Raw genomic sequence first — 93156 nt, 5'->3', positions numbered from 1 at the left:
TGGTCTGCTTCTTAACGGGCTGGGGCTATGTATTTTCATTGGTATTGCCGCCCTCATCATGCTGATTGTGCAAGCTTTGTCAGGTATCAACTAACGACGCCGGCTCGATAGTGAGCCCAGATGCTCTCTCGAGTCGATAGACACGTAACACCCGGTACTGAAAGGTTGTGGATGCGATGTCGCAGTTACCCCAAAATAATGAAACCTTCGATAACAACCCCGAATACGCCAAGCTCTACCAGGAAGATAACAGCGTGCAGTCTGGTACGGACGACCGGCCGCTACCTGCGAGCGAGCTACCTCCCGACGCGCAGAGGACACAAGCCGGTGAAAAGGCCGCTAACTCCTCCCTGATGTTCGGCTTCCTCGGACTGATGGCTCTCTTCCTAGGAATTGGTTGCCTTGCCAATGGCCTTGCAGCTGGTATAGTCATAGCCTTTGTTGCGTCATTCCTGAGCATCTTAGGTATCTGGAAAGCGTTCGGGGCAAGAGAGTACGGTGTCCCCGCCACCGGAGGTCTAATCCTCGGCATAGCAGGGATCATCATTGACCTTGCTATCATCGCCCTCATCTTATTGATTCTGCAGGCTTTGTCAGGCATCAACTAACGACGCCTCCGGCAACCCGAATTGGTGTACGCAAGAGCCCCGCTCCTCGCGTTGAGGAACGGGGTTTTGCTATATATGCCGTATATCTCGTGGATTGGTCCTGGCAGGCTTGTTCCCGCGGTGGGGAAGGTTTATGGTGGGTTTAGCATCTGTGTCGGTACGTGAAAGGTTGTGGATGCGATGTCGCAGTTACCCCAAAATAATGAAACCTTCGATAACAACCCCGAATACGCCAAGCTCCACCGGGGAAATAACAACGGGCAGCCCAACCATGGCGCCCCGGGTAACCAGCCACTACCTACGCGTCAGTTTTACCCGAGCTACCCGAGGAATATCGTCGGACCCACAGGCATCCTGGAAGAGGGACGCAAGTTGGCTCAACGGTCACTAACCTTTGGCATCATCAGCATGGTGCTTATCCTCGTAACGTTCTGGGTGCCCTACAGCCTTCTCGGATCTTTTATTCTGAGCATCCTGGGAATCATGTCTGCGCGAGATGCGGAACGTCGCGGTGCACCGGCAAAAGCGGGGCGTATCCTCTGCTGGATTGGTGTGATTCTGCCCATCGCCCTGTCAGTCCTGGCGGCTATTACCCTGCTGGTGCTTGTTTTCACCTTGAAGGGATAGCGTCGTAACCGGCTTAGGAAGTTTGGAGTGCCGAGAGCCGAATTTGTGGTCTTTCGTATTTGATATGCAAAGAGCCCCGTTCCTCATGTTGAGGAACGGGGCTCTTTGCACTCCACACATGAGGCGGAGCAGAAGCTAAAACGCGGATGGTAAGGGATTTGAACCCTTGAGACGGGGTCACCGCCTACTGGTTTTCAAGACCAGCTCCTTCGGCCGCTCGGACAACCATCCATGCACTCCAGAGACCGGCATTTTATGGCAATACCGTGCCGCAGGGCACTAAGAGATTATCGCACGTTGTATGCTTTCTGTAAATCGCGCACCGACGATGGTGCTTCCAGCAATGAGGAGGACTCATGAGAGCAATTATCGAGAATAGTCACGGTGGACCTGAGGCTCTGACAATCACCAAAGTACCCGCCCCCGTACCCCGATCCCACGAAGTTCTCATCCGCGTACACGCCGCCGGAATCAACCGCGCCGACGCCCTGCAGCGCCGCGGATTCTACCCGCCGCCCGCCGGCGCGAGCGCCATCTACGGCCTCGAAGTAGCCGGCGTTATCGAAGCGGTCGGTGAAGGCGCCTCCGTGGAGAACCGCGGCACCCCCGTCATGGCGCTCCTGCCTGGAGGTGGCTACGCCGACTACGTGACCGTACCGGTCGACCACGTGCTGCCCGTACCCGAACAGCTGAGCTTCGCCGAAGCCGCCGGTATTCCCGAAGTCGCGGCAACCGTCTATTCGAACCTGGTGCTCACCTGCGGTATGAGCATGAACCCCGCCGAAAACCTCAAGGAAGACGGCGAACCCGCGGTGGTGCTCGTGCACGGTGGTACCGGCGGTATCGGTGTGCACGCCATCCAGCTGGCGCTCGCCGTAGGTACCCGCGTGTTTGCAACCGTGGGAACCGAGGAAAAAGCAGAATATGTGCGCTCACTAGGTGCGGAACCCATTATTTATACCGAACATTCGTTCCGTGAAGTTCTGCTGGCTGAAACTGGTGGGCGCGGCGCCGACTACATCCTCGACGTCGTGGGCGGAAAGTACCTGGATGACAACCTGCACACCCTCGCCGACGGCGGGCACCTGTGCATTATCGGTCTGATGGGCGGCGCCAAGGCAGAAGTAAACCTAGGGTATATGCTCTCCCGCCGCCTGTCGGTGCACGCTACGAGCCTGCGCACCCGTTCGGATCAGCAGAAGGCTGAGATTCTGCGCGGTGTACGCGAACACGTGCTGCCGCTGATTGAATCCGGCAGGATTGGTGTGGGCCTGGACCGTATCTTCGACATGGAGGAGGCGGCTGCCGCCCACGAATACTTCGACTCCGGTCAGCATCGCGGCAAGATTGTGCTGCGCATGGTCTAGAAATCGTTGCGCCCCCGCGGTGCCAATTTAGGCTGGCGCCATTTTAGGTCGGCGCCGCGGGGAGTGTTGCGTGAGGGGCGTGAAGAAAAGCTGGGGTTGAAATAAACAGCTGACTGCTGACAGCTCGTCACTAAAAGAGATTTAGGGTAACCTAAGTATAGGGAGGTTTGCGGGTCGCCGCAGAGCGCATCACCGGCAGCCTCCACCGACCAACAAACACGGCACACACACCACGCAGAGGAGGACATATGGGACTTAAAAGCTACCTGCAATCGCGCCGCGACGACGCCGAACTCGGCAAAGGCATCTGGCGCCGATCCCACGACCGGTTCATTCGCGGCATTGACCGCTTCCACCAGGTCCTCGAACGCCTAGCGGCAACCGATTCGTCCACCTCCATGATTGAGCTCATCGTGCCGGACGCAAATGCGCTCGCCGACATGATTCCGCGCGTGCGCGCAGTCGCCATGGAGGCGCACCGCCTCGCCCCCAGCGACGGCGATATTCCCGCCTCCCCGTTCGGCACCTACTCCGACCTGAACCGTGCCCTCTCCAAGGCGGGTAACGCCGTGGCACTCTGCGCCGAAGCGCTCGCCATGGCACGTTGCTTCGGCAATTGCGCGAGCGCATGCGACCGCCAGGTGAGCGTACACCGCCGCGTGGAAACCGTCATCCAGCACATTGAAGACGCTGAGCGTCTGATTCAGCGCGCCCAGAAAGAAGCCGCCGGTGAGCTGACCTTCGACGACGGAATCCCCGTAGGCCGCACCCAGCTGGTTGAGGCATAACACCGGAGCCTAAATACCGGTCAACAGGCGGGTTAGTTTGATGTGCACCTCAACAGGCGATACGCTTAAAGAAGGGGTGTAGGACACTTCTTATGCGGTTCCGTCACAATGGAGGTGACGACACAACGCGATGGTACGCGCGGAAGAACCGCAGGCTTTTTCCTGCCCCTCTACGGCACAACCCAATGCACCAATAATTCACGGAAGAAGTCACACACCATGTTTGAATTCCACCGCAACGAGCGCGCACGCCAGCTGCGCCCCAGCCTCTCTCGTTCCTGGCTCCTCGTGCGCGCCAACTCCACTGAAGAAGTTTTTGAAGAGGCCTTCGAATCTGAAGCTGACTCCATCATCATCGACCTCGAAGACGGTTGCCCGCCCGAAGAGAAGGATGCAGCCCGCGAACAGGTCGTCCGCATGCTTAACTCCGGCGTGGTCGCCTGGGTGCGAATCAACGCCATCACCACCGAACACTGGTGGAAGGACGTCAAGGCCCTCAAGAATGTGAAGGGCCTGCGCGGCGTCATGCTCGCCACCGCAGAGCACGCCACCGACATCGACCGCACTGCAGCCGAGCTGCCCGCCGGTACCCCCATCATCGCGCTGATTGAGTCCGCACTTGGCGTGCACCACTCCGTCGAGATTGCCCGCGCAATCGGCACCTTCCGCCTCGCATTCGGTGCTGGCGACTACCGCCGCGACACCGGCTCCTCCGCAACCCCCATGGCGCTCGCCTACGTGCGTTCGCAGCTGGTCATCGCCTCCACCCTGGGTGGTCTGCCCGGCCCCATCGACGGCCCGACCCTCGGCGCATACGGTGCTGACCTCTCCAAGGCGTGCGGCTTCGCAAACGACCACGGCATGACCGGCAAGATCACCCTGGACATCCGCCAGACCGAGACCATCAACGCGGCATTCTCCCCGAGCGAGATCGAAATCGAAGAAGCACACCAGATGCTCGACGTGCCCCTCGACGGCCCCCGCGACGGCTCCTACCTGCCGCGCTACCTGCGTGCAAAGAAGGTCAAGGAACTCGCCAAGGTTTACGGTCTGTGGGGCAAGACCGACAGCGACTTCCAGCGCGCCTCCAAGTAAGGTGCTCGCCTAAAGTACACGCGCAAAAAGCCGCGCATCCGACCCCTGAACGGGGAACAGGATGTGCGGCTTTTGTCTGCCTGAAACCTCTGGCGCGCTACAACTTAGCTACTAGTTGCGGGGCGACTTGCCGCCCGTCAGCGCATGAGCGCACACGTATGAAGTCACCAAAGAAATCACAATCGGCACCAGGAACGAGGTGTCATCCTCATACACGGAACGGTAGAAGAACCACACCGCCAGGGAAACCACCAGCGCCAGCACGTACACCAGAGCAAAACGCATCGTGGGGCTCATCGGGCGTGCAGGGTCCGCAGAGGCGCGGCCTGCCTGCGAACGGTTCTGCAGACGCTGAGTATTTGAGGAATGAGAAGACACGAGAATCTCCTAAAAATCGATGGTGACATCCTGCGAGATACGTGACATCTCTCAGATGCTAAAAACCGCCGCAACACACCGGAAACCGGCACGCGTTACGGCGGATGTGGAGCCCCCAGTGGGATTCGAACCCACGACCTTTTCTTTACGAGGGAAATGCTCTACCCCTGAGCTATAGAGGCACATATGCGTTCGTTCCCAACCGCCCGAAAGCAGCCGACGAACAGTGCATACCCCGCAATAGTACCAAAAAGGCGGGGGAGAGGCTAATTACTTTCAGCACCGTGACCGCTACCGAGAGCAGACGGCAGAGAGCCTATGGTGTGCACTGCATTCACCCCGTAAACCCGCCCGAAGATAGGGAATGTTCAGGGCAGAGGCATACAATAAACCCTATACCCACGGCGGCTGGCAGCGTCTCACAGCGCATATCAACCACAGGCCAGTCCGCCACCCGTAGAGAGAGGAACTACCATGACTTCACCCCTCAACCGCCGCACCCTGCTGCTGGGCGTAGTGCCCGCCGCCGCACTGGGACTGAGCGCATGCGGTTCCAGCTCCTCCCAGTCCTCCGCATCGGCATCTGCGAGCGCCTCTGCAAGCACCGCCGCAACCTCGGCAAGCGCATCCGTGAGCGCCACTGCGAGCGCTTCGGCATCCGCCGATGACGGCTACGTCGGCTACCGCCTCAACCGCGAAGTACCCGGCGCAGGTACCGCAACCCTGTACACCGACTACCAGTGCCCCTACTGCGCCAAGGCAGAACCCAAGTTCGAAGAAGCCGCCAAGAAGCTCGACGGCGTGCTGAACGTGACCGTGCGCCACATGCCGCTGAACATGCACGCCAACGCCGTACCCGCCGCACTCGCCGTGGAGGCCGCAGCAGCTCAGGGTAAGCACGTCGAAATGGCGAACAAGCTCTTCAACACCCAGAACGACTGGAAGAACATCAAAGAGCGCGACAAGCTGCGCACCCTCTTCAACGACTACGCCAAGGAACTGGGCCTGAACGTCGAAGAATTCGACAAGGTCCTACTCGCCTCCGACACCGTCAAGCCCATCCAGCGCGACTACGAGCACGCCGTGAAGATCGGTGTGAAGGGCACCCCCACCTTCGCCGTGAACGACAAGGTCGTTGAGGGCCTGGATTCTTCCTCCTCGGTGGATGACCTGGTCAGCACCTTCAAGCGTGAAGCTGGCGTGAAGTAGTGGCGCACATTCAGCTCTCCGGCGGTCAGCGCGCCGAAATTCACCCCGACGGGTTCAGCGACCACGGCTACGTCCTCGAAATCGGTGGCGCCGAGCAGTCCCACGTGGACGTGCAGAACCCCGACTACGTGTTCTACGAGTACCTGCGCCGCATCGCAAACACGGTGGATGCGCTCGCCCCCGCCGGCGAGCCCATCACCGCCGCGCACCTGGGCGCGGGTGCGTTGACCCTCGTGCGCTACATTCAGGCGACCCGCCCCGGATCCCGCCAGGTTGCCGTGGATATTGAACCCGAGCTCATGGGCTTCGTGACCGACCGCCTGCCGCTGCCCGCAGGAACCGACTGCCAGCTCGTGGTGGGTGACGCCCGCGAACAGCTGGCGAACCTGCCCGAACTGCTGGGCGTGCCCGGCTTCGACGCGATTATCCTTGACATCTTCACCGGCATGGACGCGCCCGCCCACCTGGCGAACCGCGACTTCTACCGCGAACTCAAGGACGCCCTGAGCGAGCGCGGCATGGTCGCCATCAACGTGGGTGACGACGCGGGTCTGCCCTTCTTCCAGCTACAGGCAACTGCCATGCTGGAAGTCTTCGACCACGTGTGGTGCCTGTGCGAAAGCTCCATGCTCAGCGGACAGAACGAAGGCAACCTCGTGCTGGTTGGCACCGCCCGTGAGCTGGATGAGGACACCCAGGACCGGCTGTACGCGATGGGCCCGCATCCGGCGGAGGTGCTCACCACCGATGAGCTGCGCGACCTGCTGGACGAGCTGGCCGAGAGCTAAAACTGGAACATAAAACCGTTGAGGCGGGTACCTGGTTGGTACTTGCCTCAACGGTTTTGTATATGGGTTTTATATATGCCGCGCGCCGGCAGAATCCTGGTTTTACTCGGGCAGCGGCACGGGAACAGGATCCTCGCCGTCATCCTTCGGCTTGGGGGAACCGCCCTGCGTGGTGGTCAGCGTAATACCCACGCTCGCCGTCATCAGCAGGCAGATTGCCAGCCAACGAACCGAGCCCGTCTCCTGGTTCAGTAGCGCCCAACCGGCAATCGCCGCAATGGCGGGCTCCATGCTCATCAACACGCTAAACACCTGCTGTGGCAGGTTGCGCAGTGCCATCAGCTCCGCACTATAGGGAATCACCGAAGCGAACATGGCGGTACCAAAAATCATGAGGAGCAACATCGGATCCTGCGCCGCATTCCACAGCGGCTGAGGCGCCGGAACAATCGCCGCCACCGGGGCGATGAACACGGCGCCGACCAGCATCGCCACCGCCAGGCCGCTCGCATCCGGAACCAGGGCACCCACCTTCGCGCTCGAGCGAATGTACAGCGCCCAGAACACGCCGGCAATCAGCGCGAACGTCAGTCCCAGGTAGTCGGTATCCGTACCAACCGCCGCCTCGTAGCCGAGCACCAGCATGCCCGCCAGGGCACAAAGCACCCACACCGCGTCGCGGAGCCTGCGCGTCAGCATGGACGCCAAAGCCAGCGGCCCCAAGAACTCCACAGCAACCGCTAAACCAATCGGGATGCGGTCAATCGCGCAATAGAAGAAGCCGTTCATCAGACCGAACGTCATACCGAAAATGATGACGGCACGCCACTGCTCCTTCGACCACGACAGCGCACCCGGCGGCATCGTTCCGCCACGACGGGCACGCCAACGAGCCGCCAACCACACGGCACTACCCACCACAATGGAAGCAATCGCCAGACGGCTCACACTAATAGCCAGAGCGCCAAACAGCGGAAAGAGCGTCACCGCGAACGCGGCACCGAACTGCAGGGATGAGCAGGACATCAGCACAAACATAATGCCCAGCGCGGGGCGTTGGGGTGCGGTATGCGACAAAGTTCTCCTTCCTGCGCCTCACAAGGCGGTACTTCTCCACGTGTGTACATGCTGTGCCGCTACGGGGCAGAACAAACGCTCTAATAGCGCCGTTTTAAAGAGCGCGCCCCCGGGCAACACGAGATACTATCCTACTCGTTACCCGGGGGTGTTAGAAGCCGTCGACACGGCTACAGTTCAGTAGATTAGAGGCCCTTCGCCTCACGGTCAGCCTTAATCTGCGCAGCTGACGGGAGCGTAATGGAACTGGTCGCCATCTTCGCAATATCCACCGCGTGCGCATCCACCGCACCGGGGAGGTAACGATCGGGATCCTCCATAGTGCCCTCCTCCTGCGCCTTCTTCTGCGCACGAGCGTGAGAAATCGAAATACCGATACTCGCAGCCACCAGCAGAGCAATAGCAACCCAACGAACCAGGCCGGTCGCCTCACCAAGCATCACAATACCCACAGCCGCCGCAATCGCAGGCTCCAGGGACAGCACCACGCTATAAATATGCGCGGGCAGCAGACGCAGCGAAGAAACCTCACCCAACGCCGGCAGAGCAGAAGCCAACAGACCCATCAGGCAACCAATAGCCAACAGGTTCACATCCTGGGTCACCTTCAGCAGGTTGTTGCCGCTAATAAGGAACGGGAACGGCAGAACCAGCAGGGTAGAGACAACGTTACCCATGACCATGCCGCCCATGCCCGGGATGAGTGCGCCCACCTTCTCAGTCGCCAGAATGTAGGCGGCACGAGAAACAGCGGTCAGGACCGAGAAAATCACACCCATCAGGGCGAAATCTTCAGGCTTCGCCTGGGACTCAGCCGTCAGAATCGCCATGCCCGTAAAGGACAGCGCAATCCACACCAGGTCCAGCTTGCGGCGCGACATAACCGTCGCCAGAACCAGCGGACCCATGAACTCAATAGCCACCGCAATCGCCAGCGGAACCTGCTCAATCGCCACATAGAAGAAGGCATTCGCACCCGTCAGGGCGACACCGAGAACAATGACCGTCAGCCACTGTTGACGGGTCCACGAACGAATCTGCGGACGGAAGAACGCCCACAGCAGGATAGAAGAAGTCAACAGGCGCAGAGTCACCACGCCCCAAGGGCCCAAATCGCCCATCAGCTGCTTAGCAAGAGCCGCACCGAACTGCGCCGAAATAATCGCGCCGGTCGCGTACGCAACACCCAGCCCCTGAGTCGCCAGGGGAGAACGCGCAGCATTGGGCGTATGGGTGGAAGAAGTCATAGCAATCCTTATTAGTCCAGAAGAGGTGTCAGCCGCTATCTGTCATCAGGCGCAACCCGAATCGTCGTGAAACAGGTCACGCACTATGCAAACAATGAATAGTGTGTAATCTACGACAATTTTACGCGCTTTAAAATTGGGCGCAAATAGAGACCAAAACACCCTAACAACCCCTCAAAAACCTCCACGCCCTCGGTGAAATTTCACCCCCACACCCCACCACAACCCCTCATATCCAGGAAATATTCACCCAGCCGTGATTTACTGAGAGCATGCTTGACCCGAAGAAGTCTCTATTCGATGAAGACGGCAACCCCCGTCCCGCGCTAACCACCACCCTCGACAACGTACTGCGCATGCAACGACCGCTCGCGCTGTCCATCGTCAAAAAACTCCGTGAAGCGCACCCCGACGAAACCCCCGAACAAATCCACAAGCGCCTCGACCGCACCTACCTGCGCGACATCACCGCCATCGGCGGCGTCACCGGCGCATCCGCATTCGTGCCCGGCGTAGGTACCGTCACCTCCATGAGCCTGTCCGCGCTCGCAGTCGGCGGCTACCTCGAACGCACCGCCCTCTACGCCCAGGCAGTCGCAGAATTGCACGGCGTGCACGTACACGACGCCGAAACCGCCCGCTCCATGGTCATGGCAATCATGCTCGGTGACGAAGGCTCCCAGCTCATGAACACCGTGCTCCTGCAGACCGGCAAGGCAAGCGGCGTCTCCAACAAGTGGGGCATGCTGCTCGGCAACTCCTCCGGCGGCAAGATGTTCAGCGTCGAACGCACCATCCGCAATATGTTCATCCGCCGATTCCTGACCCGCCAGACCGGCGCACTGCTCGGCCGTGCCCTGCCCTTCGGCGTGGGTGCAGTCGTTGGTGGCGGCGCAAACCTGACCCTCGGTAAGGACGTCGTGCGCAACACCCGCCGTGCCTTCGGCGACGCACCCGCCTACTTCCCCGCAGAGCTCATGATTACCCCGCGCGCACCCCGCGTACAGGGTGGCGACGGCTCGGAAAGCTCCTCCGGCGTGGCTGGTGCCCTCCTCAAGGGCGTCAAGGACGCAGGAAAGACGGCAGGCAAGGTTTTCACCCGCGGCAAGGGCCACGACACCGAAACCGGCCACCGCCGCATGCTCGGCCGCTAAACCCGCTGGTCATAAAACCAGAACATAAAAAGACCCAACACGCTAAAGACCCCGGATCCCTAAGTTAGGAATCCGGGGTCTTTAGTGTTTAGCTTTGTTGATTAGCGGGCGCTACAGGCTACGCGTTCTTCGCGTGATCCAGCAGCTGAGCCGCAATACCGTTGTAGGTGTGCGGAGTCAGCGCCGACAGACGCGCCTCAGCCTCAGGGGAGAGACCCAGAGTAGCCACGAACTCCTTCAGACGAGCGGCATCCACGCGGTGACCGCGAGTCAGCTCCTTCAGACGCTCGTACGGGTTCTCCATACCGGGAACACCCGCGATAGCCTCCGCACGCATCACCATCTGGATAGCCTCAGCCAGGACCTCCCAGTTGGAATCCAGGTCAGCGGAAATCACGTCGGTCGCAATATCCAGACGCTGCAGGCCCTTCACCACGTTAGAGATAGCCAGCACCGAGTGGCCGAACGCCACGCCAATGTTGCGCTGAGCCGAGGAGTCAGTCAGGTCGCGTTGCCAACGAGAAGTCACCAGGGTCGAACCCAGCGAATCCAGCAGAGCGTTGGAGAGCTCCAGGTTAGCCTCCGCATTCTCAAAACGAATCGGGTTCACCTTGTGCGGCATGGTGGACGAACCGGTCGCACCGGCCACCGGAATCTGGCGGAAGAAACCAATCGAAATGTAGCTCCACACATCGGTGCAGAGGTTGTGCAGCACGCGGTTGAAGTGTGCGATATCCGAGTACAGCTCGGCCTGCCAGTCGTGCGACTCAATCTGAGTGGTCAGCGGGTTCCAAGTCAGACCCAGGTGCTCCACAAAACCACGAGAAATCTTCTGCCAATCAGCGCTAGGCACCGATGCATAGTGAGCAGCGTAAGTGCCGGTCGCACCGTTAATCTTGCCCAGGAACTCGGTCGCCTTCACGTGCTTGACCTGGCGCTTCAGGCGGTAGGCGAGCACGCCCATCTCCTTGCCCAGGGTGGAGGGGGTTGCCGGCTGGCCGTGAGTGCGGCACAGCATCGGCACGTCGCGGCCGTCCTCAGCCAGATTCAGCAGAACCTCAATCAGCTCCTCAGCGGCGGGGATCCACACGTTCTCAACGGCGTCCTTGATACCCAGCGCGTAGGAGAGGTTGTTAATGTCTTCGGAGGTGCAGCCGAAGTGAACCAGCGGCACCAGGTGACCCAGGCCCAGGCCCTCCAGGCGGCGACCGATGTAGTACTCGACCGCCTTCACGTCGTGAACGGTGACTGCCTCAATCTCAGCCAGCTCCGCCACAGAATCAGCGTTGAAATCGGTCACGATGGCGCGCAGGCCCTTCTTCTGCTCCTCGCTCAGCGGGGACAGACCCGGCAGTACCTCGTGCTCGCACAGGTAAATGAACCACTCAACCTCAACGTGGATGCGGTCGCGGTTCAGCGCCGCCTCAGAGAGGTAGTTGGTCAGGGGTGCGGTCACGGAAGCGTAGCGTCCGTCCAGGGGGCCCAGTGCAAGTTCGCCGGTGCCCAGATCAATACGGCCAGAAGGCAGGATGGTGTTATTGGTGTGAGACATAACTCTATTTTTGCATGAATTCGCTGAAAAAAAGAGGCGGGAAGAGCATATGGACGTGACGGGCGGCTGGGTTAGTTGCAGAAATATGACAAAACGAGGGGGTACGGAGGGGGCATTTTTCGGATGATAAGGGGCAAAAACGTGCGAATTTTTCGAAACAAGCCGGAGTTATCCACAGGTTGGCGTATTCCACCTGCACGGTCACCGCGGCAGATTTAGCCTAAAACAAACCCGCCGTGAAAGGACACACTATGAGCACCCTCGTCGACACCACACCACCACCCGTACCCCAGCTGCCCCGCATCGAACCGACCGATATTCTCCGCGCAGCAGGACACATGGGCATCGGCACCGCCGCCGGCCACGCCTTCGCCGAGCAACTCATGGCAGCAGCCACCCTCGCCCGAGCCAAAGGCGCAGAACTCTCCCATAGGATGCGCACCGAAGCCCAAGAAATCCGCACCGCACACCAACGCGCCAACGAACTCAACGGCGACCACTGGGCATCCGAAGCCGGACGCGCCTACCGGCGACAACTCGAAGAACACCGCGAAAAAATCCGCAACCAAGCCGAACAAGCCGAAAGCGCCGCCGCCATGATCGCCGCCGCAGGTGAAGAACTCGCCAACGACCTCACCTCCAAGGCGCAGGCAATCAAAGGCGCCGCCTCCGCCGTAGATAACCTACTCGGCAAACTCGCCAACGGAGCCGCGGACGCCCTCGAAAAACTCAACCCCGGCGAAATTATCGCCCGCTCAGGCGTGCAAAAAGCCCAGTCAGCGCTCGATTCACTCATGCACGTAAACCTGCCCGACGGGCTGAGCTCGCTCATCCGAACCCACTAACCTCACGCTAGGAGACACCATGCTTACCGGACCCACCGTTGCACCCATCGGTGACCTCAGCGACTCTGCAGGGCCCACCGCAGGCACTATTAGCGTCGCCCTTGAAGAAATGCCCGCCATTGCCGATGGACTCGACACCGTCAGCCGAACCTGCGCCGACCGCACCATGCCGATTCTCGGTATCGCCGCCGAAACCAGGCTCTTCCTCGGCATCAACGGACGCGCCCAGCAGGCTGCTGGTCTCTGCGCTGGCCTCGCTACAGACCTCGGCGGAAGCGCGCTAAAGTTCGGCGCCACCGCAGCAGCCGTCCGCGCCGCCCACAGCTCCTACCTGCAGACCGAAAATATTGTCGCAGGCTGGTTCGAATCCATGGGCATCGCAAAGGACGGCAAGCTACCCGACGGACGCAGCGCCCGAGACCACCTCCGCGGCCTCATCGCCGGAGAACCCGGCGAAGCTAACTACCTCATCAAGCTCACCATTCCCGAGCTTGGGTATTTCGCAGCCTATTGGGTATTGCCGCATTCGCCTGTAGTAGCAGCCATTATCTTCGGTTTCACCGCCTATATGGACGCCAAATGGAATCCCGAAATTGCTCGTCAGCGTATTGCTGGCCGACTCTCTGCTGTAACAAAAATACCCCAGGGATTTATTGAAAAAGTCTTGGCAGTAGGCGGAGTTGGAATCGTCGGCCCTCTCCGTGATCCGGATTCTGATAAGAAAGCGCATAATATGCGCACCGCCTCAGCCGACGAGTACGGGGTTAGCGCACATTCCGGCGATAAGGACCGTCTTACGGTGGATGCTAGCGCTGAACGTCTGCAGGCTGCTGCCAAGGCACAGGATCAGGAATTTGAGCGTTCACGTCAGGACCCAACTAAGGGTGAACGCGGTGCAGTACTCGTCACTGTCATGTACGAAGCAGGACATGAAGGCGACCCAGCCCATGCCCTATATGTGGTGAGTATTCCGGGGACGAACTTCCCATCCGTGGGTGGATCTCCTATGGACGTTCCCGGGGCTCTTCGCGAAGCACTGGGTAACGATACTCTGGAGAACCCCGCCTATCAGATGGTTCTGCAGGCTCTACGTGATGCCGGAGCGCCTCAGGGCGCCCGCGTGTATGTGGAAGGCTTCAGCCAGGGAGGCATGATTGCCTACAACATGGCGAATAGTACTGAAGTCGCCAAAGAAATCAACATTGTGGGTGTCTACGCTCAAGCCTCCCCACTACGAGGCCTACCGGCTAAACGCCGCGACTTTGGAGTGGACTACGTGGAAGGAGATGGAGACCCGGTTCCTGACTCTGCTCTGAGAGAAGACGGATGGAGCCCGGATGAACGCGATACCGCAATTACAATCTCAAATTTTAGACATGATAGCGGAGAATATCGAGAAACCCTGCAACGTGAAGGATACGGAAACCAGACTCTGGGGGCTCTTAGAGCAGCCATGGGCAATAAAGGTTACGTGCAAGGAGAGCAAAAGGTTACCTCGGGCTCTGCTATGTCAGATGGTTACACGTTTGAAGAACGTCTGAACGAGTATGGATTGCGTGGAGCTAGGTACACTAAACAGGCTCTTGATGCAGGGGTACAACTTGATCCTCGATTTTATTACGAGGCCCCAGACCAACTAACAGATGGAGAACTGCACCGAGTAGATAGTGTAGTGCGTGGCAACGTCGAAAATACTCGGCAGAAAATCGAAGATACCGTCTCAGATGTCCAGCAGGGCATGGAAATCGCCAAGCAGAAGGCGGAGGGTCTTCAGCGAGAAGCTGGAGAAGCCGCCTGGGCGCTTGCTAAGCAAATCCCCGCCGTCATCGAGGGTGTCCAAAAGACCATCCCTCATCCCGAGCCGACTCCGCAGGAAAAGCCTCATAGCCCGAAGCCTGCATGGCCCGAAATGCCTGTGCCGCAGATGCCCAAGGTGCCCATCCTACAGGGATACAACCCGCAGCATCTGCCGCCTGCCATCAAGATGCCCGGGGACCTGAGTCGTCCGGAGCCTGCACCCATCAAGATGCCGAGCGACCTGAGCCGCCCTGAGCCTGCGCCCATCAAGATGCCCACTCGAATCGAGGCAGAGGGACAGCTACCGCCTGCAGGTCTGATCCCGCCGGACATTCTGCCCAAACCTGCAGATCTGCATACGCACATCGAAAAGGCTGTTACTCAGCCAATCATCGATCAGCTGCAGCTCCCTAGTCCTGGTTCTGTGCTCAGGGACCCGTTCCCCGGGCCCCGACAGGGTGGAGACTACGGCGGCGTTGAGTCGCTCATTCCCATCCAGCCAGGCCAGAAGCCTGCACCCATGCTCCCGCCCAAGAGCATTGACCCCGGGTTCCTCGTCCCAGCTCCTCCCGAGAACATTGACCCCGGGTTCCGCGCCCCAGGCCATCCCGAGGACCTGACTCCCCTCGAGGAGCGTGAACCCCTGATGGTCTAAACACCGAGTCTAAAAGCACCAATCTCAACGGCTCGGTGGAGGGTGGAGGGGACGAGTAGAGAAGAGAAGAGAAAAGGAGGGGCGCCACCGGGAACAACCCCGGCGGCGCCCCTCCATCTTTGCGTACAGCGCTTGCGGCCAGTATCTGCTGCCTGCACAGCTACAGCCTGCTCGCGACCTGCTCTCCAGGTGAGAAGCGTTAGCCTCCGAGCCGCCCGCAGGCACATACTGGAACCATGAGCCAGTCAGCTGAACACGCCAACATCCCGGTCCGCCCCGTCTTCAACACCCTGCCCAGCTACGCGGCAGGCAAGCCGCCCGCACCCGTTGAAGGCCTCACCCAGTACAAGCTCTCCTCGAACGAGAACCCGCTGGGCCCCGTACCCGAGGTCGCGCGCGTCCTCGCAGAATTTGCGACCGCGCATCGCTACCCCGACCCGCTCTCCACCGCCCTGCGTCACAAGCTCTCCGCCCGACTGGGCGTGGACGCTGACGACATCGTCACCGGTGCCGGAAGCCTCGGCGCGCTCAACCAAATCCTCAAAACCTTCGCCGGCGTAAACGCCGACGGCGTGCAGGACGAGGTCATCTACGCCTGGCGCTCCTTCGAGGCATACCCGATCCTCGTCGGCATTATGGGCGCTCGCAGCGTGCAGGTGCCGAACCTGCACGACGGCTCACACGACCTGGACGCCATGGCGGCAGCTATCACCGAACGCACCCGCCTGATCCTGGTCTGTACCCCCAACAACCCGACCGGCCCCGCCGTCACCGAAAGTCAGATCCGTGCGTTCCTGGAGAAGGTGCCCGCCCACATCCCCGTGGTGATTGATGAGGCGTACTTCGAGTTCTGCGCCGCCTCCACCGTGCCGGAAAGTGAAGAAGCCCCGCTGAACGGCATGGACATCTACCGCGACTACGAGAACGTCATCATTCTGCGCACCTTCTCCAAGGCACAGGGCCTGGCGGGTCTGCGCGTGGGCTACTCAATTTCGCATCCGCAGATTACGCAGCACCTGCGGGTGGCGGCAACCCCGTTCGCCGTGACGGCGCTGGCTGAGGCGGCGGCTATCGCCTCCATCGAGCATGAGGATGCGGTGATGGAGCGTGTGAGCCACCTGGTCGCTGAGCGTGAGCGCGTGACCGCTCGACTGCGCGAGCTGGGCTACGATTTCCCGAGCACTTACGCGAACTTTGTGTGGCTGCCCCTGGGGGAGCGCACGGGTGAGTTTGTGCAGCTGATGTCTGAGCATGCGCTGTCGGTGCGTGCGTTCGGCACCGAGGGTGTTCGCGTGAGCATTGGCGAGGTGGAGGCGAATGACCGTTTCCTCTCGCTCTGTGAGGTCTTCGCGAAGGGGCTCTAGAGCGTCTTGTGAAGGGGTGGGGCACCCACTCGACCCTAATTGAACAATGTACTATTTTCCCTTGTCGAGGATTATTTAGAGTTCAATATTTGTGCCCCGGAGAGAAAAGTCTGGCCCTTAAAATGGTTTCAATGGCTAAATTAAACCTCCCATATATTCCCAAAAAAGAATATATAGGAGGTTTAATTTAATGATGTTCAAATAGTGAATGACAGGGCATAATACACTGCGTTATCAGCGTAACTGCCGCGAGATAAAGCCGAAAAGAGTAGACTGGTAACTATATATGCCCAGACCCTCACAGGCTTACCGGAACACCTCAAACCCTGCACCATCAGGTGAAAGTTGAGACTAAAACCCAAGCCGCTGAGGGCCAAGCCCTCGTCACGTGTGGAGGTTAGATGCACGAGAACGACAAGTACCCCGGAGTGCCCGAACGCATCCAGCTCATGGATGAAAACGGCACCGTACACGAACACCCCACCTACAGTCGGTACATCGAAGACGTCAACGCAGACACCCTGCGCGAGGCATACCGCCTCATGTACACCACCCGCCGATTCGACGACGAGGCAACCGCCCTGCAGCGCCAGGGTCAGCTCGCCCTCTGGGTGCCCAGCCGAGGCCAGGAAGCCGCACAGGTCGGTTCCGCACTCGCCTACGCGCCCAACGACTATATCTTCCCCTCCTACCGTGAGCACGCCGTCGCCCTGACGCGTGGCGTGGACTTCCGCGACCTGATCACCATCTTCCGCGGCTCCACCACCCACGGCTGGGACATGAAGGCACATAACTTCCACACCTACACCAAGGTGCTTGCCGCCCAGACCCTGCACGCCGTCGGCTACGCCATGGGTCTGAACTTCGACGCCGACATCGAGGCTGAAACCGGCCCCCGCCGCACCGGTCAGGGCCAGGCAACCGACCCCGCCGAGGACACCCAGAAGCCCGCCGTGGCGGTCTACTTCGGCGACGGCTCATCCACCGAGGGTGACGCACACGAATCTATGGTCTTCGCCGCCTCCTATAACGCGCCGGTGCTCTTCTTCGTGCAGAACAACCGCTGGGCTATCTCCGTGCCCTTCGAGGTGCAGTCCCGCGTTCCGGTGTCCACCCGCGCCGCAGGCTACGGCTTCGAGGGTATTCGCGTGGACGGCAACGACGTTCTCGCCGTGCTCGCCGTAACCCGCTACGCCATGGAGAAGATCCGCGCTGGTGAAGGCCCCGTGCTGATTGAAGCTGAGACCTACCGCCTCGGCCCGCACACCACCGCTGATGACCCCACCAAGTACCGCACCGATGCCGACCTGGAAGGTCCCCTGCGCCGCGACCCCATGTTGCGCCTCGAGAAGTACCTGCGCGAGCAGGGCTACGCCGATGATGCCTTCTTTGAAGAGGTTGCAGAATCTGCACAGCAGGTCGCGAACGGCGTGCGTGAGGCAGTGCTGAACTCTGAGGTTGCCGACTTTGAGTATTTCTTCGACCGCGTCTACGTGCAGGAACACCAGCAGGTGGAAGACGACCGCGAGTTCTACCGTAACTACGTTGCAGGCTTTGAAGAGGAGTAAGCATGAGCGAGAAAATTGAACGTTTGACCCTCGCCAAGGCGATTACCCGCGGCCTGGAAGACGCCATGGAAGCCGACCGCACCGTTGTCATGCTCGGTGAGGATATCGGCAAACTCGGCGGTGTGTACCGTGTGACCGAGGGCCTGCAGGCGCGCTTCGGCAACCGCCGCGTCATGGATGCGCCCCTGGGTGAGTCCGGCATTATCGGCACCTCCATCGGTATGGCGCTGCGTGGCTACCGCCCCGTGCCGGAGATTCAGTTCGACGGCTTCGTGTTCCCCGCCTACAACCAAATCACGAGCCAGCTGGCGAAGATCCACAACCGCACCGATAAGCAGTACACGGTGCCGGTGACCATCCGCATTCCGTACGGTGGCGTGATTGGTTCGGTGGAGCACCACTCCGAGTCCCCGGAGGCGCTGTTCGCCCACACCGCGGGTCTGCGTATTGTGACCCCCTCGACCCCGCACGAGGCGTACTGGATGACCCGAAAGGCGATTGAGTGCCCCGACCCGGTCATTATTTTTGAGCCGAAGCGCCGCTACTGGCTCAAGGGTGAAGTGGACTTTAGCGACACTTCCTTTGATCCGTTTAGCGCCCAGGTGGTGCGTGAGGGTACGGACGCGACCATCGTTGCGTACGGTCCGCTGGTGCCGGTTGCTCTGGCTGCGGCAGAGGCTGCCGTGGAGGATGGCCGCTCGATTGAGGTCATTGACCTGCGCTCGATTTCACCGCTGGACGTGCCGACCGTTGCTGCTTCGGTGGCAAAGACTGGCCGCCTGATTGTCGCGCACGAGGCGCCGACCTTCGGCGGTATGGGTGGCGAGCTGGCTGCGGCGATTACGGAGCGTTGCTTCTACAGCCTGCAGGCGCCAGTGATTCGCGTGGGTGGCTACTACATGCCGTACCCGGTGTCCCGTGTTGAGGAAGAGTACGTGCCCGATATTGACCGTATTCTTGAGGCGGTCGACCGCGCTTTTGACTACTAGGCATTCCCTGATCTGACGTATCAGCGTGTTGCGCTATGGCGGGTTGCGAGCCCGCACAGAATATTCCGTATAGGGTATATGCCCTAGTGAGAGGTAAAAATGTCCCAGATTTTCCCGCTCCCTGACGTGGGCGAAGGCCTGACCGAAGCAGAAATCCTCAGCTGGAAGGTGGCAGTCGGTACCGAGGTCGCCATCAACGACGTCCTCGTTGAAATTGAAACCGCGAAGAGCGTCGTAGAACTTCCCTCGCCCTTCGCTGGCACCGTCGAGGCGCTGCTCGTTGCCGAAGGCGAAACCGTTGAGGTGGGCACCCCAATCATCAGTATCTCCGGCGGCGACAACGCACCCGCAACCCCGGCGGCACCCGCCGCGGCAGAGGCTGAGTCCGGCACCGCACTGGTCGGTTCCGGCCCCAAGGCGGACGCTGTGAAGCGCCGCGCCCGCAAGCGCCCCGCCTCCGTATCCCAGCCCGCACAGGCTGCTGCGGCACCGGTCGCACCGGCTGTTCAGGCACCCGTGGCGCACACCCCCGCCGACTCGGCAAACCGTAACCAGGGCCTGCTGAGCGAGCTGGCTGAGCGCGCCTCCCGCTTTGTGGAGAACACCCCGCTGAACTCGGTGGTGCAGCGTCTGGCGCCCGAGCCCGCAGCGGCTCCCGCGCCGACTTTGGCTCCCGAGCAGGTTCCGCACCGCCCGACCCTCGCGCCGCCTCCGGTGCGTCTTGCCGCAAAGGAGCTGGGTGTTGACCTGGCGAATGTGACCGCTACCGGTGCGCGCGGCCAGGTGACCAAGCAGGACCTCATGAACTATGTGGCGCACCTGAGCGATGTGCAGCATAGCGGCGCCCGCCAGCCGTTCTGGCAGCCCGCAGCCACCCCCGGTGACCGCATTGAGCGCATCCCTGTGCGTGGCGTGCGTAAGGCTACCGCGAAGGCTATGGTTGCTTCGGCGTTTAGCGCCCCGCACGTGTCCATCTTCGTGGATGTTGATGCCTCCCGCACCATGGAGTTCGTGAAGCGCTTGAAGAAGTCCCGCCACTTTGAGGGCGTGAAGGTCACCCCGCTGCTGGTGCTTGCCGCCGCGGTCATTTGGGCTGCTGAGCGTAACCCGCAGGTCAACGCGACCTGGACCGATAGCGAAATCCAGATTAAGCACTTCATGAACTTGGGTATTGCTGCGGCAACCCCGCGCGGCCTGATGGTTCCGAACATTAAGGACGCTCAGGAGCTGTCCCTGCGTGAGCTGGCTATTGCGCTGAACAACCTGACCACTCGCGCCCGTGAGGGTAAGACTCAGCCCGCTGAGATGGCGAACGGCACCCTGACCATTACGAACATCGGTTCGCTGGGTATTGATACGGGTACCCCGATTATTAACCCCGGTGAGGTGGCGATTGTTGCCTTCGGTACGATCAAGCAGAAGCCGTGGGTGGTTGATGGTGAGGTTATTCCTCGCTGGGTGACGACCCTGGGTGGTTCCTTCGATCACCGTGTGGTGGATGGGGACCTGTCGGCTCGTTTCATGGCTGATGTGGCTGCGATTCTTGAGGAGCCTGCACTGCTGCTGGACCACTAGGCGGCACATTTGGGCTAGTCAGCACCGTATTGCTGGGTAGTTGAGGCCGTTTAGGATACAGATATTTAGATACAGAAAACCTCCGGTACCTTACGTAAGGTACCGGAGGTTTTCTGTATTCTCTAACGCCGAGGTGCGCGCTTAGAAACCTAAGTTAGGCGTCCTCGCGTGCCACCTGGTCGCTCGGGTACTTGTCCACACGGCGGTGGTACAGGCGTCCGCACAGGCCGCCGAGGATAGCGCCGAGGAAGCTCAACGACAGAACCAGCAGAACCGCGAGCAGACCGTTCGCGAAATCGCCCGCAATCAGCTTCTGCAGGGACAGGGACGCGACACCGTTCTGGAACAGCTGAGGCGTGAGGAAGGTCGCCAGGGACCCGATGATGAGCGCCATAATCTGCCAGAGCCACACGGCAATGCCCTGCTTCGCGCCGGCGAATCGTGCCATGCGTCCCGCCGCGTAACCGCCCACCAGGTAGGCGAAGAAGATGAGCACACTCAGCGCGACCGCGACCGGCACGGCGTTTGATGCGCCGCTGAAGAGGCGGGAGACCACCGAGGCGTACTCGATGGACTCGCTCTGACCGGTCAGGGTCAGCCACGACTGGATAGCCCACAGGCCACCGTCCATGAGGGAGATGGTGATTAGCCAGCCGAGCAAGCCGGGCAGCAGGTGCATGCGGGAGTAGCGGCTCTTCTGCATGGACAGTGCGGTTGCGGCGGTGAGGACGGGCTCTGCACCTGCCGCGCCTGCGGTACCGGCGGGGGTGGGGATGACGAAGTGGTCATCATCCGCCGGATTAGCCTGCGGGGTACTGGGTGCCGCATGGGCGTTGCCGGGTGCGGGCACCTCGTAGCTTGCCGCAGCGGTAGGTGCGGTAGCGGGGGCAGGCGCGGTAGTGGGGGCTGCGCCGCCGCGCACATTGTCCGCGCTGGGAGTTACAGGCTTGTCGAGCCAGCTGAGGTTGTCGGTAGCGGGTTCGCCCAAGTCAGCACCGGATTCCGCGCCCTGTGAGGTAGCGCTGGGGGAGAGGAGCGGCTGGGTTGCGGTAGCCGCCTCGGTGAGGGGGCGGGTCGCATCCTGCGAGGACTGTGCGGAGGACTGAGCCGAAGAGGCCGCCTCGTGCGCCTTTTCGTGGGCGCGGCGTGCGGCGTTCAGCTCCTCATCGGTCAGAACCACGGTGGGGTCGTCGGAGGAGAATGCCGCCTCCCACAGGTCACTTTCGGTGGGGGTGGACGCCGCGTCGGCCGGATGCTGCTGCGGGTTGTTGTTCTGTGCGTTCATTAAATCCTTTGGATTCTAGTCCTGGGTGCTGATTTAGCGGTTGCGGTCAGCGTAGAAGGCGCGTGCTTCTTCCAGGGCTTCTGCGGAGTAGGTGTGCGGGTATGCCGGGCGTTCGTTCTCGTCCAGGGTACGGACCACACGGCCGGGGTTGCCGACCACGAGGGAGTTTTCGGGGACATCCTTGGTGACGACGGTGCCCGCGCCAATCACGGAGTTCTTGCCGATGGTCACACCGCCCAGGATAATAGCGCCGCCACCGATCCAGACGTTGTCTTCAACGGTGATGGGCTCGCCACCTTCCCAGTATGCGGCGCGGTCGACCGGGTTGAGCGGGTGGGTGGGGGTGAGGAACTGTACGTTGTTGCCGACAAGCACGGTGGAGCCGATGCGGATCGGGCAGACGTCCAGGAAGACGCAGCCAAAGTTGAAGAAGGAGCCGTCACCAATATAGGTGTTCACGCCGTAGTCGAAGCGTGCACCGGGGCGGATGTGCGAGTGCTCGCCCAGGTGGCCGAGGTGTTCACGGTAGACGTGCATTGCCTGGGCCTGCTCGCCGCGTGCGTAGTGTTCTTCGGCGAGGACGGTTGCAGCGTGGATGCGCTTAGTCTGCGCGGCGCATTCGGCGTCGGGCATGTAGGCGGCGCCGGAGATCATGCGGTTGAAGATGTCGCCGTTGGGGCGCTGCGGGGTGTGCATTAGTGGGCTCCTCCCAGAAGGTAAGCAAGTGCGATGATGGCCATTCCGAACAGGATGACGACTCCTCCGGCGATAGCGAATCGTTTGGAAATTTCGCGGAGGAGCTTCTTGAACTGCTCGTCAGTGATGTCTTGCTGTCGTTTACTCATGCTTTAAGTATCCCAGAGTTGCTGGGTTCTGCCTTAGTGTTTCGGTGTTTATTGCGGTATCTGGGGCGGGTGTACCGTGTGATTTTCAGCGTGGAAAGAAACGGTGCTGAGTTGAAGCGTGAGGGTGTGGGAAGGCACAATCAATGCATGACTGAGGCTCAGAAGAACACGAATCTGCAGGATGCGGCGGCACCTGCATCCCCCGCTGGCGTATCGGCTGGTGCGCATCCGTTGGCGCATCGCCCCTGGTTGAAGAATTATTCTCCGTGGACTGCCCGCGATATTGAGCTGCCTGAAACCTCGCTGAGCCACCTCATTGACGAGGCGGTCCGCACCGTACCCCACAAGGTGGCGCTGGAGTTCTTCGGTGCAACCACCACCTACGCTGAGCTGGGCGATCAGATTGAGCGTGCGGCGGAGGGCCTGCGCGTAGCGGGTGTGCAGCCGGGCGACCGTGTGGCGCTGATTTTGCCGAACTGCCCTCAGCATATTGCGGCGTTCTATGCGATTTTGCGCCTGGGCGCGATTGTGGTGGAGCATAACCCTCTGTACACGGGCGCGGAGTTGCGCCACATGTTTGAGGATCACGGCGCGAAGGTCGCGATTGTGTGGGATAAGATCGCCTCGCATATTACGGGTCTTCCGGCGGATATCCGTCCGAACCATATTTATTCGGTGAACATGATTTCTGCGATGCCCGCGCTGATGCGTACCGCGCTGAAGCTGCCGTTGAAGAGTGCGCGTGCTTCGCGTGAGAAGCTGACCGGTCCTGCGCCGGGTACGGTGTCGTGGGCTCAGCTGGTGAAGAGCGAGCGTATTGACCCATCGCATCGCCGCCCGACCGCGCATGATATTGCGCTGCTACAGTACACCTCGGGTACGACCGGCCTGCCGAAGGGCGTGATGCTCACGCACCGCAACCTGGAGTCTAACGGCCGCATGGGTGAGGCATGGATTAACCCGGGCGATGACGAGGTGATTTACTCGGTTCTGCCGCTGTTCCACGCGTACGGTATGACCCTGGGCGTGACGATTGCGTCGCTGTGCCGTGCCCGCCTGGTGCTGTTCCCGACCGTGGACATGGACCTGATTTTGAAGGCGATGAAGAAGACCCGCCCGACCATTCTTCCGGCGGTTCCGCCGGTGTATCGCCGCCTGATGGATGAGGCGAAGAAGCGCGGCGTGTCCCTGGAGGGTATCCGTTATGCGGTCTCTGGTGCGATGAACCTGCCGCCTGAGCTGGTTGCCGAGTGGGAGGAAGCCTCCGGCGGTTTCATGGTGGAAGGCTACGGCCTGACCGAGTGCGCGCCGCTGGTGTCCTGCAACCCGCTCAATGACACTCGCCGTGCCGGTTTTATTGGTGTTCCGTTCCCCTCCACCGATATTCGTGTGGTGGACCCGGAGACCGGCGAGGACGTGCCTGATGGTGAAGAGGGCGAGCTGTGGGTGAAGGGCCCTCAGCGTTTTGCCGGCTACTGGAAGCGTGAGGACGAGACGGCGAAGACCATCACCCCCGAGGGTTGGTTGCGTACCGGCGATATTGTGCGCCTGGACGAGGACTACTTCATTCAGATTGTCGACCGCATTAAGGAAGTCATTATTACCGGCGGTTTCAACGTCTCCCCGACGGAGGTTGAGGTCGCCCTCAAGCAGCACGATATGGTCGCGGATGCGGCGGTAGTCGGTATTCCGTTGCCCGCCGGTGGCGAGATGGTGGTCGCCGCTGTAGTTCCCGCCCCGGGCCGGGTGGTGCAGGAGCATACTCTGCGTGAGCACTGCTATTCGAAGGTGACTCGTTATAAGGTTCCGCGCCGCATCGTGGTGGTGGATGATCTGCCCCGTTCGATGCTGGGTAAGGTTCTGCGCCGTAAGGTGCGTGAGCAGCTGATTGCTTCGGGCGAGTTCGATCAGTAGGTTGATTCCCCACCGCCCGTAACGGGTGGCACTATGGACGCCGGCTTGGGTTTTTGTACCCCGGGCCGGCGTTTTGTGTGCGCCTGAATACACCGTCAATGACGCTTTGTGACCTGGCAAATAATCACCGCATGACGAATTGTGACAAAATATGACGACCTTGACGTTCTGTGTCTCATGAATAGCCATTAACTTCCACACCCGCCCTTGTGCGTGCTGTAATTGTCCCATCATCATTCCCATCGGATGTGCTAGTACCAACGTGAGCACCCGGCGGAACGCATCATCATTCAACAGAAAGATTCATAGCCGTGAAGAAGTTTGCTGCTGCACTCGCAGTTGTCCCCATGGTCTTTGGCCTGGCAGCCTGCGGTTCCACCAACTCCTCCTCTTCCTCCAGCTCCAAGAAGGTCACCATCGGTGTGGTTGGCTCTGAGAAGTTCAACAAGACCCTGAAGGAAGAAGCTAAGAAGCAGGGTATCGACATTGAGTTCAAGGAGTTCAGCGCGTACACCGAGCCGAACCCCGCACTGGACGCCGGTGACATCGATATGAACCGCTTCCAGCACATCGCGTACCTGTCCAACTACAACGTGAGCGCTAAGAAGGACCTGCAGATTGTTGGCCCGACCGTCATCTACCCGATGGCTCTGTTCTCCAAGAAGCACTCCAAGTTGGCTGACATCCCCCAGGGTGGCGAGATCGTTATCCCGAACGACACCGTGAACGAAGCACGCGCGCTGAAGCTGCTGAAGACCAACGGTCTGGTTACCTTCAAGAACGCTGATGTTGACGCACCCACCATCGATGACGTGGACACCGCTAACTCCAAGGTGAAGGTCACTCCCGTCGACGCAACCCAGACCGTGGTTGGCATGGAGTCCGCTGACGGCGCGGTCGTCAACAACGACTTCCTCAAGGATGCAGGCCTGAAGCCCGCAGACGCCCTGGCTCAGGATGACCCCAAGACCGACCCCTCCGCTATCAAGTATGTGAACCTCTTCGTTGCTCAGAAGGACAAGGCTGACGACGAGACCTACAAGAAGATCGTTGAAATCTTCCACACCAAGCCCGTCATGGATGTTGTTCAGGAAGAGACCCGCGGCACCGCCGTTGAGGTTAACGTGAGCACCGACGAGCTGCGTCAGTCCCTGGCTAACGAAGAAGCCAAGCTGCGCGCCAAGAAGTAATCTTCTAAATACACGCCTCCTCTAGGCATACGCAAAGGCGGTAAGTCTAAGCACCCGATGCGGGTCACGACAGGCTTACCGTCCTTTGCGTACCGGCGTTAATGCCCTTTAGCGCCCCAACCACGACATATAACGGATACAAACTTATGAGTGAACTGGTACAGAGCTTCGGTGACAGCACCGAGCCCATGGTGGTTCTGGACGGAGTCTCCAAGGTCTTCGGCAACGGCCCCAAGGCGGTAGTTGCTGTGGACAACGTCTCCCTCACCATTAACCGCGGTGAAATCTTTGCAATTATCGGCTACTCCGGCGCCGGTAAGTCCACCCTGGTCCGCCTCATTAACGGCCTGGAAACCACCACCAGTGGCACCCTGACCGTTGGCGGCTTCGAAATTTCCGGCAAGCGCGACTCCGAACTGCGCGAAGCACGCACCAACATCGGCATGATCTTCCAGCAGTTCAACCTGATGAACTCCCGCACCGTGCTCGGTAACGTTGAGTTCCCCCTGAAGATTGCCGGCTGGTCTAAGAAGGACCGCCGCGCCCGCGCCCTGGAAATGCTCGAGTTCGTGGGTCTTGCCGACCGTGCAGGCCACTACCCGAACCAGCTTTCGGGCGGTCAGAAGCAGCGTGTGGGTATTGCCCGTGCGCTCGCGACCAACCCCGCACTGCTGCTGGCGGACGAGTCCACCAGCGCGCTGGATCCGGAAACCACTCATGAAGTGCTTGCGCTCCTTAAGCGTGTGAACCGTGAACTGGGTGTGACCGTCGTGGTGATTACCCACGAGATGGACGTGGTCTCCAGCATCGCTGACCGTGTGGCGGTCATGGAGTCCGGTCGTGTGGTGGAGCAGGGCAACGTCTACGACGTCTTCTCCAACCCGCAGACCGACGTGGCGAAGCTGTTCGTGGCAACCACCGTCAAGCTTGCCCCCACCGGCAAGGAGGCGGCTGAGCTGCGCGCTAACCACAAGGGTTACCTCATCAACGTTGAAATCGTGGAGGGTAACCAGGAGCTCGGTAAGGTGCTGTCCTACCTGGGTGCCCGTAACGTCCGCTTCAACATTGTGGGCGGCGGTATTGAGACCCTGCAGGGCAAGGCGTACGGTACCCTCACCCTGGAACTTCTCGGCGAAATCACCAGCATTGATGCCGCTGTTGCTGAACTGAAGACCGTTGCTCGCGTGCAGGAGGTGCGCTAAATGTTTGCTACTACTCTTCCGCTGGCTGCGTCTAAGACTGACTGGTCTGAGTTCCTGCCCGAGAAGCTGCTCCCGGCTATCGGCGATACGTTCTACATGGTGTCTATCACCATGCTGTGTGCCGGTCTGGTTGGCCTGATTGTGGGTGCTCTGCTGTACACCACCCGTGCAGGTAATATTTTCCAGAACCGTTTCGTGTACACGATCCTGAACATTCTGGTGAACGTGATTCGCCCGATTCCGTTCATTATCCTGATTGCGGCGCTGGGCCCGCTGACGAGCGCCGTGGTGGGTACCCGCCTGGGCGTGAACGCTGCGGTTTTCGCGATGAGCTTCGGTGCTGCGTTCGCAATTGCCCGTATCGTGGAGCAGAACATGGTCTCCATTGACCCGGGTGTGATTGAGGCGGCCCGCGCGATGGGCGCTTCGAAGCTGACCATCCTGTTCACCGTGATGATTCCCGAGGCACTTGGCCCGCTAATCCTGGGTTACACCTTCCTCGTTATCGGCGTGGTGGATATGTCCGCTATGGCCGGTTACGTGGGTGCCGGTGGTCTGGGTAAGATCGCGATTGTGGACGGCTACCAGCGCTTCAACGATGAGATCACCTGGGCTGTTGTGGCGATTATTATCGTCCTGGTTCAGCTGGTTCAGTTCATCGGTAACGCACTGGCGAAGAAGGTTATGCGCCGATAAACTCGTACCGCTTAGGTACAAGCTGATAAAGCATAGAAGACCCCCGGTCTGCTCTTCAGGAGCGGGCCGGGGGTCTTTCTTCATACCGGGGGAGGGGGCGCTAATTACTTAGCCCTGCGCCGCCTCAGACTGCTGTGCCGCCTCAAGCTTGGCGATCCAGGTGCGTGCCGCCTCCCAGAGCTGCGGGTCCTTGAAGGAATCGAAGCGCCCAAAACCGGTCGGTGCCTTTGCCGGGTCGGTGCCTTCCGGAACGTAAATCATGACCTTCGTACCGGCGTCACGTGCCGCCTGCGCGCCCGCGGGGGAGTCCTCGAACGCCAGCGCCTCGTGACCTTCAAAGCCGAGGCGACGTGCCGCCTCCAGGTACATGTCCGGGGCGGGCTTACCGGCCGGAACGTCGTTGCTGCTGACCCAGGTGCGCACCAGCGGGGCGTAACCGTAGCTTTCCATCTTCAGGGTCAGAATGTTCGCGGTGGAGTTCGACGCCACCGCAACCGGCATGTGCTCGCTCAGGAAGCCCAGGAACTTCTGCGCACCCTCAATCAGGTCCACGCCGGAGCTGATGACCTCGTGCTCGGTGGTGAGCAGATCCTTCATCACGCGTTCATGGTGTTCGGCGTACTCTGCGGAGGCGGTGTCCGGCTTCTGACCATTCTGCGCCTCGTAGGAGAGCAGGGCAAGCTCCTCGGCGACATCGGCTGCTGCCAGGCCGGTGAGGCGATGCTCCACCTCCTCGGTGAAGGGAACAGACCAGCGGGCGAAAAGCTCACGTTGCACATCGTTCCAGACGGTCTCGGAGTCGAGGAGGATGCCGTCGCAGTCGAAGATTGCGCAGCGGGGGAACCAATCGGAGGGTACTATGTGTTCAAACATAATGTCAGTCTCTCACAGGGTTTTAGGCTATGGAAGCGGTGGCCCGGTGCGTGAGAAAACATGCGGGGTTGCGCCTCGCCCGCAGAACGGAAAACCACATGAAGAAACCCTCCCGCTGCATCCAGAACGGACGCAACGGGAGGGCAGAAGCTAAAACAGCTTAGAGAGCGGACACCGGCTTATGAGTCACCTGACGCATAAACGGAATGGTCGCCAACAGGCCCACATAGACCAGCGCCAGACCCAGTGCAATAGCGCCGAAGGTCATACCGAACATCTTCGTCAGAATCTCACCGGAAAGACCCTGCGCCGCAATCAACGCCGTCAGCGGCAGACCCAGCAGCGCAGAAACCACGCTAATGAGCACCAGCGGACCGAAAACCACGGTAAGGCGCGAAGCCTGCAACATCCTCGTGGGGGTACCCATCATATTCAGCGAAGAGTACAGCGAACCACGCTCGTAAATGGCGGCGCTCTGGTTCAACACTGCGGAGAGGGTGACCAGCAGGTACGAGAAGAACAGCATGAGCAGCATGCCCTGGAACATGTCCGACATGATGGTCATGAAGGGGCCGGCGGCGGGGCCTACCTCCTTCGCCGTTTTGTTCATTTCACCCGCCAGAATCAGGATGGGGCCGAAGAAGGTCACCAAGAAGGTCGACAGCGCCACACCCGAAACCTGACGCCACGCCCCGCGCGGGGATTCCAGCACCGCACGGTAACCCAGCAGAACCGACGCCTTCTGGGTCATGCGCACACGAATCTTTGCGTATGCCCACACCAGGAAGGTACCAATCAGGTCGATAGCAACCATCATCAGCAGACCCGGCAGAGCAATGAAAATCGCTAGGTTCTTAATCGCGCTATCGGCACCGCCGTCCTGGAAGGGTGAGAACATGCTAAAACCCTTCGAGGTCGAAGCCAGAATCATCACGGCAATGACCAGAACAACACCGATACCCAGAGCAATGTAACCGGCGGAACCAGCCTTCGCGCGGGTACGCACACCCAGCGGGCTGATGCTGACCTTCGCCAGACCGAAGAGGGAGCTGAGAGCCGCCAAAACCATACAACCCAGGAAGCAGTAGAAAATCACGCTCACCGGCAGGAGCATATTCTCAGCACCCAGCGGAACGTTCATGAAGTGTAAAGCGCCAAAGGGGAAAATCAGCACCAGGTAGAGCAACAGACCGATAATGAAGCCCACGAGGGAGTACACCAGCGCGTCCGCAACGGACAGACCCACAATCAGGGTCGTGGAGGCACCAATCAGACGCAGGGACGCCAGACGCTCATCACGGCGGCGGGCACTCAAACGAGCAGCCGAAGCGCCCAGGGTAAAGAGCGGAACAATCAGCACCAGAGCGGCAACCCACGCCAAACCCATGTAGAGCTTCTGAATGCCCATCAGGTTGATCATTTCGTGGTCAACGTTGGCGTGCTCAAGCCAAGTACTCAGCGCCTGAACACCACCGGCAACCGTCAAAAACAGTGCCGAGGAGGCGGCAAAAGCCAGCACAGGAAGAATCGCCTGCGAACTCCATAGGGTTCGCTTGGCGAGTAGAGCATAGATTTGCATTATGCACCTGCCTGAGACTGAGCGCCGAAGCTCTGAGCGCCGGGGTTCTGTGCGGGAACACCGCCCTGGTTATTGCGCTGGTCGCTCACAATCTGACCGTCCTGCAGGTACACCACGCGGGAGCACGCCGCAGCCACGTTCGGGTCGTGAGTAACCACCAGCAGAGTCTTACCCTGCTGCGGAATCATGGTCAGCAGCAGCGCCATCACCTCACGCGCGGTCTTAGAATCCAGCGCGCCGGTCGGCTCATCCGCGAAAGTCACGGGGGCACCGTTCACCTGGGAGCGGGCAATCGCCACACGCTGAGCCTGACCACCGGACATCTCACCCATACGGCGGTCCAACATCTGCCCCAAACCCAGACGGTTCAGCAGGTCAGCCGAAATGGAACGCGCCTGCTGGCGCGGCACACCGGCAATCATCGCGGCGAGGGAGACGTTCTCCTCCGCGGTCAGCTCGGGAACCAACAGACCCTGCTGGAACACGAAACCAAACGAGTTAGCGCGCAGGGAGGTGCGCTCACGCTCGCTGAGGGACTCCACCGCCACCTGACCCGCCGGGCCATTGAACAGCACAGAACCGGCATCGAGCTTGATAATGCCCGAGAGCGCGTGCAACAGGGTGGTCTTACCGGAACCGGAAGGACCCATAATCGCCACAGACTCGCCGGGGAAAATATCCAGGCTCACGTTACGCAGCACCGGGTTATTGCCGTACGACTTGTGCAGGTTACGGGCAGAAATAATCGCGCCGCGCGCGAAGGGCGCCTGCTGCGCCTGCTGAGGTGCCTGAGCCGGGTAGCCCTGCGGCTGACCCTGATAGTAGCCCTGCTGGCCGGGCTGACTCGGCTGACCGGACTGACCCTGCTGAGCGGAATACTGACCGGCAGGCTGCGCCGCCTGCGGAGGGGTCATTGAATACGGGTTCTGAGCCTGGAACTGCGGGTTCTGGGTTTGAGGATGGTTCTGGGATTGAGGATTCTGCGTCATGACAACCTTCATTGGGTATGAACTAACGGAAGTACACTTCTATCATCTCAGCTTCTTGGCGGCTCACCCCTCCGTCTGAGGGCTGAAAAATATGGGAAAACCCTGAAAAAATTCGCCCGGCCGGGTGCTCAACCACCCCGCAACTCATACCGCGGGATGAGTGCGCTTCATGAGAGAATACGCCTCTTGCCCCCTTGAACTGCGCGGGGGCAATGCCATACTAGAAGGATGACCGACGCACAGAACACCCCCATCATCACTCCGGTAGCCGACCCCGAGGCAGGAACCCGCATCATCTTCCTGCGCCACGGCCAGACCGACTGGAACATTGACCACCGCTTCCAGGGCGGCACCGACATCCCCCTCAACGACACCGGCAGGGAACAGGTCCGCACCGCTATCGGCGCCCTGCAGCAGGCAGCAGCTGAGGGCACCACCGTGGACGCTATCGTATCCTCGCCCCTTTCCCGCGCCGTAGAAAGCGCCGAAATCGTAGCCGAAGGCCTGGGCGTACCCTACCGCGGTGCCATTGACGGCTTCCAGGAACGTTCCTTTGGTGACCTGGAAGGCCAGATCGCTACCCGCGAGCTGATTCTCGCCTCCCGCCAGTCCAACAATGCTTTCAATGTGGAACCGAAGAAGGACTTCCTCGCCCGCTCCCTCGCGGCGCTGAACCGCGTCCGCCGCGAATACGAGGGTCAGACCGTTGTGGTCGCCGCGCACGGCATGCTGATTGCCATGACCATGACCGCCCTGATCGCTGAGCGCCACCCCGAACTGCTCAACGAGGACGGCATCTACCCGATCCCGGTGAACGCCTCCCTGACCGAGGTGCCCCTGCAGTACCTGGACGACGCGATCGACCGCCTGGTTGTGCAGCACCTAGAGCCCGAGCTGAGCCCCGAAGAGGTCCCGGCGGGTGCCGAGAACACGACCCTCACCCTGATTCGTCACGGCCAGACCGACTGGAACAAGGCGAACCTGATGCAGGGCATCACCGACATTCCGCTCAACGACACCGGCCGCGAGCAGGCACGCACCACCGGCAAGAAGCTCGCCGACATGGGTCTGGAGTTCACCGTGCTGGTGTCCTCGCCGCTCTCCCGCGCCTACGAGACGGCGCAACTGGTCGGTGAGTACTTCGACCTGCAGGTGCACAAGACCTACCCCGAGCTGGTGGAACGCGCCTACGGTGCCGGCGAGGGCCTGGATATTCCCGCCCCCGAACGCCGCGCCCCGGAACGCTACTACCCGAACGTGGAATCCGAACGTGACGTGTACATTCGTGCGGTGCGCACCCTGCGCAATATCGTGCGTGAACTCTCTGAAGCCTCGGGCGACCAGAAGATTATTGCTGTCAGCCACGGCAGCTTTATCCGCCGCGCCCTCTCCGCAGCAGCCGGTGAAGAGTGGACCGTGACCGTGCCGAACGCCGAACCGCTCACGATTGACGTGCCGGGCCTGTTCGCGTGGGACTCGACCAAGCAGTTCGACGAGGTGGGTCGCCTTGTTTGGTAAAGGTTGGTCTGGCGCTCGCGTATGGCGACTGATTCTCTGGCCGGTCACGGCGCTGTACTGCGCGGTGGTGGCGAGTATCGTGTTCGCCCCCGTACACGTGGACGATAACGAGGTGGGAGGCCGCCTGGCGCAGCTGCTGGATACCGGCCACGCCGAGGGCTGGTTGCCTGCGTTCATCACCTATTCGAGCATCGAGCAGCTTTCGAACGTCATCATGTTCATTCCGGGCGGTTTTCTTTTCGCCCTGCTGCTCAAGCCGAAGGCTCGCCCGCACGTGCTGTACTCGGGATTTTTGGTTAGTGCCTGCATTGAGACGATTCAGAGTTTCATGCCTGATCGCACCGGCGACCCGGTGGATGTACTGATGAACGGTTCGGGTGCTCTGCTGGGCGCGGCGGGTGCTCTGGGTGTGCATCGTTGGCGTCGCGTGCGTCGCGAACGCAAGGGTAAGTAAGGATCTGTGCCTGTTGGAGGCGCCGGTTCCGAGGGTTCTCGGAGTCGGCGCCTTAGGTTTTTGCCCTGTTAGGGCGCGGTAGCGGGGGTTCTTGCTGTCTTGAGCGTTGGGGAGAAGCAAAACCCAACAGTTCATTAGGTCAAACAGACATAAACAGGCAACAGCTCGCAAATAGGTGTGGTTTCGGTAGGGAACATCCGGGTAATATTCCAGCAAATACAGCGTTTTATATTGACTTACCCACAAAAACCCACATAAAATCAAGTATTACCCTAAAGCGTTCTGCCAACTCACTGAAACCATGTCTTTCACGGCTCTCTAGCCACGCAGAACGCAGACGAGAACACGCAGATTTCCTCCCCACTAGCCCAAAGGAACACCGATTTATGTTCGCAGAAGAACGCCGTGCCGAAATTGCAAAGCTTGTTGCCTCCGCACGTCGTGTCAACGGCGCTGACCTTGCGCGTCGTTACGATGTGACCATGGAGACCGTGCGCCGCGACCTCGCCGCACTGGAAGAAGCAGGTAAGCTCCGCCGCGTCCACGGTGGCGCTGTCACCATTGAGCAGTCCACCTCCCTGGAGTCCTCCATCTCCTCCCGACAGGGCATGAACACCCCCGAAAAGCGCCGCATCGCCACCAAGGCATACCAGATGCTGCGCGACTCTGAGGCGGGCTCTATCGTCCTGGATGCAGGCTCCACCATCGAAATTCTCGCCGACCACATTGGCGCCGAGAACTTCAGCCTCAAGACCGGTAACGACCGCATCATTATCACCCACGCACTGCATATTGCGGTGAAGCTCGCGGAAGCTGAGGGTGTCACCCTTGAGCTGGTCGGTGGTCAGCTGCGCAAGATGACCTGGGCTGCTGTTGGTGCACGCGCCGCTGAGCACTTCGGCACCATGCGCCCCGATATTGCTTTCATTGGTGCCAACGGCATTGAAGCCCACTTCGGCATCTCCACCCCCGGCATGAACGAAGCCATTGTCAAGACCGCGATCTGCAAGTCTGCTCGTCGCGTGGTCCTGCTCTGTGACTCTGCGAAGTTCGGCCAGGAATCCCTGGTCCGCTTCGCTGGATTTGAGGATATTGACACCCTCATTACTGATCGTGAGCCCGAAGGTGCCCTTCGTCAGGCACTCGAGGCCGCAAACGTTGAGATTGTGATTGCCTAATGATTATTACTCTGACCGCAAACCCCAGCCTGGACCGCACCATTGAACTGGGCGCGCCCTTGGCTCACGGTGCCGTGCAGCGTGCTGTCGGCGCTGTGCAGGACCCCGGCGGTAAGGGCGTGAATATTTCGCGTGCCCTGCAGGTCTCCGGTGTTCCGACTGTGGCGATTGTGCCCGGTGAGGCCACCGACCCGGTGCTGACCGCACTACAGGCTGTGGACGTCGAGTTCGCTAACCTGCCCACCGGCGAGCCGATTCGCTCGAACATCACCGTGGTTGACCCGGACGGTACCACCACCAAGCTGAACGCCCCCGGCACCGTTTTTGATGCTGAACTGCGTCAGAAGCTGGACGAGCTGGTGGTTGAGCGTTCCAAGGGTGCCGACTGGGTGGTTCTGGCTGGTTCGCTGCCTCCGGGTCTGGAACCGACCTACTACTCCGAGCTGGTGGCGGCACTGCGCGCCTCCGGCTACGAGGGCAAGATTGCTATTGATACCTCTGAGGCGCCGCTGATTGCGACCGTTGCCGGTGAGCACAAGCCCACCCTGATTAAACCTAACTCGGAGGAGCTGGCTCAGCTGACCGGTAGCGATAACTGGGAGGAGCTGGAGGCTAGCCCCGAGCTGACCGCTCGCACCGCCCAGAAGCTACTCGGCGACGGCATCGAGTACGTGCTTGCCACCCTCGGCGGCGGCGGTGCAGTGCTGGTCACTGAGCAGGGTATCTGGCACGCTGTGCACGAGCCGATTCAGGTTCGTAGCACTGTGGGTGCCGGTGACTCGTCGCTGTCCGGTTTCTTGATTGCTCACACTCGTGGTGAGGATGCCCCCGGTTGCCTGGTTCAGGCGGTAGCTCACGGTTCGGCTGCTGCTGCTCTGCCCGGTACCCGTATGCCTTCGCTGGAGCAGACCACTCCTGAGAAGGTCACTGTTCGTCAGCTACAGCTCTAATTCGAGCTGTTTTCGCACCTCCAGCTTTTATTCTCAGAAGGGAATATAAGCTGGGGTGCTGTGCGCATATGTCGCACATATACGCACGCTGCACACTCAACACACACTGCGCACACTTTGAACTCATATAGGGGAGAGGCTCGGCACCGCTGAGCGAATCCCCGCCCCAACACATACCCGAGGAGGGAATATGTCTGATCTGATCACCGCAGATCTCGTCCTGCTGGACGAGAACCTCGGCGAGACCCGATTCGACGTAATTGCCAAGCTCGCCCAGGCAGTCGTAAATGCCGGACGCGCTACCGACTTCGAGCAGCTCTACGCGGCTGCCGAGGCACGCGAATCCAAGACCGACACCGGCATCCCCGGTGGTATTGCGATTCCGCACTGCCGTAGTGCCGCCGTGACCGAGCCGACCCTGGCAATGGCACGCCCTAACCCGGCAGTTTCCTTCGGTGCTAAGGACGGCCCCGCCGACCTGATTTTCTTCATTGCTGCACCCGATGGCGCTGACCAGGCACACCTGAAGCTGCTGTCCACTCTGGCACGCTCCCTGATGAAGAAGAGCTTCACCGCGTCCCTGCGCGATGCCTCCTCGGCTGAAGAGATTGTTGAGCTGGTCAACGGCGCGCTCGGTGTGGGCGAGAAGAAGGCAGAGGCTAAGCCCGCCGAGGCTGCGCCCGCCGCCGCACCTGCTGCTGAGAAGGAAGCCCCCGCCGCTCCGGTGAAGAAGATTGTTGCTGTGACCGCATGCCCCACCGGCATCGCTCACACCTACATGGCTGCGGATGCCCTCAAGTACGCTGCTGAAGAGCTCGGCTACGACCTGAAGGTTGAGACCCAGGGCTCCTCGGGTAACGAGAAGCTGACCCAGGCTGATATTGATGCCGCAGACGCCGTGATTTTCGCGGTGTCGGTGAACGTGCGTGAGCGTAACCGCTTCGCCGGTAAGCCCTTCGTCGAATCCCCCGTCAAGCGCGGTATTGACGAACCGAAGGAAATGATCGCGGAGGCTCTGGCTGAGGCTGAGAACCCGAACGGTGCGCGCGTTGCCGCTGCCGCATCCAGTGCCGAGGACAGCGCAGGGGCTACCGAAGGCGCATGGGGCTCCCGCATCTACAAGGCCGTGATGACCGGTATCTCTTACATGATTCCGTTCGTTGCTGCCGGCGGTATTCTGGTCGCCCTGGGCTTCGTGTTCGAGGCAATCACCATGCCGAACCTCGGCGATGTGAACACCAAGGCGATTCTCGAATCGGCAACCCTGTTCAACCTCGGTGATGTGCACTGGACCCTGTACCTGGGTGCTGTTCTGCAGACCATCGGTGGTTTCGGTCTGAGCCTGATGGTTCCGGCTCTTGCCGCGTACATTGCGTACGGTTTGGCTCAGCGTCCCGGTATTGCTCCGGGCTTCATCGCCGGTTCGGTGGCTCTTGCCGTGAACGCGGGCTTCCTCGGCGGTATCGTTGGCGGTATTCTCGCCGGTCTGATTGCGTACGCTCTGGGTACCTTGAAGCTGCCCCGCTGGCTCGGCTCGATGATGCCCGTGGTCGTTACTCCGCTGGTGACTTCTCTGGTTGCCGGTCTGCTCATGTACCTGCTGCTCGGCGCACCCCTCGCTTGGGTTATGACCACCCTGCAGGATTGGCTGACCTCCATGTCTGGCGGTTCCGCTCTGGTGCTGGGTCTGATCCTGGGCGCAATGATGGCTTCTGACCTGGGTGGCCCCATCAACAAGGCTGCTTACCTCTTCGCAACCGCTGGCCTGTCCTCGGGTGCGACCGTGAACCAGGAAATCATGGCTGCCGTCATTATCTCCGGTATGGTTCCGCCGCTGGCTATGGCTCTGGCAACCACTCTGCGTCCCAAGCTGTTCAACGAGAACGAGCGTGAGAACGGTAAGGCTGCGTGGCTGCTGGGTGCATCCTTTATCTCTGAGGGTGCTATTCCCTTCGCGTCGGCTGATCCGGCTCGCGTGATTCCTTCGACCATTGTTGGTGGTGCTCTTGCTGGCGCTATTTCGATGAGCGCTCATGTTGCTTCCCCGGCTCCGCACGGTGGTATTTGGATTATCGGTCTGGCACAGAACCCCCTGATGTTCCTGGTGGCTGTTGTTGCCGGTACCGTTGTTTCGGCACTCGTGTACGTGGTGCTGAAGTCTGTGGGTGCCCGCTCTAAGGCATCCGCATAAAGGCCGTATAACCTCACCTTCATTTGATCGTCTGTTTGCAGGCGTGAGCGTGAAAAAACACGTTACACTGTAGACAAACCACAGATAGGACATGAATTTATGACTACCTACAAGGGCGTCGGCGTATACGCCGGCCGCGTTATTGGCCCCGTTCTTCAGATGCCTAAGCCCATCGAGGAACCCAAGGACGGTCTGCGTCTGAGCGGCGAGACCGCTGAGGCTGCAGCGCAGCGCATTAAGGACGCATCGGTCCGCGTGAAGGAAGACCTGCTCGCTCGTGCAGAGCACGCTAGCCGTGACGGCAAGGCTGTTCTGAAGTCTACCTCTCAGATGGCTACCGACCGTGCACTCATCAAGAGCGCTATCAAGCTGGTTGAGACTCAGGAGATGGCTCCCGAGCGTGCAATTTGGGAGGCTGCAACCTCCTTCGCTGACCAGATGGCTGCCCTGGGTGGCTACATGGCTGAGCGCGTCACCGACATCCACGACGTGCGTGCCCGCATTGTTGCTGAGCTGACCGACCAGCAGGCTCCCGGCATCCCCGTTTCTGATGAGCCGTTCATCCTGGCCGCTATTGACCTGGCACCGGCTGATACCGCGACCCTGGACCCCGAGAAGGTTATCGCCCTGATCACCTCTGACGGTGGCCCCCAGGCGCACACCGCTATTTTGGCTCGCGGCCTGGGCCTGCCCGCTATTGTGGCCGCTAAGGGTGTGACCGAGATTGCTGACGGCACCGTCGTCTACGTGGACTCCAATGAAGGTATCGTTGACACCGAGCCCACCGACGCTGACCGTGAGGCAGCAATCAAGTACGCAAACCGTAAGCCCGTCGCTGACTTTGACGGTCAGGGCGTGCTGGCTGACGGCACCCGCGTTGAGCTGTACGCAAACGTTGGTGACGGCAAGTCCGCTGAGAAGGCTGCAAGCCTGAAGGCTGAGGGTGTTGGCCTGTTGCGCACCGAGTTCGGCTTCCTGGGCCACGACTCTGAGCCTTCCATTGAGACTCAGGCTAAGACCTACAAGTCTGTGTTTGACGCATTCCCCGGAAAGCACATTGTGGTTCGTACTCTGGACGCTGGTGCTGACAAGCCCCTGCCGTTCCTGAACGTGAACCCCGAGGAGAACCCCGCACTGGGTGTTCGCGGCTTCCGTACCGACTGGACCGTTCCGGGCGTTCTGACCCGCCAGCTGGAGGCTATTAAGGCTGCTTCGGAGGACTCCGACGCTGACATCTGGGTTATGGCTCCGATGATTTCGACCACCTCCGAGGCACGCAACTTCGCGAACATGCTCAAGGAGATTGGCCTGCCCGTTCACGGTGTGATGGTTGAGACCCCCGCAGCTGTGATGAACGCTGAGGCTATCCTGGGCGAGGTCGACTTCGTGTCCATCGGCACCAACGACCTGACCCAGTACACCATGGCGGCTGACCGCCTGCTGGGCGACCTGGCGCACCTGAACAACCCCTGGCAGCCTGCAGTGCTGAAGATGATTAAGATGACCGTTGAGGGTGCTCAGCGTGCATCGGTCACCGCGGGTAAGAAGAAGTACGTGAGCGTCTGTGGTGAGGCTGCGGCTGACCCGGCTCTGGCTGTTGTTCTGATTGGTCTGGGTGTTGACACCCTGTCCATGAACGCTGGTGCTATTCCCGCTGTGGCTGCGGTTCTGAAGTCCGTGACCAAGGAGAAGGCACAGCAGATTGCGGCTATCGCTCTGCAGCAGATTTCTTCTGCTGAGGCGAAGGAGAGCGCACGCAAGGCTCTGCCGATTCTGGACGAGCTGGGCCTCTAAGCCTTAAACGATTCCGGGCTCTGCCTGCCGCTCCTTGGTGGGGTGTGCTGGGCGGTGCCTGAGTCCATGAAAATGCCGGGTGTAGAGTTTTATTTCTGCATCCGGCATTTTTGGTACTTGTTAGCGTATGGCTGAACGGTACAATTTATAGAGTAAGGGCGGGTCCTGAAGCGCCCCGTTCATTTAGAATAGGTACTGATATATTTTCGGTTCCTTGATCAAAGGAGAAACATAATGGCAGAGCGCGAAGCCACTATTGCAAGCCGTGTTGGCCTGCACGCACGTCCGGCAGCTATCTTCGCTGAGGCAGCTGGCGACCTCCCCGTCGAGGTCACCATCGCAGCTAAGGGCGAGCCCGCAGATGAGGCTATGGACGCTGCATCGATTCTGTCCCTGATGTCCCTGGGTGCAAAGCACGGCGACGTTGTTGTCCTGCGCGCAGAGGGCGAAGGTGCTGAAGAGGCTCTGGACTCGCTGGTTAAGATCCTCGAGACCGACCACGACGCTGAGTAATTGACTTTCGCCTCTGAAGTGACCCCGAGCGGTGCGCTTCGGATGCTGTGAAGGCTACAGCCTTAAAGCGTGAATATCCCGTCACTTCGGTGGCGGGATATTTTTTTGTTATGAATAATTCATTTCTTATTGAGGTGCGAGTGGGGGTAGGTGGGGGATATTTCTCTGCAAATCTTAATGTATATATAACCTTTATTTTTCCTCGAAAATAGCTCTAGAAATATCTCCCAAAATATCTTCTGTACAGTAGTGACCTGGATTTCTCTTCATATCAATGAAGCCTTCTGCCGTAAGTGCCGCAGAGCGCTTTTTGCTCACAAAATCACCGGGCAGAAAAGTGATATTTCTGCTCTCCAGTGCTACCGCAGAATCGTGCCCTTGTTAGACTAAAAAGGCACTGTCTATCTGGGAGGGACATTGGCAGAATCGAGGAACACCCCCGCGACCCCCACATCGCGGGAAGCTTCGCATGCAGGCGAAGCAAATACTGCCGCAACGGAAGGAAGCGAGCAGAACACCACCGCTGGCTACATCGCCGGTAAGCGCGGTTTTCCCCTGGTTTCGCTAGACCAGGTCACCGACGAGAAATTGCGCCGCGTGCTGGCTCAGCATGCCGCCTCCGCGACAAGCCAGGAGGGCACCGTCGCTGCAGAAGCTGTCGGTGATGTACTGCAGGAGGCCGCCGCGGATATGGGCATTACCGCTCAGGAGCCGGTAGAGCCCACCAGTGACCCCGAGCTGACCCCTAACGGTCACGGCGCGCGTACCGTCATTGACCCCTCCCTCGTGCCTGACGACGACCTGGACGCCTACCGCGAGGACCCCAACCCTGTCACCTCCAGTAACCTGGTGACCGAGGCGGCGCTGACCCGCCCCTCCCAGCCGGTGCCCATGACCGGCATGATTCCGCAGGTGCCCAACTCCCACGCAGCCCGACGCTACGGTGCGGAGCCTACCGCCGTGCCGAAGACCGGGCCCGTCTCGATGCCCACGACTACCGTTCCGCTGGTCAATGGAGGCTCTCGCGGCCTATTTGGACGCGGTAGCGGCGGCCGCTGGGGTTCGCGTCGCCTCCGCTCTTTTGTGCGCACTGAGGAGGCGGCACCCGCCGCCCCGCGCGGTGCCCAGCGTATTGCTCAGCGCCAGTTTGTGCCGATGATTCGTACTGAGGAGCATGAGCGTCGTGAGGCGTTCCGCCGCGAGAAGGAGTACGCTCGCGATACGCTGAACTTCACCCTGCGTCTGGCGGAGGCGATGTTCCACTACGGAGCGGACGCTATGGACGTGGACTCGGCGATTATTGCGGTCTCTTCGGCGTACGGGCTGGACTCGGTGGAAGTCGATATTACGAACCAGTCGGTGACCATCAACTACACCTCGGACCCCGATATTTACATGGAGTCCCGCATTGCTAAACGCAATACGAACGCTGACGAGCGCTTCACGCACACCCTGGTGCGTGTGGTGCGTTCCTCCACTGAAAACTATGAGGCGCTCTCTGAGGTCTACGGCCTGATTTATAAGATCACGCGTGGCGGCATGACCCTGGAAATGGCCGATGTGAAGCTGAACCAGATTACGCACCGCCCCAAGCCGTTCCCGCCTCTGGTGGTGTGGCTGGCGAACCTGGCGTGTGCTGGAACCCTGACGGCGGCGCTGGGCGCGAGCTTTGCGACGGCGTTGAGCGCGGCGATTATCTTTATTCCCGTGTACCTGCTGATTCAGTGGTTGAGTTCGATTGGTATTCCGGCGTTCTTCCGCATGGCGGCTAGTGCGGGTCTGATGACCTTCTTGGCGATTTGGCTGGGCGGTGAAGGGTCGATTCTTTCGGTGCTTCAGCGCCAGGGTGAGCCGATTTCTGCGCCTCTGGTGGTGGCGGCGGGCATGATTATGTTCTTGCCGACTCCGCGTCTGGTGGGTGCTGTGCAGGATGCGATTAATGGCTTCCCGGTGACGGCTGCGGGTCGTTTTGTGTCTACGGGTATGAGCTTCTTGGGCCTGGTGGTTGGTATTGCGACCGCGGTGAGCGCGATTAATATTTTCAACGGCCCGACCCTGGATATTGAGCAGCTGCGTTTTGAGCCGACGACCCCGTTGGTGGCGTCGTTCTTCTTCTTGGTGGCGATTGCGACCTTTGCGATTACCTTGCAAACGAAGCTGGTGAAGGTCGGCTGGCTGATGCTGATTACGGGCTGTGGCCTGGCTGCGTATTACAGCTATGAGCTGCTTGCTGGCCCGAGTACCGGTCGCGGCCCGACGGCGTGTGCGGCGGTTGTGATTGGTGCGTTGAGCACGTATTTTGCGTACCGTCTGCATGTGCCCCAGGCGATTTTCTCGATTCCTGCGATTACGTTCTTGCTGCCGGGTCTGTCGTTCTTCCGCGGTATGTATCTGCTGACGGTTGAGACGGACGTGATTCTGGGTATGCAGAACATGATTACGGCGGTTTCGATTGTGGTGGCGATGGCGTCGGGTGTTGCGTTGGGTAATTACACGATGCAGTATGCGCTGCAGCATTTTACGACTCCGCGGAATGTGGAGCCGGTAGAGACTGCAGATTCTTAGCCTTATTTTCAAGGGTATATAGCCAATATTGCATATAATGGGCGCATGAAAGGGGCGGTAGCTTGCGAGTTGACCTCGCAAGCTACCGCCCCTTCGCTATGCCCTTGTGCTGGGTCTTGCGTAGGCTCTCGTACTGTGCCTAGCGCACCGTCCAGTCCACCGGTTCAGCACCCTGCTGCACCAGCAGAGAATTCACGGTCGAGAACGGGCGCGAACCAAAGAAACCACGATGCGCAGACAGCGGCGAAGGATGCGCCGACTCCACGCTCGGGTACGGTTGCAGCATGGGTGCGCACTTGCGTGCATCCGCACCCCACAGCAGGCCAACCAGCGGCTGATTGCGCGCAACCAGGGCACGGATAGCGCACTCGGTGATTTCCTCCCAGCCCTTGCCGCGATGCGAGCCGGCATCCGACTCGCGCACGGTCAGAACTCTGTTGAGCAGCATGACGCCCTCATCTGCCCAGCAGGACAGGTCGCCGTGATTAGCCGGAGCGATACCCAGGTCGTCCTCAAGTTCCTTGTAAATATTGTTCAGCGAACGAGGCAGTGGCATACCGCGGTGCACCGAGAACGACAGGCCCATCGCATTACCGGGGGTGGGGTAGGGGTCCTGACCAATAATGAGGACCTTCACCTGGCTCATCGGGCGGCGGAACGCATTAAAAATATCGGCGGCAGGCGGGAACGTGCGGTAACCCGCCGCGTGCTCCTCACGCAGGAAAGCGCCCATGGCGTGAATCTGCTCTTCGACCGGGGCGAGGGCTGCCGCCCAATCCTCGCTCATAATGCTGCTGAGGGGCTGGTTCATGAATCTCCTCGGGGAATTTCCTGGGGGCTGATGCGGCTCCGGCGGTCACGGTGCCGGGCGCGCTACGGTTACTTCTCTTCTAGACTAGGGGATGACGAATACGCACGCTAGGAGACGCCAGCCGCGGCAGGTAAACCATAGACAGGAGGCAACGTGCTAGAACAAGAACGCGCTGAAAGCGCTGAGACCCAGGCGAAGGCTCAGACAGAGACCCAGCCGGAAGCGGAGCAGCAGCCCGGCGGTCTGACCCCGGTCGAGCGGCGCATCCTTGAGGTGGAACGCCGCCGCTTCAAACACCAGGGCTCCAAGGAGAAGGCAATTATTGCCGCAGGGTTCACCCCGATTGCCTACTATCAGCGCCTGAATGTGATGCTGGACGACGAGCGGGTGCGCGCCGCAGCACCGCAGATTATCGACGTCCTGCGTGCCCGCCGAGACGCTGACTAGCGCAAGAGTGAGGGGCGTGCTGAACGCCGCCCTGGAGCCTCCCTGTTGCTTTCCTATCGCACCGCACATCGCAGGTTCAGGTAGAGATTGAACACTGTGCGGCGTCCGTCTCTTTCACAGCCGGTTGCGGGGCGTTCGCGTTGGTTCCCGCTAATTGAGACGGTACTCTAGGTACTAGAACACCAAGACCGCACCTTCATCTGCCGCGCCCGCGCACCATGCAGGACGGCGCGGTACCAGCCGGTAAACAGAGACCCGTGAAATGAGGATAAATGAGCTACCCCCGCGATGAATTTGACGAGGTAGACGAGAACACCGCCCGCCGCGGAACCTACCGCGCGGTCAACGTCGACCCGGCAAAGAGCCCCAAGGGTGCTATCCCCCTGGTCGCCGCCGGTGTGGTTGGCCTGCTGATTGGCGGTGCAATGTACGTGTACGCGCCGCGCACCGCCTCCCCGCAGTACTCGGCGTCCACCGCGAAGAGCAGCTCTGCTCCCGCAAGCGCGTCGGCGTCTTCTGCGCCGGCTACCGCCTCCGCTTCGGCGAGCCCCACGAAGACTGGCCTGGCTGAGTCTATTTCGGTGGCGGTCTACAATGCGTCTGCTCCGGCGGGTAGTGCCTCCAGCGCGGCGGCTCTGCTGACTGGCTACACCATCAGCGAGACCGCGAACTACACCGGGGCGGCACCTGCAACCAGCGTGGTCTACTACGCTGAGGGCTACCAGTCGCAGGCGCAGAGCATCGCCTCGAAGCTGGATATTTCGCAGGTACGCCAGGCGACCGCCAACGTTGAGATGGGCAACCACGAGGTGATTGTGGTTCTGGCGTCGGATTACACCGGCTAAAACCCAGTCCGCGTCGCTTCTGTAATTACAAGTTTTCTTTCAACCCCACCCGTGCAATTCCAATCGCGCACCGGGTGGGGTTGATGCTTTTAACGCCCCTTTTGACGGGGTTGATGAGCGCAGATTAAGCACTGGGCGATTAACCCTTCAACCTTGGGCTTAAACGTTTGCTCCATGCCGGTGCGGGTGCCACAATTGATGTAGCGTTCGGGTGCTTTATGCCCTGCTCTGCCCGCACCTCCGTAACGGGGGCGTTGTGGAGGGGCAGCCACCCGATTTTAGATGTACCGCACCCGCAGGGGTGAAGGAAAAAATCCGATCGTCCAGGAGGACACTTATGGCAAAGCTCATTGCTTTTGACGAAGAGGCACGCCGCGGCCTTGAGCGCGGTTTGAACACCCTCGCCGATGCAGTGAAGGTGACCCTCGGCCCCCGCGGCCGCAACGTTGTGCTGGAGAAGGCGTGGGGCGCCCCCACCATCACCAACGACGGTGTCTCGATCGCGAAGGAAATCGAGCTGGAGGATCCGTACGAGAAGATTGGTGCGGAGCTCGTCAAGGAAGTTGCTAAGAAGACTGACGACATCGCAGGTGACGGTACCACCACCGCTACCGTTCTGGCTCAGGCACTGGTTCGCGAGGGCCTGCGCAACGTGGCTGCTGGCGCTGACCCGCTGAGCCTCAAGCGCGGCATTGAGAAGGCTGTTGAGGCTGTGACCGAGGCTCTGCTCTCCTCCGCGAAGGAAGTTGAGACCGAGGAAGAGATCGCTGCAACCGCGTCTATTTCCGCTGGTGACGCTGAGATCGGCAAGCTCATTGCTGAGGCAATGGAGAAGGTCGGCAAGGAAGGCGTCATCACCGTTGAGGACTCCAACACTTTCGGTCTGCACCTCGAACTGACTGAGGGTATGCGCTTCGACAAGGGCTTCCTGTCCGGTTACTTTGTGACCGACCCGGAGCGTCAGGAAGCAGTCCTGGAGGACCCCTACATCCTGGTTGTGAACCAGAAGATTTCGAACGTTAAGGACCTCGTCCCCGTCCTGGAGAAGGTCATGCAGTCTGGCAAGCCGCTGCTGATCGTTGCTGAGGACGTTGAGGGTGAGGCTCTGGCTCTGCTGGTGCTGAACAAGATGCGCGGTTCCATCAAGTCTGTGGCTGTGAAGGCTCCGGGCTTCGGTGACCGCCGTAAGGCTCAGATGGCTGATATCGCTATCCTGACCGGTGGCCAGGTCATTACCGAAGAGGTTGGCCTGTCCCTGGACGCAGCAACCCTGGACATGCTCGGTTCCGCTCGCAAGGTTGTTGTGACCAAGGACGAGACCACCATCATTGAGGGTGCAGGCGACGCAGCGGCTATCGAGGGTCGCGTTGCTCAGATTCGTGCAGAGATTGCTAACTCTGACTCCGACTACGACCGTGAGAAGCTGCAGGAGCGCCTGGCTAAGCTCGCCGGTGGTGTTGCTGTGCTGAAGGCTGGTGCCGCAACCGAGGTTGAGCTGAAGGAACGCAAGCACCGCATTGAGGATGCTGTGCGTAACGCTAAGGCTGCTGTTGAGGAGGGTATCGTCCCCGGTGGTGGCGTTGCTCTGATTCAGGCTGGCGTAAAGGTCTTCGACAAGCTGGAGCTGACCGGTGACGAGGCTACCGGCGCGAACATTGTGCGCGTGGCTATTGACGCACCGCTGAAGCAGATTGCTGCTAACGCTGGCCTGGAGCCGGGCGTTGTGGTTGACCGCGTTCGTTCCCTGCCCGCTGGTACCGGCCTGAACGCTGCGACCGGCGAGTACGAGGACCTGATGGCTGCTGGTATTGCTGACCCGGTGAAGGTGACCCGTTCGGCTCTGCAGAACGCTGCGTCTATTGCTGGTCTGTTCCTGACCACTGAGGCTGTTGTTGCGAACAAGCCGGAGCCCGCTGGTGCGGCTGCTCCCGGTGCGGACGCAATGGGCAGCATGATGTAATGACTTTTTGTCCCTGATGGGGCAAAAAGTTATGGAATCCGTGGCGCGCGAAGCGTGACACGGTGGTGACCCGGCGCTGGTACCTAAACCGGCGCAGGCCCACGCATCCGTATGAGGCGGGGGCGGCTACCCATGAAGGGTGGCCGCCCCCGCTTTTGTGTGCCCATGCGTCCTGTCCCGGCGGTGGAGGCGGTAGAATGGCTCCTTATGGAATGTGCCTATTTTCGTGATGACCTCTGCTCCTCCTGCCCCAGAATTGAGACCGCCTACACCGCGCAGGTGCAGGCGAAGCAGGAGCACGCCCGCGCCCTGCTCGCTAACTACCCGCAGTTGCAGTGGCTGGACCCGGTGACCAGCGCGGAGGCGGGCTTCCGCAACAAGGCGAAGCTCGTGGTGGGCGGTTCGGCGAAGAACCCGACCCTGGGCATTGTGGATTACCGTACGGGCGCCTCCACAGATCTTGGCGAATGCCCGCTCTATATGGAGCCGATTCAGGCTGCTATTCCGGTGCTGCGTGAGCTGATTCAGCGCGCGGACCTGACCCCCTATGATATTCCGAATCGTCGCGGTGAGCTGAAGAATATTCTGGTGACCGCTTCGGCGGCGGGTGAGCTGATGGTGCGTTTCGTGTTGCGTTCGAAGAAGCTTCTGGTGCCGATTCGTCGCCAGATGGACTGGCTGCAGGAGCGGCTGCCGAACCTGGCGGTGCTGTCGGTGAACCTACTGCGTGAACCGGTGGCGCGTGTTGAGGGTGATGAGGAGATTATTCTCTCGGAGCGTCAGACTCTGCCGATGCAGGTGAATGACCTGACTCTGCATCTGCGCCCGCAGAGCTTCTTCCAGACGAATACGAAGGTTGCTGAGGCGATGTATGCGCAGGGCCGTGAGTGGGTGCGTGAGGTGGCTCCGCGCTCGCTGTGGGATCTGTACTGCGGTGTGGGCGGTTTTGCCCTGCATGCCGCTTCGGTGATGGATGGCGGCTCGGTGACGGGCATTGAGATTAGTGCGGAGGCGGTTGCTTCGGCACAGCGCACGGTCGCTGAGTACGGTCTGGAGGGCGTGGACTTTTCGGCTCAGGATGCGCCGGAGTTCGCGGTGTCTTCGGGCGCGGTGCCGCAGATGCTGGTGGTGAATCCGCCCCGCCGCGGTATTGGTGAGAGCTTGTGTGCGTGGATTGAGGGTTCGGGTATTGACCGTGTGGTGTATTCGAGCTGTAACGCGGTGACTTTGGCGAAGGATCTGGAGCGTATGCCCTCGTATGCGCCGGTGCAGGGCCGTGTGCTGGACATGTTCCCGCATACGGACCACTATGAGGTTATGACGTTGCTGAAGCGCGGGTAGGTTTCTCGGGTCAAGCGCTCATTCCTATCCCAAGTCCGCGAGCAGATACATAACACTAGGGCGCGAGCAGGTGATTTTTGGCCGAGCAGGTAGTATTTTTCCTGCATGCTCGGCCAAAAATCACCTGCTCGCGGTGTTATCAGGGTTGCCCGCAACGTGGCGGAGGTGAGGCGATGATGCCCCGAGGCGATATACAGAGCACAGTCATGCACCCGCACGGCTCTTTGCCTCATTCCGCGATTCCTGCGCCCGTATCGCTCGCGCAGTCGGGCCGAGAATGAACGTGAATACGGTGGCGATGATGAAGAGTGCCCCTCCGGTAACAATGGTGTTGATCGCGCCGAACGCTGGTACCGCCCATCCGGTGATGAGGTACCCGACCATACCCGCTAGGGAGAAAACCACACCCATGAAGCTGTAGACGCGCCCGCGCATGTGTTCGTCGATAGCGTCTGCGAAGAGGACTTGCCCGAGCACTTCTTCGGGTCCGTAGAACATGCCCCAGATGAACCAGAGCACGAGTACCGCCCACAGCGCCGGGTGTAGTCCCATACTCAGACAAACGGCGCCGTAGCCGAGTCCGGAGATGCACATCCACCCGCGTTTGGTCATACGCACCCGCCCGGCGCCTGTACCGACGCCGAGTTTGGCTGAAAGCCAGGAGCTGATCACGCATCCGGCGGCGTAGACGGAAGTTGCGATTCCGAAGGCGGTGTAGTCGTGCCCGAGGCCGCGGGTGAGGTATTCGAGCATGGGCAGGGTGGTGATGGGTACGGCGGCGATGGAGAGGAACCAGAAGGTGAGCATACCGCGCACGATGGGGTTGTGTGCGGTGTAGGCGGCGCCTTCGCGCAGGAGTCTGCCGGTGTGGTGTTCCTGCACGGTGGCGGTGCGTTCGGCGTGGGTGAGGTCGTAGTTGCGTATGGTGGCGACGGTGAGGGCAGCGAGCAGGTTGAGGGTGCCTGCGAATCCGACGGCGAGGGCTGGGGTGGTGAAGGATGCGACGGCGGCTGCGATGGTGGGGCCGAGGGTTTGGGCGAGGAAGATGAGGCTGCCGCGGCGTGCCATGTATTTTTGGTAGTCGTCGCCGAGCAGGGAGGGCATGGCGGCGGAGGCTGCGGGGGATGAGAAGGTGCCGAAGGTTGAGACGAGGAATGCGATGGTGAGGAAGGCGGGTAGTCCTGCGGCGGCGTAGAGGGCTGGGGATGCGATGAGTAGGGCGGCGCTGGCGAGCCTGAAGCTGACGGTGAGGGTTTTGCGGTTGAATTTGTCGGCGATAGCGCCTGCGAATGGTGCGAAGAGGATGACGGGGACTGCCTCGACGACCATGACGATAGCGGAGTGGGCGAGGTCGCCGGTGGCGCCGTAGGTCAGCAGGGGCATGGCGATAGCTTGGATACTGGACGCAAGAGCATCAGAAACCTGCGCGGTCAGGAGCGTGAGCTGCCCGCGTGCGTTCAGCGGCGTTGCTGATGTGGGTTTTGCGGTCGCGTCTGGTGTGTTTGTTGGAATGCGCGACGCAGGTGATTCAGGGTGCTCAGGCGAAGGGTCTGTGGTGCGTCTCATAATACTGTGGATTCTATCACGGGTAAGAACGCTGTAACCGAGGCGAAACAAGACACAAGATGCGCGAGCAGATAACAGTCCGTTATCTTCTCGCCGAAATATTATCTGCTCGCGGTGTTATCGGGGTTGCCCGCAACCGGGCGGTGGCGTCTCGGGCTGGTTGTGTCCGAGGCGCCACCGCTTTTTCGTTCCCCTCTAGCGGGCGTGAAATTCTATCCCTGCGCCGCGAAATCCTGTGCCGCGAGAATACCCGCCGCGTACGCCGCCTGGCCTACGTGCTGGGCTGCGTCGTCAATCAGGCTGACCAGGCGCACACCGCGAGTCACCGCCGGAGTCCACGAACGGTCAATAACCTCGCTCAAATCAGCCTCGCTCAGCGTCTGCGCGTAGGCCGCGAGCGCCTCGCCGGTTGCCACAAGGTACTCCACCAGCAGGGCAGAATCTGCAACCACGATGGAGCGTGCCTGCTCGGGGGTGTGGCCGTAACCTATGGTGTCGCCAAGCTCGCCCAGGTTGAAACGTTCCCTGAAGCCCTGAGCCTCCCAGACCTGCGGCTGACCATTCAGAGCAGAAAGCTGCATGTCCATTTGTCGTCCGGCGTGCCAGAGTAGCCAGGCGATAGAGTTCGGGTGCCCGCCCGGGTGGGCGTTGAGCGCCTCAGCTGATAGCCCCTTGACGGCTACGGCGGCTTCGATGCCGGGGCGGCTGGCGGCGTCACGCAGAATATCGTGGGTTTTCATAAAGTCCTCCTGAAAATGTTGGCTGCTCGTAGGCTGGCTTCTCGTAGGGAGCCGGGTAGTTTCAGTCTACGCCCGCACGGGCTGAGGGGCGGCTGGGGCCAAGAAAAAATGTGGCGCACGGGAATAATACTCATTTCTTCCCGTTGAACTCTGTGAAGACATCATTATCTAAATTTCACAGGAGAATATTATGACCACCCCCGCTCAGTTGCACTTTGACATGGTCGTCATCGGCTTCGGCAAGGGCGGCAAGACCCTCGCCGGCGCATACGCCAAGACCGGCAAGAACGTTGCCCTCATTGAACAGTCCAGCGGCATGTACGGCGGCACCTGCATCAACATCGGTTGCGTACCCACCAAGGCGCTCGTACACCGCGCCGACGAGTTCCGCGCCAGCGGCGAGCGCAGCCTTGAAGAAGCAAACGCCGCCTACGAATCCGCCGTGGTTTTCCGTGACAAGCTGACCGGCATGATGCGCGCCAAGAACCGCGAGATTCTGCTGTCCAACGAGACCGCTAAGCTCATTGACGGTCACGCACGTTTCGTCTCCGACACCGAGGTTGAGGTCACCGCGGGCGAGGACACCCTGCGCGTTACCGCCGACTACTTCATCATCAACACCGGTGCCGTGTCGGTTATCCCGCCGATTGAGGGCATCCGCGAATCTGAGCGTGTGCTCACCTCCACCGAGCTGCAGAAGCTCACCCCGCGCCCCAAGCGTCTGGGCATTATCGGTGGCGGCCCCATCGGTGTTGAGTTTGCCGGTATTTTCTCCTCCTACGGTACCGAGGTGACCATTCTGGACGGTGCACCCGCCCTCTTCGGCCGCTACGACGAGGACGTTGCCCAGGTTGCCCGCGAGATTATCGCAGACCAGGACATTACCGCTCACACCGGCGTGCGTGTGCAGTCCTTCAAGGACGGCGCTGACTCGGTGACCGTAACCTACCTCGACTCCGAGGGCGCTACCCGGGAGCTGGAGGTGGACTACGTGATGGTTGCGACCGGCCGCAAGCCCGCCACCGAGGGTCTGGGTCTGGAGAACACCAGCATCGAAACCAATGACCGCGGCGCAATTGTCGTGGATGAGCACCTGCGCAGCACCGTGCCGAACATTTTCGCGCTCGGTGACGTGAACGGCGGCCCGCAGTTCACCTACATCTCCATGGATGACTACCGTGTGGTGCTCTCCCAGCTGGTCGGTGACGGTTCCCGCTCCACCAAGGACCGCAAGGCAGTGGCTTCGACCATTTACATGAACCCGCCGCTGTCTTCCGTGGGTCTGACCGAGCGTGAGGCAATCGAGGCTGGCCACAAGGTGAAGGTCGCTTCGAAGCCGGTTGCCGCGGTTGCCGCGATGCCGCGCGCGAAGACCCAGGAGAACCCGCGCGGCATCATGAAGTTCGTGATTGACGCGCAGACCGACCAGATTCTGGGTGCCCAGCTGCTGGTAATCGAGTCCATGGAGGTTATTAACCTGGTGGCTCTGGCGATGCGCCACGGCATTACTGCTTCGCAGCTGCGCGATGAGATTTACACTCACCCCTCGATCACTGAGGGCCTGAATGAGGTTCTTGCCGTCGCGGCGCCCGTGAACTAGTTGAACTAGAATCGCGTCTGGATTCGCGGTTCGTATAGCGTTTCTGCTTGTCTGAGTGCTTCCCTGCCCGTTCCTCCCGTTGTGCTGTCAACGGAGGTGCGGGTGGGGAAGCATTTTTGTTAAGGCTCATATATACCTAGTCGCTAAGCATGCCCTAAGATGGTTATGAGATAAGCGCAAGCTCACCGATTGGGTGGTCAGCGCGAGAGGGCTCGGAGGAGACACCCACTCGCTGCTACACCCACCACAGCGCATCGCCTGCGCCGCGCATACAACCGAAAACCAAAGGCACGAACCGGGAGAATCATGGCACTGCCCAAAATCAAGCCCTACACCTACGTCGACCGTGAACACAGCAACCGAGTGAGCTGGCCCGTGGACCCCTCCCGCGCTGTACTGCTCGTGCACGACATGCAGGTACACTTCGTCCAGGCTTTCGAAGGGGCCAACCTGGGTGAGGGTAACGACAACCCGGACGCCCAGATCAACATCGCCATTCGGAACCTGCGCCGCCTCATTGACGCCGCCCACGCCGCCGGAATCCCGGTCTACTACACCGCGCAGCCGCCGCGCCAGAACCCCGAAGACCGCCGCCTGCTCATCGACTTCTGGGGCGACGGCCTGCAGAACGACGAATCCGCCCGCGTGCTCGACGAACTGGCACCCACCGACCGCGACACCGTGCTGACCAAGTGGCGCTACTCCGCGTTCGTGCGCAGCCCCTTCGAGGACCTGCTCAAGGAGTCTGGCCGCGATCAGCTCATTATCGGCGGCGTGTACGCGCACATTGGCTGCCTGACCACCGCCCTGGAGGCGTTCATGCGTGACATTCAGCCGTTCATGGTTGCGGATGCGCTCGCCGACTTCTCGGAAGGTGAGCACCGCACGGCGTGCGAGTACGCTTCGGGTCGTTGCGCCCGCGTGCTCAACACTGCAGATGTGCTCGCAGACCTGCAGAAGGCTGAGGCTACTGAGGAGGCGCGCGCATGAGCTGGGTGATTGTGACCGGTGCGAACGGTGGTATTGGTGAGGCTACCGTCCACCAGCTGATTAAGAACGGTTATTCGGTATTTGCGGCTGACCTCGCCGAGCAGCCTATCGCCTCCTTCGGCACCTACGGGGACGCCATCTTCCGCTACCGTTCCGTGGACGTGACCAGCGAAGAGTCCGTCACCGCCCTCGCTAACGCTGTGGCGGCACTCGACGAACCCATCACCGGCGCGGTACTTGCCGCGGGTATCGCCCACAGCCAGCCGCTGCTGGAAACCAGCTTCGACACCTGGAAGCGCCTGCACGCGGTCAACTCCGACGGCGTGTTCCTGTGCCTGCGTGAATTCGCCCGCATCATGATTGACCAGCAGGAGTCCGACCCGACCAACAGCCGCTCCCTGGTGACGGTCGCCTCCAACGCGGCGCGCGTGCCCCGCGCGGAATTCGGCGCCTACGGTGCGTCCAAGGCGTCGGCGGCGCGTGTGAGTTCCAGCTTCGGTCTGCAGCTGGCTGCGCACGGTATTCGCGTGAACTCGGTCTGCCCCGGCACCACCCGAACCCCCATGGTGACCGACGCCTGGGAGGGTGAGGACCGCTCCGCCCTGCCGGTTGCCGGTAACCCGGAAACATTCCGCCTGGGTATTCCGCTGCGCCGTATTGCTGACCCTGCGGATATTGCTGCAGTGAATGCTTTCCTCATTTCTGAGGCGGCACGCCACATCACCATGCAGGAGATTGTCGCCGACGGCGGCGCCACCCTCTAGCGGCTCCTCGCGCCCGGCCTGTGAATACCCGGCGCGAACCTACACACCACTGATAGAAGTACGATGACGAACCTTCCTGACTTTATCTTTGCCACCGGCACCCGCGTCCTGCGCGCTTCCGGTGCGATGACCCCTGTCACCTTTGATAACCCCCTGGACGAGGCAAAACGCGCCGGTAGCGCCGTTGTGGGTCTGATTCCTTTTGACCCGGACATGCCCGCCTACCTCTTCGTGCCCGAACGCCTGGAAGAGCAGCAGGTACCGGTCCCCGAGCAGACCGTAGAACTTGCCGAGCCGGTATCGGTCACCGGCCGGCAGAACGACCGGTTCCGTGCCGCCGTGGCGACCGCCGTGGAGCGCATGAAGGCGGGTGAGCTGAGCAAGATTGTGCTCTCACGCGTGCTGACCGCCCGCTACGCACCCGGCACCCTCAACCTGGAGGCGCTGTACAGCAACCTGCGCGCCCAGCAGCGTTCCGCATTCAACTTTGCGGTGCGCCTGCCCGATGGCGAGCGCGGCATGACCGGAAGCTACCTGATGGGCGCCTCCCCGGAGCTGGTGTTCCGCACCGAGGGCCGCGCCTTCAAGACTCACCCGCTTGCCGGTAGCGCCCCGCGCATTGCCGAGCCCGGTAGCGCCGAGGACGAGGCGATTCGCGACCGCCTGTTCGCCTCGCCGAAGGACCGCGGCGAGCACGCCTACGTCATCAACGACATTGCCGAGCGCCTGGCACCCATCGCCGAGGAGTTGAACGTGCCGCAGGTGCCCTCTCTGCTGAAGACCCCGCAACTGTGGCATCTGGCGACCCCCATCGACGGCGTGCTGAAGGAAGGTCTGACCTGCCTGGACGGTGCCCGCGCGATTCACCCGACCCCCGCGATTTGTGGTGCTCCCACCGAGAAGGCGCTGGAGCTGATTCGCCAGCTGGAGTCCTTCGAACGCCGCTACTTCGGCGGCCTGGTCGGCTACATGGACGCCGAGGGTAACGGCGAGTGGGCTCTGGTTCTGCGCTGCGCCCAGGTTAGCCCGGATGAGGCGGTGCTGTACGCTGGCGCGGGTATTGTGGCTGAGTCCGACCCCGAGCTGGAGCACACCGAAACCGGCACGAAGCTCGGCAGCTTCGGCCGCGCACTGGGTGTGGACACCCTGGGTGAGGATACCCTCTAGGCTCTGTCTTGAACGCCTTGACGAGGCGGAATAAAACGACAGAATAAAACAGCAGAATAAAACGACTGAACGCGCTCGCTGGCATGGCGGGCGCGTTCCGTCGTTGTATGAGTTGGTAGGGGATTGAGCGCGACTAATCGGTGAGCAGGCGCTTGAGCTCCAGGGGAGTAGCCACCGGCAGAAGCTGAGCCTCAACCTGCGCGGGCTCACCCTCGGCAGGGTTCTCCACTGCCAGGGCGATGAGCATCTTCTGCGCGTGCTCGGGGTTCTCCGCATCGGGGAGCGCCACGGGTACCCACTGCAGGCTAAAGCTACGCTCGATAGCCTCGCCGCCCTGAGGCATGGGTGCGCTAAAGGTCGCACGCGCGATCAAACTGTCCTGAGTCAGTACACGCAGGGTGCTAGACTCGGGGGCGCTGTTGTCCAGAAGGTCCCCCGGGACCTCCTCGTTCATAGCAAGTTCGAGCGCATCCAACAAGTCATCGGTGAGCTGCACCCGAACCAGGGAGGGCACCACGCTCAGACCGTGGCCGGTCGCTTTGAGCACCGCCTCCTTAGCGGTCCACAGCGCCACCGAGAGCAGGTGCAGTACGGGGGCGGGGCGTTCCTGCGCCACCCGCTCATAGAACGTACGTTCTTCATTGGAGAGTGCCAGACGTGCAAAACCGGAGAACAGGCGCGCATCCAGAGTCTCAACATCCACGCCGAGTACCGCCGAGGGGTTACGGCTAAAAGCGCCCACGACCAGCGGGTTCACCTGCGACATATTGAAATTCACGCCCGCAATACGCGGCTTGCCGTGCTTCTTACCGCTGGTGCACAGGGTGCAGGAACGATCCACCTCAATCTCAGAAGCGGCACTTGAAGGCACATCCAGACGCGCCGCCGCCATGGCGCGCATGAGCGCCTGAGTACTCAGGTAGCTGACCGCCGCCGTGGAGGTCGGCAACTGCGCCGCATGCTGCTGCTCGGCAAGACCCAAGTAGCTCAACCAGCTAAAACGCAGGGAACCGTACATGGTGCGGGTGGGGAGAGCGAAAATCTGCACGCGCTCGCTCGGGCGGGCGGTAGGGCGCTCCGGGCGCTGTGCGCTGGGTGTTTCGGGGGCAGAATAGCTCATAGGTTTAGTGTACCCGCCCGGCATTACGGCAATTGGCGCTACGAGGCTACTTGAGGTTGTCCACAGCCTTGACCGCGCGCTACGCACCCTCGCCGCCGGTGCGGTAAAGTCATCACAGACATCATTACGGACTGCCGCCCGCACGATAGAGGGGCGGCACAGAAAGAAGGTACCGTGAACAGCACGCAAGAAATCATTGCCGCCGCAGACGGCTCGGCGCTGGGCAACCCCGGACCGGCGGGCTGGGCATGGTATATCGACGACGACCACTGGGCGAGCGGCGGCTGGGCGCACGGCACCAACAACATGGGTGAGCTCAAGGCGGTCCTGGACCTGTTCGAGGCGACCGCATCCCGCCCGGAGGCGAAGCTGCGCGTGTACTGCGATAGCCAGTACGTCATTAACTCGCTGACCAAGTGGATGCCCGGCTGGAAGAAGAAAGGCTGGAAGAAGTCTGACGGCAAGCCCGTGCTCAACCGCGACCTTCTGGAGGCGCTGGATGCCGCCTTGGCGGGTCGCGACTACGAGTTTATTTGGGTGAAGGGCCACGCGGGCCACGAGCTCAACGAGAAGGCAGACTCCCTGGCGAATGGTGCCGCGCGCGCCTACCAGGAGGGTTGCGAACCCGCGCACGGTCCCGGTTTCGGTGGCTCTGCTGAGCCTGCTGCGGCTCCGGCTGTTGAAGAGCCAATTATGAACGCTCCCGCGGCTGAACCGGCACTCTCTGAGTCTTCCGCGGATGCCCACCTGCCCGTGCAGGAATTCACCGCCGCCGAGATTGAAAACGCCCAGCGCGGCGTGGAGAGCCTGCGCTTGTCCGGTCTGCTGCGCCCCGCTTCCGCGGTGAACGCCCCCGACCCGGAGGCGGTCCGCACCCGCAAGGAGCAGCTGGCGCTCGCGGCAGAACGCGCCGCCGAGCGTGACGCAAAGGCACTGGCACGCCAGCAGGAGGAGACTGCTCAGCAGGCTGCCAGCGCCGCGCAGACAGAAGAAGAGGATGACCTGACCGGTCTGGAAGAGTTCGCCGGCATGGACCCGAACGACGTTGACCCGGCGGAACTGCTGGGCGAGACGGAAGAACAGGTAGCAGAGCATGCGGCAGAACCCGCCATGGAGCCCGCTGTAGCACCCGTGGAGGAAGCGCCCGCTCAGCCTGTTGCACCTGTTCAGACTGCTACGCCTACCCAGCCCGCTGAACCTGCACCGGTGGCACCCGCGCCTGCCGCACCTTCCCTGAACCCCGAGGAAGCCGCCGCCGCTGAGCAGCTGCTGGAGAGCCGCGGCTCCGTCATGGAGGCGGCGCAGCTGGAATCCATGCTGCACGAGCGTCTGGTGTGGGTGACCGCCACCGGCAAGTCGGTGTCCCGCTCCTCGGTGTTGCAGTACCGTGAACGCGCCTTCACGCAGCAGGGCGCCCCGCTCAAGCAGGGTGTGCAGGTGCTGGACTCTTCCAACGTGCTGGTTATGGCTGCGGTTGCTACCGCGCGTGGTCGCGTGAGCCGTTCGAGCATCTGGCATTACGACGCTGAGCGCGGCCTGTGGCGTCTGCGTTTCCGCCAGGAGACTCCCGCCTCCTAAAACTCAGCCGCCTAAAGCCCGGGTCATAATGCTCGGGCTTCTAGGTTTGTGCCTTTCAAATTTCCACGCAATAAAACCCCGCCGCATCCTCAAGTACGAGGATGCGGCGGGGTTTCTCTCAATAGATGTTCGCCGCCTTCTGGCGAATCTGGCTGGCGGTGTGCCGTGCGGCCGGGACCTTTTAGCTGCCCGGTCTGCCGCCTGCCTGCGGGCGGGCTGTAGAATCTGTAGCTCTGACCCCTTAGCCGACGAACATGGAGGCGTTAGCCTGCTCGGTGTCTGCGTAGTTCACGCCTGCGCGGGTGAGCGCCTCGTTGATCTGGGTGATGGACGCTTCGACCTGGCGCTGGGTTGCGTGCCACTGGTCCAGCACGCCCTGGAAATTTGCGGATGCGGAGCCGGTCCAGGAGCTCTGCAGGTCGTGCAGGGAGGCGGTCATACCGTTGACGTCTGCGGTGATGGATGCGACGTAGGATCGTGCCTGTGCGCTCTTGGCTGCGATGACTTCGGAATCGACATTGAACTGTGCCATGGTTTTTCTCCTTTGAGATTAGGTGGGGTGGGGCGGTTGCCCCGGGTGGCGCTTGGGGTTTGGATCTCTGGAAGGGTTGAGTTCCTGACCGGAAGCTTGTTATCACTATATCTTTCAAAATGCATCAAATAAGCTAAAAAATGATGAATTGATAAATCTGTGGATAAACCCGCCAGGTTGGCTCCACCATCTCGAAAAAATCGAAAACCAGCCTGAAAATGACGCCGCCATGACGCGCACAGCAAAACCCCCGAACCGTAGAACACTCAAGTTCCACAATCCGGGGGTTTATGCGTCAGTGCTATTTCATCAGCTGATCGTCCGAGACGGGCGGCGGATAGAACGGCAAAGAAATCACGAAGGTAGCGCCGCCACCATCGGTCTCTTCAATGTGAATCCTGCCTTCATGCTGCTCGATAATCGCAGCCACAATGGACAGACCCAGACCCGTACCGCCGGTCTCACGCGAACGCGAGGTGTCGGTGCGGTAGAAACGCTCGAAGACGCGCTCGCGGTCCTCGCCGTGAATGCCGGGGCCGTGGTCGCGCACCTCCAGCACGGACAGCGGGAAGCCGTGAACCTCTTCGCGTACGCCCACCGCAATCTCCAGGGGAGAGCCGTCGGGGGTGTAGCGCATGGCGTTGGTCAGCAGGTTCGCTACGACCTGACGCAGGCGTGATTCGTCGCCGAGTACGGTTGCGGAGGTCGGCGCGACCTCTTCGTTCAGACCCACCAGGGACACTGCACGGTCGGGTGCCGTAGCGTAGGCGTCGTTCGTAGCGTCCACCGCAAGGTTGAACAGGTCGAAGGGCGCCAGCTTGGATTCGCGGCGCTCATCAATACGCGCCAGGGTCAGCAGGTCTTCCACGAGCTGACCCATACGCTTGGACTCCGATTCGATGCGGCTCATCGCGGTAGCGACAGCCTCATCGGTCGGTAGCGCGCCCTGACGGTACAGCTCCGAGTAGCCTCGAATACTGACCAGCGGGGTGCGCAGCTCATGCGAAGCGTCACCCACGAAGCGGCGCATTTTCGCCTCGCTCTTCTCGCGGGCTTTGAAGAGCATTTCAATCTGGGTGAGCATCGTGTTCAGCGAAACCGCGAGGTTACCGATCTCGTTGCTGGGGTTGTAGTCCTCAATACGCTGAGAGAGGTCACCGGCAGCGATCTTGGCGGCGGTCTGCTCCACGCGAGCCAGCGGCTCGAAGGTGCGGGTCACAATCACCCAGGTCATCGCAATGGCGGAGGCAAGAGTCGCCAAACCAAACGCGAAGGTCAGCACGCCCACGAGGGCGACCACCTGGTTGGTCTGCTTCAGCGGCATGGCAATAATCAGGGATGCCGCCTCCGTCAGCCCGGAGGAATCATTCGACTCGATGGGCACGGCGAGCACACGCCAATCGGAGGAGCTGCCCACCGAGTTGACGGTGACCGCCTCCTCATTTTGCTTGCGAACCTTCTCTTCGGTCCAGCCCTGCAACGCCGGCTCGCTGAACTGCTCGCTGTCCTCGGACTTGAGCGAGTACAGTACGTTGCCGTCCTTATCGAGCAGGTACAGGCGGTAGGTGCTCAGGGATCGTTCCTGATTGCCGGAGGGGCGCACGGTCGCCAACTGCACGAGTGAGGGGGCGTTGCTTTTCATCTCTTCATCCAGCTGGTGCACCATCTGGGCGCGCAGAGCGGAAATCGCCACCAGGCTCGTCACCGCAATGGAGAGGGCGATGAGCATGGAGGTGATGAGCACCAGCTGGGTGCGAAGGGAAAGAGACTGGGGGATCCGGTCGAGGGGTTTGAGCGCCACGTTAGCCTCGAGAACCGCGAATCATGTAGCCCACACCGCGCTTGGTGTGGATGAGCGGCTCGTGGTTTTCACGGTTGTTGTCGATCTTGCGGCGCAGGTAGGAAATGTAGGACTCAACGATGGAGGAGTCACCGTTGAAGTCGTACTCCCACACGTGGTCAAGAATCTGCGCCTTGGACAGCACGCGGTTGGCGTTGAGCATCAGGTAGTGCAGCAGGTTGAACTCGGTGGGGGAGAGGTCAATCTCTTCGTCACCGAGGAACACTTCGTGGGTGTCCACGTTCAGGGTGAGGGCATCAACGCGCAGTACGGCGTCGTCCTCTTCCTGGACGCTGCGGCTACGGCGCAGAATCGCGCGGATGCGGGCAATAACCTCGTCGAGGGAGAAGGGCTTGGTGACGTAGTCGTCGCCGCCAGCACCCAGACCGGTGACCTTGTCTTCGGTGGCGTCCTTCGCGGTCAGGAAGAGCACGGGGGTGGTGGTGCCGTTTTCGCGCAGGCGGCGGGTCACCTCGAAGCCGTCCATGCCGGGCATCATGACGTCCAGGACGATGAGGTCGGGGTTTTCGGCGTGTGCCTTTTCGAGGGCTTCGCGGCCGTTGCCGGCGGTGACTACTTCAAAACCGGCGAAACGCAGGGAGGTGGCGAGCAGTTCAAGAATGTTGAACTCGTCATCGACGACTAGGAGTTTTGCTTCAGCAGACATACTCTATCTTTCTCTCTGAATGGCAGGCTGTACTTGATAAGTGAATGATGTGTGTGTGAGCTTGCGGCTCAAATCTTTATGCCTTGTTGCGGCGCATGACCGACAGAATGAGTGCGGCCATGAGGGCGATAAAGGCGACGGGTAGGAGGACCAGCGGAATCTGGCTCATGAGGGCGGGCGGCGTTGCCCCAACCCACTTCATCACGAGCATGGCAACTCCGGTGAGCAGACAAAGCAGGGCGAGAATCGCGCCGCCTGCACCGAGCCAGCGGATGGCTCCGGCGTAGGGAAGGGGCGCGGGCGCCTGGTCTGCGGTGCTGCGCGTGTCCTGTACGGGTTCATTACTCATGAATTTAACGGTATCAGCTCACACACAGCTGTTCGTGGGCGAAGCCCCAGATTTAGCGGTTTGAGACCCAAATTCACAGCGTATGTGAAGCTTAGGGGAGCGACCGCACTGTTTGTGCACGCGAGATGCTTTAATAGGGGTATGTCTGAACAGGTTATTGAACTGCTCCCCGAAACTACGCCCGCTACTGACGCGCCCGCAGAGTCCGTTGCGCCTTCTGCCGCGCCTGAGAGCACCGACGAGGGTAGCGCTGTACCTGCTGAGACTCAGCCCTCCGTGAACGCCGAAGAACCTGCGGCCGCTGAAGAAGCAGCCGCTGAGGAAGCGCCGGCAGAGAACGCGGAGAAGGCCGAAGACTCCACCCCCGACCCCTTCACCCCGCTGGATGAAGAGGTGGGCGCCCCCTCCCTGGGTGTTCCGCACAAGCTGCGCCGCACCTCCAAGGTGGATGAGATTCTTGCCGCCGCCAAGGATGTGGCGTTGCAGGGCGTTCAGGAAATCGCCCCGGCACACGCTATCGGCCTGGTGCACCACGTGCGCGCCGAGGAAGAGCGTCTGAGCACTCACCTTTTCGAGTGCACCCTGCCCGGTTACCGCGGCTGGTTCTGGTTCGCGACCCTCTCGCGTGCGCCTCGCTCCCGCGTGGCAACGATCTGCGAGGTGGGCCTGCTGCCCGGCGACGACGCGCTCATTGCGCCGGATTGGGTGCCGTGGGCTGACCGCGTTCGCCCGGAAGACCTGGAGGAGAACACCGCGCAGGAGAACGCAGAGTCTGCTGAAACCGCTGAGGCAGAGGAATCTGCTGAGCCCGCAGAGAACAAAGCGTAAGAGAACGAATCTGCCGTGGAAGAAACCGCTTAGGCTGAGTCCGCAGAGTAAGCCTACCGTCTACTCCTCTTAATAAGGGGTGGGTTAGCAAAAGCGTATATATAAGGTGTCTTGAGTCGTCCAATGAGTTTTCATTGGACGACTCAATAACTTAAGCCGTGGCAAAAGCCGCTGAAAAAGTACATAATAGATTATTGAATAAGTAACGACTTAGGCAGTGCTATCTAAGTACTGTTGCGGTGATAGCTGGGAGAGATACATGACAGACCTCATCGATACCACAGAGATGTATTTGCGCACCATCCTCGAACTGGAGGAAGAGGGCATCGTCCCCATGCGTGCGCGTATCGCTGAACGACTCGAGCACTCCGGTCCGACCGTTTCCCAGACCGTGGCACGCATGGAGAAGCACGGTCTGCTCACCGTTGAGCCGGACCGCCACCTCGAACTGACCGAGGAAGGCCGCCACAAGGCGGTCGAGGTGATGCGTAAGCACCGCCTGGCTGAGCGCCTGCTCTCCGACATTATTGGTCTGGAACTTGAGTACGTGCACGAAGAGGCATGCCGCTGGGAGCACGTCATGAGTGACAAGGTGGAGAAGCGCATCCTGGAGATGCTCAAGGACCCCAAGTTCTCCCCGTACGGCAACGCTATCCCCGGCTTGGAAGATCTGGGCCACACCAGCGAGAAGAACGACGAGCGTACCGTGCCCATGTCCCTGGCCGCGCGCGACTCCGGCCCCGAGGACCGCTTCACCATTTCTCGCTTCCCCGAGTCCATTCAGACTGATGTTGAGTTGCTGAAGCTACTGGCTGACGCAGGCATTGTCTACGGCGCTTCGGTGTCCGTGGTTTCCGGCCAGAACGATGACGTGATTGTTCACGCCGACGGTGAAGAGGACACCCTCTCCCTGGACATGGACGTGGCAAACGCGATTGTGGTCAAGCGCGGCGGCAACCTCTAAGCTCTAGTTCTGAGAGTCCGCTAACCCAGTTCACGCTTTAAACGGTGGTATCGCCTCCCTTGGTGGAGGCGGTGCCACCGTTTTTGTGTCTGCGGCGGTTTATATGGTCTTACGCTGGGATCCGGGTTGAGGCGCCTAGCGGGCGGGGCGTTTCAGAGTTTGGTCGTGTGCGCGGGCGCATATACTCCTCTCTCAAAGTTTTAGCAACTGCGCTCGAGTGCATTTTTCGTGTTTTTCGCTTAAATCTGAGGTTGAAACTGAGGGAAACGCCGGTATCTGAGCAATCTCTGAGGGTGGACGCTTAAGAGACGAGGCTCATTTTTAAGAGTTTTGAACCCTGTCCTTAAGGGGTGGTGGTGCCTTAAAAGCGAATGTGCATCCTTGTGAAATGCCTAGTCAAGCGCCTTAAGTCGCTTAAGCTCCCACAAATAAACGGGTGTCTAGTCAGTCCAATCCGCTCTGTTCCGCCGGGGGTGAAAGTCCAAAATTTAAGGCTGAAAGAGGTGACAACTGGGAGTTTTCTGTGTATTCTCTTTTCTGTGCCCAAATCCTAATCGTAAGAGGGCACCGTCGAAGCGGTTCCGCTGAGTTCTGCCAACGCTTCGATGAACGTCTACCCAATATGGCAGAAGCGGGGGACCCAATCCCCAAGCTGGGATACGGCTTCTCAATCGAGAGGCCTCGGGGCTAAGTCACTTCGGTGGCCGAGCGAATCCATGCTCGAGCCCGACAGCTCACCTCGTCAGGCAATGGAGGAATTACCAATGGCTAACAAGATCGTACGTACCGCAGGTGCAACCCTCGCAGCAGGCGCAATCCTGCTCGGCTCGACCGTTCCCGCGAACGCATTTGCACAGATCCCCGCTGCTGCTGATCTGTCCTACGACTACACCAACTACGAGTTCGACTACACCAGCTACAACACCCCCGCAACCACCTACGTTGCACCCCAGGCTCAGGCACAGCAGACCTACGTTGCTCCCGCAGCAACCGAGGCACCCGCTGCTCCCGCAGTTGAGACCTCCTACGTAGCACCCCAGGCTGAGGCACAGCAGGCTTACGTTGCACCCGTTGCAGCTCCGGCACCCGCTGCTCCCGCAGCTTCCACCGGTAACGCATCCCGCGACGCAATCGTTGCAACCGCAATGAGCGGCCTGGGCGGCGCATACGTTTGGGGCGGCAAGACCTTCGGTGCATGGGACTGCTCCGGCTTCACCTCCTGGGTTTTCGCTCAGCACGGCATCAAGCTGACCGCTTTCACCTACGCAATGAAGAACGAGCTGCGCCCGACCGCTAACCCCCAGCCCGGCGACATCGTCTTCCAGAACGGCTACAGCCACGTTGGTATCTACCTGGGCGACGGCAAGATGATCTCCGCTCTGAACCCCACCAACGGTACCCTGGTGCACCCCACCTCCTGGATGTCCGTTGACGGCTACTACACCGCTCTCTAAGCCTTAGCGCATAAGAGCTGGGTCTAGCCCAACATACTTCTCAAAAGGCGCCTACCCCACACGGGGTGGGCGCTTTTTGCGTACCCGAGAGATTCTATGAAAATACCGCCGAGAATGCGCCTTAGTACGGGTGCATTCTCGGCGGTATGTGTTTTAAGTGTATGCGGCTAGGATGCGAGAGCCTGCAGAAGCCCCTGCGGGTCCTGCGCCCACTCGCTGAGCTCTGCCTGCAGATTGGCCCGCGCGGGCTCCTCCCAGAGATGCAGAGCCTGTTCGGAGAGGAAGATGCGCTTACGCCCTAGGATTGAACGCAGGAAGGTCGTACGACCGGCACGGAACGCCTCATCGTCAAAATGGGAATACTCGCTACGCACCCCGCGCAGGTAGCGGCGATAGCGTGCCGAATCAGCCGCCAGGATAGCCATATCGGCATCGAGGAAAAACTGAATATCCGCCGGCTCATAGCCCGCCGGTAGGTCGGCAGGCTCGGGCAGCTCGTGGGTTGCCGTGGCGCGCACCAGAAGGCTCACCATCTGCAGCTCGTCACCGCTGAGTAGGCCTGCGGTAACCAGCGGCTCCAGGGAGGTGTTCGCCAGCTGCTCGCTACGGCGCTCATCCTCACCCGGCGCGCCCTCATAGACCGCATCGTGGAACCACGCCGCCAGAACCAATGCCAGGGGAGTAGAACCCTGCGTGCGGTGTGCGTAGAGGCGGTCCAAATCGGTGAGCATCTGCGAAAGGTGCCCGCTGTGGTGGTAGGCGCGGTGCGGATGCTCCCACGCCTGCAGCAGGTTCTCACCCAGTTCCGCCACCTGCGCCGTGAGTTGAGCTTGGTTCACGGCAGGGGCCTCCACATGCTTGAGGCGGGGTGTATTAAGGCGGGGCGCAAACGCCGCCTCCCAGGCGCGAAGCAGACGCGGGCGAATCTTTTCCGGGCGTTCCTGCAGGGGAATCCGTAGACCGCTGGCAATGAGCGTGCGAGTCAGCTGTGCACCGCTGAGCTCCTTTGCGCCCGCCCGAACCAGCTCATCGTAGAGGTGCGCCGGAACATCATAGTGGTCGCGGTCGAAGGCACGCTCACTGATGCCCGCCGCTGCGGCGAACTCGTGCAGTTCCGCCAGGGACACATCGGAGATGAGGTGTGAGAAGACGGTGCCGTGCGCGGGCCAGGTGGGTGGGTCAATGTAGATGCTCATTCGTATATTGTAGGAGCGGTTCTGCCGCCGGGTGCGGGTGTCTTCGGGCGGTGAACACAGGGCGGTGGACAAGGGCTGTGCGGACTCGCGGTGCGGGGTGCTTTATACTGGATAGGTACGCCCTCGTAGCTCAGGGGATAGAGCACTTCTCTCCTAAAGAAGGTGTCGGACGTTCGAATCGTCTCGGGGGCACACAGAACCGGTATTTACGCCGGTACGAGAAAACCGCCCGTCGCTTGCAGTAGCAGGCGCGGGCGGTTTCTCTGTTTCTGCACGTAACGAGTACTCAAGAAAATACGTTATAGCTGAGACAGGTCAATCTTGCCCATCAGCAGGATCTTCTCGCGAGCGGCCTTATCCGTCATCAGCTCAGCAATATTATGCGGGACAACCTGCCAAGAAATACCCCAGCGATCTACACACCAGCCGCAACGCTCCGCCTCAGGTATAGCCGAGAGCTGCTCCCAATAGTAATCAACCTCCTCCTGAGTACGGCACGAAAGAACTACCGAAACCCCCGGCGTGAATGTGAAATCGTGGAAAGTGCCGGAATCAGCAGCCGCCATCCAGGTGCCGTGCAGGTTGAAGTCGGTAAACATGACCGCATCTGCCTCAAAGGGGCTACCTTCCGGATAGTGGTACAGGGTGCCGCGGCGGGCATCATCAAACATGGAAATCCAGCCGTTGGTGGCTTCTTCTGCATTGCCGTGATTCGTGCCGCCAAACATGAAAGAAGGCACGACGAAGGGTCGCGGGTCGCCTGCAGGATTGGTAAGCATCAGCTGCCAGGTCATACCAAAACGATCACGCACCCAGGCGTAGCGTGGGGAGAAAGGATACTCACCCAGTTCCATCAGCACACCGCCGGTACTTAGCTCTTCGTAGAGTTCATCGAGGTATGCTCGCGCTTGCGCCTCACCACCGAAGAGGAGCGGGTCAAAGTTTAGGATGCAACTGATGGACTGGTTCGGGACGTACCGGTCATCACCATTAATGAGCGAGAGCTGGAAACCGTGGATGTTTAGAATCGTCGTGAATCCGGGCACCTGTTCAATGATGGAAGCATCGCGAAAAACCCTGGTATAGAACCGTGCGGCTTCATCGGCTGAGCCATTGCACCATAGGGCTATTGAGAGGCTCGGAGGTAAGGTCTGGGTCATGCGGTCATCCTAGCATGACTATTCTGCGCCACCGGTGTGCCGTTGCCGATTTAGGTTGTGAGGCTGATTGACCGAACGGGTGGGAGCCGCGGAGTAAATGCGGTAGCATGGAATATCGAACGTGTATTCTAGGCAGCGAGGTAGATGATGAGCGACAAGCCCGAACAGCAGAAGCAGCCCTTCACCGAACAGGACGGCCTCTTCGCCGCCGAACTCGTCACCCCCGCAGCACCCGCACCGGCTGACCTTGCACCGGCTGACGAGCCGCCCTTCGATCCCTACTACGACGTACCCCCTGCCGAGGACGACTACTACGCCCCTCCCATGGACGCCGCAGTGATGGATGCTCCGGTGATGGAAGCGCCCGCACAGGACGTACCCGCAGCCCTGCCTACCGGCATGCCCGCCTACGGTACCCCTGCTAATAGCGCGCCCGTTCCTGAACCCGGCGTGCCCGCAGCCTTCACCGCCGCAGACCCGCTCGGCGACTTCATGCCGCCCGCTTACCGAGTCGGCGGCTACGGCGATGACTTCGACCCCGCCGACCCCTACGGCGAACGCACCCACAGCCTCAATGCGGTGGACCCCGCCTCCCTCACCGCCGGGCTCAACGAACGCCAGGAAGAAGCCGTGCTGCACTCCGGCTCGCCCCTGCTCATCGTCGCGGGCGCCGGCTCCGGCAAGACCCGCGTGCTCACCCACCGCATCGCCTACCTGCTTGCAACCCACCGCGCGACCCCCGGCCAGATCCTCGCCATCACCTTCACCAACAAGGCTGCCGCCGAAATGCGTGAACGTATCGAGGCGCTGGTCGGCCCGCGCGCCAAGCACATGTGGATCTCGACCTTTCACAGCTTCTGCGTGCGCGTGCTGCGCCGTGAGGCCGCCGCCCTGGGCCTGAAGTCCACCTTCACCATCTACGATTCGACCGACTCGCAGCGCCTGCTGAGCCTCATCATCAAAGAGCTCAACCTGGACACCAAGAAGTTCACCGCCAAGGCAATGGGCAACCGTATTTCCGCGCTGAAGAACGAACTGGTCAGCGCTGAGGCGTACGCCTCCCGCGTGGCTAGCGATAACCCGTACGAGAAGACCATCGCGCAGATTTACACCGTCTACACGCAGCGTCTGCGCGCCGCCAACTCCCTCGACTTTGACGACCTGATTGGCCGCACCGTCTTCCTGCTGAAGAAGTTCCCCGAAATCGCCAACTACTACCGCCGCAAGTTCCGCCACATCCTCGTGGACGAGTACCAGGACACGAACCACGCCCAGTACCAGCTGGTGCGTGAACTGGTCGGCGCCCACGTGAAGGCGCCGGCTGATCGCGGCCCCTACCCGGACGCGGTGCCCCCTGCCGAACTGACCGTGGTGGGTGACTCCGACCAGTCCATTTACGCCTTCCGCGGCGCGGATATCCGCAATATCACGGACTTCGAGAAGGACTACCCGAACGCCCACACGATCCTGCTCGAGCAGAACTACCGCTCCACGCAGAACATCCTCTCGGCGGCGAATGCGGTCATTGAGCGCAACCCCGACCGCCGCCCTAAGAAGCTGTGGACCGCCTCCGGCGCGGGTGCGAAGATTATCGGTTACGTCGCCGAATCCGAGCACGCCGAGGCACGCTACATCACCCGCGAAATTGACCGTCTGGCGGACGAGCACGGCGTGCAGCCCGGTGACGTCGCAATCTTCTACCGCACCAACGCGCAGTCCCGAACCCTCGAGGACATGCTCATGCGCGCCGGCCTGCCCTACCGCGTGGTCGGTGGTACCCGCTTCTACGAGCGTAAGGAAATCAAGGACGCGCTCGCCTACCTGCGCGCCCTGAGCAACCCCGATGACGACGTGAACGTGCGCCGCATCCTCAACGAGCCCAAGCGCGGTATCGGTGCCAAGTCTGAGTCCGTGGTGGCGGAGTACGCGAGTGCAAACCGCATCTCCTTCTACGCCGCCGCACGCCAGGCAGCCGACATCCCCGGCCTGGGCGCCGCCGCGGTGAAGAAGTACGCCGAGTTTGTGCGCCTCATGGATGACCTGGCGCAGATTGCCCGCACCGAACCCGCCGCAACCTGCCTGGAAGCGGTCCTGGAGCAGACCGGGTACCTGGCGGCTCTGCGCGCCTCTAAGGACATTCAGGACGAGTCGCGCGTGGAGAACCTCTCCGAGCTGCTCGACGCCATGGTTGAGTTCGAGACCGAGAACCCCGGCGCCGACCTGGAGCAGTTCCTCGAACACGTGGCGCTGGTTGCCGATGCTGACTCGATCCCGAACCGTCCCGCCAGCGCGGAGGGTGAGAACGCCTCCGCCGCACAGATTGCCGCCGAAGCTGCCGAGGCGAAGGCGCAGGGCATGGTCACCCTCATGACCCTGCACACCGCCAAGGGTCTGGAGTTCCCCGTGGTGTTCCTGACCGGCATGGAGCACGGCCTGTTCCCGCACCAGCGCGCCCTGACCGACGAGAAGGAAATGAGCGAGGAACGCCGCCTTGCGTACGTGGGTCTGACCCGCGCCATGGAGCGCCTGTACCTGACCCGCTCCGAGACCCGCACCATGTGGGGCAAGAGCCAGTTCAACCCGCCCTCGCCCTTCCTGGAGGAGATCCCGGAGGAGCTGATCGAGTGGAAGCGCACCGCCGGTTTCTCTGGTTTTGGTGCCTCCGGCATGGGCGCGTACGGCGCTCGCGGCGGTGGTTCCTATGGAGGCAGCTCCTACGGTAGCTCGTACGGTGGCGGTTACTCGGGCGGTTCGCGCTCCGGATACAGCTCCGGCTACGGTTCCGGCGGCTACTCGGGCGGCTACGGCTCGGGAGGTTACAGCTCCGGTGGCTCGCGTGGCTCGTACGACCCCTACGAGTCCCGCCCCGCACGCCGTTCCGAGCCGTCCACCGCGGATATTAACGGCTCGGCAAGCTACGGGCTGGCGGCGGCTGCCGCCTCCTCGAAGGTGACGAACCGCTCCCGCGTGCACCAGAGCAAGGAAATCCCGACCCTGGCGGTCGGCGATACCGTGCGCCACACCAAGTTCGGTGAGGGCCGCGTGCTCGCCGTTGAGGGTAGCGGCGATAAGACCGTGGCGAAGGTGCGCTTCGGCTCGGAAGAGAAGCGTCTGCTGCTGCGTTACGCGCCGCTGGAGAAGGTGAGCTAACGGGTCAGGGCTGAGAACCTGATAGTACCGATGGAGGGGCGGGTACCTGCGGGTGCCCGCTCCTCTTTTGTGCGCTGTACCGGGCGTGTTGTCCGCCTGGTGAGAAAGGCCCGGATGCTCTTCTGCGCGCGGCGGTAATGTCGCGTTTTCGCCGGTATTTCGCGGCGGATGGGGCGCCGCGTGCTCGGGTTAGTTACCCGGTACGCAACCTTTGGGTAAAACGTACCCAAAATATGTGTGAGCTGAGTCGCTAAAATCTCAGATTTGGGGCTCTGTGAGTGCGAGCTCACGCCGAATCCGATAGAGTAGAGACGAGAGAAATTCCCCGCGTCAATGATGCGTGTGCGCCGGGTGCGAGAGACCCCTATCGCACCGTACCGGCCGCATGGGGGAACCTCCTCTAATGACCAGGCCGAGTGCACCAGTACTCGGCACCACTTCGAAGAAGAAGGACACCTGTGGACCTTTTCGAATACCAGGCGCGCGAGCTCTTCGCCAAGCACGGCGTTCCCGTGCTCAAGGGCATTGTTGCGACCACCCCTGAAGAAGCAAAGGCAGCAGCTGAGGAAATTGGCGGCCTGACCGTCATCAAGGCTCAGGTTAAGACCGGCGGCCGCGGTAAGGCTGGCGGCGTTAAGCTCGCAAAGTCCCCCGAAGAAGCTTACGAGCACGCTAAGGCAATTCTCGGCATGGACATCAAGGGCCACACCGTTCACCGCGTGCTGGTCGCTGACGGCGCAGACATCGCCGAAGAGTACTACTTCTCCCTGCTGCTGGACCGTGCAAACCGCTCCTACCTGGCAATGTGCTCGGTTGAAGGCGGTATGGAAATTGAGCAGCTCGCTGCTGAGCGTCCCGAGGCACTGGCAAAGATCGAGGTTGACCCGCTGGTCGGCCTGGACCAGGCTAAGGCTGAAGAAATTGCTAAGGCAGCAGGTTTCTCCGCAGAACTGCAGGAGAAGGTTGTTCCCGTTCTCGTCAAGCTGGGCGAAGTCTACACCAAGGAAGACGCAACCCTGGTTGAGGTTAACCCCCTCGTTCTGACCCCCGAGGGCACCATCCTCGCCCTGGACGGCAAGGTCTCCCTGGACGACAACGCAGAATTCCGCCAGCCCGAGCACGAGGCTCTCGTGGACAAGTCCGCTGAGAACCCGCTGGAAGCTAAGGCAAAGCAGTTCGACCTGAACTACGTGAAGCTGGACGGCGAGGTCGGCATCGTTGGTAACGGTGCAGGTCTGGTTATGTCCACCCTGGACGTCGTTGCATACGCTGGTGAGAACCACGGCAACGTCAAGCCCGCAAACTTCCTTGATATTGGTGGCGGCGCGTCCGCTGAGGTTATGGCTGCTGGCCTGGAAATCATTCTGGGCGACGAGCAGGTCAAGAGCGTTTTCGTGAACGTCTTCGGCGGCATCACCGCATGTGACGCAGTGGCAGACGGCATTGTGAAGGCTCTGGAGATTCTGGGCGACGCAGCAACCAAGCCCCTGGTTGTGCGCCTGGACGGCAACAACGTTGCTGAGGGTCGCCGTATCCTCTCCGAGGCGAACCACCCGCTGGTTGTTCTGGCTGAGACCATGGACTCCGGCGCTGACAAGGCAGCAGAGCTCGCTCACAAGGCGTAATCGCCAGCAAAGGATTTCAAGGAAGTAATATGTCTATCTTTGTGAACAAGGACTCCAAGGTCATCGTTCAGGGCATCACCGGTGGCGAGGGTACCAAGCACACCGCACGCATGCTCGCAGCAGGCACCAACATTGTGGGCGGCGTGAACGCTCGCAAGGCTGGCACCACCGTCACCCACAAGGCGAAGGACGGCTCCGACATCGAGCTGAACGTGTACGGTTCCGTAGCTGAGGCTATGGAGAAGACCGGCGCGAACGTCTCCATCGTCTTCGTTCCCCCGGCCTTCACCAAGGCAGCAGTTCTCGAGGCTATCGAGGCTAAGATCGGCCTCGTCGTCGTCATCACCGAGGGCGTTCCGGTTCAGGACTCCGCAGAGTTCTGGGCAGCTGCTAAGGCATCCGTGGACGAGAACGGCAAGCAGATCACCCGCATCATCGGTCCCAACTGCCCCGGCATCATCTCCCCCGAGGAGTGCCTGGTTGGTATTATCCCGGCGAACATCACCGGCAAGGGCAAGATCGGTCTGGTCTCCAAGTCCGGTACCCTGACCTACCAGCTGATGTACGAACTGTCCGACATTGGTTTCACCACCGCTATCGGTATTGGTGGCGACCCCATCATCGGCACCACCCACATCGACGCTCTGGAAGCTTTCGAAGCTGACCCCGAGACCGAAGCAATCGTCATGATTGGTGAGATCGGTGGTGACGCTGAGGAGCGTGCTGCAGAGTACATCAAGGCAAACGTGACCAAGCCCGTCGTTGGTTACATTGCAGGCTTCACCGCTCCTGAGGGTAAGACCATGGGCCACGCAGGCGCTATTGTCTCCGGTTCCTCCGGTACCGCTCAGGCGAAGAAGGAAGCTCTGGAAGCAGCAGGCGTGAAGGTCGGTAAGACCCCCTCCGAGGCTGCAAACCTGATGCGCGAAATCTTCGCAGCGAAGTAAACAGCATAGTATTGCGGCAGATGCCGGTAGTCGAAAGACTGCCGGCATCTGTGCTTTTAACGCCCCCCGCTGGCACCCGCAAATATTGCACTAGAAAGTAAGCTTGTGCACACAGTGCCACAAAAAGATGTAAGTACGACCATAACCTTTGTATACTTGAGGACATCGAGCCTAGTCAGAATGATTCTCTAACCAGGTTTCAAGAAACACCACCACTCACAGGAGATCACCACACTCATGACTCAGCCCATCTCTCGCCGCACTATCGCCAAGGCAGGCGTCTGGTCCGCACCCGTCGTCGCAGCCTCCGCAGCAGTACCCGCATACGCAGCATCCAAGGAAACCCCCGGCGTGCAGTACGGCGTGTACGTCAGCGTGCAGAACAACGGCGGCTACGTCGGCTACGCATCCTCCAACAACACCGGCACCATCAACCCGGCAAGCCCCGAGGCACACTTCACCGCCTCCGGCACCCCCGACTCCGACATCAACTGGGACGACGCAACCTCCAAGCCCAAGAGCGCAACCTACGTCAACGGTGAAGGTAAGTTCACCCCCGTCACCAACTCCCAGACCGGCGCAAACGGCGCGTACATGTCCTCCAGCGGCTTCTGGTGGTCCGTACCGACCAAGGACACCGCAACCGGCACCGGCTACATCCCCGGTAGCAGCGTCACCCTCGCAGCGGGTGCGACCTTCGTGACCGAGGTTGAGTACACCGTCTCCGCCAGTGCCCAGTCGCTCCTTAAGTTCGGTAAGATCAACGGCCAGGCATGGGCCCCCTCCGGTCGCAAGCTGACCGGTAAGACCACCGAACTGGTAGCCTCCGCAGGCCAGGCAAAGTACCTGTCCGTGGCACAGACCGCTGGCACCTGGACCGCAGAAGTACCGACCGTCACCAAAAACTCCGACGGCACCTACACCTTCAAGGGTCGTATCGTCTACACCACCAGCAAGGCGTACACCATGAAGCAGTCCGGCACCAAGTACTACAGCCAGACCAACTTCATGCCGGCGCAGCTGCGCTTCCCGGCAAATGACGGCTGGGTCTCGTACAAGCAGACCTCCAGCGTGCAGGTCGCTAACCTGACCTACTCCGGCAATGGCGCAACCGGCTCGGAGAGCGTTTCCGGTCAGGCCACCACCGCGGAGATTCACCCGTAATAGATCAACCCCTCATGCAGGGTAAGAACATATAGAAAACCCCCGGCGGATACACTGAATGTATCCACCGGGGGATTTCTGCATCTGTATAGTTCTCAAATGCTTGAAAACGAATTCCAGAGCGGCTATATACACTTGTTGAGAGCTTATTGGGGGGTGTTGCAACTAGCCGACCGTCGTGCCGAAGGCCAGACCCAGCAGGTAGGTCACAAACGCCGCGCCGAAGCCAATTAGAATCTGGCGAATACCGCGCTTGAGCGGGGAAGCGCCCGAAAGCAGACCCACCACGCCGCCGGTGAAGCCCAGCGCCGCACCCACAAACAGCAGAGACAGCACCATCGCGAATACACCCGACAAGCCAAAGATATAGGGCAGAATCGGAACCAGTGCACCCGAAGCAAAGAACGCAAACGAAGCAGCGGCGGCACCAATATCGGTACCCAAAGCCACATTCTCCTCACGATCCTCATCCTCGCGGTGAGACAGCGACGGATCGCAGTCACAATCCAAGTAGCCGAAACGCTCCATCGCACGGTGATGCGCCGCTTCCGGCTCCATGCCGCGGGCGCGGTAAATGAGCTCCAGCTCGTTCGAGTCCAAATCCAAATCGTGCGCAACACGCAGGGTCACCTGGGTCGGCTGGGAGGCATCCAGCAGCTCGCGCTGAGAACGCACAGATACAAACTCACCCGCAGCCATCGACAGTGCACCCGCCAGCAGACCCGCAATACCCGAGAGCAGGACCATTGAGCTGGATGCGCCCGAGGCAGTAATACCCATAGTCAACGCCAGGTTCGACACCAAACCGTCGTTAGCGCCAAAGACCGCCGCACGGAAATTACCCGAAAGCTTCTCCCTGCCACTGGTCGCCAGGGCACGGATAATTTCCTCGTGAATCGCCTCATCAGCCGCCATTTCCTCGGTGGCGTCCGGATCCTCAGCGTAGGGGGAGCGGGACTCGGCGCGCTGAGCCATCGCCAGAATAAATACCGAACCGAAGTTCTTCGCCAAGAACTGCAGCACCAGAGACTGCATGGACGGGCGCACGTGCACATTCGCGTGTTCGCCGAGCATGTCACGCCAATGCTGCTGGTGACGCTTCTCCGCCTCGGCAACCTGCAGCAAGATTTCGCGGTCGGTGCCCTCGGCACGGCGAGCCAGGTAGCGGTAGATGCGCGCCTCCGACTCTTCATCAGCCAAGTAGCGGCGCCAACGCTTAATCTGCGCGGGGGAGGGGGAAGTAACCGCACTGTGGCGGGTCGGCTTGTGCTCGGCTGCGTCAGCCTGAAGTTTCTCGGTCTGCTCGCCGTACGTGTCTTCGCCGTGCTCGTTCGGGGCGTGCGTGCTCATATCTCTCTTTCCGCCGGATGCGGGTCGCGCCGGGTATCTCCCGGGCGCGCAATCATGCGTTTAATCTGTGTGTTCTGAGTTGATCAGTGAACCACTGTAGAGCACTCCGAACAGAAAATCTAGGACGGCCTAACCCGATAATCATGTTCGCCTCAACGTACTTTGTGATACCGCACGGGCGAGGATTCAAGGGGCGGGAAAGGTAAAAGTGCCGGGAAGAAGCGGGGCAGCTTCGAGCATAAAAAGCCGGGTGGGTGCACCCTCCATAAGGAGAGCGCACCCGCCCGGTTTCGTGACTCTACAAGCTAACGCCTATATGACGTGCCGCCATAAGTAGGCTGCAGTTTAGAGGCTACAACTTAGATGGTTGCGGCTTAGATGTTGCCTTCGCCGTTTTCCAGGAACGCGCGGATGAACCACTGGAACTTCTCCAGCTCAGCGGTCTGACCGATCAGCAGGTCCTCGGTGACGGGGTCGGACTCGCCAGCGAATGCAATCGCCTTGCGGTGATCCTTGATCACACGGGTGTACACGTCGTTCAGGGCGTGCAGGTGGTCAGCAACGCGTGCGCGGCCGACGGGGTAGTCCTCGACGGTGCGCTGTGCGACGAGTGCGCCAGCCAGGCCGTTGGGGGTTGCACCCAGGGTCGCCATACGTTCTGCGATGGCGTCGACGAACTCGCGGACGGTGTCGACCTGGGGGTCAATCATTTCGTGAACGGCGATGAAGCCGGGGCCGGTCACGTTCCAGTGAGCGTGCTTCAGCAGCAGGTGCAGGTCGTTCAGGTCATGCAGACGTGCCTGGAGAACCACGGAAATGCCCTTGCCTTCTTCGAGGGTCAGGCCGGGTGCGGTGTAGTTTGCGAATGCCATGATGGTCTCCTTCATGATGCTGTGATGTTTGTGGTTCGGTGGGATTTGTTGCCCCGCCGAATCGTTATTATGAGTAAATCATTTTAAGGAACAACTGTCAAAGTTATTTTGAGTAATTCGTAATAAATTGTCATCTGTGTGTCGTGCCGCACTTAAAAGCTCCTGCCCAAACGTGCCAGCCCCAAATGCCCGCGTGGCTCACCGCTCAGGCGCGCACAAAGGGTGGGAGGCGCGGTATCTCATATCGCGCATCCCACCCTTTATGGTGAAGCGTATTCAGTTTTCTGTAGAGCTTTCAGCCTGCAAACTACGCGGCTACGCCAGCGCGCGAACCGCCTCCAGGGTCAGCTCCTCATGCTTGAGGCGCGCGGTGCCCAGCTCCGCCGGAACCTCCAGCTCGCCCGGCACAACAATGACGCGCATACCCGCCGCGGTTGCACTGCGCACACCCGAAGGGGAATCCTCGATTGCCACGCACTGAGTCGGGTCAACGCCCAGGCGCTCGGCTGCCAAAAGGTAGGGTTGCGGATTGGGCTTGGGGTGGGTGGTCTCGTCGTTGCCAATAACCACCGAGAACGTGCCCTCGGGTGCCGCATTCGCGGTGCGGCGAGCCACGGAGGTGGTCGCATTCGTGACGACTGCCGCCGGAATCTGCGCATCGCGAACCTCCAAGAGGAAACGCTCAACGCCGGGCAGGAACTCGACCGGCTGCTGCGCCAGGGTTTCGTGCACCTTTGCCACCAGTCGATCGTTAATCTCCTCGTCCGGCAGGTTTACGCCGCGCTCACGCAGGCGATCCAGGGTGAACTGCATGGATAGGCCCAGGCAGTCTAGGGTGTCCTGCTCAGTCCAGGTGCCACCAAATTCTGCGGTGAGAGCAACCTTTGCGGCAGCCCATACGGGTTCAGTATCGACGAGGGTTCCGTCGTGGTCGAAGAGAATAGCGGCGGGGAAGGTATTCGTAGTCGTCATGTCATTAAGCCTACCGGTTTATTTCTGGGGAGAGCGTAGGGTAGCGTCCCCAGTCGTCACCAAAAAATCTGTGCCCGCGTTCTGGGGGTTCTTGGCGATAGTGAGCAGTGCATCGGCGACGTCCTCACGGGAAATCGTGGGGATGCCTGGAGTTCGCTCGACCTTAGCCATGTCAAATACCTTCACCCCGCCCTTACCGGGCTTATCGGTCAGCCTGCCCGGATGCGCACGCGAAATATACGGCTGGTATTCGGCGACCAGGGCGTCCGCCTTAACCTTGTCGGTAAAAATGCCGCGCATGATGACCTTGCACACCAGGCGCATGGGCAGGGACGCGGTCCGTACCGTATCGCCCACACCGTAGGCACTCATCAGAACGCAGTGCTTTACGCCTGCGCCCGTGACCGCCTCCATGATGATGGGCAGACGCTCCTGCATGAACGTGGAGGAGAGAAACTCTCGCACCGTGGCTTTCTGGCCTAGGATGCTCACCATGACGTCCTGCTCGGAAGAAGCTGCGGCGAGCTGCTCGGCATCGTTGAGGTCGCCGGGAATAATCGTGAGGTTCGGGTGGGTTCCCAGTAGCGTTCGCGCCTTATGGGGGTTGCGCACGTAGGCGGTGACGGTGTGCCCCTCCTCTAGGGCTTTGCGGGTGAAGAAGTAACCGGTGCGGCCGGTTGCACCTAGAATCAGTATTTTCATGTGGGTCCCCATTCGTGACTGTAATTGTTGCGGGAGCCAGCAAGCGCCCAGCCTCGCAAGTACCCAGTCCGGTCAGTATAACAATGCGGTTTTGACTGGGGCTTTTGTTCGGGGTCAGGGGCTTGCGGTGCGTGGCGAAGATGTAGCAATCGACCCGGATGCGGCCGAACCTGAAGTAACCCCCGAAACAAGCCAAAAATGTTAACCAGTGAGTGAATACCTTGAGTGTTCAACCTAGGTGAATGCGGCGTCACATCTTACGAAGCAAGCAGTATTAGTGGCTCTTCAGAGTTGAGTGTGGGTGGAGGCATCTAGGCCTCCTGCGATGAGGAGCATTCGGAGTTGGTAGTTGGTGGGGTTGCGGTAGCCTCTGGCGGTGCGTCTGCCTAGTTCAATAATGTCCGTTGATGGCTTCCGTGCGGCGCGTTGCTTGCTCCGCCGGTATCGAAGTAGGCGTCGAGCGGGTCCTTCCACATGCGTAGGGTTCGGCCCAGGCGAGCGATTTCGGGGATGGGACAGGCTGGTAGGCGCTGATTCCCGACGATTTGCCAGAAGAAATCAAGGACGCCTACGAAAACGCACACGCTCGATAAAGCCGTTCGCTACCCATGGTACTCCGGCAAGGAGCTCTTTCCGGGCAGAACGAAAAAGAAAGCCTCCGAACCAGAAGGTCCGGAGGCTTTCTTTTTCGTTATTTCGCTATCTTACTAGCCAGATCGGCAGCCTCTCTCGCATTGGTTGCCATGCCCATGTACTCCATGCCGTAGAGCCCGGCGAAGCGGCTCACGGTGGACTCGGCGCGTTCCAGCATCGCGGGTGTTGGAGCTGCTCCCTGGAAGATGAAGAAGAGCCGCTTCCCCGCCCATCAGTCTGGTCAAGAGGTGAAGCCGCACAGGTATCCGGGTATTGCGTTCACCTGCAGGAATAAATCCAGATGTGGATCATGCAGCATCGATCTCACCTCGTTTTTTGTTTTTTCGATTCACAATATGTGGTAGGAAGGTCACCTCACATCCTGCCAGAATAACTGCAAACATGTTAATCGGCGGATAAACAAAGATCGCCAGAACAATGCCAATTGCCTTAATGCTCAGGTCAGCCGCAACGATTTTCCGGTTACTATAGTCCAACGCGCTCGTCGAGCCATTAGCCCTTTCGACCGCTCGCGCAAGCGCCATGTTGGATAGTGAAACACAAATCACCACCGCGCTGTAAAGCATCTGTGCAAAAAGGCTTGTGAAGTGGTCGCTCACAAAGTCTGTCACATACGGGAAGAAAGAGGCGAAAAACAGCATGATGATGCTCCACCAGATCACCTTGTTGTCTATCTTCTCGATCCTGTGCCAATGGTTATGCATATTCACCCACATGGCGCCAAGCCAGAAGAAGGAAATCGCATAGGAGAAGAAATGCGCCCTGAGTGCCCAAAACGATGCCCAGTCAGCTGTCGCCGGTTTCTCAAGTTCCAGCACCAATATTGTCATGATGATCGCCAATATCGCATCCGTAAATGCGGTGAGTCTTTCTTTGCTCATTTTTCAGGAGCCCCTTTCTTCTTCACATAGACAAGTCGTAGCGTAGCTTATCGAGCATATCAACAAAGACCTTATTGATGATGCCCTCTTTCTTGTTTATCGGCCTACTAATATACGGTGCGGAGGTGCCAACCATCTGCGCCTGTGTGACACCTTTTTCCAGACATTTTACTTTTATAAGGATCTCGACCTCTACCCTCAACCCCGCTCAACACCCGGTCACCCACACTCAACTCGGAAGAGCCGCTAATCAGGCAGTCTCAGATGACGCTGGGGGCAACAGATTCGATTGGTATTCAATCTCGCCGGAACGCACTCCGGCATAGAACTCCATCTTCGAATCAATAAACTCCAGATTCTCCTTAAGTAGCGCGATTTTGTCCTCAACAACCTGGCGTTGCGCAATCAGCATGACTTCGCGCTCCGGGATGCTCTCTTCTCCCTGGAGACAAAGTTCCATGTAATGGCGCATTTGCTCGATACCCATGCCGCATTCGCGCAGGCAGTGCAGGCCCTTGAGCCAGGCGATGTCGTGGTCGTCAAAGACACGGTAGTTGTTCTCATCTCGCACTACTCGGGGGACTAGACCGATTTTGCAGTAGTAGCGCACGGTTTCAACCGCGATACCACTGACCTCAGCTGCCTCCTTCGTTGAATACAACCTACTCATGAGTGCCTTAGCTGTTGTTACGTCGCTGAGCAATCAGATCGGTGAAGTAATCCACCGTGCCGGTTGCCTCGTGATCAAAGAACAATGACGCCCCGGCGTCCAAACCTGCGATAGTGGCCATATCCGCCTCAGTCAGAGCGAAATCATCAATCGCGAAGTTCTGCTGCATCCGCTCCGGGTGTACTGACTTGGACAGTGCCACAATCCCACGCTGATACAGCCAGCGCAACACCACTTGCGCCACTGACTTACCGTACTGCTGGCCAATACCAGCCAACACTGGATTGTCGAACATGCCTGAGCGGCCTTCACCAAAGGGCGCCCACGCTTCAACGGTAACTCCGAGCTTTTGCAGCTCAGCAACCCGCTCCACCTGCTGATGGAAGGGGTTAATCTCAATCTGGTTAACCACCGGATAGACAGTGTTGAACGAACCCAGATCATGCAGGCGAGCTGAAGTGAAGTTAGACACTCCGATGGAGCGAATCAGCCCATCCGCCTGGGCTTGCTCCAGGGCACGCCAGGAACCGTAAACATCATTGAACGGCTGATGCAACAGCATCAAATCCACATATTCAAGCCCCAGCTTCTCCAGAGAAGCCTTCACACTGGCATAGGTGGCATCCTCACCATAGTTGTCCAACCAGACCTTCGTAGTGACGAACAGTTCGCTGCGGTCGATCCCGCTGCGACGGATACCCTCACCTACGGTCTCCTCGTTGAAGTAAGACTGTGCGGTATCGATATGGCGGTAGCCGACTTCAATAGCCTGAGCCACCACATCAGCAGTCTGCTCGGCCGGAATCTGGAAAACCCCGAAACCCTGAGCAGGGATGGAACGACCGTCAGACATGGTCAACGCGTCAAGCATGACACTCTCCTTCTTCAGTCAATGAATGGAACATAATCATCTAACAACTTGGGAGCGGCTCCCAAGCAAATCCAGCGAGAGTCCGATCAGTATAACAATGCAGTTTTGACTGGGGCTTTTGTTTGGGGGTCAGGGGGTGTGAGGTGGGGCGAAAAATACGAAAATTTTTTTGCAGGAGGCTTGCGAAACATAATTGAGTGGAGTAGACTCAAGTTATGTAATGCGGGGGCGCATAGGATAAGCCCCTCGAAATGCGAAAGGAACACCATGGACAACAAGTTCACCACCAAGAGTCAAGAAGTCATCTCGGCGGCAAATACTAACGCTCAAACCGCCGGCAACCCCACTATTGAAACCGCGCACATCCTCAAGGCCCTCATGGACCAGCGCGAAGGCGTCGCCGTAGCAGTCCTCAAGGCTGCAGGCCTGGATGTAGACGCTATCTCCGAGGCAGCATCCGCCGAAATCAAGAAGCTGCCGAAGGCATCCGGTGCCTCCGTGCAGAACGCCTCCCTCAGCCGTGCAGCGCTTTCCGCTCTGCAGGCGGCACAGACCCGCGCCCAGGGCTTCGGAGATACCTACGTTTCTACCGAAATGATTCTGCTGGGCATTGCCAGCGGAACCGATAGCACCGCAACCGCAATGCACAAGCTCGGCGCTACCGCAGAGCTCATCGCACAGACCATCCCCACCGTCCGAGGAGACCGCACCGTGGACACCCCCGACCCCGAGGGCACCTTCCAGGCGCTCGAAAAGTACGGCACCGACCTGACCGCTATTGCTCGCGCAGGCAAGCTCGACCCGGTCATCGGCCGTGACTCTGAGATTCGCCGCGTTGTGCAGGTGCTTTCCCGCCGCACCAAGAACAACCCCGTGCTGATTGGTGAGCCCGGCGTCGGTAAGACCGCCGTCGTGGAAGGCCTGGCGCAGCGCATGGTTTCTGGCGACGTGCCCGAATCCCTGCGCGGCAAGACCCTGATTAGCCTGGACCTGGGCTCCATGGTCGCAGGCGCAAAGTACCGCGGTGAATTCGAGGAGCGCCTGAAGGCAGTCCTCGAAGAAATCAAGAAGTCCGAGGGCCAGATTGTGACCTTCATCGACGAGATTCACACCGTTGTCGGTGCTGGCGCATCCGAAGGTTCCATGGACGCAGGCAACATGCTCAAGCCCATGCTTGCTCGTGGCGAGTTGCGCCTGATTGGTGCCACCACCCTCGACGAGTACCGCGAGAACATCGAGAAGGACCCCGCACTGGAGCGCCGTTTCCAGCAGGTGTACGTGGGCGAGCCCAGCGTGGATGACACCATCGGTATTCTGCGCGGCCTGAAGGAACGCTACGAGGCACACCACAAGGTGCAGATCGCTGACTCCGCGCTGGTTGCCGCAGCAACCCTGTCTAACCGTTACATTCCTTCCCGTCAGCTGCCTGACAAGGCAATTGACCTGATTGATGAGGCAGCATCCCGCCTGCGCATGGAAATTGACTCTGCACCGGAGGAAATCGACCAGCTGCGCCGCGCTGTGGACCGCCTCACCATGGAGGAGCTGGCACTTGCCGATGAGACCGATCCCGCATCGGTTGAGCGTCTGGAGGCGCTGCGCAAGGACATGGCTGACAAGAAGGAACAGCTTGACGCCCTCAACGCTCGTTGGGAGGCCGAGAAGGCTAGCCTGAACCGTGTGGGTGACATCAAGACCCAGATTGACGAGCTGCGTTCCCGCGCAGAGGTGGCACAGCGCGAGGGTAACCTCGCTGAGGCATCCCGCCTGCTGTACGGTGAGATTCCCGCAAAGCAGGCTGAGCTGGAAGAAGCACAGCGTGCCGAGGACACCGCCAAGAGCGAGTCCATGGTCTCCGAAGAGGTCACCGCGGACGATATCGCCGAGGTGATTTCCTCCTGGACCGGCATTCCCGCAGGTCGCATGATGCAGGGTGAGTCCGAGAAGCTGCTCGAAATGGAGAAGCGCATCGGTGCCCGCCTCATTGGCCAGGAAGCCGCAGTGGTCGCTGTCTCTGACGCTGTGCGCCGTGCCCGCGCCGGTATTTCCGACCCGAACCGCCCGATTGGTTCCTTCCTGTTCCTGGGCCCGACCGGTGTTGGTAAGACCGAGCTGGCTAAGGCACTGGCTGAGTTCCAGTTCGATGACGAGCGCGCCCTGGTGCGTATCGACATGAGCGAGTACTCCGAGAAGCACACCGTTTCTCGCCTGGTCGGTGCCCCTCCCGGATACGTCGGCCATGAAGAGGGCGGTCAGCTGACCGAGGCTGTACGCCGTCGCCCCTACTCGGTGGTCCTGCTCGACGAGGTCGAGAAGGCACACCCCGAGGTCTTCGACATCCTGCTGCAGGTGCTCGATGACGGCCGCCTGACCGACGGTCAGGGCCGCACCGTGGACTTCCGCAACGTCATCCTGATCCTGACCTCGAACCTCGGCTCGCAGTACCTGGTCAACCAGGACCTGCCCTTCGACGAGCGTTCCGAGAAGGCCATGGAGGTTGTGCACCAGGCATTCCGCCCCGAGTTCCTCAACCGACTGGACGACATCATCATGTTCCAGCCCCTGTCGGCTGAGAACCTGGGTCAGATTGTGGGTCTGCAGGTCAAGAGCATGGCTAAGCGCCTGGAGGACCGCCGCCTCACCCTGAACGTGACCGAGGCAGCCCTCGAGTGGCTGGGTAAGACCGGCTACGACCCGGCGTTCGGTGCCCGCCCGCTGCGCCGCCTGGTTCAGCGCGAGATCGGTGACCGCCTGGCTCGCGGCATCCTCTCCGGTGCCATCCACGACGGCGACACCGTGACCGTGGACGTGAACCCGGACGTTGCCAGCGACGGCCTGTCGGTGACCTCCGAGCGTGAGCAGAAGGCTGAGGACTAAAACTCAACCGGCTGGCTGGATAGGCCCGGTTACTTGGCAGGGCCCGGCTTGCTGGGCGGACTTAGCCTGTGGCTGAGTTTGCACATTCGAAACCATAAGAAATAGGCTGTGGGGTACCCTCGAAAGGGGGTGCCCCACAGCCCTTTAACGTGCGAGAACAACGTACGAGAGCACAGAGCATAGAGGAGAAGAATGGACCGCTGGACTGACCAACAGAACTTTGCCGCAGCCGGTGAACAGCGCGAAGAAATCGCCTCCGTGCACCGTGCCGCAATCCGCTCCATTCAGCGAGTCGTCTCCGAGAACGCCACCCCGCACGACGAGGGGTACGCCGCCGCGGGTATTGCCGAGCTACTCAAGGCGGGTAAGGTTCTCGTGCTCACCGGCGCGGGCGTGAGCACCGAATCCGGCATCCCCGACTACCGCGGCCCGGGTGGTTCCCTGCACGATCACCGTCCCATGACCTACCAGGAATTTCGCTACGATGACGCCGCGCGTCAGCGCTATTGGGCGCGCTCCTACGTGGGCTGGCGCCGCATGCGCCGCGCCCAGCCGAACCGTGCCCACTATGCGCTCGCTGAGCTGGAGCAGCTGGGTGCCGTGAGTGGTGTGATTACGCAGAATGTGGACGGTCTGCACGCCCGTGCCGGAAGCTCTAATCTGCTGGCGCTGCACGGTGACCTGTCGCGTATTGTGTGCCTGGACTGCGGTCAGGATGAGGGGCGCGAAAGCCTCGATACGCGCCTGGATGCGGCGAACCCCGGCTACCTGGCGCGCCTTGAAGACGAAGACCTGCGCGTGAACCCCGACGGTGACGTGGAACTGGACGACCGCTACATCCGCGATTTTCAGATGGTGCCCTGCCTCGCCTGCGGTTCGACCCGCCTCAAGCCGGACGTGGTGTACTTTGGCGAATCCGTGCCCGCCGAACGCAAAGCGCTCAAGGATGCCATGCTCGCCGAGTGTTCGGCGCTGCTGGTGGTCGGCTCCTCGGTAGCGGTCATGAGCAGCTACAAGATTGTGCTGGAGGCTCTGCGCGCCGGCAAACCGGTCGCCATCATTAACGGAGGTCCGGGACGCGCCGATGCGAAGGCAACCTACCTGTGGCGTAGCGGCGTGGGTGAGGCGCTGGAGCTCATGCTTGACGAGATTGACGACTAAGTAGCACTGGCACAACTAGGTGGCGCCGGCACGACTGGGTAACGCTGGCGCCCGGCGAATTTTGCCGCGCGTGCACTGACCTGTAGTTGGCCCGTCATTAACTGCACGAAAGTGCTACTTTGTGGCGTAATTCATTTTAAATAGCCCCTGGACAGGCGGATACACCCATTACGCGAGGATAAAATGATGGGATGGACATTCGACACACTATCACTCGCTTCGGTGCCACCGCCCTGATTGGTTGCGGCCTGGTGGTTACCGCAATCCCCGCAACGTTCGCTCAGAACGGCGAAGAGTCCGTCACTCACGTCTACTCCGACAAGGCTACTTCCCACATTTCTGAGGTTTGGTACAAGGGCGAAACCCTGAAGGTTACCGGCGAGGGCTTCCTGACTCAGGACGGCACCTCCGGCTCCGTTATCGCTATTAAGCTGAACAAGGGCACCGTCAAGATTGACGGCCAGGACTACCTGGAAGTTAAGGCTGACGAGAAGGGCAACTTCTCCGTTTCTATTCCCTGGCAGGACGACCTGGAGAACCGCATCTCCGTGGACGTGTACCTGCTCTCCGGCTCCCTGAAGGATAACGACACCTCCCGCGGCGGTAAGGCTGCGACCGTGAAGATTGAGGCTCGTTCCGTTCAGGAAGCAACCCCCTCCGCAACCGCTTCGGTGAGCCCCTCGGCGACCGCGAGCGCTTCGGCTTCCGTGGTGGCTACCCCCTCCGCTTCTGTTGCACCCTCTGCATCCGCTACCCCCTCGGCTTCGGCTACTGCCGCTGATGAGGTTGTTGCCTCCGTAGATGCTGAGATTAAGAACCGCCCGGCAACCTCGGTGAGCCCTTCGGCTACCGCGTCGGCTTCCGCTTCTGTGGTTGCAACCCCCTCTGCTTCGGCTTCTGCTTCCGCATCGGCTTCCGCTTCGGCCACTACTGAGCAGAACGCACCTGTAGCGAACGAAGCGAAGGATCAGCTGGGTGATTCCACCTCCGCTACCGAGCAGGTGACCGCTTCGGCTGAGAGCACCCGCTTCGCGAACTGCGCAGAGGTTGCGGCTGCTGGCCTGGCGCCCATTCACGAAAGCCACCCGGACTTCCGTAAGAAGTTCGACAACGATGGTAACGGCCTGGGCTGCGAGGTTATCAACAGCGAGGTGACGGACGGTTCCTCTTCCAACGGTTCCTCGGGTTCTTCTTCCCGCAACTCTGGCGGCCTGGACAACCTGGGTAGCGGTTCCTCCTCTTCGAGCAATTCCACTTCGAGCCGCGCTCAGCGCTCCTCCCTGGCTAACACCGGTGCTTCCAACGCCTTCACCATGGCTGGCCTGGGCCTGGTAGCTCTGGGTCTGGGCGTTGCTGGCGTGACCGCTGTGCGTAACCGCAAGAACTCCTAAAACTATCGTCACCGCCCGGTGCGGTGCGTGAGAGTCCCCTCTCCTGAACGCTTTTGAATGTTCGGCGGAGGGGATTCTTGCGTTTAACGGGGTGGTTTTTGTTGGCGTGTTGTGTCGGTGGGATGGCGCATGTACTTGCTGGTTTCTTCAAGTCTCAATTGAGACTTTAGGGGTGCACGGCGGTGCAAAAGGTCTCTATGGTTCAACCATGCCTTCAATAAACCTTCAAGAAAACCCCGGTTTGTGAGTCAGGTCATGGCAAATTGGCGTCTTGGGAGCCGGTATCCCAAGCTTCGCTCGTTAGAATGGGGGGCATGAACATTCGAAACAACATTGCACGCATCGGTGCCACCGCCCTCATTGGCTGTGGTCTCGTTGCTACTTCCGTCCCCGCAACCTTCGCTGTTGAAGGCGCGCCTCAGACTGTCTACACCTACGCAGACTCTGCACAGTTCATTGCCCCCGACACCTGGTATGAGGGTCAGGGCCTGAACATTGGTGGCGAGGGCTTCAAGACCGCTGACGGCACCTCCGGTTCCGTTCTGGCTCTGAAGCTGAACAAGGGCGCCGTTAAGATTAACGGCCAGGACTACCTGGAAATCCACGCTGATAGCGATGGTAACTTCTCCGCCACCATCCCCTGGCAGGAAGAGCTGCACGGCAGCGTTTCCGTTGACATTTACCTGCTGTCCGGCTCCCTGAAGGACGGCGACGTTCCCCGTGGCGGTAAGGCAGCTACCGTGACCATCAAGGTTGCGGAGCAGCCCGCACCGGCTCCCACCGAGGACCCGACCCCCGCTCCTTCCCAGGATTCGACCCCGGATCCCACCCCCGAGCCGTCCAAGGACGCAACCGCTGAGCCGACCACCGAGGCTCCCAAGCCTGCTGAAGAGACCTCCGCACCCGCAGTTGAGGACGCTAAGGAAACCAAGCCCGCTGAGGACCAGAAGCCTGCCGAAGAGCAGAAGTCTGAGGATCAGAAGTCCGATGAGCAGAAGTCTGACAGCGAGCAGCACTTCCGTTTCCAGAACTGCGCCGACGTTGAGGCTGCAGGTCTGGCACCGATTCACAAGAGCCACCCGGATTACCGCGAGAAGTTCAACGCTGACGGCGACGACTATGGTTGCGAGCAGCCCGTTGACTACGAGAACTCCAAGAAGTCTGACAGCATCAGCCTGAGCTCCGGCTCGAATGACAACCTGGGTTCCGGCGACAACCTGGGCTCCGGTTCCTCGAACGCATCCTCCAAGAGCTCTTCTTCCCTGGCTAAGACTGGTGCATCCGGTGCAATGACTGCTGCTGGTCTGGGCCTGATTGCTCTGGGTGCAGGTGGCGCGACCATCGTTGCAACCCGCATGCGCAAGAAGGCTTAATAGTGCCTAGTCGCTAAGCTTTTAGCTACTTTGATGGGCTCCCTCCATATCGGAGGGAGCCCATTTTTTGTGCCTTTTGAGGCTGTTAGGGATGCTGGGAACGGCGTGAAAGAAGCAAAAAATTACGGACAAATAGCACCACTGACAAGGCTGTTTATCGGAGACGCATAACACTTATCTCTAAGTTAAGGCGAGCACAGGGTAAACACAGACTCGCACGGGAATCTAGATACTACAAAGAACGCACAGCTTGGAGCTGAAGAACAGGCAGCGAAGAGCATAGCGGATACCACGACACAAAGCTGGAGAACCCCGATGAATATTTTGACCATGGCGATTGCCGATGCCATAGCCATCGCAGCCCTCTGCACCCTCTACATGGTGCGGCATCGCAACCGCGAACTGATGATTTCCTACGCGGTCATCAACGCCGGCATCTTCACCGTCTCGGTGGCGCTGGTATCCGCCGGATCGAACGCATCCGCTATGGGTATGGGCCTCTTCGGTGTCCTGTCGATTATCCGATTGCGTTCCACCGCCCTGAGCCAGCGCGAGGTGGGTTACTACTTCGTAGCCCTCTCGGTCGGCATGATCGCAGGTGTGAACATTAGCCCGGCGTACATCGCCTTCGGCCTCATGGCTACCCTGGTCGGCCTCATCGCGATTCTCGACTCGCGTAGCGCCCCGGTCTCTACCGATCAGACTCAGACCGTTACCGCCGATCGTGCAATCAGCGACGAGGAAGAGCTCAAGGCATACCTGAGCGCTCGCCTGGGTTACACCGTCACCTCGGTCAGCGTTACCGAGCTGGATATGGTGAACAACCTGACCCGCGCCACCGTCACCTACCAGCCCAAGGAAACCCCCGAGGGCGGCACCCCCGCGGCAGTGGAGGCGGCTCAGCCTGTAGCCGCTCAGACGGTAGCATCGCAGGCTCCTGCGGCTTACCCGGCAGCACCTCAGGTTCCCACCGCCGAGGCGCACACCACCCTGGACACCCGGATGGTTCCGCTCCAGCGCACCCCGGTAGGCAAGTAAGACCAACCGGTATAAAAGCCTCCGATTCACTCCAACCTCACAAACATCTCCGATACCCACGACACGCCGCCCCAGCGCACAGCCCAAAACGCAGGGGCAGCACCCCAGAAGGACGAAGACCCATGACTAATGTAGCCGCAAACATCATCCCCGCAGAGTGGAAGAGCATCAGCCTGGAAGCCATGAACGAGAAGGCAGCCATGCAGACCCGTGTGGACCGCAAGTACATTGTCGACGCAGAAACCGCCGCCAAGGTACTCTCCACGCTCGACGCAGACGCCTCCGTCATGGAAATCAAGGGCCAGCGCGACTTCGCCTACGACTCGGTCTACTTCGACACCCCGCAGATGCAGAGCTACCACTCGGCAGCCTACAGCCGCGAGGACACCTTCAAGATTCGTACCCGTAGCTACCTGGACTCGGAGCTGACCTTCCTGGAGGTCAAGACCGACGGTGAGCAGGACATGACCGTCAAGAAGCGTATCCCGTACACCTTCGAGAACCGCGATCAGCTCACCGCGGAAGGCCACGAGTACATCACCGCAGCACTCGGCGATATCCTCGCAGGCCCCGTGCACAAGCTGGAGGCGGTCCTGACCACCGGCTACCGCCGTACCACGGTCTTCCTGCCGCAGAGCGAGAAGAACCCGGTCGCCTCCCGTATGACCGTAGATAACGCCCTGACCTGGACTCCTCTGTCCGAGAACATCCTCATGGCGGGCGTGAACTACCGCAACTTCCACGGCAACCTGGTCGGCACCACCTACGGCCTGCCGAACGCGGTCATCATCGAAACCAAGTCCGGCGTGGAGCCCTCCGTGGCAGACCAGCACCTCTGGGATGCGGGCATCACCCCCGCGAAGATTTCCAAGTTTGCAACCGGTATGGCGGCGCTGAACCCGCAGCTGGCAAGCAACAAGTGGGAAGAAACCCTGAAGAACTGGATGCACCTGGAACCGGTTGAGGGCACCCGCCTGAACGTGGATGACATGACCGAAGAGGATTACCAGAAGCTGCTGACCGAGCGTTCCGCAGCCGCCTAAAACGGCAATCTGGCTCAAACAGCGATCTGGGATGCGCGGGTAGGGTAGTGCACCTACCTTACCCGCACCCCCCAGCCCCAGCTCCGCTGAATCCCGAATCTAACCCCGAACGAATCTAACCGCCGAACCAAGCACAACATCGGCTTTATTCGCCCCACACAGGCAATAACCGCTCTCACACATATTCACATTTCACATACGTCTTACCCCTGTGGCGCTGGCTCTACACGAGTGGTCACCCAAACACAAAGGAAAACCCGTGAAAAAGAGCAATATGATTAAGAGCGCAACCTCCATTACCCTCCTGGCAGCCTTGGCGTTGACCGGCTGCTCGGCAACCTCGGCATCGAATGCCAGCGCATCGAGTGCAATCAGTACCTCCGCTTCGAGCACTTCGGGCACCACGTCGAAGGTGGCAGATTCCTTCTCCACCGACGTGAAGAGCGGCGCGAAGCTCGCCGAGGACACCCACTACTCCGCGAAGGACGTCACCTGGGATTCCTCCAGCGAAGTTACTATCGATCTTTCTAACCCGACCGCGACCGACGGCGTGACCGTCAGCGACGGCGTCATCACCATCACCAAGGCGGGCAACTATAAGCTCACCGGCACCTACGAGGGCCAGATTAAGGTTGAGGCAGCCGACAGTGACATGGTCCGCCTGATTCTGAACAACGCGACGGTCACCAACTCCACCGGTGCTGCTATCAACGTTGTTGAGGCGGACGAGGTCGTTATCTACACCGCCTCGGGTACCACCAACACCGTCTCTGACGGCTCCTCCTACTCGGATACCGCCAGCGGTAGCCCCGACGCAGCTATCTACTCCAAGAGCGACCTGACCCTGGCGGGTGAAGGTACCCTGAAGGTTGAAGGTAAGTACGAAGAGGGTATCCACACCTCTGACGGCCTGGTCATTGCCTCCGGCACCCTGGAAGTGAACGCGGCAAACACCGGCATCAAGGGTAAGGACTACGTCGATATCCTGGACGGCACCATCACCGTGACCGCAAGCCAGGACGGCATCAAGGCAACCAATGACACCGACGGCAACCGCGGCTGGGTACGCCTGAGCGGCGGTACCGTGAACATCTCTGCAGGTGATGACGGTTTCAAGGCTGAGCGCGTGCTTGAAATCTCCGGCGGTACCCTGAACATTACCCAGTCGAATGAGGGTATTGAGGCGCAGTACATCAACATCCTGGACGGCACCGTGAACGTGACCAGCTCGGATGACGGTATCAACGCCTCGTACAGCACCACCAGCACTAGCTCGACCGGTACCGAGTCGACTTCGACCTCCACCACGCAGACCACCCAGACTGCGCAGACCAACCAGACTGCACAGGGTAACGCTGCACAGGGCGGCCAGGCTGGTCAGGCTCCCTCGGGCGGCCAGGCACCCTCCGGTACCATGGGTCAGCCCCCGGCTGGCGGTGGCGCAGGCGGCGGTGCGGGCGGTGGCGGCGGCACCTTCGAGGTCGTCGACGCAACCATCAACATCACCGGCGGTACCGTCACCGTGAACGCGAACGGCGACGGCATCGACTCCAACGGTACGGCAGCCCTCTCGGGCGGCACCCTGGTCGTGAACGGCCCCTTCACCGGCGGTAACACCTCCCTGGATACCAACGGCGACCTGCTGCTCAACGGCGCGACCGTGACCGCAGCGAACTCCGGTGACATGTTCGAGGCGCCCGCAACCTCCTCCACCAGCGGCTACGTGAAGATCAGCAACGTATCGAACCTGAGCGCCGGCACCACCGTACAGGTGACCGACTCCTCCGGTACCGTGGTGGCGAACTACAAGGTGACGAACTCCAGCACCGCGCTGATCCTGGTCTCCAGCTCCAAGATCACCAAGGGCCAGAGCTACACCGTGTACACCACCACCGATAGCGTGGACGCCTCCAGCACCACCCTGGCTTCTAACGCCACCTCGCTCGGTTCTTTCACCGCAAGCTAGCAGCTCCTTTACTGCAAGCTAGTAGTTCCCTTGCCGCAAGCTAAGCGGTAGGAGCTGCCCCCCTAAGCTCCGTGCGGGATGTCATGACCTGCACGGTACCCTCTCTGAACCCGGTCTTGTGAGTGAACCGGTAAGGAGAGACACTCGCCCCGCATCGGATGTAGCGATACGTCCGATGCGGGGCTACGTGTTATCTAGGGAGTTGTTATCTAGGGAATGTGGCGTCTGAGGTATAAAAGGCTACCGGTGCAAAATAAAACGGTTGTTCCGGTGCGAAGAAGTGCTTTGATACGCAAAATAGGTGCCGCTGAGCGAGACATTCAGGGCTGAAACAGGGTACTCTATAGTGTAGTAAAGACTGTTGAACGATCCGAGAGCGATGCGCCGCGCGCGCTGTTCGCCTCGGACAGGATGAAAGAGGGGGTCACGCCATGGGGCGCGGCCGTCAGAAGGCTAAAGCAACAAGGCAGGCTCGGGAGATGAAGTACTTCAGCCCCGAGACCGACTACAGCGCACTCGAGCGCGAGCTGAGTAGCGCGAAGAAAACTAAGTCCTCCGATTCGTCCCGCCGTCGCTATGACGACGAGGACGACTACTCGGCATACGCAGAAAAGTACGCGTCCTACGAGGATGAGGCATAAAGAATACGCGGATTGATTCGGTGCATATCGACTGAGCGTATTCGATAGATGATGAACCGGCTTGAGGCCCCGCACGGGGTGCTCAGCCGGTTTTTTCGTGCCCTCTGAGGTGGCCTGTGGGTCGGGGGAGAAGTGGGGGTATCTGGCGCCCTCAGATGCTTGGTGCACAAAGCCAATACACATGTTTATACATAGGCATGCATAGCATCTTCTGGTAATAAAGCATGGGCAGTAATAAAAAAGTTTGAAATGAATAAGCATGCATAGCTTCTGCACAGCTTAGTCATGCCTGGCACAGAGAATAGCCCGGCATTCTAGAGACATGAACAACGAACAGAACATGACTCAGAACATTGACCAGACCACCCAGACCGCGGCAGAACAAGCAACCGCCGCACAAACCGCCGCAGAGCAGAAGCTAGCCAAGAAGAAGCTCACCCGTCGAATCTTCATCGGCGGCGGCCTCGGCGCACTCGCAGTAGTCGGCGGCGGCGCAGGCTGGGCATACAACCGCTACCTGGCAGAGCACACCGAAATCGAGGACACCACCGCCTACGAGGCGGCAGCCGCCCAGGCAAACGCAAGTGCCTCCGGCTCCGCCACGGCAGACCCCACCGAACTGACCGGCGTGAAGGTCAACGGTCAGAGCCTCACCGCTAACGAAGGCTCGATCACCATCACCTCCAACACCACCGGCAGCGGCTCCGACGCGGTTGTCTCCTTCGTGGCAGACATCAAGCTCGACAACGCAACCCTGCTGCGTAGCGCCTTCGCCAACAACAAGTTCGGCCAGAACATTATCGACACCCCCTCGAATATCGCCTCCGAACACAACGGCATCTGGGCGATCAACGGTGACTACTACGGCTTCCGTACCACCGGCATCGTGATCCGAAACGGTGTTGTCTACCGTGACGCCGGCGCTCGCGAGGGTTTGGCCTTCTACCGCGACGGCTCCGTCAAGCTCTACGACGAAACCGCAACCAACGCCCAGACCCTCGTCAACGAAGGCGTGTGGAACACCCTCTCCTTCGGCCCGGCACTGGTCAAGGACTCCGCGGTTGTCGACGGTATCGACAGCGTCGAGGTGGACACCAACTTTGGTAACCACTCCATCCAGGGCAACCAGCCGCGAACTGGCGTGGGTGTGCTTGGCACCAACCACCTGGTCTTCATCGTGGTTGACGGCCGCTCCACCAACTATTCGCGCGGCGTGACCATGCCCGAGTTCGCGCAGATGTTCAAGGACCTCGGCTGCGTCAGCGCCTACAACCTGGATGGTGGCGGCTCCTCCGCCATGGTCTTCAACAACGAGCTGGTCAACCGCCCCCAGGGTGGCACCAAGGAGCGTGGCACCAGTGACATCCTCTACATTGCAGGGAGCGCATCGTGATTATCCTGATACCCGCCTATAAGCCGGACCAGTCATTGGTCCGCCTTGCCTGGGCCCTGCGCGAACAGGACCCGGGA

General features: G+C 60.4%; 79 protein-coding genes, 3 tRNA genes, 1 pseudogene and 1 riboswitch (1 of these 84 running past the window's edge). Of the genes and pseudogenes, 53 read left to right on the top strand and 30 right to left on the bottom strand.

Translation table 11 applies throughout. The features are described 5' to 3' along the window. Positions 1-176 precede the first annotated feature (176 nt). Both HMPREF2682_RS05680 and HMPREF2682_RS05675 read left to right on the top strand, forming a co-directional pair. On the top strand, positions 177-608 hold the full coding sequence (locus HMPREF2682_RS05680; protein ID WP_070832177.1) for a hypothetical protein: 432 nt from the start codon (positions 177-179) through the stop codon (positions 606-608). 180 nt (positions 609-788) lie between these two features. Then, entirely contained in the window at positions 789-1235 is a 447-nt protein-coding gene (locus HMPREF2682_RS05675; RefSeq protein WP_070832174.1) for a hypothetical protein, read from the top strand. Positions 1236-1378: 143 nt separating this feature from the next. Here the strand turns inward: HMPREF2682_RS05675 and HMPREF2682_RS05670 are convergent. Continuing rightward, positions 1379-1466: transfer RNA gene (locus HMPREF2682_RS05670), tRNA-Ser, on the bottom strand. Between the two features lie 125 nt (positions 1467-1591). Here HMPREF2682_RS05670 and HMPREF2682_RS05665 point away from each other — a divergent pair. From HMPREF2682_RS05665 to HMPREF2682_RS05655, 3 genes are all read left to right on the top strand, one after another. Beyond that, positions 1592-2602: an NAD(P)H-quinone oxidoreductase gene (locus HMPREF2682_RS05665; protein ID WP_070832172.1), complete on the top strand. Its 1011-nt coding sequence runs from the start codon at positions 1592-1594 to the stop codon at positions 2600-2602. A gap of 248 nt (positions 2603-2850) precedes the next feature. Further along, on the top strand, positions 2851-3390 hold the full coding sequence (locus tag HMPREF2682_RS05660; protein ID WP_070832169.1) for a dehydrogenase: 540 nt from the start codon (positions 2851-2853) through the stop codon (positions 3388-3390). A gap of 219 nt (positions 3391-3609) precedes the next feature. Next, positions 3610-4485 (top strand): HpcH/HpaI aldolase/citrate lyase family protein, encoded by an 876-nt coding sequence (locus tag HMPREF2682_RS05655; RefSeq protein ID WP_070832166.1) that lies wholly within the window; start codon positions 3610-3612, stop codon positions 4483-4485. Positions 4486-4596: 111 nt separating this feature from the next. On the opposite strand, the gene HMPREF2682_RS05650 is transcribed toward HMPREF2682_RS05655, so the two are convergent. Together HMPREF2682_RS05650 and HMPREF2682_RS05645 are read right to left on the bottom strand one after the other, a co-directional pair. After that, positions 4597-4863, bottom strand: coding sequence for a hypothetical protein (locus HMPREF2682_RS05650; protein ID WP_070832163.1), 267 nt, complete (start codon positions 4861-4863; stop codon positions 4597-4599). A gap of 107 nt (positions 4864-4970) precedes the next feature. Continuing rightward, positions 4971-5045: transfer RNA gene (locus HMPREF2682_RS05645), tRNA-Thr, on the bottom strand. A gap of 292 nt (positions 5046-5337) precedes the next feature. Between HMPREF2682_RS05645 and HMPREF2682_RS05640 the strand changes: the two genes are divergently transcribed. Both HMPREF2682_RS05640 and HMPREF2682_RS05635 read left to right on the top strand, forming a co-directional pair. Continuing rightward, a complete protein-coding gene (locus HMPREF2682_RS05640; protein ID WP_070832161.1) occupies positions 5338-6072 on the top strand; it encodes a DsbA family protein in 735 nt (244 codons plus the stop codon). Then, a complete protein-coding gene (locus HMPREF2682_RS05635) occupies positions 6072-6860 on the top strand; it encodes a spermidine synthase (RefSeq protein ID WP_070832158.1) in 789 nt (262 codons plus the stop codon). Before HMPREF2682_RS05640 ends, HMPREF2682_RS05635 begins: the two co-directional genes overlap by 1 nt. A gap of 102 nt (positions 6861-6962) precedes the next feature. On the opposite strand, the gene HMPREF2682_RS05630 is transcribed toward HMPREF2682_RS05635, so the two are convergent. Beyond that, positions 6963-7937, bottom strand: a complete 975-nt coding sequence (locus HMPREF2682_RS05630; RefSeq protein ID WP_070832156.1) for an EamA family transporter — start codon at positions 7935-7937, stop codon at positions 6963-6965. A gap of 185 nt (positions 7938-8122) precedes the next feature. Beyond that, positions 8123-9184, bottom strand: coding sequence for an EamA family transporter (locus HMPREF2682_RS05625; RefSeq protein WP_070832153.1), 1062 nt, complete (start codon positions 9182-9184; stop codon positions 8123-8125). A gap of 272 nt (positions 9185-9456) precedes the next feature. Here HMPREF2682_RS05625 and HMPREF2682_RS05620 point away from each other — a divergent pair, with 272 nt between their 5' ends. Next, complete coding sequence (locus HMPREF2682_RS05620) at positions 9457-10338, top strand: di- and tripeptidase (RefSeq protein WP_070832151.1); 882 nt, start codon at positions 9457-9459, stop codon at positions 10336-10338. A gap of 118 nt (positions 10339-10456) precedes the next feature. Here HMPREF2682_RS05620 and purB read toward each other — a convergent pair whose 3' ends face one another. Further along, the gene (purB, locus tag HMPREF2682_RS05615; RefSeq protein WP_070738176.1) at positions 10457-11890 is read right to left on the bottom strand and encodes an adenylosuccinate lyase; all 1434 of its coding nucleotides are present in this window, start codon (positions 11888-11890) and stop codon (positions 10457-10459) included. 251 nt (positions 11891-12141) lie between these two features. Between purB and HMPREF2682_RS05610 the strand changes: the two genes are divergently transcribed. The 6 genes from HMPREF2682_RS05610 to HMPREF2682_RS05585 all read left to right on the top strand — a co-directional run bounded on the left by HMPREF2682_RS05610 (position 12142) and on the right by HMPREF2682_RS05585 (position 20683). Beyond that, positions 12142-12735, top strand: coding sequence for an ABC transporter substrate-binding protein (locus tag HMPREF2682_RS05610; protein WP_070832148.1), 594 nt, complete (start codon positions 12142-12144; stop codon positions 12733-12735). 19 nt (positions 12736-12754) lie between these two features. After that, positions 12755-15187, top strand: a complete 2433-nt coding sequence (locus tag HMPREF2682_RS05605; RefSeq protein ID WP_070832145.1) for an extensin — start codon at positions 12755-12757, stop codon at positions 15185-15187. A gap of 236 nt (positions 15188-15423) precedes the next feature. After that, on the top strand, positions 15424-16551 hold the full coding sequence (locus HMPREF2682_RS05600) for a histidinol-phosphate transaminase (protein ID WP_070689739.1): 1128 nt from the start codon (positions 15424-15426) through the stop codon (positions 16549-16551). A gap of 401 nt (positions 16552-16952) precedes the next feature. Further along, positions 16953-18119, top strand: a complete 1167-nt coding sequence (locus HMPREF2682_RS05595; RefSeq protein ID WP_070832142.1) for a thiamine pyrophosphate-dependent enzyme — start codon at positions 16953-16955, stop codon at positions 18117-18119. Between the two features lie 2 nt (positions 18120-18121). After that, positions 18122-19108, top strand: coding sequence for an alpha-ketoacid dehydrogenase subunit beta (locus HMPREF2682_RS05590; RefSeq protein WP_049327015.1), 987 nt, complete (start codon positions 18122-18124; stop codon positions 19106-19108). A gap of 99 nt (positions 19109-19207) precedes the next feature. Continuing rightward, positions 19208-20683: a dihydrolipoamide acetyltransferase family protein gene (locus tag HMPREF2682_RS05585; protein ID WP_070832140.1), complete on the top strand. Its 1476-nt coding sequence runs from the start codon at positions 19208-19210 to the stop codon at positions 20681-20683. 154 nt (positions 20684-20837) lie between these two features. Here the strand turns inward: HMPREF2682_RS05585 and HMPREF2682_RS05580 are convergent, their stop codons facing one another. Genes HMPREF2682_RS05580 through HMPREF2682_RS09470 form a run of 3 tightly spaced genes read right to left on the bottom strand, consistent with a single transcriptional unit; the run spans position 20838 to position 22813 of the window. After that, complete coding sequence (locus HMPREF2682_RS05580) at positions 20838-21968, bottom strand: hypothetical protein (protein WP_070832137.1); 1131 nt, start codon at positions 21966-21968, stop codon at positions 20838-20840. Between the two features lie 33 nt (positions 21969-22001). Beyond that, a complete protein-coding gene (locus HMPREF2682_RS05575) occupies positions 22002-22664 on the bottom strand; it encodes a sugar O-acetyltransferase (protein WP_005507552.1) in 663 nt (220 codons plus the stop codon). Next, positions 22664-22813: a hypothetical protein gene (locus HMPREF2682_RS09470; protein ID WP_005504480.1), complete on the bottom strand. Its 150-nt coding sequence runs from the start codon at positions 22811-22813 to the stop codon at positions 22664-22666. The genes HMPREF2682_RS05575 and HMPREF2682_RS09470 overlap by 1 nt, the downstream gene beginning before the upstream one ends. Before the next feature lie 147 nt (positions 22814-22960). Between HMPREF2682_RS09470 and HMPREF2682_RS05570 the strand changes: the two genes are divergently transcribed. From HMPREF2682_RS05570 to HMPREF2682_RS05555, 4 genes are all read left to right on the top strand, one after another. Beyond that, positions 22961-24727 (top strand): long-chain-fatty-acid--CoA ligase, encoded by a 1767-nt coding sequence (locus tag HMPREF2682_RS05570; RefSeq protein ID WP_070832134.1) that lies wholly within the window; start codon positions 22961-22963, stop codon positions 24725-24727. A gap of 311 nt (positions 24728-25038) precedes the next feature. Continuing rightward, a complete protein-coding gene (locus tag HMPREF2682_RS05565; RefSeq protein WP_070687112.1) occupies positions 25039-25917 on the top strand; it encodes a MetQ/NlpA family ABC transporter substrate-binding protein in 879 nt (292 codons plus the stop codon). A 146-nt stretch (positions 25918-26063) separates the two neighbouring features. Further along, positions 26064-27119 carry a methionine ABC transporter ATP-binding protein gene (locus HMPREF2682_RS05560; RefSeq protein ID WP_070832131.1) on the top strand — a complete coding sequence of 352 codons (1056 nt, stop codon included), beginning with the start codon at positions 26064-26066 and terminating at the stop codon, positions 27117-27119. Continuing rightward, positions 27120-27815 carry a methionine ABC transporter permease gene (locus HMPREF2682_RS05555; protein ID WP_070832128.1) on the top strand — a complete coding sequence of 232 codons (696 nt, stop codon included), beginning with the start codon at positions 27120-27122 and terminating at the stop codon, positions 27813-27815. It begins immediately after the preceding gene. A gap of 108 nt (positions 27816-27923) precedes the next feature. On the opposite strand, the gene HMPREF2682_RS05550 is transcribed toward HMPREF2682_RS05555, so the two are convergent. From HMPREF2682_RS05550 to HMPREF2682_RS05540, 3 genes are all read right to left on the bottom strand, one after another. Further along, positions 27924-28688, bottom strand: a complete 765-nt coding sequence (locus tag HMPREF2682_RS05550) for an HAD family hydrolase (RefSeq protein ID WP_070832125.1) — start codon at positions 28686-28688, stop codon at positions 27924-27926. 160 nt (positions 28689-28848) lie between these two features. Further along, entirely contained in the window at positions 28849-30267 is a 1419-nt protein-coding gene (locus HMPREF2682_RS05545; RefSeq protein WP_005508160.1) for an FtsX-like permease family protein, read from the bottom strand. Next, entirely contained in the window at positions 30267-31256 is a 990-nt protein-coding gene (locus HMPREF2682_RS05540; protein WP_070832631.1) for an ABC transporter ATP-binding protein, read from the bottom strand. The genes HMPREF2682_RS05545 and HMPREF2682_RS05540 overlap by 1 nt, the downstream gene beginning before the upstream one ends. A gap of 228 nt (positions 31257-31484) precedes the next feature. Here HMPREF2682_RS05540 and HMPREF2682_RS05535 point away from each other — a divergent pair, with 228 nt between their 5' ends. From HMPREF2682_RS05535 to HMPREF2682_RS05500, 8 genes are all read left to right on the top strand, one after another. Further along, on the top strand, positions 31485-32774 hold the full coding sequence (locus tag HMPREF2682_RS05535; RefSeq protein ID WP_070832122.1) for a histidine phosphatase family protein: 1290 nt from the start codon (positions 31485-31487) through the stop codon (positions 32772-32774). Continuing rightward, positions 32764-33228, top strand: coding sequence for a VanZ family protein (locus HMPREF2682_RS05530; RefSeq protein WP_070832119.1), 465 nt, complete (start codon positions 32764-32766; stop codon positions 33226-33228). Before HMPREF2682_RS05535 ends, HMPREF2682_RS05530 begins: the two co-directional genes overlap by 11 nt. A gap of 386 nt (positions 33229-33614) precedes the next feature. Beyond that, a complete protein-coding gene (locus tag HMPREF2682_RS05525; RefSeq protein WP_070604177.1) occupies positions 33615-34406 on the top strand; it encodes a DeoR/GlpR family DNA-binding transcription regulator in 792 nt (263 codons plus the stop codon). After that, on the top strand, positions 34406-35356 hold the full coding sequence (locus tag HMPREF2682_RS05520) for a 1-phosphofructokinase family hexose kinase (RefSeq protein WP_070832116.1): 951 nt from the start codon (positions 34406-34408) through the stop codon (positions 35354-35356). Before HMPREF2682_RS05525 ends, HMPREF2682_RS05520 begins: the two co-directional genes overlap by 1 nt. A 190-nt stretch (positions 35357-35546) precedes the next feature. Then, the gene (locus tag HMPREF2682_RS05515; RefSeq protein WP_070832112.1) at positions 35547-37547 is read left to right on the top strand and encodes a PTS fructose transporter subunit IIABC; all 2001 of its coding nucleotides are present in this window, start codon (positions 35547-35549) and stop codon (positions 37545-37547) included. A 99-nt stretch (positions 37548-37646) separates the two neighbouring features. After that, complete coding sequence (ptsP, locus tag HMPREF2682_RS05510) at positions 37647-39341, top strand: phosphoenolpyruvate--protein phosphotransferase (protein WP_070832109.1); 1695 nt, start codon at positions 37647-37649, stop codon at positions 39339-39341. 234 nt (positions 39342-39575) lie between these two features. Next, positions 39576-39854: an HPr family phosphocarrier protein gene (locus HMPREF2682_RS05505; RefSeq protein WP_005504506.1), complete on the top strand. Its 279-nt coding sequence runs from the start codon at positions 39576-39578 to the stop codon at positions 39852-39854. A gap of 417 nt (positions 39855-40271) precedes the next feature. Continuing rightward, positions 40272-42419 carry a threonine/serine exporter family protein gene (locus HMPREF2682_RS05500; protein ID WP_070832106.1) on the top strand — a complete coding sequence of 716 codons (2148 nt, stop codon included), beginning with the start codon at positions 40272-40274 and terminating at the stop codon, positions 42417-42419. Positions 42420-42558: 139 nt separating this feature from the next. On the opposite strand, the gene HMPREF2682_RS05495 is transcribed toward HMPREF2682_RS05500, so the two are convergent. Next, positions 42559-43230, bottom strand: a complete 672-nt coding sequence (locus HMPREF2682_RS05495) for a uracil-DNA glycosylase (protein WP_070832103.1) — start codon at positions 43228-43230, stop codon at positions 42559-42561. 153 nt (positions 43231-43383) lie between these two features. Between HMPREF2682_RS05495 and HMPREF2682_RS05490 the strand changes: the two genes are divergently transcribed. The 4 genes from HMPREF2682_RS05490 (at position 43384) to rlmC (ending at position 47823) form a co-directional block, all read left to right on the top strand. Further along, positions 43384-43677, top strand: a complete 294-nt coding sequence (locus HMPREF2682_RS05490; protein WP_070832100.1) for a DUF3263 domain-containing protein — start codon at positions 43384-43386, stop codon at positions 43675-43677. Between the two features lie 272 nt (positions 43678-43949). Then, complete coding sequence (locus HMPREF2682_RS05485; RefSeq protein ID WP_070819292.1) at positions 43950-44522, top strand: LytR C-terminal domain-containing protein; 573 nt, start codon at positions 43950-43952, stop codon at positions 44520-44522. 337 nt (positions 44523-44859) lie between these two features. Continuing rightward, positions 44860-46482, top strand: a complete 1623-nt coding sequence (gene groL, locus HMPREF2682_RS05480) for a chaperonin GroEL (protein ID WP_049338386.1) — start codon at positions 44860-44862, stop codon at positions 46480-46482. A 207-nt stretch (positions 46483-46689) separates the two neighbouring features. Next, entirely contained in the window at positions 46690-47823 is a 1134-nt protein-coding gene (rlmC, locus tag HMPREF2682_RS05475) for a 23S rRNA (uracil(747)-C(5))-methyltransferase RlmC (protein WP_070832097.1), read from the top strand. A 204-nt stretch (positions 47824-48027) separates the two neighbouring features. Here rlmC and HMPREF2682_RS05470 read toward each other — a convergent pair whose 3' ends face one another. Together HMPREF2682_RS05470 and HMPREF2682_RS05465 are read right to left on the bottom strand one after the other, a co-directional pair. After that, a complete protein-coding gene (locus HMPREF2682_RS05470; RefSeq protein WP_246824527.1) occupies positions 48028-49389 on the bottom strand; it encodes an MFS transporter in 1362 nt (453 codons plus the stop codon). Positions 49390-49601: 212 nt separating this feature from the next. Continuing rightward, on the bottom strand, positions 49602-50129 hold the full coding sequence (locus tag HMPREF2682_RS05465; protein ID WP_049353950.1) for a mycothiol transferase: 528 nt from the start codon (positions 50127-50129) through the stop codon (positions 49602-49604). Positions 50130-50319: 190 nt separating this feature from the next. Here HMPREF2682_RS05465 and HMPREF2682_RS05460 point away from each other — a divergent pair, with 190 nt between their 5' ends. The 4 genes from HMPREF2682_RS05460 (at position 50320) to HMPREF2682_RS05445 (ending at position 54650) form a co-directional block, all read left to right on the top strand. Continuing rightward, complete coding sequence (locus HMPREF2682_RS05460) at positions 50320-51729, top strand: FAD-dependent oxidoreductase (protein ID WP_070688674.1); 1410 nt, start codon at positions 50320-50322, stop codon at positions 51727-51729. 306 nt (positions 51730-52035) lie between these two features. Next, positions 52036-52719 carry an isochorismatase family protein gene (locus tag HMPREF2682_RS05455; RefSeq protein WP_070832094.1) on the top strand — a complete coding sequence of 228 codons (684 nt, stop codon included), beginning with the start codon at positions 52036-52038 and terminating at the stop codon, positions 52717-52719. Continuing rightward, complete coding sequence (locus tag HMPREF2682_RS05450) at positions 52716-53483, top strand: SDR family oxidoreductase (protein ID WP_070832091.1); 768 nt, start codon at positions 52716-52718, stop codon at positions 53481-53483. The genes HMPREF2682_RS05455 and HMPREF2682_RS05450 overlap by 4 nt, the downstream gene beginning before the upstream one ends. Before the next feature lie 63 nt (positions 53484-53546). Next, entirely contained in the window at positions 53547-54650 is a 1104-nt protein-coding gene (locus tag HMPREF2682_RS05445) for an isochorismate synthase (protein WP_070832089.1), read from the top strand. Between the two features lie 133 nt (positions 54651-54783). Here the strand turns inward: HMPREF2682_RS05445 and HMPREF2682_RS05440 are convergent, their stop codons facing one another. Next, positions 54784-55770 (bottom strand): 4'-phosphopantetheinyl transferase family protein, encoded by a 987-nt coding sequence (locus HMPREF2682_RS05440; protein WP_070832086.1) that lies wholly within the window; start codon positions 55768-55770, stop codon positions 54784-54786. A gap of 174 nt (positions 55771-55944) precedes the next feature. Here HMPREF2682_RS05440 and HMPREF2682_RS05435 point away from each other — a divergent pair, with 174 nt between their 5' ends. Then, positions 55945-57348, top strand: coding sequence for a ribonuclease H family protein (locus HMPREF2682_RS05435; RefSeq protein ID WP_070832083.1), 1404 nt, complete (start codon positions 55945-55947; stop codon positions 57346-57348). A 241-nt stretch (positions 57349-57589) separates the two neighbouring features. Here HMPREF2682_RS05435 and HMPREF2682_RS05430 read toward each other — a convergent pair whose 3' ends face one another. From HMPREF2682_RS05430 to HMPREF2682_RS05415, 4 genes are all read right to left on the bottom strand, one after another. Continuing rightward, on the bottom strand, positions 57590-57880 hold the full coding sequence (locus HMPREF2682_RS05430) for a WXG100 family type VII secretion target (RefSeq protein WP_005504526.1): 291 nt from the start codon (positions 57878-57880) through the stop codon (positions 57590-57592). 301 nt (positions 57881-58181) lie between these two features. Further along, positions 58182-59681, bottom strand: coding sequence for a sensor histidine kinase (locus HMPREF2682_RS05425; RefSeq protein WP_070832080.1), 1500 nt, complete (start codon positions 59679-59681; stop codon positions 58182-58184). 1 nt (position 59682) lies between these two features. After that, positions 59683-60387 (bottom strand): response regulator transcription factor, encoded by a 705-nt coding sequence (locus tag HMPREF2682_RS05420; protein WP_005504528.1) that lies wholly within the window; start codon positions 60385-60387, stop codon positions 59683-59685. A 76-nt stretch (positions 60388-60463) separates the two neighbouring features. After that, positions 60464-60736, bottom strand: a complete 273-nt coding sequence (locus HMPREF2682_RS05415) for a hypothetical protein (protein ID WP_070542974.1) — start codon at positions 60734-60736, stop codon at positions 60464-60466. Between the two features lie 141 nt (positions 60737-60877). Between HMPREF2682_RS05415 and HMPREF2682_RS05410 the strand changes: the two genes are divergently transcribed. The 3 genes from HMPREF2682_RS05410 (at position 60878) to HMPREF2682_RS05400 (ending at position 63982) form a co-directional block, all read left to right on the top strand. Then, positions 60878-61564, top strand: coding sequence for a DUF3027 domain-containing protein (locus HMPREF2682_RS05410; RefSeq protein ID WP_070832076.1), 687 nt, complete (start codon positions 60878-60880; stop codon positions 61562-61564). A gap of 259 nt (positions 61565-61823) precedes the next feature. Then, complete coding sequence (locus HMPREF2682_RS05405) at positions 61824-62528, top strand: iron-dependent transcriptional repressor DtxR (RefSeq protein ID WP_070832073.1); 705 nt, start codon at positions 61824-61826, stop codon at positions 62526-62528. Positions 62529-63132: 604 nt separating this feature from the next. Then, positions 63133-63292: riboswitch (cyclic di-AMP (ydaO/yuaA leader) on the top strand. Beyond that, positions 63293-63982: a C40 family peptidase gene (locus HMPREF2682_RS05400; protein WP_070832070.1), complete on the top strand. Its 690-nt coding sequence runs from the start codon at positions 63293-63295 to the stop codon at positions 63980-63982. It abuts the riboswitch before it with no gap. Between the two features lie 167 nt (positions 63983-64149). On the opposite strand, the gene HMPREF2682_RS05395 is transcribed toward HMPREF2682_RS05400, so the two are convergent. Continuing rightward, the gene (locus HMPREF2682_RS05395; RefSeq protein ID WP_070832068.1) at positions 64150-65178 is read right to left on the bottom strand and encodes a DUF4031 domain-containing protein; all 1029 of its coding nucleotides are present in this window, start codon (positions 65176-65178) and stop codon (positions 64150-64152) included. Between the two features lie 119 nt (positions 65179-65297). Between HMPREF2682_RS05395 and HMPREF2682_RS05390 the strand changes: the two genes are divergently transcribed. Then, positions 65298-65370: transfer RNA gene (locus HMPREF2682_RS05390), tRNA-Arg, on the top strand. A gap of 107 nt (positions 65371-65477) precedes the next feature. On the opposite strand, the gene HMPREF2682_RS05385 is transcribed toward HMPREF2682_RS05390, so the two are convergent. Then, entirely contained in the window at positions 65478-66338 is an 861-nt protein-coding gene (locus tag HMPREF2682_RS05385) for a VOC family protein (RefSeq protein ID WP_070832065.1), read from the bottom strand. Positions 66339-66482: 144 nt separating this feature from the next. Here HMPREF2682_RS05385 and HMPREF2682_RS05380 point away from each other — a divergent pair, with 144 nt between their 5' ends. The 4 genes from HMPREF2682_RS05380 to HMPREF2682_RS05365 all read left to right on the top strand — a co-directional run bounded on the left by HMPREF2682_RS05380 (position 66483) and on the right by HMPREF2682_RS05365 (position 73224). Further along, entirely contained in the window at positions 66483-69488 is a 3006-nt protein-coding gene (locus HMPREF2682_RS05380; protein ID WP_070832062.1) for a UvrD-helicase domain-containing protein, read from the top strand. Positions 69489-69946: 458 nt separating this feature from the next. Then, positions 69947-71113, top strand: a complete 1167-nt coding sequence (sucC, locus tag HMPREF2682_RS05375) for an ADP-forming succinate--CoA ligase subunit beta (RefSeq protein ID WP_005504561.1) — start codon at positions 69947-69949, stop codon at positions 71111-71113. Positions 71114-71142: 29 nt separating this feature from the next. Next, entirely contained in the window at positions 71143-72060 is a 918-nt protein-coding gene (gene sucD, locus HMPREF2682_RS05370) for a succinate--CoA ligase subunit alpha (protein ID WP_005508195.1), read from the top strand. A 237-nt stretch (positions 72061-72297) separates the two neighbouring features. Beyond that, positions 72298-73224 carry a hypothetical protein gene (locus HMPREF2682_RS05365; RefSeq protein ID WP_049338365.1) on the top strand — a complete coding sequence of 309 codons (927 nt, stop codon included), beginning with the start codon at positions 72298-72300 and terminating at the stop codon, positions 73222-73224. Between the two features lie 165 nt (positions 73225-73389). Here HMPREF2682_RS05365 and HMPREF2682_RS05360 read toward each other — a convergent pair whose 3' ends face one another. The 8 genes and pseudogenes from HMPREF2682_RS05360 to HMPREF2682_RS05320 form a co-directional block, all read right to left on the bottom strand. Next, positions 73390-74574, bottom strand: a complete 1185-nt coding sequence (locus HMPREF2682_RS05360; protein WP_070832059.1) for a VIT1/CCC1 transporter family protein — start codon at positions 74572-74574, stop codon at positions 73390-73392. A 374-nt stretch (positions 74575-74948) separates the two neighbouring features. Next, positions 74949-75446 (bottom strand): DNA starvation/stationary phase protection protein Dps, encoded by a 498-nt coding sequence (gene dps / locus HMPREF2682_RS05355; RefSeq protein WP_070832056.1) that lies wholly within the window; start codon positions 75444-75446, stop codon positions 74949-74951. Between the two features lie 315 nt (positions 75447-75761). After that, positions 75762-76418, bottom strand: a complete 657-nt coding sequence (locus HMPREF2682_RS05350; protein ID WP_070832053.1) for an HAD family hydrolase — start codon at positions 76416-76418, stop codon at positions 75762-75764. A gap of 18 nt (positions 76419-76436) precedes the next feature. After that, entirely contained in the window at positions 76437-77120 is a 684-nt protein-coding gene (locus tag HMPREF2682_RS05345; protein ID WP_070832050.1) for an NAD(P)-dependent oxidoreductase, read from the bottom strand. A 285-nt stretch (positions 77121-77405) separates the two neighbouring features. Next, positions 77406-77647 (bottom strand): annotated as a pseudogene (locus tag HMPREF2682_RS09565) (transposase); the annotation flags it as partial. Between the two features lie 414 nt (positions 77648-78061). Continuing rightward, positions 78062-78655, bottom strand: coding sequence for a TMEM175 family protein (locus tag HMPREF2682_RS05335; RefSeq protein ID WP_070832046.1), 594 nt, complete (start codon positions 78653-78655; stop codon positions 78062-78064). A 250-nt stretch (positions 78656-78905) separates the two neighbouring features. Then, positions 78906-79325, bottom strand: a complete 420-nt coding sequence (locus HMPREF2682_RS05325; protein WP_070832040.1) for a MerR family transcriptional regulator — start codon at positions 79323-79325, stop codon at positions 78906-78908. Positions 79326-79332: 7 nt separating this feature from the next. Continuing rightward, positions 79333-80196 (bottom strand): aldo/keto reductase, encoded by an 864-nt coding sequence (locus HMPREF2682_RS05320; RefSeq protein WP_070832038.1) that lies wholly within the window; start codon positions 80194-80196, stop codon positions 79333-79335. A 267-nt stretch (positions 80197-80463) separates the two neighbouring features. Between HMPREF2682_RS05320 and clpB the strand changes: the two genes are divergently transcribed. The 10 genes from clpB to HMPREF2682_RS05270 form a co-directional block, all read left to right on the top strand. Next, positions 80464-83073 carry an ATP-dependent chaperone ClpB gene (gene clpB / locus HMPREF2682_RS05315; RefSeq protein WP_070832037.1) on the top strand — a complete coding sequence of 870 codons (2610 nt, stop codon included), beginning with the start codon at positions 80464-80466 and terminating at the stop codon, positions 83071-83073. A gap of 192 nt (positions 83074-83265) precedes the next feature. Continuing rightward, positions 83266-84234 carry a Sir2 family NAD-dependent protein deacetylase gene (locus HMPREF2682_RS05310; protein WP_070832034.1) on the top strand — a complete coding sequence of 323 codons (969 nt, stop codon included), beginning with the start codon at positions 83266-83268 and terminating at the stop codon, positions 84232-84234. 191 nt (positions 84235-84425) lie between these two features. Then, positions 84426-85625 carry an excalibur calcium-binding domain-containing protein gene (locus HMPREF2682_RS05305; RefSeq protein ID WP_070832031.1) on the top strand — a complete coding sequence of 400 codons (1200 nt, stop codon included), beginning with the start codon at positions 84426-84428 and terminating at the stop codon, positions 85623-85625. Positions 85626-85939: 314 nt separating this feature from the next. Then, positions 85940-86998 carry an excalibur calcium-binding domain-containing protein gene (locus HMPREF2682_RS05300; RefSeq protein WP_070832028.1) on the top strand — a complete coding sequence of 353 codons (1059 nt, stop codon included), beginning with the start codon at positions 85940-85942 and terminating at the stop codon, positions 86996-86998. A gap of 315 nt (positions 86999-87313) precedes the next feature. Beyond that, a complete protein-coding gene (locus tag HMPREF2682_RS05295) occupies positions 87314-88036 on the top strand; it encodes a DUF4956 domain-containing protein (RefSeq protein ID WP_070832025.1) in 723 nt (240 codons plus the stop codon). Positions 88037-88158: 122 nt separating this feature from the next. After that, entirely contained in the window at positions 88159-89079 is a 921-nt protein-coding gene (locus HMPREF2682_RS05290) for a polyphosphate polymerase domain-containing protein (RefSeq protein ID WP_070832022.1), read from the top strand. A gap of 259 nt (positions 89080-89338) precedes the next feature. Next, a complete protein-coding gene (locus HMPREF2682_RS05285) occupies positions 89339-91045 on the top strand; it encodes a carbohydrate-binding domain-containing protein (protein ID WP_070832019.1) in 1707 nt (568 codons plus the stop codon). A 431-nt stretch (positions 91046-91476) separates the two neighbouring features. Next, positions 91477-91686, top strand: a complete 210-nt coding sequence (locus tag HMPREF2682_RS05280) for a DUF3073 domain-containing protein (RefSeq protein ID WP_005504588.1) — start codon at positions 91477-91479, stop codon at positions 91684-91686. 322 nt (positions 91687-92008) lie between these two features. Next, positions 92009-93079, top strand: coding sequence for a phosphodiester glycosidase family protein (locus tag HMPREF2682_RS05275; protein ID WP_070832016.1), 1071 nt, complete (start codon positions 92009-92011; stop codon positions 93077-93079). Next, on the top strand, positions 93076-93156 hold the beginning of the coding sequence (locus tag HMPREF2682_RS05270) for a bifunctional glycosyltransferase family 2/GtrA family protein (protein ID WP_070832013.1). It continues 1116 nt past the right edge of the window; the window shows 81 of its 1197 coding nt (coding positions 1-81); the start codon lies at positions 93076-93078; its stop codon lies off the right edge, out of view. Before HMPREF2682_RS05275 ends, HMPREF2682_RS05270 begins: the two co-directional genes overlap by 4 nt.

Origin of the sequence: Rothia sp. HMSC061D12 (assembly GCF_001836735.1) — a bacterium.
Classification (GTDB): domain Bacteria; phylum Actinomycetota; class Actinomycetes; order Actinomycetales; family Micrococcaceae; genus Rothia.
This window is presented reverse-complemented; position numbering and strand designations above follow the sequence as displayed.

Bases quoted from the DNA above. Each gene is read 5' to 3' on its own strand.
- HMPREF2682_RS05335 (WP_070832046.1), bottom strand. From the start codon at position 78,655: ATGAGCAAAGAAAGACTCACCGCATTTACGGATGCGATATTGGCGATC.
- HMPREF2682_RS05575 (WP_005507552.1), bottom strand. From the start codon at position 22,664: ATGCACACCCCGCAGCGCCCCAACGGCGACATCTTCAACCGCATGATC.
- HMPREF2682_RS05415 (WP_070542974.1), bottom strand. From the start codon at position 60,736: ATGAGTAATGAACCCGTACAGGACACGCGCAGCACCGCAGACCAGGCG.
- HMPREF2682_RS05625 (WP_070832153.1), bottom strand. From the start codon at position 9,184: ATGACTTCTTCCACCCATACGCCCAATGCTGCGCGTTCTCCCCTGGCG.
- HMPREF2682_RS05460 (WP_070688674.1), top strand. From the start codon at position 50,320: ATGACCACCCCCGCTCAGTTGCACTTTGACATGGTCGTCATCGGCTTC.
- HMPREF2682_RS05610 (WP_070832148.1), top strand. From the start codon at position 12,142: ATGAGCACCCTCGTCGACACCACACCACCACCCGTACCCCAGCTGCCC.
- HMPREF2682_RS05275 (WP_070832016.1), top strand. From the start codon at position 92,009: ATGAACAACGAACAGAACATGACTCAGAACATTGACCAGACCACCCAG.
- HMPREF2682_RS05620 (WP_070832151.1), top strand. From the start codon at position 9,457: ATGCTTGACCCGAAGAAGTCTCTATTCGATGAAGACGGCAACCCCCGT.
- HMPREF2682_RS05440 (WP_070832086.1), bottom strand. From the start codon at position 55,770: ATGAGCTATTCTGCCCCCGAAACACCCAGCGCACAGCGCCCGGAGCGC.
- HMPREF2682_RS05525 (WP_070604177.1), top strand. From the start codon at position 33,615: ATGTTCGCAGAAGAACGCCGTGCCGAAATTGCAAAGCTTGTTGCCTCC.
- HMPREF2682_RS05305 (WP_070832031.1), top strand. From the start codon at position 84,426: ATGGACATTCGACACACTATCACTCGCTTCGGTGCCACCGCCCTGATT.
- HMPREF2682_RS05345 (WP_070832050.1), bottom strand. From the start codon at position 77,120: ATGAAAATACTGATTCTAGGTGCAACCGGCCGCACCGGTTACTTCTTC.
- HMPREF2682_RS05665 (WP_070832172.1), top strand. From the start codon at position 1,592: ATGAGAGCAATTATCGAGAATAGTCACGGTGGACCTGAGGCTCTGACA.
- ptsP (WP_070832109.1), top strand. From the start codon at position 37,647: ATGACTACCTACAAGGGCGTCGGCGTATACGCCGGCCGCGTTATTGGC.
- rlmC (WP_070832097.1), top strand. From the start codon at position 46,690: ATGGAATGTGCCTATTTTCGTGATGACCTCTGCTCCTCCTGCCCCAGA.
- HMPREF2682_RS05660 (WP_070832169.1), top strand. From the start codon at position 2,851: ATGGGACTTAAAAGCTACCTGCAATCGCGCCGCGACGACGCCGAACTC.
- HMPREF2682_RS05600 (WP_070689739.1), top strand. From the start codon at position 15,424: ATGAGCCAGTCAGCTGAACACGCCAACATCCCGGTCCGCCCCGTCTTC.
- HMPREF2682_RS05595 (WP_070832142.1), top strand. From the start codon at position 16,953: ATGCACGAGAACGACAAGTACCCCGGAGTGCCCGAACGCATCCAGCTC.
- HMPREF2682_RS05365 (WP_049338365.1), top strand. From the start codon at position 72,298: ATGACTCAGCCCATCTCTCGCCGCACTATCGCCAAGGCAGGCGTCTGG.
- HMPREF2682_RS05495 (WP_070832103.1), bottom strand. From the start codon at position 43,230: ATGAACCAGCCCCTCAGCAGCATTATGAGCGAGGATTGGGCGGCAGCC.
- HMPREF2682_RS09470 (WP_005504480.1), bottom strand. From the start codon at position 22,813: ATGAGTAAACGACAGCAAGACATCACTGACGAGCAGTTCAAGAAGCTC.
- HMPREF2682_RS05295 (WP_070832025.1), top strand. From the start codon at position 87,314: ATGAATATTTTGACCATGGCGATTGCCGATGCCATAGCCATCGCAGCC.
- groL (WP_049338386.1), top strand. From the start codon at position 44,860: ATGGCAAAGCTCATTGCTTTTGACGAAGAGGCACGCCGCGGCCTTGAG.
- HMPREF2682_RS05360 (WP_070832059.1), bottom strand. From the start codon at position 74,574: ATGAGCACGCACGCCCCGAACGAGCACGGCGAAGACACGTACGGCGAG.
- HMPREF2682_RS05560 (WP_070832131.1), top strand. From the start codon at position 26,064: ATGAGTGAACTGGTACAGAGCTTCGGTGACAGCACCGAGCCCATGGTG.
- HMPREF2682_RS05605 (WP_070832145.1), top strand. From the start codon at position 12,755: ATGCTTACCGGACCCACCGTTGCACCCATCGGTGACCTCAGCGACTCT.
- HMPREF2682_RS05405 (WP_070832073.1), top strand. From the start codon at position 61,824: ATGACAGACCTCATCGATACCACAGAGATGTATTTGCGCACCATCCTC.
- HMPREF2682_RS05410 (WP_070832076.1), top strand. From the start codon at position 60,878: ATGTCTGAACAGGTTATTGAACTGCTCCCCGAAACTACGCCCGCTACT.
- HMPREF2682_RS05280 (WP_005504588.1), top strand. From the start codon at position 91,477: ATGGGGCGCGGCCGTCAGAAGGCTAAAGCAACAAGGCAGGCTCGGGAG.
- HMPREF2682_RS05585 (WP_070832140.1), top strand. From the start codon at position 19,208: ATGTCCCAGATTTTCCCGCTCCCTGACGTGGGCGAAGGCCTGACCGAA.
- HMPREF2682_RS05430 (WP_005504526.1), bottom strand. From the start codon at position 57,880: ATGGCACAGTTCAATGTCGATTCCGAAGTCATCGCAGCCAAGAGCGCA.
- HMPREF2682_RS05380 (WP_070832062.1), top strand. From the start codon at position 66,483: ATGATGAGCGACAAGCCCGAACAGCAGAAGCAGCCCTTCACCGAACAG.
- dps (WP_070832056.1), bottom strand. From the start codon at position 75,446: ATGGCATTCGCAAACTACACCGCACCCGGCCTGACCCTCGAAGAAGGC.
- HMPREF2682_RS05310 (WP_070832034.1), top strand. From the start codon at position 83,266: ATGGACCGCTGGACTGACCAACAGAACTTTGCCGCAGCCGGTGAACAG.
- HMPREF2682_RS05320 (WP_070832038.1), bottom strand. From the start codon at position 80,196: ATGCTTGACGCGTTGACCATGTCTGACGGTCGTTCCATCCCTGCTCAG.
- HMPREF2682_RS05300 (WP_070832028.1), top strand. From the start codon at position 85,940: ATGAACATTCGAAACAACATTGCACGCATCGGTGCCACCGCCCTCATT.
- HMPREF2682_RS05590 (WP_049327015.1), top strand. From the start codon at position 18,122: ATGAGCGAGAAAATTGAACGTTTGACCCTCGCCAAGGCGATTACCCGC.
- HMPREF2682_RS05535 (WP_070832122.1), top strand. From the start codon at position 31,485: ATGACCGACGCACAGAACACCCCCATCATCACTCCGGTAGCCGACCCC.
- HMPREF2682_RS05545 (WP_005508160.1), bottom strand. From the start codon at position 30,267: ATGCAAATCTATGCTCTACTCGCCAAGCGAACCCTATGGAGTTCGCAG.
- sucD (WP_005508195.1), top strand. From the start codon at position 71,143: ATGTCTATCTTTGTGAACAAGGACTCCAAGGTCATCGTTCAGGGCATC.
- HMPREF2682_RS05550 (WP_070832125.1), bottom strand. From the start codon at position 28,688: ATGTTTGAACACATAGTACCCTCCGATTGGTTCCCCCGCTGCGCAATC.
- HMPREF2682_RS05395 (WP_070832068.1), bottom strand. From the start codon at position 65,178: ATGAGCATCTACATTGACCCACCCACCTGGCCCGCGCACGGCACCGTC.
- HMPREF2682_RS05520 (WP_070832116.1), top strand. From the start codon at position 34,406: ATGATTATTACTCTGACCGCAAACCCCAGCCTGGACCGCACCATTGAA.
- HMPREF2682_RS05455 (WP_070832094.1), top strand. From the start codon at position 52,036: ATGGCACTGCCCAAAATCAAGCCCTACACCTACGTCGACCGTGAACAC.
- HMPREF2682_RS05400 (WP_070832070.1), top strand. From the start codon at position 63,293: ATGGCTAACAAGATCGTACGTACCGCAGGTGCAACCCTCGCAGCAGGC.
- purB (WP_070738176.1), bottom strand. From the start codon at position 11,890: ATGTCTCACACCAATAACACCATCCTGCCTTCTGGCCGTATTGATCTG.
- HMPREF2682_RS05540 (WP_070832631.1), bottom strand. From the start codon at position 31,256: ATGACGCAGAATCCTCAATCCCAGAACCATCCTCAAACCCAGAACCCG.
- HMPREF2682_RS05445 (WP_070832089.1), top strand. From the start codon at position 53,547: ATGACGAACCTTCCTGACTTTATCTTTGCCACCGGCACCCGCGTCCTG.
- HMPREF2682_RS05675 (WP_070832174.1), top strand. From the start codon at position 789: ATGTCGCAGTTACCCCAAAATAATGAAACCTTCGATAACAACCCCGAA.
- HMPREF2682_RS05655 (WP_070832166.1), top strand. From the start codon at position 3,610: ATGTTTGAATTCCACCGCAACGAGCGCGCACGCCAGCTGCGCCCCAGC.
- HMPREF2682_RS05465 (WP_049353950.1), bottom strand. From the start codon at position 50,129: ATGAAAACCCACGATATTCTGCGTGACGCCGCCAGCCGCCCCGGCATC.
- HMPREF2682_RS05350 (WP_070832053.1), bottom strand. From the start codon at position 76,418: ATGACGACTACGAATACCTTCCCCGCCGCTATTCTCTTCGACCACGAC.
- HMPREF2682_RS05580 (WP_070832137.1), bottom strand. From the start codon at position 21,968: ATGAACGCACAGAACAACAACCCGCAGCAGCATCCGGCCGACGCGGCG.
- HMPREF2682_RS05680 (WP_070832177.1), top strand. From the start codon at position 177: ATGTCGCAGTTACCCCAAAATAATGAAACCTTCGATAACAACCCCGAA.
- HMPREF2682_RS05290 (WP_070832022.1), top strand. From the start codon at position 88,159: ATGACTAATGTAGCCGCAAACATCATCCCCGCAGAGTGGAAGAGCATC.
- HMPREF2682_RS05515 (WP_070832112.1), top strand. From the start codon at position 35,547: ATGTCTGATCTGATCACCGCAGATCTCGTCCTGCTGGACGAGAACCTC.
- HMPREF2682_RS05470 (WP_246824527.1), bottom strand. From the start codon at position 49,389: ATGAGACGCACCACAGACCCTTCGCCTGAGCACCCTGAATCACCTGCG.
- HMPREF2682_RS05640 (WP_070832161.1), top strand. From the start codon at position 5,338: ATGACTTCACCCCTCAACCGCCGCACCCTGCTGCTGGGCGTAGTGCCC.
- HMPREF2682_RS05385 (WP_070832065.1), bottom strand. From the start codon at position 66,338: ATGACCCAGACCTTACCTCCGAGCCTCTCAATAGCCCTATGGTGCAAT.
- clpB (WP_070832037.1), top strand. From the start codon at position 80,464: ATGGACAACAAGTTCACCACCAAGAGTCAAGAAGTCATCTCGGCGGCA.
- HMPREF2682_RS05555 (WP_070832128.1), top strand. From the start codon at position 27,120: ATGTTTGCTACTACTCTTCCGCTGGCTGCGTCTAAGACTGACTGGTCT.
- HMPREF2682_RS05325 (WP_070832040.1), bottom strand. From the start codon at position 79,325: ATGAGTAGGTTGTATTCAACGAAGGAGGCAGCTGAGGTCAGTGGTATC.
- HMPREF2682_RS05505 (WP_005504506.1), top strand. From the start codon at position 39,576: ATGGCAGAGCGCGAAGCCACTATTGCAAGCCGTGTTGGCCTGCACGCA.
- HMPREF2682_RS05450 (WP_070832091.1), top strand. From the start codon at position 52,716: ATGAGCTGGGTGATTGTGACCGGTGCGAACGGTGGTATTGGTGAGGCT.
- HMPREF2682_RS05570 (WP_070832134.1), top strand. From the start codon at position 22,961: ATGACTGAGGCTCAGAAGAACACGAATCTGCAGGATGCGGCGGCACCT.
- HMPREF2682_RS05420 (WP_005504528.1), bottom strand. From the start codon at position 60,387: ATGTCTGCTGAAGCAAAACTCCTAGTCGTCGATGACGAGTTCAACATT.
- HMPREF2682_RS05485 (WP_070819292.1), top strand. From the start codon at position 43,950: ATGAGCTACCCCCGCGATGAATTTGACGAGGTAGACGAGAACACCGCC.